Below are 115,343 nucleotides of genomic sequence, written 5' to 3'. Positions count from 1 at the left end.
ACCTCGCGGTCTTCGTGGTTTGCGAGCGCGGAGAGCGCTCTCGGAGCGATCTCGGTGTCGCGCAAAGCGGCTGGTTCGGTCGTGAGAATGCGGGCAACGTCCAGCGCCACGTTGCCGGTGCCAGCGATCACGACGCGGCCGGTTGGGAGGTGGATCGCGTCGGGGGTGACCTCGGGGTGGCCGTTATACCAGCTGACCAAGCGGCGGGCGGGGATGCTGCCGGGGAGGTCTTCGCCAGGGATACCGAGCTGGCGGTCGGTGGCGCTACCGACCGCGTAGATGACCGCGTTGTGGTGGCTCAGCAGGTCTTCGTGGGTGAGGTCGCGGCCGATCTCGACACCGAGGACAGTGCGCGTTCGCGGATGATCGTGGAACCGCGTGAAGCGCTCAGCGACCTTGCGGGTGGCGAGGTGGTCGGGAGCGACGCCGTACCGGAGTAGGCCGCCGGGGGAGGGCAGGCGGTCGATCAGGGTGACCTCGGCGTCGGTGTGGAGCAGGAGGTCTTCGGCCGCGTACATGCCGGCGGGGCCGGTGCCGACGATTGCCACGCGCAACGGGATCCGGGTCGAGGGCAACGGACGCGGCGGCTCGGGCTGGTCCCAGAGGTGGAAGTTCGGTGCTGGGTCGGTGGCTGCGGGGATGTCATCGAAGTAGGCGGCGTTGATGGCGGCGTACTGCTGCAGCGGCCCAGTGAGGGTTTCGATCGGGTGGATCGCGTCTGCCGGACAGGCATCGGTGCAGGCGCCGCAGGAGATGCAGGTGTTCGGGTCGACGTACAGCATCTCGGTGCTGCCGAACGCGCGCTCTTGCGGTGTCGGGTGGATGCAGTTGACCGGGCAGACCGACACGCAGCTCGCGTCGGCGCAGCATGTCTGCGTGATCGCGTAGGGCATCCGAACCTCAGATCAGGTGTGCGCGGCGATAGATCGCGACGGCCGGACGGGTGAGCAGCCCGACCGATGACAGGAATTCCATCAGCCCGGCGCAGCTAGAGCGGAGCATCGACTTGTAGTGCTCGTTGGCGCGGGCTTCACGCAGAGAGCGCTCTACATCGAGCCCGGCTGCGGCGTAGGCCTGGCTGTTCACCATGCTCTTGATGATGAAGTAGGCCGCTGCGGCAACGATGACGCTGCTCTTCATCCGCCGGACCCGACCGGCCTGCGCGAGTTGTTCGCGGACCTCTTCGCGGGCGAACTTCATGTGCCGGGATTCCTCGACGACGTGGATGTTGCTGATCGTCCGGATGAAGGGGGCGATCCGGTCATCGCGCATCCAGTCGCGCTGCATCACGTCGGTGACTTCCTCGGCGACCAGAATCGCGGCGTACGCGGTCTCGGCGGAGGCGATGGTCTTGAAGGCGCGGCCGAGCTCGATCACATGCCGGCGCGGCCGGTAGGCGGGCGCCTCGAGCTTGGCGGCACCGCGGGCGAACATGATCGAGTGCCGGCACTCGTCGGCGATCTCGGTCAGCGCCCATTGGAAGTCCGGATCGGTCGGGTCCTTGGCGTAGAAGTCGCGCAGCATCATCTGCTGCAGGATCATCTCGAACCAGATCCCGGTGCTTGCGACCGACGCTGCCTCCTGGCGGGTGAGCGCTTTCTGGAGATCTTCGCCCATCTCATTCCAGTACGCCGTGCCGTACAGCGTGCTCCATTCCGGACTCAGGCCGTGGTGTCCCTTGTCGAGCGGCGTCTCCCAGTCGACCTCGACGAGCGGGTCGTAGGACACCGTGTCGGATGAGCGCAGCAGTTGCGCGGCGACGCTGTGGTCGCCTAGCCGGTCGGTACTGGCGGAGTCCGTCACAGTCATGGTCGTCTCCGTTCATCGGAATAAGCCACTTCTGATGTTACATCGTCAATGTCAGATGTCTAGAGGGGTGCGCCGACCGGGAACGGCTACGGTGGGTGAGTGGGTAAGCGTTGGTGGGTTGTGATCGCTGGTGTGCTTGTGGTCGGCGTCTGGAGCGCGCGGGACAACGACGAGCCCAAGGCGGCTCCTCGCGAATCCGTCGTGTCGACCAAGCCCACGCCGAAGCCGGCGACAACACCTCAGCCGGCACCGGCGGACCGGTCGGTCGGGAACTGGTACGACGACTACGACCCGGCGCACTTCGCCGTACCGGTCCGGAAGTCGGCCAAGAAGGCCGGAATCAGCCCTCAGTTGCTGATGGCGATCCTCTACAACGAGGACTACAAGCCGCACACGCCGGAGCTCGAACGTTCCTGGCAGCGCATCAAGCCCGACGCGTCCTTCGGCATCGCGAACATGCACCGCGCCGCCTTCGACCAAACCAAACGCGGCCGCTTCGCCAAGCGCCAATGGGAAGAACTCCCCGACCACCCCGAGCTCGCCATCGAGGCAGCCGCCTGGCACCTCCACGACCTCGCCAACCGACTCCCCACCCACCGCAAGTCCACCTTCACCAAGGACGAGCTACTGGCCCTCGGCTACAACACCGGCGCCGGCAACATGCGAGCCTTCGCCCGCGGCGCCCACCCCGGCGCGCAGGCCCAGACATACCTGGACCGGCTGCACGCCAACTGGGACAAGTCAGGGCTAGCTGCTCGGCAGTAGCTGGGTGGTGTCGCCGGGGCGGGTGAGGGTGAGGAGGGCCCGTTCTATTTCGGGGCGGGCGTTGAGGGCGTCTTCGATGGTGTTGAGGCGGGCGGCCACGTCGGATTCGGGAGCGTTGCCGGTGAGGTCGACGGCGGCGACGAGGAAGATTTTGTCGGCGCCTACCCATTCCATGTGCAGGAAGCTGACGGCTTCGATCTCGTGGTGTTCGAGGAGGGCGGTCAGGGCTCGGTTGTGGGCGGTGGGGCTGACGGTTTCGCCGGTGAGGAAATCCATGTTGCGGCTGATCAGGAAGAGGGCGACGAAGCCGAGGAGGAGGCCGACGACGATGGAGCCGATGGCGTCCCAGGCGGCGTTGCCGGTGAGTTGGTGCAGCGCGATGCCGAGGGCGGCGACCAGGATGCCGATCAGGGCGACCAGGTCTTCGACGAAGACTGCTCGCAGGATCGGGTTGGAGGTCGCCTTCACGTACTGCAGGGGGCGGACGTGGCGCAGGGAGGCTGCGGACTTCGTCTGGCGGAGGGCTTGGGCGAAGGAGATGCCTTCGAGAATGAAGGACACACCCAGTACGGCGTACGCCCAGGTGTAGGAGGCTTCTTCGGCCTCGCCGCTGCGGAGCGCTTGGATGCCGTGCCAGACCGAGACGGCGGCGCCGACGGCAAACAGGCCGAAGGCGGCGAACATCGACCAGATGTACCCGACCCGGCCGTACCCGAGTGGGTGGGTGGCGTCGGCGGGTTTGGCGGCGCGGCGTTCGCCGATCAGGAGGAAGACCTCGTTGCCGGCGTCGGCCCAGGAGTGGGCGGCTTCGGCGACCATCGACGCGGATGCGGTGATCACGGCGACGACGGTCTTGGCGATGGCGATCAGGATGTTCGCGGTCAGGGCGACGATCACGGTGATGAGGCTCTCGCCGCCGTTCGACTCGCCGCTGCCGGCCTCGGTGCTGTCTGCCTGCGTGCTGCTCACGGGTTCGACAGTAGACCGGACACGCCGCGTGACGACGCCCGACGCGGCGGCAGTTCCTAGACTCGGTGGTGCCGTTGGAGTCCCCGGGAGGCGCCGATGACCACTGATCCACGTCTCTGGGACGATCGCTCCGAGGTCGCCCGCATCTTGTTCGAGCTCGCCGTGCCAGGGCTGTTGCAGAACGCGGCGGCACCGGCCGAGGATCGACGGATCGAGTATCGCGAGGAAGCGGTTGCTCGCGTTCTCGGTGGTCAACTGGGCGCGGCCCAACTCGAGTACGTGACGAAGTCGATGTCCCCCTGCCCGCCGTACCTGGTGACCTCGGCGACGCATCGGATCACCTGGCGCGACAGCCGCGGCATCGTGAACGTCGCCCACACCGGCCCGCTCGGTGCGGTCGTCCCGATCGTCGCGCGCGAGGCCACCCTCGAGCTGTGGGCGCGACTCGACGCCGATGCCGAGCTGGCACGCCGTACGGCGGAGCTGCCGGAGAGCGCGATCAAGTTGCTGGCGGCAACTACCACCGACCGGACCGCGGTCGAGGTCTTCCGCACCGGCATCGACGCCGCCGCCAGAACGCTCGTGCAGCACGCCTTCCTCCAAGCCCAGACCCCGTACGGCGATGCTGCGCAACTGGCCCGTGGACTCGCCGAGAGCGGTATCTTCGACGCCGTCGCGACCACTTGGTACTGGGGTTTGCAGGCCTCGACCTATCGGCGCGGGATGATCCCGGCCTCGTTCGTCACGTTCGCCGGCCGAGTCCGCTACTCCGTCGACACCGTGGTCGCGCTCCGCGCCATGAAGGACGCCCAGTTGGCCCACGCGCAAGACGAATCCCTCGACCCGCTCCCGAACTCAGCGCAGTACCGGCGACTCGCACCGGGTCAGCGACCGCGGTGCCTCGCGCGCAGTCCCCAGGTGTACGACGAGGGTCGCACCAGCGTGCTTGCGCTCGTCACCGACGCCTTCGTCGAAACGTTCGTCCGGCTGCTCGGCCACCACGAGGTGGCGCAGGCGGTGGTCGACCATGCTTCACCAGCCACGGAGACCTCGGCCGAAGTGTTCGAAGTGCCGGATATGACCTGCAGCCACTGCACGAGGACCATCACCAAGGTGCTCGGTGAGCTCGGGGTGGCGCCGCCTGAGTTCGACCTGGTCACCAAGAAGGTGGTCGCCGTGTTCGGATCGACGGAGATCCGGGAGCGCGGGTTCGAGGCGATCCGCGCCCGCGGCTACACCGTCGTACCGCTCCAGGACTGAAGCGATCAGACCGTGCGCAGGACCGACACGACGACGCCGAGGATCGCGGCGTTGTCGCCGTCGATGACGTCGAACGCCGGGTTGCGCGGCTCGAGGAAGACGTGGCCGTTGCGGCGCTTGTAGACCTTCACGGTCGCCTCTTCGTCGATCATCGCGGCGACGATCTGGCCCGAGTGCGCCTCGTGCTGCTGGCGGATCACGACGATGTCGCCGTCGCAGATGGCCGCGTCGATCATCGACTCGCCGCGGACGCGCAGGCCGAAGACGTTGCCGCGGCCGGTGAGTTCGCGGGGGAGTTGCATGACGTCGTCCAGGTGCTCGATCGCGGAGATCGGCGTACCGGCGGCGATGTCACCGACGACCGGGACCGAGACGTTCGCGCCGTTGTCCTCGCGGGCGGCCGACTCGGGCAGGAACTTCCGTACGTCCATCGGGCGGGAGACCGACGAGCTGCGGTTCAGAAAGCCCTTGTCTTCCAGGCTCGCCAGATGTTTGGAGACCGACGACGACGACCGCAGGCCGACCGCGTCACCGATCTGCCGGCTGCTCGGCGAGTACCCGTGGCGCTGCACCCAGTCACGGATCACCACCAGGATCTTTTGCTGGCGCTCCGGGAGTGCGTTCGCGTCGAGGTCGCCGAAAGGATCGTGATCAGTCACCGCGGAATCTTAGGCCGGATCACCCGCGGCATCGCCGACCGACCCACCCCTGGACCGAAAGCGAGATCCGCGAATTGATTGCCACTTAGTGCAATCGGGGTCTCACGGGCTCCGGGCAGCGATAGTCTCCGAGCATCGAGTCGAGTGCTGAATGCTCTTCGACAGCGGCGTCCCGACGCAGCTTGACTTGGGGGAAGAAGGATCGGGCCTGGGGGAGCTCCGCAGCTATGGCTTCTCGTCGGGCTTGGCCGTCCGTCAGATGTGAGGAGCTGTTGTGAGGTTGTTCAGACCCGGGGTGGTCGCACTCGCCCTCGGACTGGTCGCCGGCGTTGCCGCCGTCGGCCCCGCCGCTGCAGGAGAGACCCGAACGGTTTCGTACCGCGGCTACCAGGTGACTGTGCCTTCGGACTGGGCCGTGGTTGACCTGACCGCTGACCCAACCGCTTGTGTCCGGTTCGACCGGGCGGCCGTCTACCTTGGCCGCAGTACGGCGCAGGCGAAGTGTCCGGCGCATGTGGTCGGCCGCAGCGAGGGGCTGGTGCTTGAGCCGCTCGCCACGGCGACGCCGTCCACTCCGGGGCTTTTGCGCCGGGCGATCCCAGAGGCCGGCGTACAGGCGACGGCGTACTACGAACCAGGTGCAGAGAGCTCGGCCGCAGCGATCCTCGGCTCCGGGCGCGCCACCTCGAAGGCCCGGGCTGCGCAGGCTGCTCAGCCGGCCGCGGTCGCGCCGTCGGTGGTTGCTACCGGCAACTTGGTGGGGGACGCTTTCGACACTTGTTCGGCGCCGCCGCAGACCACGATGGATGCCTGGAAGCCGTCGTACCAGGCGGTTGGCATCTACATCAGCGGCGCTGTCCGCGCTTGTGACCAGGCGAACCTGACCCCTGACTGGGTGACCGCGAACGCGGCCAACGGCTGGCAGTTCTTGCTGGTCGATGTCGGCCTGCAGGCGCCTTGCTCGAACTTCAGCGCTGCAAAGAAGATGTCCGCTGACCCGGCGACCGCACTGGGCCAGGGCAAGACTGCCGCGGCGGCCGCAGTTACCGCCGCGCAGGCGCTCGGGTTTGCCCAGCGCAGCGCGATCTACAGCGACGTCGAGCACTACACCTCGACCGCGGCCTGCAAGTCGGCCGTGCTGTCCTACCTGAGCGGGTGGACACAGGAGCTGCACGCTCGCGGATACCAGGGCGGCGCCTACGTGTCGGCCAGCTCTGGTGGCGCTGACCTGGCGAGCAACTTCACCGGTACGACGTACACGCGGCCCGACAATCTGTGGTTCGCGCACTGGGGCTCGACGCCGATCGGCACCAGCCGGTTCATCCCGGCGACCACGTGGACGAACCACGAGCGCGTCCACCAGCACACCGGTGACGTCTCCGAAACCAATGCCGGAGTGACGCTGCAGATCGACAAGAACCGCGTCGACCTGACCGCGCCGCCGGAGCCGGTGACCGGCTTCTCGGTCACGGGTGGGGTGTCTGCCGCGACTCTGCGCTGGACGAAGCCGGCCAGCTCGACGGTCATGGTTCGTACGGCTGTTGGCTCGACGCCGCCGCCGTTGCTGACTTCCGGTACGTCGGTCTACACGGGGACCGCGAGTGTCTACGCGATGACCCGGTTGGCGAACTCGGCCAGCTACGCGTTCCGTGCGTGGGTGAAGGACAGCACGGGCAAGGTCAGCACGGGTGCCGACGTGCAGCTGGTCGGGACGAAGGCGACCGTGACGACAAGCGGGGCCTGGATCACGTACGGCGGCTCGGTCACGGTGTCGACGACTGTCACCAAGCTGGACGGTAGCCCGCTGGCCGGTGCACCGATCGTGCTTTACGCGAAGGCGAAGAACGCTACCGCGTACGCGGCGGTTGCCACGGTGACGTCGGATGCGAACGGTGTGGCGACGTCGGTGCAGAAGCCGACTCCCTCTACGCATTACCAGTGGGGCCACAACGGCAACGCGGGTGTGCTTGGCACACGGAGCGCGGTGGCGCTGGTCGAGGTGCGGCCGGGGATCTCGTCGTACCTGGTCCCGGCGGCGATCAAGTTGGGGGCCACGAGCAACTTCTATGGCTACCTCACGCCTGCACACCAGGGCACCAGGGCACACCTGCAGCGCAAGTCCGGCACGAGCTGGGCAGCGGCGGGGACGGGTGTGCTGAGCGCGAACGGCAAGTACTCGTTCGTCGTCAAGCCGACTGCCAAGGGCACGTACACCTACCGCGTCGTGTGGCTGCCGGACGCAGATCACCAGGGGACGCAGACGCCGTCCAAGGTGCTCACCGTCAGCTGATCAGGTGAGGCCGGCCGCCACCCGTCGCGCGATCTTGATCGCGTGCGCCGCCAACGGCGAATGGGTGCGGCCGGCCTGCCACAGCAAGTAGATCTCCCGGGCCGGGAGTGCCGGCTCGAGCTGCTATCGCGGTTGACGATTGATTCGATCGCAAACAATCGCTTTTCGTGATGCCGGGAGCGCTCTAGCGTCGTACTCATGACGACAGAGAAGCTGTTCAAGGTCAACGGTGTGGAACTGTGGGCGGAGACGTTCGGCGACGCGGCCGATCCGGCGGTGCTGCTGATCCACGGCGCCTCGGCGTCGATGCTGTGGTGGGAGACCGCGTTCTGCGCGAAGCTCGCCGCCCGCGGCCGGTACGTGATCCGCTACGACCAGCGCGACACCGGCCGCTCGACCACCTACCCAGTCGGCGAGCCACCGTACGCGATGAGTGATCTGGCGGCTGACGCGATCGGCCTGCTCGATGCGCTGGGGGTTGAGCGGGCGCACGTGGTGGCGCAGTCGATGTCAGGCGGCACCGGCCTTCACCTCGGGGTCGACCACGCGTCGCGGGTTGCGTCGCTGACTTTCGTCTCGACGACGACCGGGGACGACGAACTGCCGCCGCCCTCCGATGACTTCCCGCGCTTCAGTACGCCGGACTTCGGCGACTCGGCCGCCGTCGAGGAGTACGTCGTACGGGCGATCGAGGCGGAGTCGGCGGGGGTGTTCGACGAGGCCGCTGCGCGGGTCTTGGTCCGGAGTGACATTGCGCGGGCGACGAACTTTGAGGCGTCGCTGACGAACCACTATGCGATGAAGTTCGATGGTCCGCAGGGCGGGGGATTCGGTGAGCTCACGATGCCGGTGCTCGTCGTGCATGGGTCGCGCGATCCGGTCTTTCCGTTGGCGCATGGTCAAGCGCTGCGGGACGCGGTGCCGGGCGGGAAGCTCGTGGTGATCGAGGGTGCGGGGCATGGGATTCCGGAACCGCTGTGGGAGCCGTTCCTCGCTGCGCTGGTTGAGCAGACGGACGCTCGCTGATGCGCGCCGCGGTGTGGTTGCCGTTGTTCGACGAGTTGGCGGATCCGTTGGTGGTGGCGCGGCTGGCGGCCTCGGCTGAAGAGGCCGGGTGGGATGGGCTGTTCGTTTGGGATCAGTTGTGGTGGCGGGAGCCGATCCAGGCGGTGGCGGATCCGTGGATCACGCTCGCGGCGGTCGCGTGTGCGACTGAACGGCTGCGGATCGGCCCGATGGTGACGCCGGTTGCGCGGCGGCGGCCGGTGAAGCTGGTGAAGGAGACTGCGACGCTGGATGTGCTGAGTGGCGGGCGACTGACGTTGGGCGTCGGGCTGGGGAGTGATCGCTTCGCGGGGGAGTATTCGCGGACCGGTGAGACGGTGGATGACCGGATTCGCGCCGAGCAGTTGGATGAGTCGCTGGAGATTCTGCGGGCCGGCTGGAGTGGTGAGCCGGTTGTGCATCACGGGAAGCACTATCGGGTGGACGACGTGCGGTTGCTCCCGCGGCCGGCGCAGGGGCAGGTACCGATCTGGGTCGCGGGGTTCCCGGGCAATCGCAAGCCGATCTTGCGAGCTGCCCAGTACGACGGATTCTTCCCGGTGAACCTGTCGTCGGCCGATGAGTTGGCCGTCGCGACCGATCGCCTGCGGCAGACGTTCGGCACGGAGGCGCTGCCGGAGGGATTCGATGTGGTGGTCGCATTGGAGCCCGGGATGGATCCGAAGGCGTTCGAAGCAGCGGGCGCGACGTGGGGGCTGACCGACCTCGACCCCGCCACGATGCGGCTGGCCGACGTACAGGCTCTCGTCGCGGCGGGCCCGCAGTGGTAGCAGCACAGTGGTGAGCGGTCAGTGGCTGACGCGGTCGAGAAGGGCAACGAGCTGGGCGTCGGTCTGCTGGGGCGGGGGACCGGTGGCGGCAAGGTGATCGAGGACCCGCGTGTAGTGCTCGACGTCGTCGCGTTTGTCCAGGTAGAGCGCGCTGGTGAGGTGCTCCAGATAGACGACATCCGGTAGATCCCGCTGCGGGAAGCGCATCAGACTGAAGGCGCCGCCGGTGGCCGCGTGACCGGGACCTTCCAGCGGGATGATCTGCAAGGTGATGTTCGGCTGGTGAGCCGCCTCGCGCAACGCAGCCAACTGCTGACGGAGGACGTCCTTCCCGCCGATCGGCCGGCGCAGTGCCGACTCCTCGACGACCGCCCACAACTTCAGCGGCGGCTCCCGATCAAGCACTCGCTGCCGACGACCGCGCAGGGCAACAATCCGCTCGATGTCCTCAGTCTCCCGAGGAGCCCCGGCCGTCAACTGCGCCACAGCCCGCGCATACTCCGCAGTCTGCAACAGCCCTGGCACGAACTGGATCTCGTAGGTCCGGATCAACTCCGCGGCCGCTTCCAACCCCAGATACGCATCGAACCAGTCCGGCGTGACATCGCCGTACCGATGCCACCAGCCGCGACTATTCGCCTCGCGGGCCAGCTCAAGGAGCCGATCACGCTCGCGAGCGTCACTCACGCCGTACAGGCTGAGGAGGTCCTCGACATCCCGCTCCTTGAAGCCGACCCGGCCAAGCTCCAGTCTGCTGATCTTCGATTCCGACGCCCGGATCGCCCAGCCGGCATCAGTGCGGCTAACTTCAGCCCGCTCACGCAACCGCCGCAGATGACTGCCCAGCATCATCCGCAAAGCCGTCGGCCCCACCACACCTTGCCCCGCCATAGCAGCAGCCTACATCACTATCGAACATATGTTCTAGTCGATGACGGCCCGACCGCGGAGACTATCCGGGTGGCTGCATGTACTCGAAGACCGAGCCGTCGGGATGCCGAGCGACGATGCGGGTGCCGTTCGGAACCTCGTTCGGTGCTTCCAGAAGTTCGGCCCCTGCGGCCTCCAACGCCTTGAGCGCTAGATCCAGGGACTCGACGACGACGGTTGCCTTCTGCGACACGTAGGCGGCCGTCGGACCGGAGAGCAACAGGTAGGGGCCGACCGCTGCGACGTCAAGCTCTTTGTACGTAAATCGCCTGACCGCGACGTCTCCGGCCAGCTCTTGATAGAGCGGAATGGCATCGTCGAGGTCATCGACCTCGATATTGGTGAGCACGGCGCGGATGTTGCTACTCATGGGTGCCTCTCGTGCTGCTGACGGATGTCGTCAGTCTTCGACGATGCCACATGGACGAAATGCCCCCGCCTCACGACTCAGGATGCAGTCCCGTCCGGGCGGCGGTGAAGGACAGCAGGGCGGTTGCCTCGGCAGCGATTGCTGATGTCGGTCGTCCGGGTCCGTGGCCTGTTCTGGTCTCGATCCGGAGCAGGATCGGCTCGGCGCCGGTCTGGGCATGCTGCAGGGCTGCGGCGAACTTGTAGCTGTGCAGCGGGACGACGACCTCGTCGTGATCGCTGGTCAGCACGAGCACCGCCGGGTAGCGCGTGCCCGGCCGGACGTTGTGCAGCGGTGACCAGGCGAGCAGGTCGGCGAACTGCTCGGGATCCTCGGGCAGGCCGATCTCGGGTGCCCAGGCCCGGCCGATCGTGAAGAGATGGAAGCGCAGCATGTCCATGACACCGGCGGTCGGCAGAGCGGCGGCAAAGAGCTCCGGTCGCTGGGTGAGGACGGCGCCGACGAGCATGCCGCCACCGCTGTGCCCGTGGATCGCCAACTGCTCGCGGGTGGTGATGCCGGTTGCCTGCAGGTGTTCGGCGACGGCGATGAAGTCGTCGTAGGTGTTCTGCTTGCGGCTCAACCGGCCGGCGTCATGCCAGTCGGCGCCGAACTCCCCGCCGCCGCGAAGGTTCGCGATGACCAGTACGCCGCCCGATTCGAGCCAGGCCTCGCGATCCGGGCGATGGTCGGCAAGCTGCGGAGACCGGAACCCGCCGTACCCGTAGAGCATGGTGGGCCGCGGGGCTGTGTGGCTGAGGTCGGCACGGCTGATCAGGAAGTACGGGACGCCACGGCTCGGTTCGAGGCCACGCAGGACGCGATGGGGTGGCGTGCTGCCGCGGCGGAGCCAGGTGGCCTGCGCGGTCGTTGCGTTCACGTGCGCCAGCTCCGTCGGTGCAGACGTCGACGAGAGGCCGATCAAGATGTCGTCCTGGCCCTCCTGTGCAGTGACGGCCACAACGGCCCCGCCCTGAAGATCGACCGTCGAGGCTGCGCCCTCCAGATCGACAAGCTGGAAGCGCGGATGGGCGTCGTGCAGGGTCACGATCAACAACCCGTTGCCGGCAGCCTGGACGGCGGTCAGCGCGTCGTCCGATTCGGGAACGAGATCAACGAAGGCGGGATCGTCGACGGTGCAGGTCACCACCCGCCCACGAGGCGCGTCGAGATCGGTCCATAGCACCAGCCGGTCGCCGGCCGTGCGGACGAAGCGAGTAGCAGCAACCGGTTCGTCGATCAGCTTGATCGGATTCGTCAGCTGGGGGAGTGGAAACAACCAGAGCCTGGTTCGTTGTTCTGTTCCTTCGTTGAGCTGGACAACCAAGTGTTCGGCGGCCACCTTGGTATCGCTGACGCTGCCAGGTGGGAGCTCGAGAATCATCCGGTCGAGGGACTGCGGATCACCGAGTTGGTGGACCGAGAGGTGCCCACCGATCTCGCTGCTGTCCGCCGAAGCGTGGACATAGACGAAGGACCGCGAGTCCGGTAACCAGGTGGCGCGGCAGTACTTCGCGTCCTCGACGAGATCGGCCAGTTGTTGCCCGATCTCGAGATCGATCACGCGGAACGTGAGTCGTGGATTACCTTCGGAGCGGGTGGCACAGGCGACGTACCGGCCGTCGGGGCTGACGCTGAAACTGTCGATCGCGGTCGTGCCGTCCTCGAACTGAAGCAGCACCTGCGGTTCGACATCGAGGCTGACCGCGGTGCACAGGGCGGTCTGAGGGCGAGTGCCGTTGTTGTACTCGAACACGTAGCGACCAGCACGGAACACCGGTACGCCGATCCGCGCCCGGGCGAGGATCTCCCGCAGCCGGTTCTCGAAGTACTGGCGCTGCGGGAGGGCCGACAGGTACTCCTCGGCCGCCGCATTCTGCTGCGCGATCCAGTCGCCAGGAGCGTCCTCCAGCCAACGGTACGGATCGGCGATCGATTGGCCGTGCAGGACCTCGACAACCTCGCCCCGCCGGCTGTCCGGCACAGTGCACATGCCGACCGACGGTAGCCGCTCGGCCGGAGGGCCGAGCCTGGTTTGTCTATGAGCAGACGTCGTTGAGAACCGTCGCCGGGCTAGTCGGTACGGGATTCGGCGAGGGCCGACCAGTGGTCGACGTCGGCGGGGGAGAAATGGCGGATGGCCCAGTCGGTCATGCGGAGGCTCATGTGCGCCCAGAGCGGGCGGAGGGCGTCGGGCGGGATCTCGTCGAGGATCGCGTCGAGGTGGGCGATGACTCTGGGGTCTGGCTGTTGTCCGTGCAGGCCGAAGCGGAGGGTGACGAGGTCGAGGCGGTGGTCGCCGCGGCCGGCGCCGTCCCAGTCGATGATGCCGGTCAGTTGTCCGTCGACGGCGAGGAGGTTGCCGGGATGGAAGTCGACGTGGACCGCGTCGTCGCCGCGAAGTGGGCCGGGGTGGGCCGCGCCGACATCCGTGATCCAGTCGTCGAGGCGCGTCGTACGGGGGTTGTGTGATCTCAAGGGACCGTGGAGGCAGAAACCTGGTCCGTCAACGGTGAGGTAGAGGTCGAGAGTTGGGACTTCTGGATGGTCGGTCAGGAGGTGGCGGAGGCTCTGGTTGACGTCGAGGGCCTGGCTCAGGAGACCTTCGTCGAGGGTTGTGATCGGTGCTCCGGGCAACAATTGCTGGACGGTTGCCACGGCGGCGTCCAGCTGTACGGCGAGCTCGGTGCGAGGCGCGGGCAGACCGGCCGACCTTGCTGCTTCGGCGACGGTCAGAGGACCGGCCTCGTAGTCGGCCAGGTCGATCCCGGGCCGCCACTTCAGGATCGAACGGCGACCGTCGGCCCAGCGGACGTACGCCGCGCCGACCTCGCCACCGACGCACAACCCTTCAACCTCAAGCCGTACGCCGGTCCGATCTGCGACCTCGCCGACGACCTGGCCGACGTCGATCCGCGCGACCCGGCTCCAGGTCATCGACCGATCGCGGACTTCAGCAGGGCCGGAGTGACGTCGTCGGTGTCCAGGATTTTGCCGTTCACCAAGACCGAGGGGGAGAAGACGAGCTGATGCTTCATGGATTCGTCGGTGATGGTGGCGAGCCAGGTGGTGTAGCTGTTCGAGGTCAGGTCGGCGGCGAATTTGCCCGGCGGGACGCCGAGTTTGTCGCCGAGCTGGATGAGTTGAGCGTCGTTCCAGGTCTTCGCGAAGTCGCTGAAGTACGTGCGGAGGAAGCCACGGCCCTTGCCGTTCGCGGCGGCAACGGCGAACAGGCCGGAGATCTTGGGGAGCGCGTCATTCGGGTTCAGCGGCCAGTAGGTGACCGTCGCGGACCCGTCCTGCAGGAGGGCGTCGAGCGTTTCGCCGTTCGCCTTCTCGAATCGCGCGGCGCCCGCATCGTCGAACCAGAAGTAGATGTCGATGCGCGCCTTCGTGCCGGCCTGGCCGTAGGTGATGCCCTTGCCGGGTGTGCCCGGTCCGGTGATCATCGTCGGCTCCGGCCCGGCAACCACGTTCACTGGTCCGTGGTTGCGCCAGTACTGGATGCCGGCCGAGGAGACGAGCGCCAGCACGAGGGTGCCCACGATGATGCCGCCGACGATGCGGGTGGTGCGGGCGACGGTGAACCAGATGAGTAGCGCGCAGACGACCCCGATCAGCGCGAGCGGGATCCCTTCGAGAACATAACCGCTCCGGCCTCCGCCGAGGATCGCACCGACGGCCGCGATCACCAGGACCGGCGCGAGCCCGAGAGGCCGAGTCGCGGCGGTCGGTCGCGTTGCCGTCGGCATCAGTCGGACGGCGACCGCGTACGAGATGCAGGCCAGCAGAGTGGCGCCGATGGCGTCGCTGGCCCGGTGCCAACCGAGGTTCTGTACGGCGGCTGCGATGAACGCGAGCCAGAGAACCCCGACAGCGGTGACATATCGGCGAGCCCGCGGACCGGAGATCAGGATCGCGCCGGCGACGACGCCTGCCGTGATGGCGACATGGCCGCTCGGGAAGCTGGTCTCGACGACGGCCCCCGGCTCACCGAGGAAGTTGGGGCGGAGGAGCAGGTACCGGTTCAGGATGAAAGTCGCGGCTGCGGTGGCGACCGGCACGAACACGCCTGCGGCAGCCAGCCACCAGCGTCGGCCGCGAACGGCGACCAATGCAATCAAGGCGACACCGACGAAGAAGGTGAGCTCCTCGCCTTCCAGCGGGGGCGGGCGGAAGGCGTGATCCATCGCGTTGAGCCAGGCCTCGTCGCTGTAGCCGCGCAACAGGGAATCCTCGACCGCCTGGCCGAACGGGGTGCAGACCGCGATCACGTACAACGCGACGAAGGCTATGGCGAGTTCGATCGGCAGAGCGAACCTCCGCACCCAGCTGGGCTGGTCTGCCGGCTGCTGCTCGGCGGAGGCATCGTGATCGGTCAGGGGCGGTGCTTGAGACTCCACGGGCACTGATCGTAGGTCGCCTGTATTACAGCTGTGACTCAGTCGCGAAGGAACTCCGCCCGCCAGCGTGTTGCCGTCGGATCGCTCGGACTCGGCGACTCGTTGATCTCGATCAGGCGCAGGTCCGGAGCGGAGGCGAACGACTCGATGGTTGCCCTGGTCAGCGGCCATGGCGGGCCCTCGACCTCAGCATCAGGTTGACCTTCAGTTCGAGCTGAGGCAATCACGACCAGCGTCCCGCCGGGGCCGACCAGCTCGCCGACCTTCGGCACGGCGGTTGGCTGCAGACTGATCGGCAGCGCCTGCACGGTGTAGATCTCGACGACCAAGTCGAAGGCGTGACGCCATTCCGCCGGCTGGTCGAGGAGGTCGGCGACGACGTAGTGCGCCTTCGAACCGGGGTGATTGCGCAGCGCGGTCTCGACGGCGGTGGGGGAGATGTCGAACGCGGTTGTCTGGTAGCCGCGGTCGGCGACCAGCTCGGCGTCCCAGCCCGTCCCGGCGCCGACAACGATCGCGGTCTTGCCGGTGCCGTCGGGCTCCGAGGCCTCGAACCATTCGGTCAGCAACGGATTCGCCGTACCGCGGTCCCACGGGACGACGGCGGCACCCTCGGCCGCAGCGGAGTACAGGTTCTCGAACCAGCCGGTCGGGTCATCGCGGTCCAGCGACGCGCGGGCCAGCCGTCGTGTCTCCAGCCTCGGGTCTTCACTCATCCGGCTCACCTTCCCCGTCGACGCCCTCGTGGATCGCGCGCACTGTCTGCACGGTATCGACTTCCTCCGGCCGTTTGTCCTCGCGATAACGCAACACGCGAGCGAACCGCAGCGCCATACCGGCCGGATACCGCGGCGAAGTCTGAACGCCGTCGAACGCGATCTCGACGACGATCTCGGGGCGGACGTAGACCGTGTAGTCGTCGCTGCGCTCGGCGAGCTCCTGGAACCGCTCGGTCTGCCAGCGCAGCAGCTCGTCGGTCAGCCCCTTGAACGTCTTGCCGAGCATGACGAACTCGCCGGTCGTCTCGTCGCGCGCACCGAGGTGCAGGTTCGAGAGCCAGCCGGTCCGACGGCCGTGCCCCCACTCCGCGGCGAGCACGAGCAGGTCGAGGGTGTGGGTCTGTTTCACCTTCACCCAGCCCGAGCCGCGCCGACCCGCCTCGTACGGGACGGTCAGCGACTTCACCATCACGCCTTCGTGCCCTCGCCGTACGGCGTCTTGGAAGAACTTCTGCCCTTCCTCCGGATCGTCGGTCACCAGGCGCGGGATCTGGCTCTCGGCCGGGATGAGCTTGCTCAGCGCGGCATGCCGCTCGGCGCCGTCGAGTCCGAGCAGGTCTTGGCCGTCGTGATGCAGGACGTCGAAGAAGTACGGCGTGAGTGGCACCGACTCCGGTCCCGTGGCGGCGCGCGTCGCGGTGCGGGAGCCGGTCACCTGGAACGCCTCTGGACGTCCATCGGGTCGCAGCGCGATCAGCTCGCCGTCCAGCACCACTTGGTGGGCGTCGAGCGCGAGGACAGCTGTCACGACCTCGGGCACCCGGGCTGTGATGTCGTCAAGCGTCCGCGTGTAGACGACGACCTCGTCACCGTTGCGGTGCACCTGGATGCGGATGCCATCCAGCTTCCACTCGAGCGCGGACGGAGTACCGGTCTTGGCGAAGGCCTCGGCGACGCTCGTCGCCGACTGCGCCAGCATCGGTTGCACGCCCTGACCAACCTGCAGCCCGAACTGGGCGAGCCCCGCCTCACCTTCAGTCAGCACGGCAACGGCCACCGGAGCCGCCGATCCGCGCAACATGGTCGCGGCGCGGATCTTGGCGAGCGGGATCCCGCTCGCCCGCGCGACCGCGTCGGCCATCACGCCATCGAGCGCACCCTGCCGCAGCTCACCACCGACCAGCAGCCGAAGGAACGTCTGCTCCGCCTCAGTCGCCTGCCCGAACAGCGCGTCCACGCCGTCCCGCCGGCGTGCTTGGGACCCAGCTCCGGACATCTCCGACAACTCGGCAAACGCCCGGTCCACCACTTCCACGGTGAGCGAAGGCTCAACTGCCGGCCCGGGCGCATCCATCAACGTCCGCCAGCCCACACCCGTCCGCCGCTGCCGCAACTCGCCGGACAGATACGTCACCACGATCTCGGTCTCGACCGGATCCGTGGCGCGGGACAGCAACGCGGCGATGAACTCCGCCTTCTTCAGCCGCGACCGCGTCCCCGCCAGCGCAGCCGAAGTCTCAACCACCTCGGTGAGCAACATGCATTCAGTCTCACCCAGGCCACCGACAGTTTCAGGGCATCGCGGGCAGGTCGTCCAGGAAGTCGCTGGTGGGGGTGTAGAAGTTGGTGCCGGTGATGGCGGTGGAGAAGTCGAGGATGCGGTCGTGGTTGCCTTCGGGCTCGCCGATGAACATCCGCCGGAGCATGAGTTCGGTGACGGCGGGGGACTTGGCGTAGCCGATGAAGTAGGTGCCGAACTCCGCGGTGCCGATCTGGCCGAAGGGCATGTTGTCGCGGAGGATCTGCAGTTCGTTGCCGTCGGCATCTTCGATGACGTTGAGGACGATGTGGGCGTTGCTGGGTTTGGCGTCGTCGTCGAGTTCGATGTCGTCGAGTTTGGTGCGGCCGATCGCGTGCTCCTGCTGCTCGGTCGTGAGCGTGTTCCACGCCTTCATGTCGTGCAGGTACTTCTGCACGATCACATAGCTGCCACCGGCGAAGTCCGGGTCCTCCGCACCGATCAGTACGGCGTCCTTCGCCTCGTCGCCGGCGGGGTTCTCGGTGCCGTCGACGAAGCCGAGGAGGTCGCGCATCTCGAAGTACTTGAAGCCGTGGACCTCGTCGATGACGGTTGCGGCGTCGCCGAGCACGTTCATGATCTGGCGAGCGAGCTCGAAGCATTGGTCGAGGTGGCCGGCGCGGATGTGGAACAGGAGATCGCCAGGGGTGGAGACCGCTCGGTGGGTGGCGCCTTGGAGCTCGATGAACGGGTGGAGCTCAGCCGGGCGTGGGCCGCTGAAGAGCCGGTCCCAGGCGTCGGAGCCGATGCTGGTGACGCAGGACAAGGCACCGGACGGGACGCGGAAGCCGACTGAGCGCGTGAGCCCGCTGACCCTTTCGAGCAGATCGCGTGCGGTCTCCTCGCCGCCTTCTTCGATTCCCACTACCAGGAAGATGGCCGAGCCGGTCAGCGGCGTCAGCACCGACTGCGGCAACGCTCGCGTTGTCGCCGCTGGTCCCGAGGTCGGGTCAGTCACCACAGCACTCTCCTACCGCTCGCCCAGGCACGTCGGGACCATCTTTACAGTCCGGAACCTGTCCGCCTGTCTTGGGTCGATCTTCTAGAGTCCTTGCATGCATCCGCACTCAGGCGAGCCGCGCCCCGAGGATTCGCCCCAGGCTCCGGCCGGGCAGAACCCACCGCCCCCTGAGCAGAACCCGCCGCCTCCCGCGCCGGGCCCTCAGCCGCCGCCTCCGTACGGCTACCCGCCGCCGCAGCAATACCCGCCCGCGCAGGCCTACCCGCCGCCCGGCTACCCGCAGCAGGGCAACCCGCCCGCTCCGGGCTACCCGCCGCAGCAGGGCTATCCGCCTGCGCAGGGTTACGCGCCGCCGGGCTACCAGCAGCAGCCCGGTTATCCGCAGCAACCTGGCTACCCACCTCCTCCTGGCTACCAGCAGCCGGGCTACCCACCTCCGCCCGGCTACCAGCAGCCGGGCTTCCCGCCTCCGCCCGGCTATCCCCAGGTCTATGCGGGCGCCCCGCAGTGGCAACCGCGGCCCAAGGAGCCCTGGGTGGCTCCTGCTCCCGCCGGTACGCCGTTCCACCGGCTGGCGCGGACAGCCAAGCACCGGTGGTGGCGCCCGATCGTGGGCACCGTGGCGCTGGGTATCGCCCTGTTCGCGGCCACCGTCGCCGTCGGCGGTGTCTGGTTCGTCGTCCACATGCTGCTCGGCGGCAAGGAGCCCTCACTCGACGCGAGCGGCGCAGAGCTCTTCGGCAACACGAACGAGGACCTGGCGCTGAACCTGGTTCTGCTCGGCGTGCTGACGCCCCTGGTCGTCCTCGCGGCCTGGCTGCTGCAGCGGCGACCGGCCTGGAGCGTCGCCTCCGTCCTGAACAAGATCCGCTGGCGCTGGCTCGCGTGGTGCACGCTGCCGGCAATCGGCTACGTGATCCTCAGCTTCGGTCTCGGCATCCTGGTCGACCAGATCGTGCCCGCGGACGACAGCGGGTCGGACGGCGGCTCGTGGATCGGGTTCGGCAAGTTCATCGTCCCGCTGATCCTCATCCTCGTGCTGGTTCCGTTCCAGGCGACCGCCGAGGAGTTCGTCTTCCGCGGCTGGCTGATCCAGGCAGTGGGGTCGTACGGGCCGGACAGCGCAGAGGGTCGGGCGAAGTGGGCGCGGGTGCTGTTCCGCTCTCCGTGGCCGGGCATTGTGATCGGCAGCATGGCGTTTGTATCGGCCCACGGCTATACGGGCTGGGCGATGCTGGACATCTTCCTGTTCGCGGTCCTGGCCGGCTGGCTGACCGTGCGGACCGGGGGACTGGAAGCCGCCATCGCACTGCACGTGCTGAACAACTTCTTTGCGTTCCTGTGGCCGGCTGCGTTCGGCGGGCTGGACGGCTGGTCGGAGCAGGGCGGTGCACCGTGGACCATCCTGTTGTCGGACATCCCGAGCTTGGCGTTCGTGCTGTTCACCGTGACCTGGCTGGCGAAACGGCAGCGGATCGCTCGGGTCAGCTAAACCAGGAGCGGATTGTCGGCGGTGTCTGACAGGGTTGCCGACGTGACGAAAATTGAGGCTGTTCTGTTCGACTGGGGTGGCACCCTGGCGACCTGGCACGACGTCGACCTGCCTGCGTTGTGGCGGTCGGTGGCGGTGCTGATCGACGAGGAGCGTGCCGACGAGCTGACGAAGCGGCTGATCGACGCGGAGAACTCGATTTGGATGCGCTCGCGTGATCAGCACCTGAGTGGCACGCTGGCGGAGGTGTGCCTGCTCGCGGAGATCGAGATGACCGAGGCCGCCCAAGCGCAGTACGAGCTCGGTTGGACGCCGCACACCATCCTCGAGCCGGACGCGCTGGAGACCCTGCGCGGACTGCGAGAGCGTGGCCTGAAGGTCGGGGTGCTGTCGAACACGATGTGGGAGCGTCGCTGGCACGAGGAGATCTTTGCCCGCGATGGCGTCCTCGAGCTGCTGGACGGCGCGGTCTACACGAGCGAGATCCCGTACACGAAGCCGCACCCAGAGGCGTTCTTGGCGGCGATGAAGGCGGTCGGGGTCGCGAACCCGGCGGCCTGCCTGTACGTCGGCGACAGGCTCTTCGACGACGTGTGGGGCGCTCAGAACGCCGGGATGCGGGCCGCGCACGTCCCGCACAGCGCGATCCCGGCGAGCCAGATCGGCCATACCGAGGGGACCCCGGACGCGACAGTGCATCGATTGGCGGAGCTGCTGCCCCTGATCGACGCCTGGAACTAGCGGGAACTGAAAGGACCCCCGAGCCAGGAGGGCGGCTCAGGGGTCCTTCGGAGGGGTTTCGGGGTGCTGGTTACGCGGCCAGGCTCGGGTCGGCCATCAGGCGCAGCCGGCCCAGGGCCTCGCGCTCGATCTGGCGGACGCGCTCGGCAGAGATGCCGTGCACGGCGCCGATGTCGGCGAGTTTGGCCTGGCGGCCGTCGTGCAGCCCGTAGCGGCGCCGGATCACGTCGGCCGACCGCGGGTCGAGCTGATCGACCAGGCTGAACAGCCCCGATCGGTCGGACGCGTCCGCGACCAGTTGGTCGGGCCCCGGCGCGGTCTCGGCCGCGATCAGGTCACCCAGCGAGGTTTCACCCTCGTCGTCGATCGGGTTGTCCAGGCTGATGTGGTCCCGGCCGATCCGGATCAGTTCGGTCACCCGATCCGGGTCCAGGTCCAGCTCCGCCGCGATCTCTTCGACCTCCGGTTCACGCCCGAGCTTGCGCTCCAGCGTCCGCCGGGCCGACCCGATCTGATTCAGCTGCTCCACCACGTGCACCGGCAGCCGGACCACTCGGGCCTGCTGCGCGATACCGCGGGTGATGGCCTGCCGCACCCACCAGGTCGCGTACGTCGAGAACTTGAATCCCTTGCGGTAGTCGAACTTCTCCACCGCGCGGATCAGTCCCGTGTTGCCTTCCTGGACCAGGTCCAGCAGCGGCATCTGGGAACGTCCGTACCGGCGGGCGATCGATACCACCAGGCGCAGGTTCGCCGTCACGAACCGCTGCTGGGCACGCTGGCCTTCCTCCGCCAGCCACTCCAGCTCGTCGGCCGTGGCATATTTGGGCGCTCCGCCCTTCTTCCGTCCAACCCGCCCCTCGGCCAGCAGTTGCTCCGCGAGGAGTCCTGCCTCAACCGTTTCAGCGAGCTCGACCTCTTCTTCTGCCGTCAGCAACGGCGTACGGGCGATCTCTTCGAGATACAGGCCGACGCTGTCCTTGCCGTCGATACCCTCGTCCATGCTGCGGACACGAGCCATGCGAGCCACCGAAACTCCCTTCGTCGTTACATGGAGAGCAACGCTCGACTAGGGTTCAAGATTCCACGGGAGTGTGTAAACTCCCTGAACTTTCCCTGAGAGTTCCCGGCGCTGCGTTCTCCGCATTCCGGTACCCAACGGCACGCTTGTCCGCCGGAACGCACGCCAGCACAGGCAATTGCCGGGAAGTGTCCACCGGCTCGCCGCTGAAAAGCCTGAGAATCCGTACAGAAAAAGCCTGGTTCGAGTGTTTGTACTGTGGTGCACAACACATCGAACCAGGCTGATATTCCCTGAAAACTTACGCCAGACCGAGGGTGTCGAGCTCCCAGGCGAGGGTGAACGCGACCTCGCGCCAGGCGTCGTACCGGCCGCTGCGGCCGCCGTGCCCGGCCTCCATCTCGGTCTTCAGCAGGACGTCGACCTCGCCGGCGGCGGTGGAACGGAGTTTCGCCACCCACTTCGCCGGCTCGACGAAGAACACGCGGGTGTCGTTCAAGCTGGTGATCGCCAGGATGCGCGGGTACTGCTGCGCGGTGACGTTCTCGTACGGCGAGTAGGACTTCATGTACTCGTAGACGGCCGCGTCCTCGAGGGGATTTCCCCACTCTTCCCATTCGATCACCGTCAGTGGCAATGACGGGTCGAGGATCGTGGTCAGCGCGTCGACAAACGGGACCTCGGCAACAATGCCGCCAAAGGCCTGCGGAGCCAGGTTCGCCACTGCGCCCATCAGTAGACCACCGGCGCTGCCGCCCTGCGCGACGATCCGCTCCGGGCGCGTCCAGCCCTCCTTGACGAGGTGCTCAGTCGCGGCGATGAAGTCCGTGAACGTGTTCCGCTTGGTGAGCGTCTTGCCGTTGTCGTACCAGTGCCGGCCCAGCTCACCGCCACCACGCACGTGCGCGATCGCGAACACCACACCGCGGTCCAGCATCGACAGGCGCGGAATGGAGAACCACGGGTCCATCGAGCTCTCGTACGAGCCGTAGCCGTAGAGCACGACCGGCGCGTTGCCGTCCTTGGCGACGTCCTTGCGTGCGACCAGGGAGACCGGCACCTTCGTGCCGTCCGCCGCGACCGCCCACTCCCGGTACTGCGTGTAGGCGCTCAGGTCGACACCGCCAAGCACCGGCTGCTGCTTGAGCACACGGCGCTCGCCAGTGGCGACATCCACGTCGTACGTCGTACCGGGCGTCACGAGCGAGGTGTAGCCGAACCGGTACCGGGTGTCGCTCCACTCGTCGTTGCGGCCGGGGGAGACCGTGTAGATCGGCTCGTCGAACTCGAGCGTCTCGGGCGCGCTGAAGCCTTCCTCGGTACGGCGCATGATCGCGAGCTCGGTCAGCGCGTCGCGACGGCGGTAGAGGATGACGTGATCGGCGAACGCGTCGGCGCCGAGCAGCCGGCTCGACTCGTCGCCCTCGAGGATGGTCGTCCACTCGCCCGGTGCCTCCAGGGTGGCCGTGGCCAGCGAGAAGTTCGCCGCGTCGGCGTTGTGCGTGATCAGGAGCTGGTCGCCCGCGTGCTCGACGTCGTACTCGACGCCCTCGCGGCGCTCAGCAACCAGGACCAGGTCGCCGGTCGGGTTGTTGGCGTCGAGCAGGTAGACCTCGCTGGTGAGCTTGCTGCCGAGCGCGACGATGATCGCCTGCTCGTTGCGGGTCAGGTCGACACCGACCCAGTACCGCTCGTCCGGCTCCTCGAGTACGAGCACGTCCTCGGCCGCGCCGAGCGTGTGCCGCCAGATCTGGAAGGGGCGCCAGGCGTCGTCGACCTTGGTGTAGAAGATCGTCGAACCGTCGGCCGACCACGCCGAGCCGTAGTGAACCTCGGGCAGCTCGTCGGCCAGGAGCTCGCCGGTGTTCAGGTCCTTGATGCGCAGCGTGAAGCGCTCGTCGCCCTTGAGGTCGACGGAGTAGGCGAGCAGCTGACCGTTGGGGGAGACGTCAACGGTCCCGAGCGAGAAGAACTCCGAGTCGCCCGCGACCAGGTTGCCGTCGAGCAGCACCTCTTCACCGGCGATCTCGGCGTCCAGCGCCGGCGGCTCGTCGCCGTTCACCTTGACCCGGCAGTGGATGCCGTACTGCTGGCCCTCCACCGTGCGGGCGTAGTACCAGTACTCGCCGCGCCGGGCCGGCACACTCAGGTCGGTCTGCAGCGTGCGGTCCGAGATCTCCGTGAAGATTGCCTCACGCAACGATTCGAGGTGGCCGGTGCGGGCCTCGGTGTACTCGTTCTCGGCCCGGAGATACCCGAGCACCTCGTCGTTGGTCTTGTCGCGCAGCCACTCGTAGTCGTCGACGAACACATCGCCGTGATGGGTGCGTTCGATCGGCTTCTTCGCAGCGACGGGCGGCTCTACAGCACTGTTCAACTCGGACATGCGGGCGAGACTACCCGCCCGCGCGTCGGCGCGCTGCGCCTAGATCTCGTACGTTGCCACGACCGGAGCGTGGTCGCTCCAGCGCTCGGCGTACGTCGGGGCGCGGTGGATCTCGCAGCCGGTGGCGAGCTCGGCGAAACCGGGGGAGGCGATCTGGTAGTCGATGCGCCAGCCCGCGTCGTTGTCGAAGGCCTTGCCGCGCCAGGACCACCAGGAATAAGGGCCGGGGCCCTCACCGCCGAACCGGCGGCCGAGGTCGACCCAGCCGGCCTCGAACAAACGATCCATCCAGGCCCGCTCTTCCGGCAGAAAACCGCTCTTCTTCCGGTTCGCCTTCCAGGCCTTGAGGTCTTCCTCGCGGTGCGCGATGTTCAGGTCGCCGCACATCAGCACGTGCCGGCCGTCGGCGCGCAGCTCGGTGAGCCGGGCCGTCATCGCGTCCAGGAACGCGTACTTCTCTTCCTGCCGCGGCGGCGTCTCGAACTCGCCGGTGAAGACATAGACGCTGACCGCAGTCAGCACCGACCCGTCATCCAGTACGACGTCTGCCTCGACCCAGCGCCCAGTATCGGCGAACCGCTCCGGGCCGACGTCGATCCGAACGTCCTTGATCGGCCGCCGACTCGCAACCGCAACTCCGGCGCGACCCTTGTGCCCGTCGATCGCCGGCTCCGCGTGGGCGATGTTCCAGTCACCCCCGAGGTGATCACGCAACACCTCGTCGGTCGCCCGAACTTCCTGCATCAGCAGCAAATCCGGATCAATCTCCGCTAGCCAGGGCGCCATCCCGCGGCGATAGGCAGCTCTGATCCCATTCACATTCACCGTGGCAACCGTCAGCACCAGCGAACCCTAGCCTGAACATCCCCGACGCCCGCCGTCGGCACGCAGCCGCGAGTGAACCCACCGTGCGACGCCCACTGAACCCACCGTGCGACCACCGAGTGAACCCAGTGGGCGACTGGGCCTTTGCGCCGCCGAGTGAACCCACTGGGCGTTCTGGGTTGTCGAGTGTGCGGAGTGTGTCGCCGGAAATCGATATCCGGCGACATGGTCGGCACACTCGATGCTGGTCGCACGCTGGCGCTACTCGCGGTCGCGGCAAGGGGGAGTGCAGCAGTTAGCGTTCGGAGGGACGGAGGCGGGTCTCCGGATTTTCGGACGTTAGTGCTGCGTGGTCGCGACGATCGCATCGAGGGAGTGCTCGCAGAGGTGCTCGAGCTCGTCGGCGGTGATGGTGGGGTCTTCGATCCAGGTGAGGAGGGTTTGTTCTACGTAGCCCTGCCAGCCGTGGAGGGCTAGTTCGACGACTGGGGTGATCTCGAGGCCGCGTTCGCGAACGGCGCCGATGACCCAGGTGCTGAAGACGCCGCGGATCTCTTTGTGGAGCTTACGGATCTCGGGGTCGCCGGCGGCGGACATCAAGAGGGTGGCGCGGTAGAGCTGCGGAGCCTCGAGGACGGCGCGGACGAAGGCGCGGATCCCGGCGCGGAGCTGCTCGGCCGGCGGGAGGGACTGGTCGGGCGCCGTACGGAGCAGGATCTCGGCGGCGGCTTCCTCGATGACGGCGTACTGGAACTTCTTCTTCGAGCCGAAGTAGTGGAAGAGCAGAGCAGGGGAGACCTTCGCCTCGGCGGCGACCAGCTCGACCGTGAGCTCGCGGTGCGGGTCGTCCAGGAGCACCTGGCGGGCGGCCTCGAGGATCTGGGCGCGGCGCTCGTCGGGGCGCAGTCTGGCGGATGAGGTCTGGCTCATACGGGCCAGTCTATTGAGTATTGGCTCAATAAGCACTTACTGTTGAGTATCCACTCAACAGCTAGAGCCGGAGGAACACAGATGCGACCGCTGCCCGGACAGGTTGTCCTCATCACCGGAGCGTCTCGCGGGATCGGCGCCGCCGTGGCCCGGAGCCTCGCGAAGGACGGCGCCAAGCTCGCTCTGATCGGTCTGGAGCCGGACGAGCTGAAGCAGGTGGCCGAGGATTGCGGCCCCGACGCAGGCTGGTGGGAGGCCGACGTCACCGACACCGAGTCGCTCCGTACGGCGATCGAGTCGGTCCACGCACGCTATGGCCGGATCGACGTGGTGATGGCCAACGCTGGTATCGCCGCACCGGGCTTCACCCGCAGCATGGACCCCGCCGTCTGGGAGCGCGTGCTCGACGTCGACCTGTACGGCGTGTGGCGCACAGTGCACCTGACGCTGCCCTACCTGCTCGAGAGCAAGGGTTACCTGCTGCTCGTGTCGTCGCTCGCAGCCGTCGTGCACGTTCCGGGGCTGGCGTCGTACAACGTCGCCAAGGCCGGCGTCGAGGCGATGGGCGACACACTGCGACCCGAGCTGAAGCACCTGGGCGTGCGAGTCGGCGTGGCGCACATGACGTTCGTGGACACCGACATGGTGCGCGGTGTCGACGACCACCCGGTGTTCGGCAAGGTGCGGACCGGCATCCCGCTGGCCAGCAAGGTCTACCCGCTGGAGTTCGCGGTCGGCAAGTTCACCGACGGCATCAAGCGTCGCAAGCGGACTGTGCACGTGCCGGAGTGGATCGGCGTACTGAAGGTGTTCCGCTGGCTCATCCCGCACGTGATCGAGGCCGGATCGCGCTTCAGCGTGCCGAAGGCAGACCGGGCAGCGCTCGCCGACATCGAGGCCCGCGGCGCAGCCGCGTCGTCACGCGCGTCAGGCGCCGGCGGCCTCGCCGACACCGAGAAGGCCACCGGTCGATGAGTCGCCCGTACGACGTAGTCCTGCTCGGCGCGAGTGGCTTCACCGGAGCGCTCACCGCGGAGTATCTGGAGAAGAACGCGCCCGCGGAGCTCAAGTGGGCCGTGGCCGGGCGGAATCGCGCCAAGCTCGAACCGTTCGGCAAAGACGTATTGATCGCGGACGTGACCGACCCGGCGTCGCTGAAAGCGCTCGCCGAGTCGACGCGGCTCGTCGTCACGACCGTCGGCCCCTACATCCAGTACGGCGAACCGCTCGTGGCCGCGTGTGCCGAGGCGGGGACCGACTACCTGGATCTGACCGGCGAGCCGGAGTTCGTGGACCGGATGTACGCGAAGTACCACGAACGCGCTCTTCAGACCGGCGCCCGGATTATTCACGCCTGCGGATTCGACTCGATCCCGTACGACCTCGGTGTGCAGTTCACGGTCGAGCAGTTGCCGGCGAGTGTGCCGATCGCGGTCGACGGTCTGGTGCGGGCCGGCGGTAAGCCGTCGGGTGGCACCTTCCACACCGCGATCACCGCGTTCTCGCGGCCGAAGCAGAACCTCGAAGCGCACCAAGCCCGCAAGAAGGCCGAAGTGCGACCGGTCGGCCGCAGCGCGAGAGCGGTCACCGGGCGGATCCACCGGCAGCAGGGCTTCTGGGCCGTGCCGTTGCCGACCGTAGATCCGCAGATTGTCGGCTACTCGGCTCGCCTGCTGGACAGTTATGGACCGGACTTCCGCTACTCGCACTACGCGGCCGTCAAACACCTGCCGATGGTTGCCGGAGGCATCGGTGGCGTCGCGCTGCTCGCCGCCGCCGCGCAGATCCCGCAGGCTCGGAAGGCCTTGCTCGGGCGGCTCCAGCCCGGTGACGGGCCGAGCCCGGAGACGCGCGCGAAGTCCTGGTTCAAGGTTCGTTTCGTCGGCCGCGGTGGTGGCAAGCAAGTGATCACCGAGGTCGCCGGTGGCGACCCTGGATACGACGAGACCGCCAAGATGCTCGGGGAGAGCGCTCTCTGTCTCTCTCTGGACGATCTCCCGGAAACAGCCGGCCAGACCACCACCGCCGCGGCGATGGGTCCGGCACTGCGCGAACGCCTGGTGAAAGCAGGGATGACCTTTGCCACCCTCAGCACAACCGATTACTAGCCACGACGGAACGCGGATAGCGCTCTACGACTACGCGGAAGGTTCCGACCTCCCCGTGCTCGTCGCCGTGCACGGCTACCCCGACAACGCGCGGCTCTGGGAGCCCGTCGCTCGCGAATTGAGCAACGACTTCCGGGTCGTCACGTACGACGTCCGCGGCGCGGGGGAGTCCGACCAGCCGCGGGAGCGAACGGCGTACCGGCTGGAGCGGTTGGAGGACGACTTCCTCGCCGTACTGGATGCGGTGTCGCCGGATCGGCCGGTGCACCTGCTCGCGCATGACTGGGGCTCGATCCAGTCGTGGCATTTCGTCACGAGTGAGCGGCTGCGCGGACGCATCTCGTCGTACGTGTCGATCTCGGGACCGTCGCTGGATCATGCGGGCTTCTTCATCCGCAATCATCGGCCGGTCGGACAAGTGATCCGGCAGCTCGCGCACTCCTGGTACGTCTACTACTTCCATCTGCCGTGGCTGCCAGAGCACGGCTGGCGGCGCGGCTGGGCGCACAAGGTCTTCGGTCGTCTCGAGCAGTCGGCCGACGGTCTCCCCTCAGAAACGGGAGAGCGCTCCCTGGGCGACTACGTCAACGGGCTGAACTTGTACCGGGCCAACGTGTTCCAGCGGATGCTCAAGCCGGCAGAACGCCATACCGACGTACCCGTGCTGGCAGTGTCGCCGGACGGCGACGCGTTCGTCACCACACCGCTGCAGACCGATATCGCGCGCTGGGCACCCAACCTCACGGTCCGGGTGGTCAGGGGCGGTCACTGGATGCCCCGGAATGATCCCGGACTTGTCGCCCAGTTGGTGCGGGAGCACACCCATCAGCTGACAAGCTAAGGGTATGAGGACGCTACTCAACCTGATCTGGCTGGTGCTCGCCGGCTTCTGGCTGGCGGTCGGTTACGCGATCGCCGGCATCATCTGCTGCATCCTGATCGTCACGATCCCGTTCGGCATCGCGTCGTTCCGGATCGCGGGCTACACGTTGTGGCCGTTCGGCCGCACCATCGTCGACAAGCGCAGCGCGGGTGCCGGTTCGGTGCTCGGCAACATCATCTGGGTGATCTTCGCCGGCTGGTGGCTCGCGCTCGGTCACCTGACCACCGGCATCGCGCTCTGCATCTCGATCATCGGCATCCCGCTCGGGATCGCGAACTTCAAGCTGATCCCGATCTCGCTGCTCCCGCTCGGCAAGGACATCGTCCCCACCGAGCAGGTGTTCGGGGCCCGCTAGCAGTCAGCCGGCGTGTGCCTTCTTGACGAGCTTGCGCACGTTCTTGATGTCACCGCAGCCGGAGCCGATCAACCGGGCGCGCTCGTCGGCGAAGACTCCGCCGAGCGTGTGCCGGGTCTCGTCGGAGACATCGGTCCGCGCCGGGTTGAGGACGTCGCGCTCTTCCTCGTCGAGGTGGTGGGTGAGCGCTTCGGAGAGTTCGTGGAGCTTCTCGCTGAACTCCTCGCTCGCCGTGTCTTCGACCTCCATCAGATCGAGCAGCGCGTCGTTGCCTTCGTCGTGCTCGTGCTCGGAGTGCTCGACCTCTTCGGCGTCGATCGCGTTCTTGCGCTGCAGCGCGGGGTAGACCTTCGTCTCCTCGGCTTCGGCATGCGCAATCAAAACGGTGGCCAGATCGGCCAGTACGGCGGCCCGGTCGCTCTCCACGTCGCGCAGTTCGCGCAGCGCCTCTTCGAACCAGCGATGGTCGGCCAGAATGACCTCAACCACGTCGCCGCCGGTGGCCGGCAGAATCTTCGGCATCAGGGGTTCCTCCACTCATCGATGAGCGCCCGGTACCCCGGTTAACCTGCCGCTATGCCTAATGCCCTGGTCCGCCGCCCGAGTCCTCGCCTGGCCGAAGGCCTCGTCACGCATATCGAGCGCAAGCCCGTCGACGCCGATCTCGCCGTACGGCAATGGCATCAGTACGTCGACACTCTCGCGCAGCACGGCTGGATCCCGGTCGAGGTCCCGCCGATCGACGAATGCCCGGACGGCGTCTTCATCGAGGACACGATGGTCGTGTACGGCGACCTGGCGGTAATCGCGCGGGCGGGAGCGAATGAGCGACGCCCCGAGGCCGCAGCGGCCGAGCAGGCGGTCCGTGACCAGGGCTACCGGATCGCCCACGTAACCGAGCCCGGCACGTTCGACGGCGGCGACATCCTCAAGGTCGGCAAGACCGTGTACGTCGGTCTGGGCGGGCGCACGAACGCCGAAGGTATCCGGCAACTCACCGAGGCCTTGGGCTCGCTGGGAGCCGACGTCCGCGCCGTGCCGGTGCAGAAGGTGCTACACCTCAAGTCGGCCGTGACTGCGCTGCCTGATGGCACGGTCATCGGCTACGAGCCACTCGTCGACGATCCGACGGCCTTCGACCCGTTCCGCGCCGTACCGGAGGAGGCGGGATCGCACGTCGTACTGCTGGGTGAGGACCGGCTGTTGATGGCCGCGTCGGCACCGAAGTCGGCAGAGCTCTTCACGCAGTGGGGCTACACGCCGGTCGTCGTCGACATCAGTGAGTTCGAGAAGATCGAAGGGTGTGTCACCTGTCTGTCGGTGCGCCTTCGGTGACAAGCAACTGCCGCGCCGCCTCAACGGCTGCGAGATCGCGTTTGCGCCCACGCGCCGTACCGACCTCACACACCTCGCGCAACGCCGCCCGGTAGACCGCAGTGTCCGGGTGGTCGGCACCGAGCGCAGCTGTTGCCTCGACGACCGATGCACTGAGCGCTTCAAGCGACTGAGCGATCTCGCCGCCCGCCAGCAATGCGCGCCCCAGCGCGGCCCGGTCGCGAATCAACTGCGGATCGTGCGAACGAAGGTCGCTGGTGTCAGCCGCAACGATGTCGGTCAGCAGACTCGCCTCTGACCGTGGGCCGCCGATCATCAGGCGCGCGCCGGTCGCGCCCTCCGTCGCCGCGCGCGTCAGCTCGTGTTGCGCACCGAAGACCTGGGTCAGCTGCGGCGTCACCAGCTCGAACCACGCGATCGCGCGCCCGTAGTTCCCCGTCGCGAGCAGACCTTGGGCGACTCGCAACCGCACGAGCAGGGTCGCCGGGTCGTCGGCCGGCAGCACACTCTCGCGCTGCGTCAGCGCCGATTGGTAGAACGGCAGCGCCTGCCCCGGCTCCTTGGCATCCCAGTACGACACAGCCTGCCGGTACGACGGGTCGCGCTCGAGCTCGGGATGATCGGCGATCGCCGAGGCCGGCTCACCCGCTACGGCGATCACCGGGCGATCGATCACCTTGCGGGCGACGTACGTCCGGCCGCCGGTCGGGATGATCCGGAACCGCCCGGCCTTCGCGAGCGGGATCCACAGGAAGGTCCGGTAGAGCGTCCGGACGGAGGACCCGCAGTTCTCGCAGATGTCGCTGTGACCGTAGAAACGGCTACCGCTGCCGGTGACCCGCCAGGCCACCGACGACTCCGTACAGCTGCCGCAGAACGGGTAGACCCCCCGCCGCTCCTCATTCATTCGGCCTATTGTGTCCATTTTCGGCCTCGGAGTCTTGTTCTGCTGCGACGGAAGCTCTTTTCGACAGCAGCGGATCCTCGATCGCGAAGGTCCGGACCGGGCCGGGCGTGGTCTCCGCGGTCTCGAAACGCACGGTCACGCGGCCGCGTCCTGAGCCCCAGACCCAGCCGGAACCATGCTCGGGATGCTGGACATCCTGGCCGGGGTGGTAGCCGGGCCGCTCGCGCGACCGGTCAGGCATCTCGATCGGCTGCTCGATCTCCGCGGCCTCCTCCGCCTCGGCCTCGCTCTCGGTGAAGAGGTCGTCCTGGATCCAGTCCGCGAGTGACGAGACACCGACACCGAGCAACCGGATGCCTCCGGAGAGGTCGGAACCGTCGAGCAGCCGCCGCGCGACCCGGGCGATCACGCGCGGGTCGTCGGTCGGGCCGGCGAGCGTGGAGGAGCGGGTGTGCGTGGTGAAGTCGTGCATCCGCGACTTCAGCGTCACCGTCCGCCCGGACAGCTGAGCCTTCTGCAGCCGCTCGGAGACGCGATGCGCCATCCGGTCGGCGATCGCGATCAGCAGCGCCTTGTCGACGATGTCGGTCTCGAAGGTGTCCTCGACACTGACCGACTTGGTCTCCCGGTCGCTGACCACTGGACGCTCGTCGGCGGCGATGGCGAGCCGATACAGACTCGTGCCGTGTGCTGACCCGACCGTCCGAACGATCTCGTCCTCATCGAGCTGCTGCAGATCGCCGACCGTCCGGACACCGGCCATGCTGAGCCGCTGCGCGGTCGCCGGCCCGACACCGGGGATCACAGTCACCTGCATCGGCGCCAGGAACGCCGCCTCGGTGCCAGCCGGCACGACGACGACGCCGTTGGGCTTGTCGAGATCACTGGCGATCTTCGCGATCAGCTTCGACGTGCCGGCGCCGACTGACGCGGTCAGCCCGCCACTCGCCGCACGGATCGAGTCTTTGAGGTCCTCGGCGATTGCGCGGACATCGTCATCGGTGAGCCCGGTCAGGCCTGCTGCGGCCAGGTCGATGAACGCTTCGTCGAGCGACAGCGGCTCGACCAGTGGCGAAAGCGCGCGCATCTCGGCCATCACCGCTTGGCTGCTCTGGCGATACACGTCGAAGCGCGGCCAGAGGTAGGCCGCGTGCGGGCACCGCGAACGCGCCTCTGAGGTCGACATCGCGGAGCGAACGCCGTACTTGCGGGCTTCGTACGACGCGGTGGAGACGACTCCGCGGAGCCCGATACCACCGACCACGACCGGCTTGCCGCGCAACGAGGGTTTGTCGCGCTGCTCGACGGCCGCGAAGAAGGCGTCGAGATCGACATGCAGCACCGACGGTTCACCTCGCACGTCCATAGTCTTGCCGGTATCACCGACAATTTCGGGTATGGACCATCAAGTACACCGGTACGACGAGCGCACGGTGATCATCCGGCAAGCGCTGCACACCAACTTCGAGGCACCGTTCCTGTACCTGCTGCTCGGCTCCGAGCGGGCGCTGCTCCTCGACACGGGAACCGGTCACGTGCCGCTCCGCCCGCTGATCGACAGCTTGCTGGAGGGGCAGCAGCTGATCGTCGCCCACACGCACGCCCACGGGGACCACGTGGGAGGCGACGGCGAGTTCGCCGCGACGGCGGGCAGCGCACGCGACCCCCTCGCCTCATCACCACCCGAGGTGGTCGGGCTGACGCCGGGCGAGGTGGCGACTTACTTCGGGCTGCCTAACTGGCCTGAGGGTGTTGCGCAGTTCGATCTGGGGGATCGGGTTCTCGACATCTTCCCGATCCCGGGGCATCACGCCTCGCATATCGCGGTGTACGACCGGGCGACGCGACTGCTGTTCACCGGCGACACGGTCTATCCGGGCCGGCTGTACGTCGCTGACTGGCCGGCGTTTCGTGCGAGCGTGTCGCGGCTGGCGGCGTTCGTTGCCGCTGGCAATCCGGTCGACTGGATGCTCGGGGCGCATATCGAGATGAGCGTGCGGCCGGGGGAGGACTACCCGATGGGCGCGACCGAGCACCCCGATGAGCACGAGCTGCGGCTGGCTCCCGCCGTACTGGGTGAACTGGACGAAGTCCTTACGGCTGAACCACAGCGAATCGTGCGCCAGAGCTTCATCGTCTACCCGGTCTGAAGTCCACCACGCGAGTGGAACCCGCATGAGTGGGCACCTTCAGGCACACTGATGCGAAGAGCGAGGCAGGGGAGGCGCACATGGGTGAGGAAGTCGACCGGGTCGAGTTCACCCGGGCGGACCGGACGGCGTTCCGCGACCAGGTGCATCGGAACCTGGATGCGTTTGCGCGGATGTTGCGCGAGGACCGGTTCGCGCCCGATCGACCGATGACCGGGATCGAGATCGAACTGAACCTGGTCGACGAGCACTGTGATCCGGCGTTCAAGAACTCCGAGGTGCTGAGCGCGATCGAGGACGACGCGTTCCAGACCGAGCTCGGGCAGTTCAACATCGAGATCAACGTGCCGCCCGGGCAGATCGACGGGATCGGGCTGGACACGATGGAGTCCAACATCCGCGACAGCCTGAACGCTGCCGAGGAGAAGGCGTCGCGGACCGGCTCGTCGATGGTGGTGATCGGCATCCTGCCGACGCTGCTCACCGAACACATCCGCCGTGACGCGCTCAGCACGAACCCGCGGTACGCGTTGCTGAACGACCAGATCTTCGCCGCTCGCGGCGAGGACGTGCAGATCTCGATCGACGGCATCGAGCGGCTGCAGGTGACCGCCGACAGCATCGTGCCGGAAGCGGCCTGTACGTCGACCCAGTTCCATCTGCAGGTCACTCCGGAGGCGTTCCCGCGGTACTGGAACGCGGCGCAGGCGATCTCCGGCGTGCAGCTCGCGGTCGGTGCCAACTCGCCGTTCCTGTTCGGCAAGGAGTTGTTGCGCGAGACCCGCATCGCGTTGTTCGAGCAGGCCGCCGACACGCGCACGCACGAGCTGAAGACCCAAGGCGTACGGCCGCGCGTCTGGTTCGGTGAACGATGGATCACCTCGATCTTCGACCTGTTCGAGGAGAACTCGCGGTACTACCCGGCCCTGTTGCCGGTCACCTCCGAAGAGGATCCGATCGCCGTACTGGACCGTGGTGACACACCGGCCCTTTCGGAACTTCGCTTGCACAACGGAACTATTTATCGATGGAACCGTCCTGTGTACGACGTTGTTCGCGAGAAGCCGCATCTGCGCGTAGAGAATCGCGTGCTGCCGGCCGGCCCGACCGTCGTCGACACGATCGCCAACGGAGCTTTCTACTTCGGCCTGGTCCGCGCACTCGCCGATGACGAACGGCCGATCTGGTCGCAGATGTCGTTCAGTGCCGCTGAAGAAAACTTTCACGAGGCAGCCAAGAGCGGTATCGACGCCGAGGTCTTCTGGCCGGGAGTCGGTACGGCGCGGGCCACCGAGCTGGTGCTCAGACGCCTGCTCCCACTTGCTGCCACCGGGCTTGAGGCCTGGGGCGTCGACACCGCCGTCCGGGATCGCTTGCTGGGCATCATCGAGCAGCGGTGCCTGACCAACAAGAACGGCGCCTCGTGGCAGGTCGAAGAGTTTCATCGACTGTATACAAAGGGATCGCACAGCCGGAAGGACGCGTTGCGCGGGATGTTGCGCCGCTATCGCGACCACATGCACGAAAACATTCCGGTGCACGAATGGCCGATCGACTAGTTGTGCGATCGGGTTTGACTAGCCAGACAACGGTGGACAACACGCTCGGGGGAGCGCGAAACCACGGTCAGCCGGGCGGAACCGGCGATCTTGCCCAGGGCAACTGGGTGGACGAGTTCGATAACGACCCGGCCTACAGGGCTGGCGCGTTGGGTGACAGCCCTGCAAAGGTGTGGCAACCGGAAGGTTAGAGCGTCCCGCCGCGGGTAGTACTCGGGCACCGGCGTACCCGTGTTGGTAACGGATACGGCGGCGCAGGAGTTCCTGCAGACGCTCGGCCGACCGCGACACACGCTGGGGTAAATCCAGCGGATGCCGACCGCGGCCGGGGGCAGTATCGTTCGGAAGGGGTCGACATTGACACCCGGAGGTGAGGCAGGGCGATGACGACCATCGTCGTGGGATATGTGCCGAAGGCCGAGGGCCGAGCCGCCCTCAGGCGAGCGGCCGAAGAGGCGACGCTGCGCGACGCCAAGCTGGTGGTGGTGAACTCACACCGGGGTGGACGGAGCTTCGACAGTGATGACGCCGCGGCGAGTGATGCCGCGTTGCAGGAGGTGCGGGAGCAGCTCGACTCGACCGGTGTGCCGTACGAGGTGCGGCAGCTGGTGCGTGGACTCGATCCGGCGGAGGACCTGGTGGCCGTCGCCGAGCAGGTGCATGCAGAGTTCATTGTGATCGGTCTGCGTCGCAGGTCGCCGGTCGGCAAGCTGATCCTCGGCAGCAACGCCCAGCGGGTGCTGCTGGACGCTCCGTGTCCGGTGCTGGCAGTAAAAGCTGACGAAGGGGAGGAGTGAGGTGACCTCGACACGCAGCAAGAAGTTGTGCCTTGCGCAGCAGCCCGACGCCGACGAGATGCTCAGTAGAGACCCGTTCGCTCTGCTGGTGGGGATGCTGCTGGATCAGCAGATCCCGATGGAACGTGCCTTCGCGGGCCCGGTCGCGATCGCGAAGCGGATGGCCGGCCCGTTCGACCCGACCACGGTCGCGCACTACGATCCCGACGCGTTCGTCGAGATCGTCGCCGGTCCGCCGGCGGTGCACCGGTTCCCGACCGCCATGGCGGCCCGGATCCAGACCCTGGCCAAGCACCTCGACGAGGAGTACGGCGGCAACGCCTCGGGCCTGTGGTCCGACGTGAAGTCCGGGGACGACCTGCTCGCCAGACTGTCGGCCCTGCCGGGCTTCGGCGCCCAGAAGGCGAAGATCTTCGTCGCCCTGCTCGGCAAGCAGCTGAAGGTCCGGCCGCGCGGCTGGCGCGAGGCGTCCGAGCCGTACGGCGAAGACGGTGCGTACAAGTCGGTCGCCGACGTGATCGACGTGGCGTCGCTGGTGCGGGTGCGGCAGTTCAAGCAGGAGGAACAGGTCGGTCGGCAGCGGGTGGTCGCTCGTCCGCTGCGGCAGACCAGAAACGGGTAACAGTACGGCTGGCGCTCTGCAATATCAGGTCACGAATCAGGCCTCCACCGCTGCGGCTACGCCGTACGGTGGGGGCCTGAGGGCGTCGTTCGGGGGGTCGCGGCACGGCGTGGCTTGGTCCGCGGATTACAATGGAGTGTTGTCGCAGCCTGACCAGCGCGCAACCGCAAACAGTCGTCTCCAAAAACTTGTTCCACCAGCACCAGAACGTCGTACAAACCCTGCGTCAGACGAGAGGTAATTCGTGTCGTCCAGCTCGTCCGAGAATGTCCCCGAAGCGGCCCGGGCAGTGGTGGCCGCCACCGCCCGCAGCGCGGCTCCGAGGACCAGCGCCCGAGTGACCGACCCCGCCGCGAAGAAGGCGGCGGCCGCAAAGAAGACTACTGCGGTCAAGGCCGCCAACCCCTTGGAGGACGGTATCCCCGCCGCGAAGAAGGCTGCCGCCAAGAAGGCGCCGGCGAAGAAGGCAGTGTCCGAGGCCGGTCTGGCCATCGACCCCAAGACGGGTAAGCCGCGCGCCCTCGACGAGGTCGACGACGCCGACTTCAAGCCCGACACGGTGAAGGTCCTCGAGAAGGAGATCACCGAGGACCAGGGCTTCATCGTGTCCGAGGCCGACGAGACCGACGAGCCCGAGCAGCAGGTGATGGTCGCCGGGGCCACCGCGGACCCGGTCAAGGACTACCTGAAGCAGATCGGCAAGGTCCCCCTGCTGAACGCCGAGCAGGAGGTCGAGCTCGCCAAGCGGATCGAGGCCGGTCTGTTCGCGGAGGAGCAGAGCTCCGACGAGGCGAACAAGCTCAAGGAGAAGGTCCGCGACGAGTACGAGTGGATCTCCGAGGACGGCCGCCGCGCCAAGAACCACCTGCTCGAGGCCAACCTGCGCCTGGTGGTGTCGTTGGCCAAGCGCTACACCGGCCGCGGCATGCTGTTCCTGGACCTGATCCAGGAGGGCAACCTCGGTCTGATCCGGGCGGTCGAGAAGTTCGACTACACCAAGGGCTACAAGTTCTCGACGTACGCCACCTGGTGGATCCGGCAGGCGATCACCCGCGCGATGGCCGACCAGGCCCGCACCATCCGGATTCCGGTGCACATGGTCGAGGTCATCAACAAGCTGGCCCGCGTCCAGCGCCAGATGCTGCAGGACCTCGGGCGCGAGCCCACTCCGGAGGAGCTCGCCAAGGAGCTCGACATGACCCCGGAGAAGGTCATCGAGGTGCAGAAGTACGGCCGCGAGCCGATCTCCCTGCACACTCCGCTCGGTGAGGACGGCGACTCCGAGTTCGGCGACCTGATCGAGGACTCCGAGGCGATCGTCCCGGCCGAGGCCGTGTCGTTCACGCTCCTGCAGGAGCAGCTGCACGCGGTGCTCGACACGCTGTCCGAGCGCGAGGCCGGTGTGGTCTCGATGCGGTTCGGTCTGACCGACGGCCAGCCGAAGACGCTGGACGAGATCGGCAAGGTCTACGGCGTGACCCGCGAGCGGATCCGCCAGATCGAGTCCAAGACGATGTCGAAGCTTCGGCACCCGTCGCGGTCGCAGGTCCTGCGCGACTACCTCGACTGACATGAGCCAGTGGATCGCCAGTGCGCTTGCACTGGTGATCCCTGTCCTCGATACGGCATCACTGGCCGCCGCTGTCTTCACAGCGGCGGCTTTGCTGTTGGCCGTGCTGCTGGTCGCCCGCCAAGCGGCGCCGACCCCGGCACCGCTGCTCGCCCGCGCCGCCTCGGTCCGCGACCGCGCCGAGCGCACCGCGTTCCTCCGGCTCCGTGATCCGGACGCCGCCGGCCGACCGAGACCAAGAGCCCCGGGACGGTAGCGAGTTTCTCGCTACCTGATCCTTCTCACTCTTGGAGTTCGTTGTGCCTTCGTTCCTGGAGGCACCGGTTTCCGGTGCCTATCACCTGCTGTCTTCCCTCGTCACCGTCCTGCAGCCACTGACCGGCTCCTGGGCAGCCGTCATCGCGATCGTGGCCTGCACCCTGCTGGTCCGGCTCTGCCTGCTCCCGCTGAGCGTGCGTGCGCACCGCGGGTTGCGCGCTCGGGCGGCGCTGATGCCGCACATGAAAAAGCTCACCGAGCGCCATCGCGACAATCCGGAGCGTCTGCAGCGCGAGCTCGCCAAGCTGCAGACCGAGCACGGTACGACGCTCTTCGCCGGCATGCTGCCGATGTTCGCGCAGCTGCCGTTCTTCTGGCTGATGTACACGCTGTTCTCGCGGGCACTCGTCGGCGGTGAGACCAACCAGCTGATCAGCGGCACGCTGCTCGGTGCACCGCTCGGTGCACCGCTCGGTCTGCACTGGCCGGTGTTCGCTGCGACCCCGGGGTTCGTGGTGCTCGCCGTACTGCTGGCCGTGGTCGCGTGGTTCTCGGCACGGCTCGCGCTTCGGCAGCTCGACGAGTCCGCCACGCCGTTGTCGCGCCGACTCGCTCGCTGGCTGCCCTACGGCACGCTGCTCACCGTGGCCTTCGTCCCGCTCGCGGCCGGGCTGTACCTGCTGACCACCACCACCTGGACCGTCGTCGAACGGACTGTCCTGCAACGCTGATCCGCTGCACGAACGGCCGGCCCTGAGCGCATTTGGTTGCCCAGGGCCCCGGTCGGCGCAACACTGCGAAAATGGGATCGAACCGCCCGTACGACGCCACGCTGCGAGCCGATGTCCCGGGTCCGTCCGGGTCGGCTCACCTGAACAACCTGCGCTTCTGGATGAGGCAGGTCGAGTACTCGCGGACGCGACGGCGACGCTGAACGGCCGGCGGAATGTCCGGTCCCGCAAGCTGCTGCTGCCGATCATGCATCGATCGGCCATCCACAGTTACGAGAAGGTCGTCATCCGGAACTTCGAACGCTCCCGGTTCGCCCGGCCGACGGGTGAGCCCTTCGATCTGGTGGCCGAACTCGATCGGCTGACGAACGCGAACATGCTCGCCTGCCTGATCGGCCTCGACGACACCGATGCCGAGCTGAGCGAGCGGGTCACACAGTTGCTGGTGGCGACGATGGACCCGCGGGTGTTCCTGTTCAAGTTCGGCCGCCGGACGCCGTACGGAAGGTGGTTGCGGCTGGTCGAAGGTGTGCACCGGGACGTGTCCGCGGTGATCGAGGCCAACCGCGACGAGGAACCGCGGGTGGACGCACTCTCGATCCTTTGTCACGCCACGGACGAGGACGGCCGTCGGCTGTCGACGGCCGAGATCGTCGGGGAGCTGCACGGGATGCTCGCCTCGGGCTATCTGACGACATCGGTCACGATGGCGTGGGCGTTGATCGCCCTCGCCGGTGGGCACGCCCAGGACGACTTGGGCTCGGTGATCAAGGAGACTCAGCGACTGATGCCGACCGTCCCGATGTCGCTACCCCGGCCCCTCGAGCACCGCAACCCGAAGGTCTTCGACCGGCCACACGCGTTCGAGCCGGCGCGCTGGGCGACCGTGAAGCCGACCCCGTTCGAGTTCTTCCCGTACGGCGCCGGAGCCCGCCGATGTCTGGGCGCATCCTTCGCCGAGCTCCAGCTCCGGACAACTTTCGAGCTGCTGCTGCAGACCGGCGTACCGGAGCTCCGCACCGACCGTCTGCGGCATCGCATGACTGGTGGTGTCGTGGCCGCACCCCGCGGATCGGTGTTGATGCGGATGCATCCGCCAGGCACGGAGGTTCCGGATCGGTCAGCGGTGCTGAAGCGCTTCTGGCAGAGCCTCAGCTGAGGCGAGCTTCGAGTCCGTCGAGGATGCAGGTGAGGCCGTAGTCGAAGACCTCATCACCGTTGTCGGCGGCGGAGCTGCTCGTGTATTCGCCGTACAAGGCTTTCAGGCGGGGGTACGGCGCTGCGGCCTGCTCGGCGGCGGGCCAGACCTTGGCCATCCACTCCTGCTCGGACAGGCCGCTGCGCTTCACCTTGCTGACCGTTGCGGCCTCGCTCGCGGCGAGGCCGACGACATAGCTGAGCACGGCGGTCGAGGCGTGGTTCGCCTCCCGGAGTCCGAAGCCCGCGGCCTGGTAGAGGCCGAGGGTGCGGTCGGAGGACTGGAGCATGTTCGGGCCGAGCAGGGTGACGCCGATATCGGCGAGCGTCGAGCCCAGCCACGGATGCCGCAGGATCGTGGCCCGGAAGTTGTGCGCGAACGTGGTCGCGGCTGCCCGCCACTCGTCCGGTGCGGAGATCTCCGGTACGTCGATCTCGCCGTACACGTGGTCGACGACGAGCTCGATCAGCTCCTCCTTGTTGGCCACGTGCCAGTAGACCGCGGTCGCCACGGCGCCCAGCTCGGCCCCGAGCTTGCGCATGGTGAGGGCCTCGAGGCCTTCGGCGTCGAGGAGTTTGATCGCCGCGGCGACGATCTGCTCCTGACTGAGCGCCGGCTGCTCGCGCCGCCGGTTGCGCTTGGGCCGGGTCCAGACCGATGGGTATTCCTCGCTCGCCATACCGGCAGCCTACCGGATGACCTGAACGTTGTGCAGGACTTGACCGCTGTTCAAGTTGTCCTGCACACTGTTCAAGCAACTTGCACACCGTTCAACGAACATTCTGAGGAGGTGCGTGATGACTGCTCGTCATCCGCGTCGGTGGCTGATTCTGATCGTGCTCTGCCTGAGCACGCTGGTGCTGGTGCTGGACAACGGTGTGCTGAACGTGGCCATCCCGGTCCTCACCGAGGATCTCGGGGCGACCACCCAGGAGATCCAGTGGATCGTCGCCAGCTACATCCTGGTCTTCGCCGGTCTGCTGCTCACCGCCGGCAGCCTCTCCGACCGCTACGGCCGGAAGAAGGTGATGATCATCGGGCTGGCGATCTTCGGCGTCGCCTCGCTGTTGGCGACGTACGCCGGCAGTCCGGAGATGCTGATCACCGGCCGGGTCCTGATGGGTATCGGGGGAGCGGTCGTGATGCCGAGCACCCTGTCGGTGCTGATCACCGTCTTCGACGACGAGGAACGCCGTCAGGCGATGTCGATCTGGAGTTCGGTGCTGATGGTCGGCCTGATCGGCGGCCCGGTCCTCGGTGGTGCACTGATCGCGAAGTTCTGGTGGGGTTCGGTCTTCCTGATCAACGTGCCGGTGGTTGTCGTGGCGATCACGGCCGCGGTCATCTGGATGCCGGAGTCGAAGGGCCCGTGGCGCAAGCCGGACCCGGTCGGCGCGCTGCTGTCGATGGTCGGGCTCGTGTCGCTGGTCTGGGTGATCATCGAGCTGCCGGAGCGTGGAGTGTCGTGGCCGATGGCGATCATCGCCGTGGCCAGCCTGGTCGCCTTCGTCGTCTGGGAGCTCCGTACGCCGGTGCCGATGGTTCCACTGCAGCTCTTCCGGGACCGCAACTTCAGCGGCGGCAGCCTGTCGCTCGTGCTCCTGCAGATCGCGAACGGCGGTCTGATCCTCGCTCTGACGCAGTACCTGCAGTTCGTCCTCGGCTACTCGCCGACCCGCGCCGGTCTGGCCCTCGTCCCGATGGCGGTCGCGGTGATCCTGGTCAACGGTATCGGTGCCACGCTCGGCCAGAAGATCGGCAACCGCCCGCTGACCGTGATCGGCCTGCTGATCCTCGCCGTCGGCTTCGGTGTGATGGCCACCCTGCGTGCCGACGACGGCTTCGGGATGGTCGCGCTCGCTCTGGGAGTCTTCGGGATCGGCGCCGGTCTGGCGCAGCCTGCGGCGACCGCGGCGCTGATGGGCGCTGTGCCTGCTGAGCACGCCGGCGTCGGCTCGGCCCTGAATGACACCGTCCAGCAGGCCGGTGCTGCGCTCGGGATCGCGATCCTTGGTAGCGCGCTCGCCGGTCACTTCACCTCGTCCATGCCGGACTCGACACCCGAGGCGGCCCGCGGCTCGATCGGCGAAGCACTGGCGGTCGCCGCTCAGACAGGCGACGCAGGGCTCGCTCAGCTCGCGAAGACCGCCTTCGCTGAATCAATGTCCGGCACCTTCGTCGCCAGTGCGATCGCGGTGGCCGGCTCTGCCCTCCTTGCCTTCCTGCTCCTCCGCGACAAGAAGCCGGCGCCCGCCGACCAGGTCGACGCCGCTCCCGTTCTGACTCACTGAAAGGTTTCCGCCCGATGATCGACGTACAAGCTGCTGAAGCCCTGCTGCGCCACAACCGTCCGAGGCTGGTCGACGCCGGCCGCATCACACCGATCTGGAGCGACGACGGCGCGCGCTTCAGCTACCAGGTCACCCGCTCGGGTGCCGACCGCACCTACCTCGTTGACCCCACCGCCGGCACGCGGACGTCGGTCGCGATGCTTCCGACACCTCCTGGCACTGGCGACTTCCTGGCTGTGGTGTCGCCGGACGGGAAGCATGAGGTGTTCCGCAACGGTCCGGATCTGTGGCTGCGCACGGTCTCCGATGGTTCGGAGCGGCCGTTGACGACGGATGGTTCGGTGGACCACGACTACGGGACGAGCCCGTTCGCGATCAAGATCCTGCTGGGCAAGCTGGGGCTGCCGCACCTGCCGCCGGCGGTTGTGTGGTCGGCCGACTCGCGCCGGATCCTGACGCATCAGCTGGACAGTCGGTTGGTTCGGGAGACACATCTGATCGACGTACTGCCGGACGACGGTGGTGCGCCGGAGTTGCTGACCCAGCGGTACGCCTACCCGGGTGACGAGCACGTGCCGCTGGCGCAGTACGTCGTACTGGATGTCGAGACAGGCACCGCGGTACGGGCGCAGGGGGAGCCGTTCGTACTGCCGTTGCTCTCACCGATCTCGCGGAAGTGGGCGTGGTGGTCCGGCGAGACCATCTACTTCCTCGATCAGCCACGGGATCAGCGGACACTGCAGCTGAAGCGGCTAGACCCTTCGACCGGTGCGGTCGAGCTGGTGTTGACCGAGACTGCCTCGACCCGCGTCGAGCCGAACCAGTTCATGGAGCTGCCCGCGATCACCCGGGTGTGTGGGGACGAGGTGCTCTGGTACTCGCAGCGGGACGGCTGGCCGCACCTCTACCGGTACGACATCCACAGTGGTGAACTGCTTGGACAGGTGACCTCGGGGGAGTGGAGTGTCCGCCAGGTCCTGCACGTGGACCTGGCTGAGCGAGTCGTCTACTTCACTGCCGCGGGACTGGTCGACGGGAGCCCACTGCGCCGTACGGTCTGCCGGATTGGCTTGGACGGTAGCGGGTTCACGCGGATCACCAACGACGACCTGGATCATGAGGTCGCGGTTCCGCCGAACGGCGGCTACTTCGTGGACAGCGTGTCGACGGTCGGCCTGTCACCGGTGCACTCGGTCCGATCGTGGAGCGGGCAGCTGCTGGTCGAGTTGGAGGCGGCTGACAGTACGGCGTTGATGGCGACCGGCTGGCGGCCACCCGAAGAGTTCCGGGTGCTCGCGGCCGACGGAGTGACCGAGTTGTTCGGGCTGCTCTACAAACCGCACGACTTCGACCCCGCGGTCAGCTACCCGGTCGTGGATCACCCGTACGCGGGACCACAGGTCAACCGCGTCAGCCCGACCTTCGATCCCGGTCTGTACGGCGCCGACGCGGATCCGATGGCGGCACTCGGCTTCGGGGTCGTGGTGGTGGACGGTCGTGGCGTGCCGGGTCGCGACAAGGCGTTCCACGACGCGTCGTACGGGAACTACAACGCCGGCATCGACGACCACGTCACCGCGATCCGGCAGCTGGCCGAGACTCGGCCTTGGATGGACCTGGATCGGGTCGGCCTCTTCGGTACGTCGGGTGGTGCGTACGCGACCGTGCGGGCGATGGGGGAGTTCCCCGAGTTCTTCAAGGTGGGCGTGGCGGAGTCGGGCAACCTCGACAATCGCTATTACCTGCAGGCTTTCGGCGAGACGTACGCCACCACGGACGGCTCGCTGCTCGACTACGCCGAGCAGCTCGAGGGCAAGCTCCTACTCATGCACGGCGGTCTCGACGACAACGTGCAGCCGCACCACACGATGCGGTTCACCGAGCGATTGATTGCCGCTGGCAAAGACTTCGACCTGCTGATCGTCCCGCGCGCCGAACACATCATGCTCGGCTACGAGCACTACGTGGTCCGCCGCCGCTGGAACTACCTCCTGCAACACCTGGCCGGCGTCACGCCCCCGCCGTACCAGCTGAAGCCGGCCACCCTCGACATCTCCTTCCTGTCGAAGCTCACCGGCTGAGGACCCTGGCTGTGCTTTACTGACCGCTGGTGCGATTCCAAGGTGTGATGGCAGGGAGTGATCCCGGGCCCATCGCCTCCGCCGATGCGGCGGAGCAATCCGGCGAGGCCGGAGCCACGCGGTGATACTCCGCTCCTGCTCGGATCCGGCCGGGTCCCTGGTTGATCTCGTCACCAGAGGTAGCAACCTATGTTCACAGGCAGCATCGAGCACACCGCCACCGTCTCCGAGGTCGGCGCGGACTTTCTCCGGATCACGCTCGATCCGGAGATCCAACTGGTCGTCGGTGGGGCGGTGTGCCTCGACGGTGTGCGGCTGACGATGCAGTCGGCGAAGCCCGGCGAACTCGTCGCGGCGGTCACCGACGAAACCCGGCGCCGGACCACCCTGGACCGGATCACGGCCGGCCGCCCGGTCCATGTCGAGCTGCCGCTCGCAGCCGGCGACCGGATCGACGGGCATCTGGTTCAGGGGCACGTCGACGGGGTCGGCAAGGTGCTGCGGGTCGATGACGAGCCCAGCGGGCGGCGGCTCTGGATCCAGCCGGGCGAGCGGCTGCTGACGCGGCTGGTGGCGAAGTCCTCGGTCGCGCTGAACGGGGTCAGCCTGACCGTGGCGGAGGTGCTCAAGGACCGGTTCTCGGTGGTCCTGGTCCCGCACACCCTGCAGCGGACGAACCTCGGGACGCTGGTCGCGGGGGAGAGGGTCAACCTGGAGAGCGACCTGCTGGCCCGGATGGCCCGCGACGGCCAGGGGCCCGCGCTGGTCCGGGCGGTGTCGCAACTGCCTTGGGTCGGTTATCTCAGCGGACCGGCCGGGGTGCAGAAGGCGGTCGCGCAGATCGCGGCGGGTGCCGGGGTCGTGGTGTGGGATCCGCGGCTGGAAGGCGAGGGTGATGTCGTTTTCGCGGGGGAGAGGTTCCGGCCGCAGTCGATGACGTTCCTGCTCACTCAGCTCTGTGGGCACACGACGATCCCGTGCGCTCCGGAGGTGCTGGAGCGGCTGGAGATTCCGCCGATGCCTGGAGAAGGAGATCGGCAGGGTACGGCGATGCACGTGCCGGTGGATCTCGCGTCGGCGGCCGGGACTGGGGTGAGCGCGGCTGAGCGTGCAGCGACGATTCGGCGGCTGGCCGCGGCGGACGCCGTACCGGGTGATTTCTTGCGGCCTGGGCATGTGTTCCCACTGGCTGCACGGCCAGGGCTGCTGGCTGAGCGGAAGGGACATACCGAGGCGACGGTCGCGTTGTGCAGGGCTGCTGGGCTGGCTCCGGTCGGGGTGTGCTGTGAGGTGATGCGGGCGGACGGCGTGATGGCTGATGCCGTGGACCTGGAGCAGTTCGCACTGCGCTGGGAACTGCCGATGATCGGCGTCGACGACCTGGCCCGGTGGTTGTGATGAAGGGCTCCGAGCTGTACGACGATCCTGTCTTCCTCGCGGGGTATCAGAAGTTGCGGCGGGAGCGGCTCGGACTGAACGACGACCTCGAGATTCCGGCGCTGACGGCATTGCTCCCGCCGGCCGCGGGATTGCGAGTGCTCGATCTGGGGTGCGGTGAGGGTGCGTTGGCCGAGCGGCTGGCTGTGGCTGGGGCGGTCGAGGTGCTGGCCGTCGATGCCTCGGCCGCGATGCTGGCCAACGCCGTGCAGCATCCGCGGATTCGGTACCAGCGCTCGGATATCGCCGTACTGCGGGTGCCGGCAGAATCGGTCGATCTGGTGGTGAGCAGTTTGGCGCTGCACTACCTGGAGGACTTCGCTGGCTTGGTCGGCCGGATCAGCCGGTGGCTGTCGCGGGCCGGGAAGTTCGTGTTCTCGATCGAGCATCCGGTGGTCACGGCGCCGCTGCACGCCCGCGACGACGGACTGGACAGCTACGCCGATGAGGGCCCACGGCAACGAAACTGGTTCGTCGACGACGTCGTGAAGTACCACCGCACGACCTCGTCGGTACTGGGCGCGTTACTGCGGCACGGATTCCAGCTGGACGCGGTGGCCGAGCCGCAGCCGTCGCCGGAGCAGGTCCGGGCGAATCCTCGGCTGGCGATCCATCGCGACCGACCACCACTCCTGCTGGTCGCAGCCAGCCTGCGCTCGTGAGTCCGCTCTTGTTCGGTTTGGCCGTCCTTCCGCTGTGTCTGACACCGGGCGTGAGCTTCACGCTCGTCACCGATCGGGTTCTTGCAACTGGTGTCCGAGCAGGCCTGGCTGTGATCGCCGGCACGACCTGTGGGCTGCTCACCCACGCGCTGCTGGCCGGTCTTGGGCTGTCCGCGCTGGTGATGAGGTCGGCGTCGGCGTTCCTGATCGTGAAGCTCGTTGGCGCGGTGTACCTCGTCGCGATCGGACTCCAGGCTCTCCGTGCATCGACCAAGCCGGTTCCGGCGGTCGGGTCGCCGCCGACCGGTCGCAGCGATCTGCTTCAGGGCTACCTGGGTAATGTCCTCAACCCCAAGGCCGCCGCGATCTACCTCACCCTGGCCCCGCAATTCCTGGACCGGACCCACCCGCTGCTCCCACAACTGATGCTTCTGTCAGCCGCCCACGTAGCGGTCGCGGCCGGTTGGCTCCTCAGCTGGACCGCCGTCGTACACCTGTCCAGCCGCACCCTCCGAACCCCACGCTTCCGCACGACGATGTCCAGAGTCGCCGGCCTCGTCCTCATCACCCTCGGCCTGCAATCAGTCTTGCACAAGATCTCTTGAGTAACCGCTGAGGAGACGCGGAGTTTCGCAGGGAAGGCCAGACCTCAGCCAAGCAGGGCTCGGGTGATGGGGTCGGCGTTTTCGTCCAGCCAGTGCTGGCGGTGGTTGATGACGGTGCCGACGCCTTCGTCCCACATGCGGGCCCAGCCGCCGCCTTGGGTTTCGGCTCGGTGCTTCATGGTGTGCCAGGCGCGTTCGTTGAGGGCTACGGCCAGGGGCATCAGGCGGGGGCGGTCGACTTCAGCGAGGCCGTAGGCGTCGGCTATTAGGCGGGCCCGGTGGGGTCGGTTCAGGCCGCGGAGTGGTGGGTCGAGGTCTTCGTCGGCGCCGAAGGGGGCCCACCAGAGCATCAGGTTGACGACTTCGCGGAGGCGGCTGACCGGGCGGGCCATGTCGAAGTCGATGAGCGCGTACGCGCGGCCTTCGCGGAAGACGATGTTTTCCGGGGTGATGTCCTGGTGGCCGATGAGCTCGGGCGGGTCGTTGAGGTCCGGGAGATGCGGTGGCTCGATCGGGGCCGGGATGTTGTCGGGGATACCGAAGTCCAGGACGGCGTCGTGGTAGGCGCGGACCAGTTCGGCGACCGAGACCATGCGGTCCTCGTCGGCGACCCAGGCGGGGCGGGGGCGGCCGGCGACTTCGCCTTGGATGTAGGTGAGGACCTCGCGGCCGGCGGAGTCGAGACCCAGGTAGCGCGGAGCGCCGGTGAAGCCGACCGACTCGAGGTGGCGGAGCAGGCCGCGAACCATTTCGGCGCGCTCGCCGGGCGGTCGCCGTACCGTGCTGCCGACCCGGACCAGGCCGACGGTGACGTCGCCACCTAGCAGAGGGATCTCTTCACCATCGTCGTCGAACACGGAATTGCCCTCATTCCACTGGATGAAACGTATGTCCGCACAAAATCAGCGTGCGCGGTAGCGTGCGACGATCCGTACTCAGATCGGAGCACGCAGTGACCGCCACCTCTGGGAAGGCGCCGCCCGGCGCGACCCGTAGGCGTTACCTGATCCTAGGGCTCGCGTTCATCGGTCTGTCCCTCAACTATCTCGACCGCGCCAACCTGAGTGTGGCACTCCCGTTCATTCAGGAGGACCTGCACCTCGACCTGTCGAACGCGGAGAAGGGCCTGATCCTCGGCGCGTTCTTCTGGGCGTACGACGGCGCGATGCTGGCTGCGGGGTGGATGACCGACCGCTACGGGTCGCGGAAGGCGTTCACGTTCGCGGCGTTGTGGTGGAGTGTGGTCACGGCGTTGACGCCGTTGGCGCGTGGGTTCTGGTCGTTGTTCGCGTTCCGGTTCGCGCTCGGCGCGGGGGAGGCGCCGGCGTACCCGAGTGCGACCAAGGCCGCGTCGCGGTGGTTCCCGCGGCATGAGCGAGCGTTCGCGACTGCAGTGATCGACTCGGGATCGCGGGTCGGGACGGTGTTGTCGCTGCCGATCGTGACGGCGCTGATCGCCTTGGTGAGCTGGCATTTCTCGTTCGTGGTGCTCGGTGTCCTTGGCATCATGTGGGCCGCGGTCTGGTACTGGTACTACCGCGACCCGCGCGAACACTCCGGCGCCAACGACCTCGAGCGCGAGTACATCGCAGCCAACGGCGCGAGGCTGGAAGAGACCGACGACGAGGCCGCTGCTCGGATCCGCTGGCGAGATCTGTTCCGCTACCGCACGATCCGCGGCATGATGCTCGGCTTCTTCTGCCTGAACTTCGTCATCTACTTCTTCCTCACCTGGTTCCCGTCGTACCTGAAGGACGCCCGGCATCTCGACCTCGCCCAACTAGGAACCCTCGGCACGCTCCCCGGTATCACCGCGATCGCCGGCGGTTGGATCGCGGGCATCGTCGCCGACCGCCGAATCCGCGCCGGTGCCGACGTGACCCGAGTACGCAAGACCGTGATGGTCGGGGGCCTGCTCGGCGGCGCCGCGATCGTCTTCGCCGCGCCGGCAAAGTCCGTGTACGTCGCCCTGCTGTTCCTGGCCATTTCGTACGCGAGCCTGGCGATCGCGGCCACCGGAATCTGGTCCCTGCCCGGTGATGTCGCGCCGAGCTCACGACACGTCGCGTCCATCGGCGGTATCCAGAACTTCGCATCGAACATCGCAGGCATCATCAGCCCGTTCATCTTCGGTCTCCTCCTCGACCTGTACGACGGCAACTACCTGCCGTCGTTCCTGGTCGCAGGGGTGGTTGCGGTGATCGGGGCGCTGACTTACGCATTCATCGTCGGAAAGGCCGAGCCGTTGCCGGTGCTCGATCGATGAGCTGTTCACCTGGATGTCACTCGCGCAGTCGAGCCTAGGTCCATGAACACCCCTGATCTGGTTCGAGAGCTCGGCTTCCGTGTGCTCGACGAGGAAGATGATGATCCGGTTCTGTTGCGCGCGGACGGTACGCCGGTCGACACCTGGCGCGAGGGATACCCGTACGACGAGCGGCTGGCGCGCGAGGTCTATGACCGGGACAAGCGGTTGCTGCAGATCGAGCTGCTGAAGTTGCAGTACTGGGTGAAGCGGTCGAAGCAGAAGCTGGTGATCGTGTTCGAGGGTCGTGACGCGGCTGGAAAGGGCGGCACGATCAAGCGGTTCATGGAGCACCTGAACCCACGTGGCGCGCGGATCGTCGCGTTGGAGAAGCCGAGCGAGCGTGAGCAGACTCAGTGGTACTTCCAGCGCTACATCGAGCACCTGCCGTCAGCAGGGGAGATGGTGCTCTTCGATCGCTCTTGGTACAACCGGGCCTGTGTTGAGCGGGTGATGGGCTTCTGCACGCAGGACGAGTACGAGGAGTTCATGCGGCAGACCCCGGAGTTCGAGCGGATGCTGGTGCGCTCGGGCATCCTCCTGGTGAAGCTGTGGTTCTCGGTGTCGCAGTCCGAGCAGCAGACCCGCTTCACCATCCGCCAGATCGACCCGGTCCGCCAGTGGAAGCTGTCACCGACCGACCTCGCCTCGCTCGACAAGTGGGGCGACTACACGGAGGCGAAGGAGTCGATGTTCCACTACACCGACACGCCCCACGCGCCCTGGACTGTCGTGAAGAGCAACGACAAGAAGCGCGCCCGCCTCGAAGCCATGCGTCACGTCCTCAGCCTGTACGAGTACACGAACAAGGACCATGAGCTGGTCACCAAGCCCGACCCCCAGATCCTCGGCCCAGCCAGCCAGGTCCTCGAATACGGCGAAACCGCAGACCGAACCTTCCCGATCCTGTAGTCGCCGGGCCACTGAACCCACTGTGATCCCGCGGCTGAACCCATCGTGCATCCGCGAGTGAACCCACTGGGCGCCGGGGCGTCGAGTGGAGGGAGTGTGTCGGTGGATAGCGGTTGCCGGCGACACGGTCGGTTCAGTCGATGGTCTCCGGCAGGGTGGTGCCACTGGATCTGGTGAACTCGCCGAGTGAACCCACTGGGCGAACCTATCGGGCTCACCCCGCGGGTGAACCCACTGGGCGCCGAACGCATTGAGTGGAAGGAGTGTGTCGCTGGATATCGATTACCGGCGACCCAGTCCGTTCGGTCGATGGCCTTTAGCGCGGTGCGCCCCTGGACCTATGAGCTCGCCGAGTGAACCCACCGTCCTCCCGCCACTGAACCCACTGGGCGCTCGCGAGTGAACCCACTGGGCGCCGAGGCGTCGAGTGGAAGGAGTGTGTCGGTGGATAGCGATTGCCGGCGACATAGTCGGTTCAGTCGATGGCCGGATGCAGGGTGGTGTCAGTCGCGAGAGGAGTTTTCGCGGTGGCGCGTGCTCGCAGGGATCCTGCTTGGCGCCGCACCGCGATAGCCAGCGTCAGTCCGAGGGCTGAGCTGACCAGCCAGAGGGTGGTGCGGCCGGCGTGTGCCAGGAGCGCCGTACCGAGCAGGGGGCCCAGTACGGCGCCGACGCTCCAGGTGGCGTTGGCGACGCCCATGTAGCGGCCGCGGAGGTCGGGTGGGGCGAGGCTGGCGAAGGTGGCGCCGAACAGGACCGAGACACCGATCTGGCCGAGCGTCCACAGCAGGATTGCGGTGGCATAACCAGCACCACCCTGTACGACGGCAGTCAGCCCACCGCCGATGCCGGCCAGGAGCATGGAGACGGCCAGAGCAGTTGCGGTGTCGCGGCCCTTGAGCAGGCGGACCGCGAGCGGCTGGACCGTGATGATCACTATTCCGTTCAGTGCGAGCACTGCGGCGTACTTGGCGGGGCCGAGCCCGTCGCCGGCCATGATGAGCGGGAGTGTTGAGAACACCTGCACGAACATGGCGAAGTACACGATGTGGATTGCTGTCATGGCGACCATCACCGGGTCGCGCAGTAGGACGGGCAACAGCGCTCGCCGGGGCTCAGCTGAGCGCACCGGCCGGGTCTCAGGGACGCAGCACCAGACGATCATCGCTGCCACGAGCGCAGCGCCGGCGTTGACCCAGAACAGGAGCCCATATCCCTGCCGGACAAGGACTCCAGCAGCCACTGTGGCGACCGTGGAGCCGACATTCGCCGCCCAGAACAGCAGGCCAAAGGCTGACAATCGTTCCTGGGGAGGCAAATCGGCCACTGCGGCCGAGCTGACCGGCCGGAAAAGCTCTCCCATCAGGCCCACACCGAGCGCCGCCGTGCAGATTGCCGGGAGAGCGGTCGCCGCGCCGAGCGCGATCAAGGCGGCAGCTCCGCCCAGGAAGCCGATCAGCATCGTCCGGCGACGCCCGATCCGGTCGCTCAGCCAACCGCCGAGCAGCTGGGAAGCGATGTCGCCGACACCGATCATCGCGATCACCGCACCGGCCGTCGTCGGTGAGATCCCGCGTTCCTGGGTCAGGTAGAGGACCAGGAACGACTTCGCCACACCACCGGCTTGGCTCACGAAGCGGGTGGCCATCAGTCCACGTACCAACCTGGTTGTCATGTCTTCGACGCTAGAGCCGCGAGGACATCGTGAAAAGCGATTGTTTCCGATCAAGGCAATCGCTCTGGTCTATAGTCAAATCATGGTCGACGTGGAACTACGGCACCTGGTGACGATGGCTGCCATCGTCGAGGAGGGCACGTTCGGTCGCGCGGCCGCCCGCCTCGGCTACACGCAATCGACGATCAGCCAGCAGGTGGCCGGGTTGGAGAGGTCCGTCGGGGGAGCGCTCTTCGAGCGGCCAGGCGGTCCGCGGCCGGTCCGGCTGACGCCGCTGGGCAGTGTGGTGCTTGAGCAGGGACGCGAGTTGCTGGCCAAAGCAGACGCGCTCTCCGATGCCATCGACCGCTTCAAGGCCGGCGGTGGGCGGATCGACATCGGCACTTTCCAGAGCGTGTCCCACGTCATCCTGCCGCCGCTCATCGGCCGGCTGCGTGCCGAGCAGCCCGGCTGCGAGATCAAGCTGATCGATATGCCGGCCGAAACGCCACAGATCGGTGACCTCGATCTGCTGTTCTACGACCGTCCGCTCGACGATGGCGTCGAGCAACTCAGACTGGTCGACGACCCGTATCTGTTGGTGGCACGCCCCGGCGACCTCCCGGCCGGGCCGGTTGCCCTGACCGCGCTGGACGGCCGACCGATGATTGGCTGTCACGAGACGTGCGACCAGGTGTGGATGGAGCCGGCCGTTGCGGCGGGCGCGCGTCCGGAGATCGCGTTCCGCACTCCTGGCAACGAGACGATCCTGTCGATGGTCCGAGCCGGGTTGGGCTGGACGGCGCTGCCCTGGCTCGCCCTGTACGGCGCCGATGCGCGCTCCGACAAGCGGCTCGCTCTGCATCCTCTGGAGCCGGCGCCGACCCGTGGCATCTACCTCCACTGGCCGGCCAACGCAGCGCAGTCGCCACTGGCTGTGCGAGCGATCGAGATCTCCCGCGAGATCGCCGCCGAGGTTTCGGCTAGCTGGGCAGCGGCAGCAGGACGGTGAACGTCGCGCCGTGCGGTTCGGTATCGGTGACGATCACCCGCCCAGCGTGCGCGGCGACCAGCGCGGCGACGATCGACAGGCCGAGTCCGGAGCCGCCCGTCGTACGGGTTCGGGCCGAGTCGGCTCGGTAGAAGCGTTCGAACACGCGAGCCTTCTGCTCCGGCGTGAGGCCTGGACCGGTATCGCTGACCTCCAGTACGGCGTCGCGCCCGCGCGTCCCGACCGAGACGAGAATCGGCGCGTCGACGGGGGTGTGGTGCAGCGCGTTGCTGATGAGATTCCCGAGGACCTGGCGGAGACGCGCTTCATCACCCGGTACGACGGGGGCTTCGGAGTCGGGCAGGATCTTCAGCGAGATGTTGCGTTCGGGCTGCATGGCCTGCGCGTTGTGCAGTGCATCAGCGGCGACGGGCAGGAGGTCGACCGCCTCCAGCTGCAGCGGCCGCTGCTGGTCGAGGCGAGCGAGCAGTAGCAGGTCGTCGACGAGCAGCCCCATCCGCTTGGCCTCGTCCTCGATCCGCTTCATCACATCCGGCTCGACTACACCGCGTTGGCGGCTGAGCTCGGCGAACCCGCGGATCGACGTCAGGGGAGTGCGGAGTTCATGGGAGGCGTCCGCCACGAATCGCCGCATGCGGTCCTCGGACTGCTTCGCGTCCTCCTCGGATCGACGGGCAGTCTCCTCGGAGATCCGAGCTGCGAACTCGGAGGCGGTGCGCTGGGCGAAGGCGTTCTCGATCTGGACGAGCATCTGATTCAGCGCGAGCGACAGCCGGCCGACCTCGGTCCGAGGGTCGCGCTCCGGGATCCGCCGGCCGAGATCACCACCGGCGATGGCGACCGCGGTGTGCTCGACATCTTCGAGTCCGCGCAGGCTTCGCCGTACGACGTAGGTGCCGACGCCGGCAAGTAGCACCAGCAGGATGAGCCCCGCGGCAGCCTGAATGCCCACGAGCCGCTGCACGGTTCGATCGACGTCATGCAGGTTCTGAGCGACCATGACCGACCCGGAGTTGTCGTCGAGCGGCACCGCGAGGACCCGCCAGGTGTCGCTGCCGGAGACTGCGGCTACGTTGAACGGCTTGCCCTTCAACGCGCGGATCTGGTCGACGTCGAGGGCAGGCAGTTTCGGCGGAACCTCGCCCTCCCGGAGCGGCGCCCGAAAAGGCCCGGTAGGGACGGGGCTGCCGTTCGGCAGGTTGAGCTGGACCAGGAACTGGCTGGGAAGCGGCCGTCCCTTGCCTGGCCCGCCGTTGCCGAAGGGCCCGCCACGGCCGTTCGCGAAGGGTGTTGCAACCTGTGACAGCTGAGTGTCCACCTTGTCGACCAGGTAGCCGCGCAGGATGGTGGTTGCGACGACCCCGGAGCCGACCAGGGCGAGTGCCACCAGCGTCAGCAGTACTACGACGATGGTGACCCGGAGCGGATAGCGCTCGGTGAATCTACGGTGGTTGAGCATCAGCTGGGACCTCGCGGGGTGCGTAGGACGTAGCCGACCCCGCGGACGGTGTGGAGCAGCTTTTGGTCGCCGGTGTCGACCTTACGGCGAAGATACGACATGTAGGACTCGACCACGCCCGCGTCGCCGGCGAAGTCGTAGTTCCAGACCGCGGTCAGGATCTGGCCTTTCGACATCACGCGCTCCGCGTTCTCCAGCAAGCACCGCAGCAGCTTGAACTCGGTCAGCGACAACTGCACCGCCTCGCCCGACTTGAAGACCTCGTAGCTGTCCTCGTTGAGCTCGAGATCGGCATATCGCAGTACGGCGGACTCTGTCGCGGTCTGCTCGCGGTGACCGGAGCGGCGCAGCAGGGCGCGGACGCGGGCGACCAGTTCGTCCAGGCTGAAGGGCTTGGTGACGTAGTCGTCGCCGCCGGTCTGCAGCCCGAGGACCTTGTCCTCGACGGCGTCGCGTGCGGTGAGGAACAACACCGGCACATGCCGATCCTCACCCCGCAACCGCCGGACCACCTCGAACCCGTCCAGGCCGGGCATCATCACGTCCAGTACGACCAGGTCGGGTTGCACCTCCCGCGCTTTGCGGAGCGCTTCGGCGCCGTGGCTGGCCGTGGACACGTCGTACCCTGCGAAGCGCAGGCTCGCGGACAGCAGTTCGACGATGTTCGGCTCGTCGTCGACCACCAGGAGATGCGGGCTCATGCCCACAGTCTGCCGCTGTTACCCATGGTGACCCTGGCAGATTCCTGGCAATCCGCTGTGAGTCTTTAGCGCGGACCCCGGTGGAAGCCCCACTTTTCGCCCGCTGCCTTGCGAACCGTGCCGTCGTTGACGCTGCTGGCGGTGGCCTTGCCGTCGGCGACGATGGCGGAAACGGTGACCTTGTTACCGGTCTTGACATCGTCGATGCCGTCGCGGGCTGCGTTGACCAGCGTGTCCTCGGTCAGTGTGTAGGTGCGGCTGTAGCCGTCTTCGCTCTTGAGAGTGATGGAGTCCTTGCTGACCGCGGTGACCTCGCCGGTCTGGGTGGCCACGGTCTGGTAGCCGCCGCCCTCCTTCTTCACGACGAACTCGCCGTGCAGCGCGCCGCCCTGGCCGAAGAACCTGCCGGGACCGCCAGGACCTCCGCCCGGGCCCTTGCTAGGACCGGCCGGCTGCTCACCAGGAGTGGACGGTGCGGCGGTCGGGGGCGGGTCGGCGCTGGTTGCGGCCCAGGCGACACCGCCTGCCGTGGTGGTGACGGCGACGGCGGCGATGGTGCCTGCGATGCGCCAGCGTTTGGCTGAGAGATTTCTGAACATTGCCATGCGGTCCAGACTCCCTCGCAGGCCTGAGACGAGGCTCCGGTGCGGCTGAGAAAACCCTGGCAATCAGACCAGGAACAGTACGGCGACCAACCACACTGCCGCGGCGAGCGCCGTACCGATGAATTCGATCAGGATCGAGAGACCAGTCGCGCGCAGAGCGTGCTTGGTGGAGGTCCACGCTGCCGTGTGGGTCTTCAGGCGCTGGCGTTCCGACACGTAGACGCCGAGCGGGAAGCCGACGAACATGCCGACCACCGGGATCACGAAGAACCCGACGATGCCCAGCAGGACACCGATGATCATCGAGCGACGCGGTACGCCGGACTCGCGGAGCCGCCGTTCGGGAACGATGTACTTGACCACCTGGCTGGCCCCGATCAGGACCACGGCCGCGGCCAGCACGATCCACCCGGTGGCACTACGTTCCACGATCGCCCACACCAGGATCGCGGCCAGGCTCAGGATGGCTCCGGGCAGCACCGGGATCACGATGCCGAGGATGCCGACGAAGATCGCCACACCGACGAGGACGGTCATTGCAGTGTTCACATGGACACTCTGCCGTACGGCGGGCGCCTTTAGGGTGGAGGCATGTCCCAGTTGCACGATTTGGTCACTGCACTCGCTGCTCCCTGGGTGGCTCTGTCGCCGCGCTCAGGTCAGATCACCGGCTCTGGCACCGAAGGTGTGTATGCGCGCGACCGCCGGATGCTGTCCAGACTGGTGGTCACCGTTGACGGGGTCGAGCCGATTCCGCTGCAGGTGGATGAGCAGAGCGCGTCGACGCATGTGTACGTCGCGAAGGTCGACAGGGAAGAGACCGCGTTGCTCTACCGCCGGCGCGAGGTCGGCCGGGACGGCATGACTGAGCACATCACCCTGGTAAACAACTCCCGGGAGACGCTGACGTTCGCGCTGGAAGTTGCCCTGGGCACCGATCTCGCGGGCATCGTTCAGGTGCGCAACAGCAGCGCCGTGACACTGCCCACTCTGCACCCCCAGTACGACGATTTGGGCCGTCTCTACTGGGAGAATGAGGGCGCGCGAGTCACCGCCGAGCTGGATCCCGGACCGACTGCGACAGCGCAGCTCGAACCGGGGGAGAAGTTCACGATGATCATTAAAGTGATCGCTTCCGCCCCACGGTCGGTGAGCGGCTTCGATATCGACCCACCGGTGAACACAATTCTGTACACCGCGAGTGTTCACTGTAGTGATCACCGAGTTGGGCGCTGGTTCGCCCGGTCTCTGGACGACGTTCGGGCGCTGCAGTTGGCAGTTGGCGGCGATCGCTACCTCGCCGCCGGCCCACCTTGGTACCTGACCCTGTTCGGCCGGGACTCGTTGATCTCCGCGGGAATGCTGATTCCGGTCGATCCGGAGCTCGCGGCCGGCACGCTGCGAGTGCTCGCGAACTGGCAGGGGACGAAGGTTGACGTCGACACCGCCGAGCAGCCCGGCAAGATCCCGCACGAGCTCCGTGCCGAGGCCGCCGAGCACGGGACGGACTTCGTCCTGCCGCCGGTCTACTACGGGACGCACGACGCGACCCAGCTGTGGATCACCACACTGCACAAGGCCTGGCGCTGGGGCATGCCGGCCGATGAGGTGCGCGAGCTGCTGCCCAACGTCCGGCGCGCACTCGAATGGATGCGGGACTACGCGGATCCGGATGGCGACGGCTTCCTCGAGTACGTCGACGAATCCGGTCACGGCCTGGCCAACCAGGGCTGGAAGGACTCGAACGATTCGGTGCAATGGCCTGACGGCACGATCGCCACGGCTCCGATCGCGTTGTGCGAAGTCCAGGGCTACGCGTATGCAGCCGCCATACGGGGTGCTGAGTTGTTGGAAGCCTTCGGTGAGGCCGGTGACGAGTGGCGGCTGTGGGCCGCGGCGCTCCAGGAGCGCTTCCGCAGTGCGTTCTGGGTGGACGGCTACCCGGCGATCGCTCTCGACGGCGCCAAGAACGCCGTGGTCGGCCGGGCATCGAACATGGGTCATCTCCTCGGGACCGGCCTCCTCGACGCAGACGAAGAACAGCGCGTGGCCGATGTTCTCGGTGCGCCCGATCTCGACAGCGGCTTCGGTCTCCGGACACTGTCGACGGAGATGTCCCGGTTCAACCCGGTCGGCTATCACACCGGCAGCATCTGGCCGCACGACACGGCCATGACCGTCCAAGGCCTGTACGCCACCGGCCACGACGACGTCGCTTCGTCATTGCTGGCTGGTCTGGTCCGGGCCGCCGAGAGCTTCGACTACCGCCTCCCCGAGCTGTACGGCGGCCGCGGGGTGACCGCGGAGACGCGGCCGACGCCGTACCCGGGATCGTGTCGTCCGCAAGCCTGGGCCGCTGCATCGGTGGTGGCCGTTCTCGTTGCTGCGCTGGGGATCGAGCCGGATGTGCCCGGTGGAACGATGACGATCAATCCGGCGCCGTCGCTGCCGTGGTCCGAGCTGAGACTCGACGGGCTGACGGTGGCCGGCGCGCCGCTCACGGTCGAGTGGGGGGACGGGAAAGCAGCAGTGCTGGAGGCCCCGAAGGACCTCCAGCACCGTTTCAGCTGAGTACTGCAGGACTGCTACTTCGGGGCGTACTTCGCCGGGTCGAACCGGCTCGGGATTCCCCAGTTCTTCGGTGTCATGATGGCCTCCGAGAACGTTTGTTTGGCGTTGTTGGCCGCCTGGCCCGGCTTGAACCCGCCACGGAAGCTGGCCTTGAGGATGTCTCCGGTGCCCGTTCCGGTGACCTTCCGCATACCGGCGATGGCTCTGGCCGGTGATGCGTTCTCAGCGAACCATCCGGCCACCTTGCCCGGGGTGATCTTCTCCCCGGTCATGGCTGCCACGCCGCTGTTCAGGCCGGCGCCGATCACGCCGCCGGCGGCCATCCCGACCAGCGCACCGCAGATCAGCGCAGCCGGCCCGCAGGCCAGGCCTACGACGACACCGGCGAGAAGGCCGCTGGCGAAGTTGGCCCCGAGGTGCAGGATCTTGCGCCCCATCTCGGACTGGGCCCAGTTCTTGACACTGTTGCCCACGCTCTTCCACATGTCGGCCTGTGCCTTGTTGACGGCCTTGTACGCCGCGACTCCGGCGTTCCACCCCTTCTTGATGTTGTCCTTCGCAGTGGCGACCATGGTCTTGGCCACCACCTTGGCCTTCGCGACGAAGACCTGGACCTTCTTTGATGATCGGCACGATCTTGGTCTTGATGATCGTCTTGGTGACTTCCTTGATCGTGTTGACGAAGGTGGTGATCTTGTTCCAGGTCCCGACCGGGTCCTGGATCATGTTGATCACCGGCGCCAGGATCGGCACGGCCACCTTGATCGTCTCGGCGACGCGGGTCGCGACCTGCTCGACCGTGGTCTTGATCGCGCTGCCGATCGACGACACCACGCTGCTGAACCAGGAGTTGCCGTCCGGGTCCGAGAACGAGATCGGGCTGTTGTTCGCGTACGAGTAGCCGTTGATCGTCTGCGGATCGGAGTAGTTGGCCTCTGGGTCGACCGAGATGAACCGTCCGGTGGACGGGTCGTACTCGCGCGCTCCCAGATGGACCAGACCCGTGCTGGGGTCGTTGGTCCCGCCGACGAAGCCACGCTGTCCCGGCCACGCAGCCGGCGCGACGCCGCGCAGGTTGCCGTACGGGTCGAGCCGCTTGCGCTGCACGTTCTGGGCCGGGGTGTTGTCGATGACCGTGGTCGAGGTGCCGTGGTGGTCCGCCCCGAGCCAGCTGAGCTGGTTGGCGCCGACCCGGACCGCGACCGTCTGCTGGCCGTGCTTGTAGTACCGGGTCCCGGTGAGCGACCCGTCGGCCTTGAGAGCGACCTCGTTGTCGTTCGGGAGGTAGAGCGTGACACCCGAAGGATCCTTGCGGATCATCCGCTCGCCGTCGGCGTTGTTGATGACCTCGGTGGTCTTGCCGGCGCCGTCGACCTTGACCATTTCGCCCTGGGCGTCCCAGTCGAAGGTTTCGATCCCCGCGGCGTTCAGATTGCGGGTCTTCAGGTTGCCGCTCTCGTCGTAGCTGTAGTTGTCGGTCTTCGTCCCGCCGGCGCCACCGGTGGTGACCACCGACTGCACCGCGTGCGGCCGCGGCTGGCCGGCTGCCGGGTAGTTGTACGTCGCCGTCGTGGCGCCGGTGGCGCTCGTCCGGGTCTCGGTCTTGCGGTTACCGGTCACGTCGAACGTCCAGCCCTGCCAGTACGGCGCCGGTCCGCCCAACGTGTCCTTGGTCGGAGCTGCCGCGCAGTCACCGCTGCCCGGGGTCCACGCCGACGTGAGCCGGCGCAGGTGGTCGTAGGTGAAGCACTGCGTGTCGGTCTCCACACCGGCGTCGGTGATCTTCGTGATGTTGCCGGTGGCATCGAAGGCGTACCGGACGATCGAGACCGGGTCGTCGGAGGATTCCTTGGACGTGGTGATCTTGTTCATCCGCCGGGTGCCGGCTTCGTAGTCGAACTCCTGGGTGACCGACTTGCCACCGGTCCCCTTCTGCACGAACGACGAGACCTCACCCATCGGGGTGTACGCCGTACCGGTCACGTAGCTCGAGATCTCCGAGCCCAGGGTGGTCGGCAGGTCCTTGTCGTTGTACCCGTACTGCAGGGTCTCCGACGGCAGCCCGCCGAGCGCCGGCATCGAGGTCGTCGCGACCTCGCCGTCTTCCTTGTAGGTGTTCGCGAACTTGTAGGTACCGGCCAGGGCGCCCTGGGAGGCCGGGATGACGACTTCCTGTCCGAGCGGCTTACCGCTCTTGTCGTACCCGGACACCTTCGTCGTGTACGGCTGCCCGTCGACCCAGTGGGTGGTCGAGCTGATGTTGCCCTTGGCCACCGCGCCGGTCTGGCCGATCACCGGGGTGTTGTCGTAGGTCCACTCCGAGATCAGCTTCTTCGGACCCGTCGTGGGCACCTCGGTGATGGTGGTCTTGCGCCCGATCAGGTCGTAGCCGTACTCGAGCGTCGTCCCGCGGTTGTCCTTGGAGGTGACCAGCTGGTCGAGGTCGTTGTAGGTGAAGGTCGACGTGCCACGGTCCGGGTCGACCTCCTTGGTCTTGCGGCCCTGGACGTCGTACTCCCAGCTCCACTTGTTGCCGGCCGCGTCGGTGACCAGGGTCGGCAGCCCGCGGGTGTTGTAGCTGTACGACGTCTTGTCGAAGGTACCGGTCGCCGTCTGGCCCTTGAACTGGCGCAGCTCGATCAGCTTGCCGTCGCCGTTCGTGACCTTCGTGGTCGCCTGCTCACCTTGCTGCGGCTCGACCGTCTCCTCGTTGGCCGAGTTCTTCCGCTTGGTGCTCCACTTGACCGTCTTCGCGGACTTGAAGGTCTCCTCGGTGGTCCGCGCGGCCCCGTCGAACGTGATCAGCTTCTGGGTCGGGATGACGTTCGGGTCACCGTGGAACAGGTCCTCGGTCACCGGCTGCGCGTTCCAGTACGCTCCGTTCTCCTTGACGAGCAGACCCCGGGAGTCGTACCAGCTCTCGGTGACGGTCCGGCCGCCACCGGGGGCGGTCTCCTGCTTCTGCACCGGCCGGAACAGGCCGTCCGACAGCTCGTAGGTCTCGTTGACGCTTCCGTCGCTCTGCAGGCTCTTGGTGATCACCGTGCTGGCGCCGTTGTCGATGCCGGCCCGGTACTCGTACTCCATGTTCGGGATCACGGCGTTGTCGGCCGTGAAGGCCTTGCCCGCCGACTTGCTCTGCTTCGCGGCCGAGCCGGTCCGGCCGGGCAGCCAGACCTTGAGGAGCCGCCCGAAGCCGTCGTACGTCGCCTCGCTGCTGCGGTCGCTCTGGTCCGTGACCGAAACCTCTGCGCCGAAGGCCGGGTCGACCACCGTCGTCGTGGTGTGGCCGTTCGGCTTGGTCAGCACGCGCTGCGTGACCGGTCCGCCGTTGGCCGGGAAGTAGCTGGTCGTGCTGACCGCGCCCTCCGCGTCGATGGCCTTGGTCGCCCGCCCGAGCGTGTCGTACTCCAGCTTCGACTGCTCGTCGTACACGGGCTTACCGGCCGAGTCGTAACTGGCGACGCGATCGGTCTTGGTCGGGTTGCCCTTGGTCGGTACGGCGTTGACGTCCGTCGCACCGTCGAAGTAGGTGCGCTGGTCGCTGATCACCTGCTCCTTGGTGTACGGCTGGTCGCAGGCGGTCGCCACGGCGTACTCGCGCTTGACCAGCTCGCCGATCCCTTCGCCCGCGTTGCTCGCGTACTCGTAGTAGGTGCAGGTGTCGTCGGCCGCGGTGGTGACGTCGTTGGCGTCGTACTTGGACTTCAGGACGCCGTCGTTGTCGTAGTTGTTCTGCGCGGCCAGCTTGCGCAGACCGCCGCCGGCGACGGTCTGGACCTGGGTGTTACCGCCGTTCTGGGCCTGGTAGGCCTTGACCGTGCCCCAGGTCTTGACCCGGGTGGCGGTCGGTGGGGAGACCCACTGGTCGGTGATCGTGCGGTCGACGATCTCGGTGCCGTTCAACGTGGTCTGCTCGCGGGCCTGACCGGACAGCGGTGCCAGGTCGGGAACGGACTTGTTGTTGGAGTCGGTGATGACCGGGTGCTTGATCGTGCCGTCGGACTTCTGGTCGCCGTCCATGCCCTGGAAGTAGCGGGTCTCGGTCACGGTCTGCGGGCCGTCGGAGCCGTCGCCCTTGGTCACGCGAACCAGGCTGTAGCCGCGCCACTGCGACCAGGTCTTCATGCCGATCTCGACGAGACCGTCCTCGTCGTCCTTGCGCCACGCCGGGTTCGACAGGTAGTCGATCTTCATGACGGTCGGCCGGGTGTCGGCCAGCCGGTCGGTCTCGACGACCTGGGAGACGACGTACTTGTTGAACCAGTCGGTTCGCTCGGTGCCGTTGTCGGGCGTCCACTTGAGCGGGTGACAACGCCGGGTGTTCTCGTCGATGTTCGCCGGGACGTCGCCGGTCTTGCAGTCGGCGGGGGCGTAGGTGACCTTGATCTGGCCGCCGGTGCCGTAGTTGACCGAGCTGATCCGGTGCCAGTTCATCGGCGGCTGGTTGTCACCGACGGGGACGATGCGGTTGGCCAGCTGGATGCTGTCGAAGTTGGTCTCCGGCATCTGCGCGGGCTCGCCGGCCAGACCGGCCTCGGTGATGCCCTCCAGCCAGAGCCCGGCGCGGGTACCGTCACCCGGGTCGCGGAAGGACTGCCGCAGGTCCCAGCGCTGGACGTCGCCGAACTTGTTCTCGCCGGCGCGCCAGACCTGGGTGGTGACCTTGGTCAGCCGCTTCTTCGTCCAGAAGCTCGGGTTGAACTTGTTGTTGCAGTTGGTGGTCGAGGTGCATTCCTGGTCCAGCGGCGTGTCCACGTAGTCGGCCGGGGCACAGGTCGCTGACGCGATACAGCGCTCGGTCGTGGTGAACAGCATCTGCGCGACCGGCTTGGTCTGGTAGACGTTGCCGTCGGTCTGGCCGTACTCGATCCGCTTGACGTTGTTGGCCCGCGTGTAGTTGCTGACCTTGGTCGCGGTCATGCTGCGCGCGTAGTTGTTGGTCTCCTGGTCGTAGAACAGGCTCATCGTGTTGCCGTTGCGGTCCACGACGTAGTCGAGGGCCCACTTGTAGGCCTGCGTGCACCAGGAGTCGGCGAACGCCGCCTTGTTGCAGGGCTCACCGGAGTGGTTGCCGAAGATCGGCAGCGTGGAGACTGATCTGGTCTCCGGCTTGTCCGCGGGCTCGGGCTTGTCCCAGCCCGGGAGGCGGTTCAGACCGAAGTAGTACTTGGTGCCGTCCTTGCTGGTCAGCTCCCAGTACTCACCGTCCTTGGCGCCGTTGTTGGCACCGGTCAGGCGGCGGATCGTCGACCCGTCCTCCTGGCGCGCGTGCCACTCGCCGGTGGCGTCGTCCTTGACGAGCTCGCCGCCCGCGCCGTTCAGCGTGAACGTCGCGTTGTCGGTGGCCCAGCACTGGTCGCCGGTCGGGTTCTTGCCGTTGTTACCGGTCTGCTCGGTCTTCGAGCCACAGGACGCGTAGCGGCGCTCGATCGAGCCACCGGGCGCGAACTCGAAGCCCTCACCGACCCAGGACGGCTGGTTGTTGGTGGCCGAGGTCCGGCCGTCGACACCGCCGGAGGAGTAGCCGATGGTGACCTGCGGCAAGGGTCCGCCGAGGGCCGGCGGCGTCTTGAGCGGGTAGCTCCAGCTGAAGTCGCCCGACGAGCCACCGGCGGTCCAGGTGGCCTGCGGCTTCAGATCGGTCGCCTTGTAGTCTCCGGCGCTGCTGGCAGCCACCGCGGCAACGGCGAAGGTGCTTTCGGAAGAGCCCGCCGGAGCAACCGGTACGTCGGCGCTGAGGGCACCGGTCGCGGTCCTGATCGTCTTCAGGAGCTTCGGCGTACAGTCCGGCCCCGGGGCTGCCTTGTTCAGGCCACACGCGGGGAGCTGGAAGACCCTGAGCCGGAGCGCGTAGTCGGCACCGAAGGCGTTGCGGAACTGGTCATAGGCAACGGTCAGCCGGGTCTGCCCGGTCTTCGCCACGTTGTCGGCACGGTTCAGCTTGAGGATGAACTGGTTTCCCTGGCGGCCGAGTGACTCGACCTTCACCTTCGCCGGTACGGCGTCTGCCGCGGCCGAAGCCGTCTTACCGGCGGCCGGTGCGGGAGCGGACAGCCAGATGGGGAGCGCGCCTGCCTTGCCCTTGGCGAGCTCGGTGGGGGAGACCTGCGTGGGCGCAGCGGGCCCAAAGGTGAACTGCGGGTCGGTCGCGGAGACCGCAGGCTGAACCTCGGTGGACCCGGCGGCGGGCCAGCTGACCTCCGGCCGCTTGGTCACGTCCGACTTGGCGCCGGCGTCGACCGGGCGCGGTTTGACCGCGACCTTCTTGCCGGGGACGGACTCCAGCTTGGTGGTGTGGGGTTCGTTGTCCTTCTTGGGCTCGCTGGCAACTGCCTGCGCGGCTTGGCCCTGCATACCGGCTGTCAGCGACATCGCTGCAGCCAGTATCAGACCTGCGCGCGGCAGGGCGAACCGGCGAGATCGCCGGCGACCGGGGTGGGCGGGCATGGAGAAACCTCCGGATGTCGGTGGGGGGACCAGGCAAGGCTGGCATTCGATCTGCGATCCGGCAGCCAATTCGAGGTCGGTCGAAACGTGAGCAGTAGCTGGGCTTTTCCTGCATGATCAAGCAAGTCCCGCCCGCCGCCTCCGAGGGGTTGTCCCACCATGCCGCCCAGCCGTCGTTTGCTGCCCGGATTGCTTTCCCTACTCCTTGCTGTGCCGCTGATCGCTTCTGTACAGGGCGATCCGCCACCGGCGGCAGCCCAGCCGGCCAAGTTCACCAGACCACTGACACCCGAGGTGAAGGCCACCGACGAGGCGGCCCGGACCGGGCGCCGCGTCGAGGTCGCCGACTGGCGCAACGAGACATCAGAGGTCTACGTCAATCCCAACGGGTCGAAGACGATGACCTCGCACGCGATCCCGGTGCGGGTGCGCAAGGGAGCCGGCTGGACGAAGCCGGATGCGTCGCTGCGGCGGCAGCCGGACGGCACTGTTCAGCCCGTCGCCGCGGCCATGCCGTTGATTTTGTCCGGTGGTGGCGACAAAACCCTGCTCCGGATCGGCAAGCCCGGCAGCCGCGTGACGATGGGGTGGCCGAACAAGCTCCCGGCACCGCGCATCGCCGGTGACATCGCCACCTACCCTGAGGTGTACCGCGGTGTCGACCTCCAGATCAAAGTTGCCGTAGACAACTTCTCCTACCTGCTCGTGGTCAAGAACCGCACCGCTGCCCTGACCGACGCCCTCCGCGCGCTGCGGACGCCGTTCGTCGGCGACGGCTTGCGGTTGTCGGTGCGCCCCGACGGTTCGACGACGGCAGTGAACCCGGTGGGGGAGCAGCTGTTCACCGCGCCACCGCCGATGATGTGGGACAGCACGCCGGCCACGCCGCGCCAGGCCAAGGTCGGGATCAAGCTGAAGGCGGGTGTGCTCGAGCTCACGCCGCACCGTTCGCTGCTCACCGACCCGAAGGCGAAGTTCCCGATCTACATCGACCCGTCGCTCAGCGGCCAGAAGGCCGGCTGGCTGCACGTCAACGTCAAGATGGGCGGCCAGACCGGGTGGGGCTACGACACCGGGCAAGGCGCCAAGGTCGGCCTCGCCTACGAGGACCCCAAGCGCAACATGTACCGGTCGATGTTCCTGATGAACCTGACCAATGGTGCCCAGACCATTGCCGGCAGCACGATCAGCGAGGCCATTTTCAGCATCACGCTCGATCACAGCCCGACCGGTTCGGGCACGCCGGTGGATCTGTGGCACCTGAACGACTTCACCACGAGTACCTACATCGACTGGACCAACAACGAGGGGTTCTGGCACGAGCGGGTCAACACGAAGGACGCCGAGTCGTGGCCGCCGCCGGAGGACAAGGGGGTCAAGTTCGATTCGACGCCCCGGATCGTCCAGCTGGTGCAGGAGGCCGCGGACGCTCGCAAGACCACCATCGGCTTCGGCCTGCGAGCACCGGACGAGGGCAACCAGAACCAGTGGAAGAAGTTCAAGTTCGACACCGCCGTGCTGTCCATCACGTACAACACCGCGCCGAAGGAGCCGAAGTCGCTGAACATGATCCGGCCCCGCCCGTGCGGTACTGCTGCCGCGCCGACGCCGATCGGTACCCGGACGCCGCAGTTCTCCGCGGTCGCGAACGACCCGGACACCGGTGACGGCGTGACGACGACGCTGGAGATCGCCAACGCCGCCAACACAGTGGTCTACTCGAGTTCCGTCGGGCCGACCGCTACCGGTGCGGCCTTCTCCTGGGCCGAGGTGCCGGCCGGCAAGCTGAACGAGAACGAGGTCTACCGCTACCGCGCCTTCACGCGGGATGCGATCGTGGCCGGACCGGCCACGAAGGACTGCTATTTCGTCATCGACTCGATCAGCCCGAACGTGCCCTCGATCAGCTCGACCGACTTCCCCGACAGCGTTCGGCGGACTCCGGCGTACAAGACCGGCACCGTCACCTTCCGCCCCGCGTCGGGCCAGGAAGGCGAGGTCGCGGAGTACGTATACGGCTTCCTCTCGGACAAGCTGGCGATGCGGGTGAAGGCCGAAGGCGGTGTGGCCACTGTGCCGATCACGCTGACGCCGTCCGTGGAGACCGGCTCGTCGGACCGCACCCTGTATGTCGCTGCCGTCGACAAGGCGGGCAACCAGAGCGAGCTGACCGAGTCGTGGACCCTCCGGGCCCAGACCGGTGGCGTAGCGCCGGCACCAGTGCGCAACGACAGCAACGGTGACGGGCGTGCCGACCTGAACGCGATCTTCGACCAGGGCTTCGGCCGCACTGCCATCTGGTCGATGCCCTCGGCCGGGGCGAATTTCCACACCGGCGTGATGGAGTGGGACACGAGTGAGGGCGGCAGCTTCGCCTTGACCCGGACGCGCGCCGTACAGGGGGACTGGAACAAGGACGGCCGGGCCGACATGGCCCTGCTCCGCGAAGGCGCCGGTCGGCAGATCTGGCTGTACAAGCTGATTTCCGAAGGCAACCGGTACGACGCCATGGACGCCAGCTGGACGAGCGGGGCGAACGGCTGGCCGCTGAGCACTGCCCGGGTCATCTCGGGTGATGTCGACGGCGACAAGGCCTCGGACATCGTGGTGCAGAACGCGACGCTCAACGGTGGTTTCGAGGTACTGGTGTTCAGGGCCGCGACCAACTTCACCGCTCCGGTCAAGTGGCTCACTTCCGAGGCGACGAACCAGTGGACCCGCAGCACACCGCTGCTGGCCGATCTCAACGGTGACGGCAAGGCCGACTTCGTCAGCATGCGCAACCTCGACGGTTGCCGGACGTCGGTGGAGACGTTCACCTCCAGCGGTACGGCGTTCGCTGCGCCGACGACGGCGTACGACTCGGGTGCCGGCGCCTACTGCTGGGAGAAGAGCAAGGCTGCGGTCGCGGACCCCGACGGCGACGGTCGCGAGGACATCGTGGCGATGTACGACGACAGCTCGAGCAGCACTTCGCTGCAGGTGTTCAAGCCGGCCGGGACCACGCTCACCCGGAGCACCTGGTGGTCGATCTCGAACAACGACCTCGACCTGTCGAAGACGAGCCTGTCCGTTGGTGACTACAACGGTGACAAGAAGGACGACGTAGCCCTGCTGTACGCCGGTGGCACCACGCCGGGCCTGCGGCAGGCGTTCACCCAACTGTCCACCGGTACGGCGTTCGGCGCGCGGCAGCAGACGTGGACGGGTCAGGTCGACGCCGTCACAGGTCCGAAGTTCGAGCTGGAACACCGGGCGTACGACCTGGTCAGCAAGAACAGCAACAAGTGCCTGAACGTCGAAGGTGCGACCGTCGACAACGGTGCGCGCTACATCCAGTACCAGTGCCTGCCCGTCGACCTGAACGCCCGGTTCCGGCTCGATGCGATCGCCGGCAGCGACCAGTACAGCGCTCGCCCGATGCACAGCATGAAGTGCGCCGATGTCGCGAACTTCGGTCCGCAGGACGGCGCCCAGCTGATTCAGTACCCCTGTGGTGGTGGAACCGGTGAGCCGACCGCGAACCAGCAGCTCACCATCGAGTACGTCGAGGGGACGAGTTACGACACCGTCGTACAGGTGCGGTTCGCGCACAGCGGTAAGTGCGCGACGGTCACACCGGATCCCGCGAAGAACGTCACGATCTTCGACGACTTTGCGCCGATCCAGCAGCAGACGTGCGGTCAGCTGAGTACTCAGCAGTGGACGGTGCGTCCGTCGTACAACCAGACGCAGCTCGGGGAGAGCGGCAACGCCCGGTACCGGATCGAGGCCGCGACCTCGCACAACGTGCTCGACATCGCCAACTGCGCCGCGAGTGACGACATCCGGATGTGGGACTGGGTACCGGGCAGCCCCTGCCAGAGCTGGAAGGTGGAGAGCCTCGGCGACGACGTCTACAAGATCGTCGATCCGAGCAGCAACCGGGCGCTCGACATCCGCGGTTGCTCGAAGCTCCTGAAGGGCTACCTGATTGCCTTCCCGAGCAACAAGTCCGAGTGTCAGCGCTGGCGGATCGAGCCCAGTGCCGACGGCAGCTACGCCGTGACCTCGGTGAGTACCGGGCTGGCGATGGACGTCGACAGCTGCAACCCGGCGGCCGGGACCGATGTGATCACCTGGTCCTACCACGGCGGTCTGTGTCAGCGGTGGTACTTCATCAAGCAGTAGAGCGGCAGGGCAGCAGGCCCTGACAACGAAGGATGGCGGTCTCCCACTGGGGGACCGCCATCGGCTCTGTAGGACTTTGGCGCCGCCGGGGCGCGTTTATGAGACCTGGCTTACCGTTCGTCCTCCGTGGAGACGGCGACGGGAGCCGGCTCGAGCCGACCCGTCTCGTCATGAATGGTGACGGCGATGTTGCGCAGCTTGTCCGAGTGCTCCCGGCCGTGGTGGGCGCAGAACAGAAGCTCCCCACCGCTGGTCAGGGTCACCCGAACGTAGGCCTGCGCACCGCAGCGGTCACAACGATCCGCGGCCGACAGGGCCGAACTCGGGGCGAGTGCTGTAGTCACTTGAGGCCTCATCTCATCTAGTTCCGTTCTCACCAGATAGCAACATCCTGACACGCGGATCGCTTCCCGGTAGGGGCAACGCGTCCGAATGTGAGACGAACCACCTGCACCCTTATGACGCATGTTGACGCGGAATCGTTTCTCTTTCGACCGATTTACGTCTCCCAGGCGGTGTCGGGCGTGTTCTATCTCACTTTGCGCCATGATCTGGTCACGGATTGCTGATCTTCGGTGTGTCGTGGACCACGCCCGATCGAGTCCGGATCGATATCTGAGATAGCACCTTTCGTGTTGTCTTGTCAGGTGCCCCGAGTGTCGGGGCCGCTAACAGGTTTTGGGGGTGCCGCCGCATAGGCTGTCCCTCGTAGTGAGTTGGTGAACCAGTGAAGGAGCCCTGTGGCCGCCCCGACGCCTCGTAGTACCGAGCTCGACCCGACGTACAACGCCCGCAACCTGCTCGTCCTCGAAGGACTCGAGGCGGTCCGGAAGCGGCCCGGTATGTACATCGGGTCCACCGACAGTCGCGGCTTGATGCACTGCCTGTGGGAGATCATCGACAACGCCGTCGACGAGGCCCTGGCCGGTCACGGCGACCGGATCGACGTCGTCCTGCACAAGGACGGTTCCGTGGAGGTGCGCGACCGCGCCCGCGGGATCCCGGTCGACATCGAGCCGAAGACCAAACTGACCGGTGTCGAGGTCGTGTTCACCAAACTGCACGCCGGTGGCAAGTTCGGCGGCGGGTCGTACAACGCCTCCGGTGGTCTGCACGGTGTGGGTGCCTCCGTCGTGAACGCGCTGTCCGCGCGGCTGGACGTCGAGGTCGACCGTGGCGGCGTCGTCTGGACGACATCGTTCCGGCGCGGTGTCGCCGGTGAGTTCGACACCGAGGGCGCGGAGGCCGGCTTCACTCCGGCGGTAGGCCTGCGCAAGGCGGGGCGGGCCAAGAAGGGCATGACCGGGACCCGGATCCGCTACTGGGCCGATCGGCAGATCTTCACCCGGGACGCAGCCTTCAACTACGACGAGCTGGTCACCCGGGCGCGGCAGACCTCGTTCCTGGTCCCCGGCCTGGAGCTGGTGATCCGCGACGAGCGTGGTGAAGAGGCGACCGAGGAGCACTTCAAGCACGACGGTGGGATCAGCGAGTTCTGCGAGTTCCTGGCCACCGACCAGCCGGTCACCGAGGTCGTGCGGCTGACCGGGACCGGTCACTTCACCGAGACCGTGCCGATGCTCGACGACGCCGGCCACATGACGCCGACCGATGTCGAGCGCGATCTCGACGTCGACATCGCCGTTCGCTGGGGTGACGGCTACGAGACCGAGCTCCGTTCGTTCGTGAACATCGTGGCGACCACCAAGGGCGGCACGCACGTGTCCGGCTTCGAGCGGGCGCTGGCCAAGAGCTTCACGGCCGCCATGGAGGGCACCCGCCTGCTGAAGAGCGGCGAGGAGCTGATCAAGGACGACGTCCTCGAGGGCATGACCTCGATCGTCACCGTCCGCCTGGCCGAGCCGCAGTTCGACGGTCAGACCAAGGAGGTGCTCGGTACACCGGCCGCGTCGCGGATCGTCGCGAAGGTGGTCCAGACCGAGCTGGAGGCGTTCCTCACCTCGACCAAGGGCGTCGCGAAGGCCCAGGCCCGCGCGGTCCTGGAGAAGGTCGTCGCGGCGTCGCGGACTCGCGTCGCGGCCCGGCAGCACCGGGAGTTGCAGCGGCGCAAGACGGCGCTGGAGTCGTCGGCGCTGCCGGCCAAGCTGGCCGACTGCCGCAGCAACGATGTGGACCGGTCCGAACTGTTCATCGTCGAGGGCGATTCGGCCCTCGGTACCGCCAAGGTGGCGCGGAACTCGGAGTTCCAGGCCCTGCTGCCGATCCGGGGCAAGATCCTGAACGTGCAGAAGGCGTCGGTCGCCGACATGCTGAAGAACGCCGAGTGCGCCTCGATCATCCAGGTGGTCGGTGCCGGCTCGGGCCGCAGCTTCGATCTCGACCAGGTTCGCTACGGCAAGATCATCTTCATGGCCGACGCCGACTCCGACGGCGCGCACATCCGCTGCCTGCTGGCGACCCTCTTCTTCCGCTACATGCGTCCGCTGGTCGACGCCGGTCGTGTCTACACCGCCGTACCGCCGCTGCACCGCTTCGAACTGACCAACCCGAAGAAGGGTCAGGACAAGTACATCTACACCTACAGCGACGCGGAGTACCAGCGGAAGTCGGCCGAGCTGATGAAGAAGGGCGTCAAGTGGAAAGAGCCCCCGCAGCGCTACAAGGGTCTCGGTGAGATGGACGCCGACCAGTTGGCCGAAACCACCGTCGACCCCCGGCACCGGACGTTGCGCCGGATGACCGTCGACGACGGCGAGGACGCGGCCAAGGTCTTCGACCTGCTGATGGGCAACGACGTCGCTCCCCGCAAGGAGTTCATCGTGCAGGGTGCCTACGAGCTCGACGAGAGCCGTATCGACGTCTGACGGACCGGCCCCGGCCGGTCTGCTGCGACCCCGGACAACACCCCAGTCAATCTCCCAAGCCATGCAAGGTGGCGGTCACCGGGGTGTTGCCGCGGTTACGGACGTAGTCGTAGGGAGCCCATTCGCCGGTTGCGGCGGAACGCCATTCGACGAACTTGAGGTCGTCGAGGTCGACCGTGTCCATCGCCGAGTCACCCCGGACGCCCACGGAGAGCAGCACCATGTTGCCGCCGTTGCCGAGGTCGGCCGGTGAGATCTCGAAGGAGATGTCGTGCCAGGCGCCGTCGGACGGCACCGACGCGGTGTGGTCGACGTCGAGCAGGCGCCGTGAGTCCGGGTCCTCGGTGGGGTCGCTGTCGTCGAAGTGGTACGACGTGACCCGCAACAGCGGCGTCGCGCCGGCGGACGCGCGAACCTTGGCACGGACTGTGTAGGTGGCCTGGTCCGGATGGCGGGGCAGTGCGATGCGGGCGACCGGGCGCACGAGTTTCCCGCTGCTGTTGCCGCTGAGCTGCAGGTAACCGGCCTCGCCGAGGGCGCCGCCGCCGATCAGCGGTCCGGTGTTCGGTGGCCAATGCGTTGCCGCGTCCGGGACGCCGTCGGCGGTGTTGTCCTCGAAACGGCCCCAACCGAAGAGGTCGCGGCCCAAAGAGAGGTTCGATGGACTGGACCGGCCTGGTTGGCTGTCGAGCCGGGTCAGGCCGCCGGACGGGATCGCGCCGTCGCTGTGTGGCTGGACGGTGACCGGCACGGGGTGTTCCGGCGGGGCGTTGGCGACGACGCGGGCGGTGCCGTGTTCGAAGAGGAACTGGGCCGGACGGGAGTCCGGGTCACGGACCAGCGGGATCGTCGACACGCTCTGGTCGGGCGCCCGCTGGGCTTGGACGTTACGAAGGCTGTTGGCCCACATGCCGTTCAGAGTGCGCCGGGCCGCTGTGCCGGTGGCGATCGCCGGGCGGTAGCCGTCGATCTCAACCGGCACGAGCCGCGCTTCGATGAGCCGCCGGCCCTCCCAGACCGTGCGCAGGAACACACTGGCGAAGGTGGCCAGGAAGTTCTGGTCGAACACGAAGTTGCCCAGGCTGTAGGCGATCAGGCGGCCCTTGTACCACTCCATGCCCTGCAGGACGTGCGGGTGATGGGCGATGACGATGTCGGCGCCCGCGTCGATCGCGGCCCGTGCCATCTCTCGGGTGCTCTTGGCGGAGGCGGTCTGGAACTGGAAGCCGGAGTGCAGCTGGACGATCGTGAGACCCTTCTTCGGCGACAGCCGCAATGATGCGTTTTTCGTGGCGGTGATCTCGGCCGGCGACGTCTTGGGATTCCACCGTGCCGCGCCGCTGTGCCCCCGCCGAGCGACCCAGTCCTGGAGTTCCGGGTAGACCCGCGTGATCGATCGCCACAGCGCGGCGGACTCGAGCGGCGAGAGTCTAGGTTCGAGCCGGTCGAAGACCTGCCAGGCTGCGCCGATGGTCCTTGCCACGTCGGGTACCTGGGAGCCGAAGTGCCAGCGGCGTGGCTTGTTCTGCCACGCGTCGCCTCCGTGTGAGTGCGCGTAGCTGTCGTTGACGAAATCGCCGTCGACGCTGGTGTAGGCCAGCATCGTGACCTCGTTGCCGTGGATGTTCGTGTGGTAGGCCGGTTGTGGCCGGTCGCTGTCGGACAGCCCGACGATCGGGAACCCGGCCGCGGACAGCGCCTTCCTCGTGTCCGCCAGCCCGGCGTCGGTGAAGTCACGAGTGTGGTTGTTGGCCAGCGAGGGCACGTCGACGCCGAGCTTTTTGAGGCCCTCGATCGTGGCAGGCGGCGACTGCAGGATGAACCGCTTGCCGGGGTAGGCGGTTTCCGGCGGCGCGGAGCTGAGCACCGTCTCGAGGTTGACCGTGCTCAGGTCGGCCAGTCGGAACGCGGGTGCGACCGCGTCGACGACTGCTTCGGCGCCACTGGCCGCGTCGGTGCGGGGTATCAGCGGCTGCGGGGCGTTCTGATACCGGCGGCCGAACATGACGTCGCCTGCGGAGTGCACGACATAACGCTTTCCGCCATGGTCGGACAGCAGCCGCACGGGGACGGTCCGGCCCGCGTCATCGAGGCCGAGGGGCACCGGTTCGGCGAGGTAACCCGGCGCGGACACGATGGCGAGCACAGGGCCTGAGCGCAACTCCACCTGTGCGATTCCCTGGCCGGACACCGGTTTCGGACCGCCACCGGTGTCCACTGTGGCCGCTACCGGAGCGCCGGCTTCGTCAACGACCGACACCGACGCCACGGGCGGGCCTATGGCCGCTGCGACATCGGTGTGGGGAACCGGCCGGGTCACGACAGCCGTCACGGTGACCGCGACGAGCGCCAGCGCGCCCAGCGTCAGTGCGTACCGTTTCTTCATGAACTCAGCGCCCGGACGATGTCCGTCCGCCGCGCGGGGGAGTCCCGCACTGTCCGGCTCATCTCGACGTGCAGGAACACTGTGCCGGCCGCCGCGGCCATCTCGCCCTGCGCGTTCGTTGTGCCCGCCAGCCTGTCGCAACGCTCTGTCCAGGCTAGGCATACGGCGAAGCCCCCTGCTGAAAGCCGGTCGGCCGTCCGGCGCGCCAAGTCGCCCACGAGGGCTGCCCCGGACGAGAGCACGATGTCCGTCGCGGGCAGGTTCCGGTCGTCGAAGCCGTGCAACTGCACCTGGGCCAGCCCCCGTTGCGCCAGCACTGTCGCGATGGCGTGGAACACCGAGGTCGGTTCGTGGGCGACGTCCGCCGCCCGCCGATGCGCGCCCGCGACCAGCAGCACCGCGCCGGGTTCGTGCCGGAACAGGTCGATGCCGACGAGTTCGGTCCGCAGGTCCGACACTGGATGTGGCACCTCCACGGCGACCGACAGTGGTGCCGAGCGGTCGATGACGTACATCCCCCACGCCTGCTCGTTCACCACCATCGTGTACGCGCGCCCCGTCACGGAGTCGACGCCGTCGAGCACCGTGAAGCCGAGGTTGGTGAACTCCGCCGTCTTCCGATGGTTGAGCGCCGCGCTGAAGCCGGTCGCGGTTGCGGCGAGCTCGCCGGATTCCGGCTGGTGGTACTCCTGATTCGCGGACAGGCCCGCGGTGAAGTCGGTGACGAGCGTGCCCAGGTCGGTCCTGGGCGTCGGGTTCTCAGCGACGATCAGCACGGCGACCAGGACGGCGGCTGCCAGCAGGCGGAGCGCGTTGCTGGTCACAGGCGCTTCGCCGAACGGAACGTCTGCGCGTACTCGTTGCCTTCGTCCAGCAGTGATGGGCCGCCGTTGTCGGGAGAATCGCCCAGCACGCGGTGGCGACCGGTGCCGTCCAGGCCGAGGTAGATGCCGACCCGGGCCACACCGCCGGTGCCCGGTGCCTTGGTGAAGAACATCAGGTCTCCCGGCTGCAGGCGCGAGTAGTCGGTGGCCTGCTTGCCGGTGTCCGGCACGATGGGTGTGCCAGGGCCGGGGCCCGCCATCGCCGCCGCCGTCCGTGGCAGCACGGAAGCCTTGCTCTGCAACGGATATCCGGCGCGGTAGCCGTACACCAGCCGAACGAATCCGGCGCTGTCGACTGCGCCTGTGCGGAGGTACTGGTCGTAGTCCGCGTCTTGGCCGAACGTCGCCTGGCCCGCGATGCGCGCGCCAGTTCGGTCACGCACCGTCGGAGCGCCCTTGAGGTACTGCGTCCCGAGCGCGAGCAGGTCGGGAGAGGCGTCGCGTGTCGCGGCCGCCAGCCACGGCTTGAACCACGGCGCTCGCTCGGCGTCCGCCGACCAGGGCTGCGGCGCGAGCCGGACCCAGGCAGTGGTCGTCAACGTGGCCTGGGCGGACCGTGGGTCCGTGAAGGTCCGCGCCGGTCCGTTCAGCGCGACCGTGCGTGAGCCGTCGGTCAGCGTCGCGACCACCGCGCCGCTCGCGCTGGTGACGACCGTCCGCGCCGGGTCGGTCAGCCGGGTGAACCGCTCGCCGACCCGCGGCGCCGGTGCTCCGGCGGCCGAGGCAAGCTTCATGCCGTCCGGGCCCTGGCTCGCGTAGTACACCGCAGCGGTGCCGGACACCGCCAGCACCGTCGCGAGCACGAACGCTCCTGCGCGCATGGGCTTCCCTTTCAAAGTGATGGGCCTTTCACAGTGACGGGACAAGCCCGATGAGGACACCACTGGCGAGCGTGGCGTAGCTGATGAGGCTGACGCAGCCGGTCGCCAGTAGCGTTGGGAGTGGTGGCTGGCGGACCAGCTGGTAGGCAATGAGTCCCGGCACGACGAACCCGAGCGTCTGATGCAGGAACAGCAGCGGCAGGTCGGCCTGGAGGAAGACCAGCAAGGTCGTCTGCAGCACAACGCCGAGCAGGACGACCGCGGCGAAGAGCCGCTTGCCGTAGAGGATCACCAGGCGCTGCAACAGCTTGGTGCCGGCGTAGGTCAGCGCGGTCATGAACACGATGATCGCCGCGCGGCGGTAGTCCTCGAACAGGGTGAGCGCGATCCAGCCGGGCGTGATCATGCCGCCGGGTGACAGGTTGGTGGTCAGATAGCAGACGAGGGAGAGCAGCAGGCCGATGGCCAGGCCGATGGTCGCGACCTCCGGGGCGAGCTCGGCGCCGTTCATCGGAGCTGCCCCGCCGGCTCGGCCGGCAGCTTGGCGAGCTCCTCGACGAGCAGTTCACCCTGGCCGTGAATGTTGCCGATGGCAACCACCGAGAGCTCGTCGTGGTCATGGCCGCTGAGCAGCTCACGGACCAGGTCCTCGGGGGCCCGCCGGCCGCCGAGGTCGAGGATCCGGTCCTGCCACTCCGCGGGGACGGCGGCACGGGCGCTGCGCGTCGGCTCGCCGATGAGCACCACCCGGTCCGGCGAGATGTTGGGGACGAGTGCACCCATCTGCGCGTTGCGCTCGATCCGGTCCGGCCTGCAGTTGATCACCACGTGCACTGGGTCCCCGATCGCGCCCTGGCTGCGTAGCTGGTCGATGTTCATCAGTGTCGACTGCGGGTCGTTGGCGGCGAAGACGTTCGCGAACCGCAACCGGGTGCGCCCGGCCAGATAGCGGTGGACCTGCAGCACACCCGGGTCCGGTGGCGCCGCCCACATGCCCTCGAGCGCGAGTTGCCGGTTGACGTTGAGCAGGTCGGCGACGGCGAGCGCGATCGCGACGTTCTCCTTGAAGGTGATCCAGCCGAAGCCGCGCATCTCCTCGTCGGTGACGGACTCGGGGTCGACGGCGATGAGTTTGCACGTCCGCCGGTCCGCTTCCGCGCGCAGAATGTCCAGCCGGTCCTGCTCGGCGGTGACACAGATTCCGCCCTCGGGCATCGAGCGGGACAGCGACCGCGCGACGTCGTCGAGCGTCGGGCCCATTTCGGTCAGGTGGTCCTCGCGGACGTTGCAGAGCACGCCGATGGTCGACTGGATGAGCTTGCTCTGGTTGATCTCCTGCAGGTCCGGCAGCACGGCCATGCACTCCATCACCAAGGCGTCCGGACGGTAGGCGGCCGCGCGGCGGACGACGCCGATCTGCTCGACGATGTTGGCGATGCCGAACTTGCGGTAGACCGGTTCCTCGCTGGCGTCGGGGTGGATGAACCGGGCGGCGGTGCCGGTGGTCTTCGCAGTGGTGACGAGTCCGCCGCCACGCAGTGCGCCCGCGCAGAGCCGGGTGATCGACGACTTGCCGCGAATGCCGTTGACCAGCACGCGGATCGGGATGCGGTGCAGCCGGGCGTAGTGCCTGCGCTGCTCGAGTATCCCGCCGGTGAGCAGGCAGCCCGCGCCGAACAGGAGAACGACGTACAGGAAGAGCATCTCAGGACCTGCTTGCGGTGAGTAGTTTGGCGGCCGCCGGCTCGTTTCGGCGCACGCCGAGTGCCTGGCGGCAAAGGTCCACACAGGACGCCACGGTGCCGATCTCGTCCTGACGTTGGGGATAGACGGTTTCGGTGCGGTCGCCGGCCGCCACGCGTTCGGCCGCGGCGGCGACCCGGCGCAGCGGGCGGATCACCACAAGCTCGTGCCAGCCGGCCAGGATGACGGCCAGCACCGTCGTACAGAGGGCGGCGGCCCTGGCCCGGTCGCGGATGGAGTCGTCGGCGACGCCGAGCGCGCCGATGGGCTGCTCGGCCATCACGATCCAGTGCAGGGTGGACGCCGGCCCACGCGACGCGATCCAGCGGGCGGCCAGGACGGTGTCACCGGTGACCTCGGCGGATGAGTGGCCGGTGCGCGCGGCGGCGGCCGCTTTCCTGAGCGCCGGGTCGGCCAGCTGTGCGAAGGCGAGGTAGCCGTGGGTGTCGATGATCGTGCGGTCGGCGTCATCGACCACGCGTACCCGCGCGCCGGCCGGCTGGAGCGGCTGGGTGAGCCGGGTGACGTCGAACTCGCCGACGAGTGTCCGGCCGTCGCCGAGCCGGACGTGGGCGTACACCACGGGCAGGCGGCCGCTGGTGTTGTGCTGCTGCAGGCCTTCGGCTGGGGTACCGGCGGGCATCGGGCCCTCGCGCAGGGGCGTCTTGCCACTGCGCTCCGATACCGCACCGGTCTGGTCGACGACGTACACACTGCGGAACGCAGGGTCGTGGACCGTGAGGTTGCCGGCGTTCAGGCGAGCGGCCGCGCGCAGTTCGCCGAGGCCGCTGGTGACGGCGGAGCGGAGCGCGTCCGCGGAGCGAGCGAGCCGCAGTCCCTGCGCTGTCACCAGCGCTGGCGAGACCTCCGCCGAGTGCTGACCGAGCGTCAAGAACATCGTTACGGACCAGCCCAGCAGGGAGACCGTCATGAGGCCGACCGTCAGCCGCGCGGGCATGCCTCGAGTTCTCCGGCGACTGCCACCGCCCGACCGGCAGCGCTCCAGTACCGCGGCTATCCGGCCTACCTCGACAGTCCGGGCTTGGCGGACCGGACCGGTGGCGGTACCGGAGGCCACCGCGAGCGCGTCGTCCCGCAGCCGCCGGATCGGTGCGACCAGGCCGCGGCGCACCAGTATGGTGCCACCGACGGCGAGCACCAGGAGCGCGATCGCCGGGACGAGTCCAGGCCAGCGTGCCGGTGCGGTATCGGCGGGCAACCAGGTCGCTGTGATGACGGTGGCTCCGAGTGCGCCGGCACCGCTGGCGACCGGGGCGTAGGCGACCACGGCCGCGAGCGGGACCGGTCCTGGGGCCGCCGGGCCGGTGAGCACCCCGGGCCCGGTGCGGGCCGCGCTCGCCGCGGTACCGAGGAGGCTGCTCGTTGCGGGGTCGGTGTCCGATCCGACACTGCCGAGAACGGTGCCATCGTCCGCGACGAGCCGAAGGTGCTGACGCAGTGCCCCGCCCGGCGGTGGCAGCGCAATCCGCAGCGCGGTCGACGCCACCAGTACCCGTCCGCCGGGCAGCGGGACGGTGCTGAGCAGCAGTGGCACTCCGCCGGGCGGCATGTATAGGCGCACGGTGGGTCGGCCGAGGTCGGCCCCGGCGAGCGTGTCGACCTGGACCGGTTCGCCGCGTGCGGTGATCAGCGTGCGGGACGCGGCGTTGAGGAGCGCGATTCCGCGGTACGAGTGGTAACCGGCGCCCAGTTTGCTCAGCGCGTGACCGATGTCGACCTGCGAGTCCGCGACGACCTGCAGGCCGTGCGCGGCGGATGTGGCGGAGGCGCCGATGGACCTCGCGAGGGCCTCCGCGTCCCGGCGTTGTGCCGCGGTGACTCCGGACGGCACCACGGGCGTGGGCTCACTGAACAGTGCGGCGATCGGGCTGGCCGTGGTGAGGCCGAGCCCGCAGAAGACGGCTAGGAGGATCAGGAGTACGAGCCCGGCCGCCGAGGCAGCACCCGCGCCGCCGGGGAAACCGGTCTCAGGCAGTTGGTCCCGGAGCCGTCCGGTCCGGCCGCGGGACCTGACCACGGATCTGTCCAGACCGGGAATCGGCCTCGGGGAAGACGTTTCGCTGCGGGCGGGCGGCATGCAGGCTCCTAGAGCGGGCGGGCCTACCGGCCGTCCACGGTGGCGGGAGAGGAGACATAGGCACGTCTCGTCAGGCCCTGGCGTTGTGGGCCGGGAGCCGACGATCGGATGCGCAACTTAATTGGAAAGTTTCTTTACTGTTGGCCAAGAGGATGGTCCTGTCCCGGTGAGTGTGTCAACCCCTCGGCAGCCGCCAGTGCCGATATCGGCTTGTTTCCAATCAAAGGTGGAAACCCTGCTTGTCCGGAAAATAGTTGCTAACGGCAAGCATGTCCGACGGCGATCTGGCCCTGGCCGCGCCGGATAAACTTGCTGGATGGGGCTACCGCGGCTGATCTGTTTCGACCTGGACAACACCCTCATCGACCGTGACTCCGCGTTCCGCGACTGGGCCCGCTGGTGGTCCACCGAGGCAGGCCTGGGCGAGGCGGCAGTCGACTGGTTGGTTGCCCACGACAACAAAGGGTTCGCTCCCCGCCCCGAGCTGTTTGCCGGGCTGCGACACAACTTCGGGGTCGCGCCGACGGTCGACAGCTACGACCGCGAGCATCCGTTGTTCACTCGCGTGGACAGCGCCGTACTGGACGGGCTCGCCCAACTGCGAGCTGCCGGTTGGCGAACGGCGGTAGTCACGAACGGCACGGTCCTGCAGCAGACTCTGAAGCTCGAGCACACGGGCATCGCGACGGCCGTCGACTTCTGGTGTATCTCCGAGGCCGTGGGCATCCGTAAGCCGGACGCGCGGATCTTCGCGCTCGCGGCGGAGGGTGCGGGTGCTGCGCTCGACGGGTGGATGGTGGGCGACCAGCCGGCTCACGACGTCCAAGGCGGCCACAACGCCGGCCTGCACACAATCCTGATCGGCTCCGCCTCAGGACCGCCGGCTCCCGACCATCAGTTCGCCTCGATTCACGATGCCCTCACCCTGCTCCGAACCGTGCCTGATCACCCAACTACCCACCCCTGTGCAGAAAAGTAGCCACTCCCCAGGTCGGACGGCTGGGCTAGAAGGCCGCTCGGAGGACTGCGTGGGCGCCGCGGATGATCGCGTCGCGGTTGGCTTCGTAGGTGGGATCGGTGATGGTGGTTTTGTTGGTGGGGTCGAACGACAGTACGGGGACGTGGAGATGGCCGGCCGGCATCGATGGGTCCTTGAGATCGCGCTGCAGGGTGTTGCGGTAGGCGACCTCGTTGGACAGGTAGCCGCCCCCTGCGCCCTCGGAGGCGATGGATCCTTCGGTGGGGCCGAGCGGCTGCCGGACGGGTGCCGTCTGACCGGCGGGGATCTCGAGGACCGAGGTGTTCACGCGGGTGCGGAACGGGGTGACGTCGGCCTTGGACATCCGGGCCAACGGGAGGCTGGAGGTGATCCACTCCGGGCCGGTCGGCATGCTGGGGGAGACGACCGGTGCGGCGACCGTCCCGCCGCCCCACAGGTTGTTGTTGTCGCCGATCGAGCTGACCGAACGGCGGCGGCCGTTGAAGACCTCCAGGTCGAAGATCCCGACGCGTCCCTGGCTGGCGGTCATCACGAGGTCGGCGTGCTGCGGGCCGCCGCGGTAGTGCGGTGCGAGGGCCTCCTCGACCATCTTCTGGTCGAAGTCGGTGTAGCGCACCGGGAAGACCACGGCCTGGATCTCGTACGTCGTCCCGTTGACCGTCCAGCGTTGTCCGTCGAGCGTGAGCGCGTTCGCGCCGGACGGGTTGCCGATCCGGATGTCCGCATCCAGCGTGAACGGGTCGAACCCGGTCACCAGGATCTTCTTCACGCCGGGAGAGAACCGCGTGCTCGTGATTCCCCGCGATGCGTATTCGAGCGACTTGATCAGGTCGGCGCGTTCCGTCGTACCGACTGCGAAGCGTGGTTGCCACTGACGGACGGCGAGAGCCATCGAGATGCGGGCCCAGTAGAGCCCGCGATCGTCGGTGGAAGGCAGCGCGTCGGCGCCGGAGACCGGATGTTGCGCGCGGTGCACCGCAGTCCGCCAAAGCGCCTCGCCCTGAGCGCGGATCAGCAGCTTGGCGGCCTCGCGGCTCGGCATGGCGCAAAGCAGCCGGCTGAACAGCGCCACCTGCTTGTCGAACCCGGTCCGGCGCAGGATCTCGGCCGGCACGGACGGCCCGCCGGCGATACCGCGGCTGAGTCGCTGCTCTTCGACGGTCCCGGTGATCGTGGCGTCGATACAGCCCGTCGTGACCGGCGTCGCGTGCACGACCGGAGCGCCGGACAGGACGCTCGTCAGGGCCAGCGCACCGACCAGGAGGGAGCGCGGAAATGAGCTGGGGCGGAGTCTCATAAGGCGTATCTATCAGATCCTGGCCTGGAAACCGAGAGATCTACTCAAAGACCAGTATTGTAGACAGTATGCACGACGCTATCGTGGGAAGGCGGTGCTCGCCCTCACCGCCCTTTCCTGAGGAGCAACCGAGTGAGCAGTACGAGCAGCCGCCGCCGTTTCCTGACCACTGCACTGGCCGCAGGCGTGACCCTGACCGCCTGTTCGAAAGGCGCCCCAGCCCCAGCCCCCACCGGTACGACGCCTCCTAGCGGAACGCCGGTGCGCACCGGTCAAGAGGCCTTGGCCCGCCTGGTCGCCGGCAACACCCGTTTCGTCGCCGACCGCGACGAGCGCCTCGATGAAGGCCTTGCCCGGCGAGTCGCCGTGGCGGAGGGTCAACACCCCTTCGCCACGGTGCTCGGTTGCGTGGACTCCCGCGTACCGATCGAGCTCGTTTTCGACCAGGGGCTCGGCGATCTGGTCGTCGTACGGAGCGCTGGTGAGGCTCTCGACCAGTCGGTGATCGGCAGCCTCGAGTTCGGTGTCGCCGAGCTGCACACCCCGCTGCTGATGGTCTTGGGCCACCAACGCTGCGGTGCCCTCGACGCCACCATCAAGGCCCTCGACGCCCACCAACGCACGTCCGAAGAGGCCGGCCAGATCGGCTATCTCGTCGAGACCCTGGCCCCCGCCGTACGACGCGTTGCCGGCCGGCCCGGTGATCGCCTCACCAACGCCATCCACGCAAACGTCGACCTGGTCCTCGCCAAACTCCGCCAGTCCCCAGTCATCGCCCCCCTCGAAACCACAGGCAAGCTCAAACTCGTAGGCGCCTACTACGAACTAGACACCGGCCGCGTGCTCCTCACCTGACCGCTTTGAGCACCCACCAGTCATTCCGCGCCCCCGCAAATGACTGAGCCGTGCTCAAAGCTGACGCGCGGAGCAACGAAAAGCGCCGACCGGGGGGCGGTCGGCGCTGGGTGGGTTAGACGTGTTGGGTGAGGAGGCCGGTGTCTACGTCGTACATGAAGCCGCCTACTAGGACTTCTTCGCCGACCAGGGGGTGTTCGCGGACGGCGGTGACGTCGCGGCGGAGGGCTTCGAGCTGGTCGGGGATGACGTTGATGGGCAGGTAGCCGGCTGGTTTGCCGGCGGCCGCCTCGACCTTGGCGCGGAGCTCGTCCTCGGACATCGCGGCCATCGCGCACCGCGTGTGCGGGATGACCATGATGCGGCGGATGCCGAGCAGGTTCACGCCCAGGACCAGGCCGGTCAGGGTGATCTCGGTGACGCGGCCGCCAGCGCTGCGCAGGACCTTGGCGTCACCCGGCTTGAGGCCCAGCAGCTCGAGCGGGGGGATGCGCGAGTCCATGCAGGTGACGACGCCGACTCCGGCGTGGGCGATACCGTCGAAACCGCCGTAGTGGAAATCGGCGGCGTACTCGGCATTGGCGGCAAGCAGGTCTTCGAAACCGGCGGCGGTCATCGTGTGGCACCTACTGCGGCTACCGGGGTTCCGGCCTTCAGGATCGACATCGCGAACGGCTCCTTTCCACAGGACTCCGGACGAGGCGGATCGGCGGGTGCACTGGTTACAGGCACGGTCCAGGACCGCCCGTCGCGATGCCACACTGTCACGGATTCCAGATCTTCGCCCGCGACAGTGAGGGCGTCCAACGAGAGCTCACCAGTCTGGTGGCGGACGGCGATTTCTGCCGCCTGACCGCGTTTCGTCCACGTGGTGCGGCCACGCAGTCCGGTCAGGAGGGTTTCGCCGCGGTCTGAGGCTGCCAGGACGTCGAGGGCGGTCTTGGCGTTGAGGTGGCCGTGCATGGTGCCCTCCGGCAGCATCACGGCAGTGGGGGAGAAGCGGTGGCCACCGAGGTGGCTGGCCTCCCAGACGCGTCCCGGAGCGGCAATGGCCAGCGCGTTCACCAGCGGCCGGCCGAGGATTGCGCAGCACTCGTCGCGCTTGCCGTTGGTGCAGACCAGCATGACCGACTCCTCCACCGGCACCAGGCCAGGCAGGGAGGCATTGACGGCTTCGCGGTCGCCGCGGGCGATCGCGCCGAGGTCGAGGTTGCTGAGCTGCTCCGGATCCTCCAGATGCGCGCTGAGCAGGAATGTCTTGCCCGGTGCGGTCGAGGCGATGTACACCTGCTGGGCGTGCCCGGCGGGGAACGAGTGCCGTCCCGGCGTCCGGATCAGGCCGAAGCGAACGTCGGCTTTCTTGCACTCGGCATCGAAGCGGCTACCGAACACCGGGTCCAGATGACTGTTGACGACGGCATCGGCGCCCCAGGGCCCGGGTTGCTCCAGAACGACCCAGCCGCTCGCGATAATGGCGGATCCCTCGAGCGGTTCGAGGAGCTGACGGCAGAAGGTCGAGCACAGACCTGGCCGACCGGTCGCGTCGGGTGGAACTCTCACAGCACCACTGTAGGTTAGGTTGCCCTCAGTTCCACGCAATGACCCATCAAGTGTGTATTAAGCCACGTCGGCCGAGCAGTGCGACAGCCAGGATCGCAGCCAGGAAAGCGCACACCGCAGCCCCGGCGAAGATCGCGTGCGATTGTGAAATCGCCGCGTCGCGGAGCGCGTCGATGAAGGGCCGGCAGGTGGCGGGCGCGGTCGGGCAGAGCTCGTTCGGTGACGGTACGTCGTCGACGATCGAGAAGTAGCGGCGGAGCCCGATCGCGGTCAGGGCCGACACGCCGACGAGCATGCCGACCATCCGTGCGACGACCACGAGCGCGCTGACCAGGCCGTGGTGAGGCGGGGGAGTCGCGCCGAGGATCGCCGTGTTGACCGGTGACAGCGCCAGCCCGAAGCCGAACCCACACAGCAGCAGTACGACGGTCGCCCCGAAGTGATCGAGTGCGTGGCGACTCCAGAACGCCATCAGCACGAACATGGCTCCGGCCAGGGCCAGTCCGGCGCCGGTGATCAGCCCGAGTCCGTAGCGCCTGGTGAGCCAACCGCCGACTACAGCACCGACTGGCAGGGCGATCAGGAACCGCACGAGCACCAACGCTGCTTCGAGTTGGCCGCCGCCCTGCGTAGTCCTGGCAAACACCGGTACGTCGACCAGTGCGGCGATGAGTGCGCATCCGACCAGGAAGCTGACAACGAGTGAGCCCCAGGCAGGACGCGCGGTGAGGAGTCCGGAGGGGACGATGGCACGCGGAGTCCGGCGCTGCCAGAACACAAAGGCGACTGCGAAGACGGCCGCGCCGACCAGCAGCCAAGGGCCGGCCGGAGACATCAGCTCACGCTCGGGGTCTGCAGTCGCGAAGGCGAGCACGACTCCAGAGAGCGCGAGAGCGAGCAGCAGAGCGCCCGGTAGATCGACCTGTCGCAGCAGGTCTGTCAGCCGCGAGCGCCGCACCGCGAGGAAGGCCCACAGGAGACCGAGCGCGAGGGCGACAACCCCGATGGGTGTGAGAAGTCTCGACGTACCGGTGAAGGGCACGAAGGGCAGGCCGAGTGTCACGTCGGTTGCGAGGCGTTGAGGCGCGGTCAGCGTGAGGCCGAGCGCCACGCACGCAAGGAGGCCCACGAAGGCAGACAGAGGTGGTGGGCGCAGGCCACGCAGCAGCAGCGCCAGGACGACAGCGACGACCAGGTTCAGCCAGAAGATGTAGCGCCAGTCGGCCACAGCCAGTACGGCGGCGCCCAGCAGCGGCCCGAGGACCGAGCCGAGCTCTTGGACCGCTCCGACTACGCCGAGTGGCAGCCCGCGGCGTTGAGCCGGCCAGAGGTCGGCGACCAGCGCGAGGGTGGCCGGGACTAGCCCACCACCCCCGACACCCTGGAGAAACCGACCGGTCACCGCGGATGGCAGGTCGTACGCCGCCGCCGTGATCAGGGAGCCGACCGCGAACAGCATCAGTGCGCCGACCAGAACCGGAGTGCGCCCGGCGACGTCCGCGATCCGGCCGATCAGCGGCAGCACCGCGATGTAGCCGAGCAGGAATCCCGAGATGATCGGGGCCGCCCGCTGCAGCTGGTCCGCGGACAGCCCGACCCCGGACATCAGGTCGGGCAGCGCGAGAACAACGACGTACGTATCGGCGGCCGCGAAGGCGACCGCGATCGATGCGAGCGTGAGCTGGGCTCTCGGCCGGGTGGCCGCTGGGGAGCTCACTGGGTGGCTCACTACGGCTTGGTGATCGTGACTTGTTCGCCGTACTTGTCGAAGGTGATGTCGTAGCTGCTGGTGGCGCCGTCGTAGAACGGGCCGGAGATGGTTGCCGAGACCAGCTGCTTGGAGTCCTTGTCGAGCTTGAAGCTGCTCGGGAAGTCCAGGTCGGCCGGGGCCTTCGGGAAGATCCCCTGCAGGGTCTTGCCCTGAACCGAACCGGTGATCTCGGTCAGGACCTTCGAGCCGTCGCGAGTGTCACCCTTCACCTTCGGGTCCTTGAGCGCCGGCAGCACCGATGTCAGGCCCTTGGCCGGGTCGAGCAGAAGTGCCGGGTCCGGTGCGCCGAAGCCGGTCAGCTGGTCGGCGGTGAGCTCGACGAACTGGCCGGTGAACGGCAGCTTGGCGTAGACCTTCTTGTCGACGGCAACGACCTCGGAGTCGATCGGCGAGCCGCCGGTCCGGATCGTGAGCTTGCCCTTGAAGGCCGGTGCGTGGGTGGCGACGCCGTCGCCGCTGGCCAGCGTCTGGGCGCTGTCCGGCAGGTCGCGGCCGGTCAGCACGATGTGCACGCTGGAGGCCTCGTCGATCGCCTTCTTCGCGGCCGCGAGCTGTGCGACGGCGTCGTCGGGCTTGCCGGCGTCACCGCCGGAATCCTTCTTGTCACTGCAGCCGACGAGTGCCAGAGCGAGCACTGCGCCCAGCGCGACGATTCTCTTCATGGGGGTCAGCCTGCCAGGTCGGCGGCCAGAGCCGCGATCGGTTGGGCCACCGGCACGCCGGAACCATCGCGCCGCGGGTCGATCGGCGGCAGGTCCACGGGGGCGCCGCTGCTCGCGCTGGCCTTGACCGGGGCGTTGCCGATGAAGGCGAGCAGCAGCCCGTCCTCGCCCTTGAGCAGCCGCTGGCAGCGGACACCGCCGGTCGCACGGCCCTTGCCGGGGTACTCGCTGAAGGGCGTCACCTTGACCGCGCCGACCTCGGTGCCCGGGAGCGCCGAGTTCGAGCCGCCGATCGTGACGACCTGGGCCTCGCGACCGGGCTCGACGGCACCGAAGAAGACCACCTTCGCGCCGGCGGTGAGCCGGACACCCGCCATACCACCGGCGGTGCGGCCCTGAGGCCGGACCACAGCGGCGGGGAAGTGCAGCAGTTGCGCGTCCGAGGTGACGAAGCACAACTCCTCTTCGCCGGTGGTGAGCTCGACAGCGCCGACGACCTGGTCGCCGTCGTTGAGCCGGATGATCTCCCACGCGTCGCGGTTGCTCAGATGATCCGGTACGACGCGCTTCACCACGCCGGTCGCCGTACCGAGCGCGATACCGATCGACTCGGGATCCATCGTCGTCAGCGCCAGCGCCTTCTCACCTGGCTCCAGCGAGACGAACTCGGCGATCGGTGCGCCACCTTGCAGATTCGGCGCGGCGGCCGTCGTCGGCACGGCGGGCAGGTCCAGCGAGTCGAGCCGGATCAACCGGCCGGCGCTCGTGATCAGACCGTACTGACCGCGGGCCGTGCTCTTGATCGAGGAGACGATCGCGTCGTGCTTGGCGCGGCCCTCGGCGGCGCCGAACGGCTCGACCCCGTTGGTGCGGGCCAGCAGCCCGGTCGAGCTCATCAGGATCCAGCACGGGTCGTCGGTGACCTCGAGCGGTACGGCCGCGGTCTTGGTCGCGCCGGACGACTCCAGCAGCACCGTACGACGGGGGGTGCCGTAGGTCTTGGCGACCTCGGCCAGCTCGTCGCCGACCGTCTTCTTCAGCAGCGCCTCGTCCTCGAGGATCGCGGTCAGCCGCTCGATCTCGCGCTCCAGCTCGGCCTTCTCGGTGTCGAGTTCGAGCTTGGAGAACTTGGTCAGCCGGCGCAGCGGCATGTCCAGGATGTAGTTGGCCTGGATCTCGGACAGGTCGTAGATGTCGATCAGCCGGGTCCGGGCCGCGGCCGCGTCGTCGCTGGTCCGGATGATCTGGATGACCTCGTCGATGTCGAGGATCGCGATCAGCAGACCGTCGACGATGTGCAGCCGGTCCTGCGCCTTCTTGCGGCGGTGCTCGCTGCGACGGCGGACGACGTCGTACCGGTGGCCGAGGTAGACCTCGAGCAGCGTCTTCAGGCCGAGCGTGCGGGGCTGGCCCTCGACCAGGCAGACCGCGTTGATCGAGAACGAGTCCTCGAGCGGGGTCAGCTTGTAGAGCTGCTCCAGCAGCGCCTCGGGGACGAAGCCGTTCTTGACCTCGATCACCAGCTGGGTGCCGTGGGTGCGGTCGGTCAGGTCCTTGACGTCGGCGATGCCCAGCAGCTTCTTGGACTGCACCAGCGTCTTGATCTTCTCGATCACCTTCTCCGGGCCGACTGTGTACGGCAGCTCGGTGAAGACGATGCCCTTGCGGCGCGGGGTGACGTTCTCGATCCGGGCGGTGCCGCGCATCTTGAAGCTGCCGCGGCCGGTCGCGTAGGCGTCCTTGATGCCTTCCAGGCCGACGATCTTGCCGCCGGTCGGCAGGTCCGGCCCGGGGATGAAGCGCATCAGGTCGTCGAGGTCGGCGTCGGGCTTCTTGATCAGGTGCCGCAGCGCCTGGATCACCTCGACCAGGTTGTGCGGGGCCATGTTGGTGGCCATGCCGACCGCGATCCCGGTGGCACCGTTGACCAGCAGGTTCGGGAAGGCGGCCGGCAGCACGGCCGGCTCTTCCTCGCGGCCGTCGTAGTTCGGCCGGAAGTCGACGACGTTCTCGTCCAGGCCGTTGGTCATCGCGATCGCGGACGGCGCCATCCGGCATTCCGTGTACCGCATCGCGGCGGGACCGTCGTCGAGCGAACCGAAGTTTCCGTGCCCGTCGATCAGCGGCAGCCGCATCGACCACGGCTGTGCGGTCCGGACCAGGGCGTCGTAGATCGCGCCGTCACCGTGCGGGTGGTACTTACCCATCACTTCACCGACGACGCGGGCCGACTTCACATGGCCGCGGTCGGGGCGGATGTTGTTCTCCGCCATCGAGAACAGGATCCGCCGCTGGACCGGCTTGAGCCCGTCGCGCGCATCGGGCAGCGCCCGGGAGTAGATCACCGAGTAGGCGTACTCCAGGAAGCTGGTGCGCATCTCGTCGGAGACATCGACGTCGAGGATGCGCTCCTCGAAGTCCTCGGGCTCGGCAGTGGTACTGGAACGGCGTGCCATACGGGTGAACTGCTCCTCGGTCGAACGGTGGCCCTCATTGTCGCTGGTGAACGACAGTTTCCTGACTCACGACCCGCAGGATGTAGGAGGTCGGAGCCAAGGCGGACCCTACCGCGAGGGTCAGACAGAGTCCGCCGATCCCCAGCAGGATGCCCCAGGGAACGGTCACCGGTACGTCGGCCACGCCCGCGGTCATCGCGTGCCGGATGAGGATCCCGACGGTGACAGTGATCGCCGTACCGAGGCTGAGAGCGACCAGCCCGACCAGCGAGGACTCCCACAGGACCATCCGGCGGATCTGGTTCGGGGTGGCACCGAGGAGTCGCGACGTGACGAACTCCTGCCGCCGCTGCAGACTGCCCATCAGCAGGGTGTTGGCGATCGCGATCGCGCTGTAGAAGGCGGCCGGGCCGAGCAGCAGGACCAGCCCGAGCTGGTTGCCCTGCCGAACGCCGTCGGCCTGGTCAGCCTCCCAAGCAGTCGCCAGTACGGCGTGCTCTAGCCGCGTGACGAGTTCAGTCGGGTCGACGCCTGGTGCGGGCTGGACGAACAGTCGCTCCGGTTTGGCGGTGGGGTTGTGCTGTCGGACCAGGTCGAGGGGGAGGAGGAAGTCGGGGTTCACGCCGAGACCGTCCGGCACGATGGCGACGATCCGCAGCTTCACGGCCTGGTGGTCGAGGAACGTCGCCGGAACCTCATCGCCAACCTGGTAGTGCTCGAACCCGGCCATCTGTTTGCTCACCGCGACCGTGTTGCCGGTGAGCTGGCTGAGATCGCCCGAGAGCGGTGTGAGCGCTCGGGTCTGGGATGCGATCGCCGGGTCGATCCCCTCGGCGTCCTCAAGCTGCGCATCCTCGGCGCCGGCGCGCACGAACTGCACTGGCAACCCCGCATCCACTGCGCCAACCCCTGACACGGTCGGCATGCTCTGAGCAGTCACGACGATGGGTGCGCGCAGGGTGTCGCGGATGGTTGCGGCGGCACTGTCGGCGGCGAAGCTGAGGCTCAAGACCATGGAGCCGGCCACTGCGGAGATCGCCAGGATCGGCGCGGCCAGCGAGGCGCTGCGGCGTGGGGTCGCGATCACGTTGCTGCGGGCGAGCCGCCCGCTCACGTGCGTCCAGGCGACCAGGGGCATCGCCCACAGCCGTCCGAGCAGCGGGACGATGAGCGGCGCCAGCAGGGTCAGTGCGACCACCAGAACCATCGGGGTGAACATCGACAGCGGTACGACGCCCTCACCGCTCGACGGCCGGATCAGTGCCAGCATGGCGATCGCCCCGGCCAGGAACAGCAGTCCGAAGATCACTCGCACCGGACCGATCCGTGCTGACTCCAGCGACGCCTCCCGCAGCGCATCGATCGGACCGACCCGCCCAGCGCGCCGAGCAGCGGACCGTGCGCCGAGCATCGCGACTACCAGCCCGATGCCGACCGCGATGGCCAGCGGCACCCACGGCGACGCCGGCTCCAGCTTCACCGGCGCAAGCTCCGTGTACGACGCCTGGCTGAGCAGCAGGGGAGTAGCTAGCTGGGCCAGGAGCGCACCGGTGAGCGAAGCAGCCACAGCGACCACCAGCGCTTCACCGATGATCATCCGCCGGACCTGTCGGGGAGTCGCACCGATCAGCCTGAGCAACCCGAGCTCTTGCCGCCGCGAGGCGACGGCGAACGCGAAGGTGCTGGCGATGACGAAGATCGTGATGAACCCACTGATCGTCCCGACCAGGCTGAGGACGACCTGCAGCCCCGACACGTCCTCACCGGACATTGGCACCTTCACTGGCCGCGGAGCCGCGTCAGCGTCCCCAAGCGTCGTGACGGTGATACTCACGAGGTTGGCGGTGCCATGCGCGATGGTCGCAGCGGTAGCGGTCGCAGCCAGCCCGAGCAGGAATACGCCCACCGCCAGCGCCACGAACGAACCGGCGTACAGGTGTCTGTGGCGCCGGATTGTCTGACTGCTCAGGAAGAACATCAGCGCTCCAAATCGCTCATGGCAGCGGCGATCTGGCCCGGTGTGCCGCGGTCGAGGTGCCCGGCGATCAACCCGTCGGAGAGGAAGACCACGCGTTCGGCGTACGCCGCCGCCACCGGATCGTGGGTGACCATGACCACCGTCTGCCCGGCTCGATCAGTTGCCTCGCGCAACAAGCTCAGCACCTGCCGGCTGCTGTTGCTGTCCAGCGCGCCGGTCGGCTCGTCCGCGAAGAACACCGACGGCCGCGTGATCAGCGCGCGGGCGATCGCCACTCGCTGCTGCTGTCCACCGGACAGCTCGGCCGGCCGCCGCTTGACCTTGTCACCCAGCCCGACCTGCTCCAGTACGGCGTGAACCTCGGCGCGCTGCGGGCGCTTACCGGTCAGCCGCAGCGGCAACGCCACGTTGTCGTACACGGTCAGCGATGGCAGCAGGTTGTACGCCTGGAAGACGAAGCCCATCTCCTCGCGCCGCAGCTTGGTCAGAGCGACCTCACTGAGCCCTCGCAGGGTCACACCGCCCAGTACGACGACACCTGTCGTCGGCTGGTCGAGTCCGGCCGCACACTGCAGCAGGGTCGACTTGCCGGAGCCAGACGGGCCCATCACCGCAGTGAACGAGCCCCGCGGGAAGTGGTAGGTGACGCCACGCAGGGCGTCGACCGCCCCGGCCTTGGAGCGGTAGGTCTTGGTGATCCCGTCGAGCACCAGTGCAGGTGCAGACTCCGGTACGACGCTGGGGTACGAGGGCGCTGTTGCGGTCATGGAACCAGCCAACCGCTGGATGGCCCCGCGCACGCGGGCTTACACAAGAGACCCGGAGTAGCGCGCACGCTACCGCTCAGGAGGCCGCACCGGACCTAGGGTTGGCGGCGTGGAGAGACCAATGACGGGCTGGCAAGCGCTGGCATCCCCGCGCTTCCTGGTGTCGTCGTGGCCGTGGCGTGCGTACCTGTACCTGTTCACCTCGGTCCCGGTCGGTCTGGTGACCATCTGCGTGCTGATCGGTCTCGCGGCGACCAGTGCGGTGCTGAGCCCGATTGTGATCGGCATCTTGCTGCTACCGGTGTTCCCGCTGACCGGTGTGGTGATCGGCCGGGCCGAGCGCTGGCGGGCTGGGCTGATGTTGCTGGACGGCATCAAGAGCCCGCATGCGGTGACACCGGTGTCGCTGACGCTCCGGGAGAAGCTCAAGTTCCGCCGCCGCGAGCAGGCGTCGATGCGGGAGCTCGGCTACGGCTTCCTGCTCGGTCTGCTGGTGTGGCCGTTCAGTGCGGCTGTGGCTGGGATCAGCGCCACGGCGCTCGGGATCACCCTCGTCAGTCCGATCCTGGCCGACACCGAAGAGGTGGGCATGGGTCCCTGGACGCTGGACACGGTTGGGGAAGGGCTGCTCTTCGCTGTCACGTTCGGTCCGGTGTTCTACGTGGTCAGCTCCTACCTGGTCGGCGTACTGGCTGCGGCGGAGGCGTCGCTGGCCAAGGCGATGCTCGGCCCGCGACAGGAGGAGCTACAGCGGAACGTTGCCGAGCTGCGCCGCTCACGGCTGGACCTGGTCGACGCGTTCGAGACCGAGCGGGCGCGGATCGAGCGGCACCTGCACGACGGCGTACAGCAGCGGCTGGTCGGGCTGACCATGACGCTGGGGCTGGCTGAGCTCGACCTGCCGGAGGGGGAGGGGCGGCGGCTCGTGGTGAAGGCGCACTCCGAGGCGGAGGCGGCGCTGGCTGATCTGCGGGAGGCTGTGCGTGGCATCCACCCACGAGTGCTGATCGACCTGGGCCTGGAGGCGGCCATCAGGGAGGTGGCCGACCGCAGTCCGCTGCCAACCAGCGTCTCGGTGACGCTCGACTCCCGGCTGCCACCGCCGATCGAGGCTGCGGCGTACTTCGTGGCCAGTGAGGCGCTGTCCAACGTCGCCAAGCATGCGCAGGCCAGGACCTGCCAGGTGTGGGGCCGGCGAGAGGGTGACATGTTGGTCCTCAGCGTCACCGACGACGGTGTGGGTGGCGCGACGGTCGGTGCGGGCAGCGGATTGACCGGGCTGGTGACCAGGTTGGACGCCCTGGGCGGCACACTCGTCGTCGACAGCCCACCCGGTGGGCCGACCCGACTGCGAATGGAGTGCCCGTGCCGACTCGGCGACTGAGCATTGTGCTGGCCGAAGACTCGCTGCTGCTGCGTGAGGGACTGGCCAGCATTCTGGATCGCGCCGGGCACGAGGTACGCGACAGTGTGGGCGACGGGGACACCCTGCTCGCAGTGGTCCGCAAAGAGCCGCCGGACCTCGTCATCACCGACGTACGGATGCCGCCCGGGCACAGCGACGAGGGACTGCGCGCGGCTGCCGCCATCCGCGCTGAGTTCCCGACGATCGGCATCGTGGTGCTCTCCCAGTACGTCGCCGATGCCTATCTGTCGTCGTTGCTTGAGTCAACGACCGGTGGGATCGGCTACCTGCTCAAGGACCGGGTCGGTCACGTGGCGGAGTTCTTGGAGTCGCTGGACCGCGTGGCGTCCGGTGGCACGGTGGTCGACCCTGAGGTGGTTCGGCAGTTGCTCTCACGACGCCGGAACGACGGACCGCTCGCTGCGCTGACTCCGCGGGAGCTGGAGGTGCTGGGGCTGATGGCCGAGGGCCGGGTGAACGGCGCGATCGCGCAACAGCTCGTGGTGAGCGAGGCCGCCGTACGGAAGCATGTCGGCAACATCTTCGCCAAGCTGCAGCTGGACGACGGACTGGACCGCCGGGTCTCCGCAGTGCTCACGTATTTGCGTGGCTGAGGGACCATTTGGGTATGGACGCTGACATCCGGAAGATCCTGGCCGACTGTGACACATGGGCTGTGGTCGGGCTGTCGAACAACACCGACCGAGCGGCGTACGGCGTGGCGCGGTTCCTGCAGGGACAGGGCAAGCGGATCGTGCCGGTGCACCCGTCGGCCGAGGCCGTGCACGGGGAGCAGGGCTACGCGAGTCTGGCCGACATCCCGTTCCCGGTGGACTGCGTGGACGTGTTCGTGCGGTCCGAGCTGGCCGGTGAGATCGCGGACCAAGCGGTGGGAATCAATGCGCAGGCGGTGTGGTTCCAGCTGGGTGTAGTGGACCAGGACGCCTACACGCGCACGACCGCGGCGGGACTCACCATGGTGATGAACCACTGCCCGGCGATCGAGTGGGCGCGTCTCGGTCCTTCGTGACGAATTAGGGGCCCGGCATGTTCTCGATCGACACGTCCACCGACTTCGGCAAGCGGATCAGCAAGCAGCTGGAAGACGAGCGAGTGGTCTGGCTGACCACCGTCGGCAAGTCCGGAACACCGGCACCGAACCCGGTCTGGTTCGTCTGGCACGAGGGCGACCTGCTGATCAGCAGCCAGCGCCACAAGGCCAAGCTGCACAACATCACCGCCCAGCCCCGGGTCAGCGTGCACTTCAACGCCACCCACGGCGGCGGCGACGTCGGCGTCATCTCCGGTACGGCGGCCATCGACGCCGAGCCGCTGTCTGGCGAAGCGCTCGCGATCTACAACGCGAAGTACAGCGACGACATGGCGGGTCTCGGATACACCACCGAGCAGTTCCACTCGGAGTACTCGGTGGTCATCCGCATCACGCCGGAGAAGCTCCGAGGGTTCTAGTTCAGGTAGCCCTCGACGGTCGAGGCCGGGCGGGCCTCGGCGGTGTCGGGGTTCTCGCCGAACTCCCGCTTGGCGCGGCGCTGGCGCAGCAGGTCCCAGCACTGGTCCAGCTCGACCTCTAGGGCCTTCAGGCGGTCGTGCTCCTCGCCGTCGCTGATCTCGCCGGCAGCATGTTTGCTGCGGAGCTCGTGCTCCTCGGCCACCAGGGCGTCGATCTTGGTGAAGATGTTGTTGTCGGTCATGAGGAAACGGTACGCCCGTCCGGAAGCTGCGAGCGGGAGAGCAGCTCTGTGATGGTCAGAATGGCGATCGTTTCGGCGGCGATCAGCCCGATCAGTACGACGAGCTGGAGCGCGGCCGCGGCGGCGGGTGAGGCGCCGCCGAGGACCATGCCGACGAACGCACCGGGCAGCGAGACGAGCCCGACTGTGCGGGTCTGATCCAGAGCCGGTAGGAGGGCGTCTCCGGCGACCGGGCCGACGACGAGCTTGAAGGCGTCGCGGGGGAGCAGGCCGATCGACAGACCGGCCTCGAACTCACCGAACCGGGTGCCGTACTCGCTCAGCACCCGGCGCCCGGCCAGCGTGGTGGCGGTCATCGCACCGCCCACGATGATGCCGCCCATCGGCAGGATGGTGCCTGGATTCCGCGGCACCACACCGGGCAGGATGAGGATCAGCAGCACGCTCAGAGCACCTGCGCCGATCGCTGCACCGCAGTACATCCACTGATGCCGTACGACGGCGGTCTGGTGTAGCCGGCGCGTACTGGTGAACGTGGCGACGCCGAACATCAGCAGCACGAAGGCGATCGCGCCCAGCGTGTGCTGCAGCGCGAACCCCATCACCAGGCCGACCGCCGCCAGCTGCACCACCGCGCGCAGCGCCGCGGTGACGATCCCCTTGTCATGGCGCAGGCCGGCGTACCGGGAGCCTGCGACACCGATCACGATCAGCAGCGGCAGGACGACAACCGCAGCGAGGCCAAGTCCGGGATGGAAGGACATCTGCCCATTGGAACACCACAGGATCTAATGACAGGTCTAGAGAGCGCTCTCTCGGCAGCGGTTCCGCCCGACCGTGGACGCGACCAACGCAGTCCGGCGCACACCGGTGACTGTGCTGCCGCTGGTCGTCGACCCGCAACCGGGCGCGACCCTGCCGGAGCTGCGCACTGTCGGCGTCCAGGTGTCAGGTGACGACGGCACCACCTGGCAGCCCGCCAAGGTCGTCCGCACCAGCACCGGCCGTTACCTCGCCGTCTTCGAGACCCCGAAGGACGCGAAGAACATCTCGCTCAAGGGACACGTCGTCGACAAGACAGGGACCGTCACCGACCTCACCGTCATCAGCGCCTACCTACTGAACTGATCGGAAGTCTGCCTCGTCGTACGCGTGCTCGGTGGCTTCACCTGACGACACCTTCGCGGCCTCGTCGGTGCGGAGTTCTACGCGGCGGATCTTGCCGGAGATGGTCTTCGGCAGGTCCGCGAACTCGATGCGGCGAATGCGCTTGTACGGAGCCAGGTGGTCGCGGCAGAACTGAAGGATGTCGGCTGCGAGCTCACGGGTGGGCTCGTGGCCGGCGGCCAGGACCACGTAGGCCTTAGGGACCGCCAGACGGACTGGATCCGGTGACGGGACGACTGCGGCCTCGGCTACGGCCGGGTGCTCGATCAGGACGGACTCGAGCTCGAACGGCGAGATGCGGTAGTCACTGGCCTTGAACACATCATCAGAGCGCCCGACGTACGTGATGTAGCCGTCGGAGTCCCGGCTGGCAACATCGCCGGTGTGGTAGTAGCCGTTGCGCATGGCCTCTTCAGTGAGCTCAGTGGCGTCGCGGTAGCCGCGCATGAGCGGGACGGGCGGGGGAGCGAGCTCGATGCAGATCTCTCCGTCGTCACCGATCTCATCTGTGGTCGGGTCGATCAGTGCGATCGCATAGCCCGGCAGCGGACGCCCCATGGAGCCGAGCTTGACCTCTTGGCCGGGCGGGTTTCCGATCTGCGCAGTGGTCTCGGTCTGGCCGTAGCCGTCGCGGATGGTGACGCCCCAAGCGTTGCGGACCTGCTCGATCACCTCAGGGTTGAGCGGCTCACCGGCCGAGATGCACTCCCGGATGGTGACCTCTACGGCGGACAGGTCCGCCTGGATGAGCATCCGCCAGACAGTCGGCGGTGCGCAGAAGGTGGTGACGCCATACGTCTGGAGGACGCGCAGCATCTTCTCCGCGTCGAAGCGCGCGTAGTTATAGAGGAAGACAGTCGCACCGGCGTTCCAGGGCGCGAAGACGTTGCTCCACGAGTGCTTGGCCCAACCGGGCGACGACACGTTCAGGTGCACGTCACCGGGCTGCAGACCGATCCAGTACATGGTCGACAAGTGGCCGACCGGATAGCTCACCTGCGTGTGCTCAACCAGCTTCGGCTGACTCGTCGTACCGGAGGTGAAGTACAGCAGCAGCGAGTCGTCGGCAGCGGTGTCCACGTCTGGCACAGGACCGTCGTACGACTCGTAGTCGTCGTAGTGCAGCCAGCCGTCGACCGGCTCCCCGACAGCGACCCGGATGCAGTCATCCGCGATCCCGTCGTACCGGCTGGTCTCGCCGCTCGCGGTCACCACCGCGCGAACGTTGCCGCGGGCAATCCGGTCGGCTAGATCAGCGTCGGTGAGCAGTGTCGTGGCCGGGATCATTACTGCGCCGGCGCGGATACAGGCGAGCATCGTCTCCCAGAGCGGTACGACGTTGCCGAGCACGATCAGCACCCTGTCACCCGGTTTCAGCCCGGCCTCGGTCAGCCAGCCGGCGATCTTGCGGGACCGCTCGGCCAGCTCGGCGTACGTGCGCGAGTTGACCTCACCGTCCTCCTCGAGGATGGTCAGCGCCGCCACCTCGGCCTGCTCGACTGCGAGCGCGTCGAACCAGTCCCGTGCCCAGTTGAACCGCTCGAACACCGGCCACTTGAAATCCCGGTATGCCGTCTCGTAGTCCTCGCGGTAGGCCACCAGGAAGTCCCGCGCTGTCCGGAACTCGCGCGTCACCTGCGCCGTGCTCTGCTCGGTGCTCTCGACATCGCTCATGTCCCGCACATTACCCATTCAGTACGAGTACTGAGCCTGCGATCACGAGCGGTGTGAGGGTGAGGCCGCGCCACAGGAAGGACCACCAGCTGATGGTGACCCCGGCCGCCTTGCAGCGAGCGCGCCACAGCAGGGTGGCCAGTGAGCCCCACAGAGTGAGCAGACAGCCGGTGTTGACGCCGATCAGCAGCGCACCCATCCGCTGCGGGTCGGCGGCCGCGACGGGCTCCATGGCCAGGTAGGCGGGGAGGTTGTCGAACAGGTTGGCTCCCAGCGCCGCCGTGGCACTAAGACGCAGGTCAGAGCTGGTTCCGGCAACCTGGCGAAGCACCTCCTCCAGACCGTGATCGGTGAGGAAGGCAACGACGGCGAACAGTATGACGACGCCGACAACGAGCTTCGCCGGGATGAGCCGCCAGTGCAGCTCACTGCGGCGGCGGACGGCGAACAACACGACCAGAATGAGCGCACCGATACTTGCCGGCCACGCGACCTCGATGCCCGACACAAACGCCGGTCCGAGCGCTACGCAGACACCGGTCGCCGTCCAGAACAGCACCTTGTCCTCAACCGCCGGAGCCGCCGGTACGTCGTACGAGCGGCCGAGGTCTTTGTAGAACAGCGCCGCGAGCACGACGACCGTGATGACGATCGCTGCGATCGCAGGGCGCCAGCTGACGGACAGGTACGACGCATCCAGCTGGCGGAACTGGTGCAGCGCGAGGAGGTTCGTGAGGTTCGACACCGGCAGCAGGAGGGACGCCGTACCGGCTAGCCAGACCGTGGTGAATGCGAACAGCTTCGGCGGGATGTCGAGCTGCCGGGCCATCGCCAGGACAACCGGGGTCAGCAGGACCGCGCAGGTGTCGAGGGAGAGCACGATGGTGAGCCCGGTGGCTAGCACGACTACCAGGAGCCAGAGCCGCCAGACCCGCCCACGAGCCAGGTGAGCGGCCTCGCGGGCAGCCACATCGAAGACCTTGGCCTTGTCGGCCAGCTCGGCGATGACGGTCACTGCGATCAGAAACACCAGTACTGGTGTGATCCGCTCGACCAATTCGCCGTCTCCTGTCAGATGTGTTGAGTACGCTGACTAGGTGACCTCGCCGGATGACACGTCAGCTGGACAGCTTGCACAGTATGCCGTGCAGGCTCCGGCCGATTACCCGGTGGACTTCGAGGCAGATGTGGTCCTCCGCGACGGCGCCACAGCGCGCCTGCGGCCGATCACGCCGAGCGACGCCGACCTGCTGGTCGAGTTCTACGCCCGCGTCTCGGAGCAGTCGAAGTACTACCGGTTCTTTGCCCCCTACCCCCAGTTGTCCGACCGTGACGTGGCGCGGTTCACCCAGGTCGACTACCACGACCGGCTCGCGCTGATCGTGACCGTGGGCAACGAGATGATCGGCGTCGGCCGGTACGAACGAACAGGCCGCCGTACGGCGGAAGTGGCGTTCCTGATCGAGGATGCGCACCAGGGCCGGGGCCTCGGGCAACTGCTGCTGGAGCACCTGGCCCAGGCGGCCCGGGAGAACGGGATCACCCGGTTCGTCGCCGAGGTGCTGCCGGACAACCGCAAGATGATCACCGTCTTCACCGAGGCCGGCTACAAGGTCGCGCGCGAATTCGAGGACGGCGTGATCATGGTCGAGTTCGACATCGCGCCGACCGACACGTCGTTCGGGGTGATGCAGGCGCGCGAGCAGCGGTCCGAGGCGCTGTCGATCGCGCGGCTGCTGACGCCGGCCAGTGTCGCGGTGATCGGCGCGAGCCGGCGCGAGGGGACGATCGGGAACGCGCTCCTGCGCAACCTGCGCGACAGCGGGTTCTCGGGCCGGATGTACGCCATCAATGCGGACACCTCGGCGGAGGACTTCGAGGGCGTTCCGGTCTACCCGACCATTCGCGATGTGCCGGACACGGTCGACCTGGTGATCGTGGCGATCCGCGCCGACAAGGTCGCCGATGTCGTGCTGGACTGCGCCGCGAAGGGCGTGCGCGGGCTGGTCGTGGTCTCGAGTGGGTTTGCCGAGGTCGGTGACGAGGGGCGCAAGCTGCAGCGGCAGCTGGTTGGACTGGCGCGCTCTTATGGCATGCGGGTGATCGGGCCGAACGCCCTCGGGCTGATCAACACCGCGGCGGGTGTGTCGCTCAACGCGACGCTGTCGCCGACGATGCCCAGCCGCGGGCGGGTGGCGTTCTTCTGCCAGTCGGGTGCGCTCGGGGTGCCGATTCTGGCCGACATGGCGACTCGTGGCGTTGGACTGTCGAGTTTCGTGTCGGCGGGCAACCGGGCCGATGTCTCAGGCAACGACCTGATGCAGTTCTGGTACTCCGACGAGGCGACAGAGGTCGTGCTGCTTTACCTGGAGTCCTTGGGTAACCCACGCAAGTTCAGCCGGGTCGCGCGGCGGCTCGCCGGGCGCAAGCCGGTGGTGGCGCTGAAGTCCGGGCGCGCGACGCAGGGTGTGCCGGTAGGCCAGCTCGTACGGCGGAGCAAGTTGCCGGCTGCAACGATCGATTCGATGTTCCGGCAGAGCGGCCTGATCGGCGTCGACACCACGGGTGAGCTGTTCGACGTGGCTCAGCTGCTCGCGCACCAGCCGTTGCCGAAGGGGCGGCGGGTCGCGATCGTCAGCAACTCCGATGCGCTCACTTTGCTTGCTCTGGACACCATGGCCGAGGTCGGGTTGCAGGTGGCGGGGGAGCCGCGCAATCTGAGTCCGGATGCGGCGGCTGCGGACTTCGGTGCGGCTCTGGCTGAGGTGTTCGCCGATGAGCGGGTGCACTCGGTCGTGGTCATCTACACGCCGCCGGTGCAATCAGGCGGCGCCGAGGTGGCCGCCGTACTGGCTGCTGCTGCGGCGGGGTCTGACAAGCCGGTGGTGTCGACGTTCCTCGCCTCGCGGAGTGTGCCTAAGGAACTGCAGGTCCCGGATGGCGACGGGGGAGCAGCGCGGGGGTCGATCCCGTCGTTCCTCAACCCGCAGTACGCCGTCGGTGCGCTGGCCAAGGCGACCCAGTACGCGGAATGGCGCCGGCGGTCGGATAGCGGCGTACCGGATCTGCCGGATGTGAACACGTCCGGTGCTGAGGACTTCGTGGCCGAGTACCTGCAGCGGCATCCGAAGGGTGCTGATCTGGACGACTCGGATCGGCAGCTGCTGTTGAGCTTCTACGGGATCTCGGTCCTGCCGGCGTTCCCCGTGCTGAGCGCTGATGAGGCGGTGGCGCGGGCGGCGGATCTTGGCTTCGAGGTGATCCTGAAGGCGACCGCTGAGCAGTGGCGGATGCGCCCTGACCTAGCGGACATCTGGCGCCACATCCACGACGAGGACGACATGCGGGCTGCCTGGGGCGAGATGACGCGCACCTTCGGGGTGGCTTCGGATCCGGGGCGCGCGCAATTCGTCGTACAGAAGATGGCGCCGGTCGGAGTTCCCGTGGTCATCTCGGCGCTGGAGGATGTCTCCTTCGGCCCGGTGGTCACGTTCGGCCTGTCCGGCGTTGCCACGGACCTTTTGGGCGACCGCTCCTATCGCATGCCGCCCTTGACCACTCGCGACGCCGCCGAGATGGTCCGCGAGGTCCGGGCCGCGCCGCTGCTTTACGGCTACCGCGGCACCGATCCTGCAGATATCGCTGCGATCGAGAACCTCTTGCACCGCGTTTCTCGCCTGACCCTCGACCTGGAAGAGGTCGTGAAGCTCGACCTCCGCTCCATCCTGGTCGCAATCCAGGGGGCGACCGTGCTGGACGCGGCAATCCGCATCGCCCCGAACGAGAAGCCCCGCCAAGACACCCCCGTACGCCGCCTCACCTGAGCCCCGCGCTCCCTGCCGACTGAACCCACCGGGCGCGGGACCGACTGAACCCACCGGGCGCTGGAATCTTGCGTCGAGTGAACCCAGTGGGCGAGTGAACGGGATTGTGCTCGTCGAGTGTGCGGACCGTGTCGCCGGTAAACGTTTGCTGGCGACACGGTGCTTCCACTCGGCACAGTGGGTTCACTCGGCGAGCGCCCTCGGGCGTGGGGGAGGGGGAGGGCGCGGCGAGTGGCGCCACCCTGTGTGGTGAGTGGGGGAGCGTTGAGTCGAGTGTGAGAGGCGGGTTGGCTGCGAGGGGTTGCCGGCGGCTCAGTCCTCACGCTCAGTGGTTGAGCAGAGCGGACCGCCTAGAGAGGCTCGAAGTGCTTAACAATGCGCTTTGTACAAGAGCTCTTGAGTAACCGCTGGAGAGCGCCGCTATTTTCGTAGGGAAAGCAAAAGCATCAGTCGCGGCGGTAGATGCTGTCGGTTCGGGCGAGCAGTTCGGCCTCGACCAGTTCGCGACGGAGGGCCGCGTGGTCGGGGTGCCAGCGGTTGAGGAGTTCGTTGACTTCGGGCTCGGGGTAGTCGCGACCGGGCTCGAAGGTGGTGGCGATGTGCTCCAGCACGACCTGCAACTTCTCCGGGTGCGTCGGGAAGTGGGTGAGCCGGCCGTCTCGGATGAACGCCTTGAGGACGGCGTCCCGCTCGGGGTCGTCGTCGAGAGGCGTCCAGGACGGACGCTGAGCTCGGACGGCGTTCTTGAAGGCGTCTTCATCGGCTTGTAGCGCAGGGGCGGCGGTGATGAGGCCGGACTTGATCAGCTTCTGGAGGGCCTTGCCGACTGTGGCACCAGATAGTCCAGTTGCGCCGGCGACCTGGTCGGGGGTGGTGGCGCCGAGGACTACGGCGGAGTAGGTACGCAGTCGGGAGGGCTCGGCCAGTAGACCGCAGAGCTGATCGGTATTCATTGCCAAAGAAGCCATAACAGCCAAGCTAATGTCGGTGGCAACCAGTTTTCTGTGTGAGGAGCGACGATGCAGCCAGGTCCGCACAACGCGATCACCGATGTCCCGGGGGTCCTGGTCGGACAGGTTGAACGCGTGGATGCGCCCTACCTGACCGGTACGACGGTTGTCTACGTGCCGACCACCGCAGTCGCCGGCGTGGATGTGCGCGGCGGTGCGCCCGGCACGCGTGAGACTGACCTGCTCGACCCGGTGAACTCGAACCCAGGTGTCAACGCAGTCGTGCTGACCGGCGGCAGTGCCTACGGCCTCGACACGGCCGGCGGCGTGATGCGCTGGCTCGAGGAACGCGGCGAAGGGATCCGCGTCGGCGAGGGCGACAAGGACGTCGTACCGATTGTTTCCACCGCAGTGATCTTCGACCTCGGCCGTGGCGGTGGCTTCCAAGCTCGCCCCGATGCATCGTGGGGGACCGACGCGATCGCCCAAGCCTCCGACGGACCAGTTGCCCAAGGCAACCATGGCGCCGGGGCCGGCGCGCGGGCACGGTCGCTCAAAGGCGGTGTCGGCTCGGCGAGCGTCCGGCTCGACGACGGTACGACGGTCGGTGCGCTGGTGATCGTCAATGCGGCGGGCTCCACGGTTGACGCGGACGGTGTCCTGCACGGCGTGCGCTACGGACTCGGCGACGAGTTCGCCCACCTGCAGACCCCCGCCGAACCACCGCCGCCGGCAGCGCCCGGCCGCAACCTGATCTCCGGGCCGGCGATGAATACGGTGATCGCGGTCGTGGCGACCGACGTACCGCTCGACAAGGCGGCCACCAAACGGATGGCGATGATCGCGCACGACGGCCTGGCCCGGGCGATCGACCCGATCCACACCCTCGTCGACGGCGACAGCATCTTCGCGCTCTCCACCCGCACCGACGACGGCCCCCGCCTGAGCGTCACCGACCCGACCGCGCTCGCCCAACTGGAAGGCGTCTACGCCGCAGCAGCCCGCACGCTCACCCGCGCCATCGTGCACGCGATGCTCAACGCGGAGACCGTCGATACCCCGAACGGCGCAATCCCCAGCTACCGCGAGGCGTATCCGTCGGCCTTCCGAACCGCCTAAGCGCCGATCAGCACGCCGCCGATTCAGCTGAGGTTCGATGCCGGTACGGCGGTGCATGGTTGCTCGCCGCTCCGGACAAGCCGGACACGTTGTCTGTGGCTGGTCGCCGCGGCGGCCGCGTTACATAAAGAGCTTGGCTGAGCCCGGCGCGGGGCTGAGGTACTGGCGAGGTCGGCGATCGCGTGACCGCCGATTGAGGTGCTCGCTATGGTTGCGGCCGGTAGTGGGGAAGCCTGGAAAGTGACCCGCCGCTGTGGTGAAAAGCGCTGACAAGGAGGGCTGGGGTCCTGCCGCGCTCGGCTGACCGGTCCACCTCGTTGATCGGTGCTTTTTCGCCGCCTGCCCGTCCACTTGTCGGGGGTTCGTCGGCTGGGTGGTGGGCTTGAACAAGTAGTTACCTGTCCCAGCCCACCACTTCTTGTTCAAGCCCCCGGCTGTTGGCCCGGCCAACCGCGCCGGCGCTCACTACGCGTGAGTTTTTCGGCGTATAGACCCGAAAAATCCCCGCGTAGTGCGAATCAGCGAGCGGATCCCCCGATAGGACTCCCCGGCGCCCGACTCGTCGGGTCTCCGGGCGGGTTGGGGAGCGAAACTGACCTGGAACGACCGGTAAAGCTCCCCAGCCCCACCCACCAGCCCGCCTGGAGAGCTGGGTGGAACGTTTTGTGCAAATGGCGACATGAAGTTTCCACACTTGGCGCTGCTTTTCGACCTCAGCCATAGCGGGTACCTCAAGCAGCGGTCACGCGATCGCCGGCCTCGCCAGTACCTCAACCACCCGCCGGGCCCAGCCAAGCTCCTTCTCTAACGCGGCCGCCGCGGCGACCAGCCACAAGCAACGTGTCCGGCTTGTCCGGTGCGGCGAGCAACCACCCCGCCATACCGGAAGCCGAACCCAACAGCGGCCGATCAGCGGCCGAAAACCGTGGGCGCGGAACCTGCGGGGCGTGCCAGAATCCGGGGCATGTTGGTCCGGTATCCACGTCCCTTACAGCCCGGTGATCGCGTTGGCGTCACCTCTCCTTCGAGTGGTGTCGCGAAGGAGCTGCGACCGCGGCTCGACGTGGCATTGCGCGCCGTTGAGGACCGCGGCTACGAGGTGCTTGTCGGCGACTGCATGGACGGCACTGGTCACGTCAGCGCATCGGCGGCCGAGCGCGCCGCTGAGTTGATGGCGATGTTGACCGATCCTGCCATCCGCGCGGTGGTCCCGCCCTGGGGTGGGGAGACCGCGATCGATCTGCTCCCGCTGCTGGACTGGGATCGGCTGCGAGCGGCTGAGCCGACCTGGCTGGTCGGGTTCTCCGATCTCGCAACGATCATGACGCCGCTGACACTGCTGACGGGCACCGCGACGATCCACGGCAACAACCTGATGGATACGCCGTACCGGGTGCCTGAGGGTCTCCTGTCCTGGCTCGACCTTGCCGCCGCACCGGCCGGACACCGGTTCACTCAGACACCACCTGGTGAGTACAGGTTCGGCGGCTGGGATGACTTCGCAGCCAACCCCGAGGTCGACGAGTACATCTACAACGCGGACGGTGGCTGGGTCAGGCTGGATGCGGAGGGCGACGTCGACGTTGAGGGTCGCCTGATCGGCGGTTGCATCGAAACCCTCTGCAACCTCACCGGTACGCCGTACCTGGATGTCTCGGGGTTCGGGCCCGCGCTGGTCTATGTGGAGGCGGCCGGTGATGAGGCGTTCACGATCTGCCGCAACCTGCACGGTATGCGCCTGGCCGGCTTCTTCGACACGGCGACCGCGATCCTGGTCGGCCGCACGTCCGCACCCGACGCGAGCTCTCTGACGCAGCACGAAGCCGTTCTGGACGCACTCGGCTCGTTGAACGTCCCGATCATCGCCGACGTGGAGTGCGGTCACGTGCCGCCGTTCCTCCCGATCGTCAACGGCGCTCGCGGCCGTCTCGTTCACACGGCGAGCCGCAGTGAGCTAACCCAAACGCTCACCTGACGTACGACCCAAGTACTACACGGCTGCGTCGAACGAGCACCGGAAGGCGATGCCAAGACAGGTCTGTAGGCCGACGAATCGCGGGCTGATTCACGGAAAGCTCGTCAGTATGAGCTTCCAGAGTCCCCAACTCGCATCGCAGGTCGTCCTCAGTGGGCACGGCCTGGTCAAGTACTACGGTCCCGTCGTCGGTCTGGCGGGCGTCGATGTCGGCGTTCGCGCCGGTGAGGCGTTGGCCGTCATGGGCCCGAGCGGCAACGGCAAGACGACGCTGCTGCACGTGCTGGCCGGCATCCTCACCCCGGACCAGGGGGAGGTGTGGCTGGGCGGCGAGCGCGTCGACCAGTTGAACGACGCCGCCCGGACCGTACTGCGCCGTCGCCGCCTCGGCTTCGTCTTCCAGGACAACCAGTTGCTGGCCGAGCTTCCCGCTGACGAGAATGTCGCGCTGCCGCTGATGGTCGACGGCGTTAGCCGCCGCGATGCGATCGGCCGGGCCCGTGCGACGCTCGCACAGGTCGGACTGGCCAATGAGGTCGGGCGGCGGCCGGGAGAGTTGTCAGGTGGCCAGGCGCAGCGCGTAGCGATCGCTAGGGCGCTGGTTGGCGAGCCGCAGGTGGTGTTCGCCGATGAGCCGACTGGTGCGCTCGACGCGACCACTGGTTCGCAGGTGATCGACCTGCTGATCGGTGCGGCGACGCACCGCGGCGCTGCGGTTGTGGTGGTCACCCACGACAACTCGGTCGCCGCGCGCTGCCACCGCACCCTCACGATCGTCGACGGCCGCGTGCACGAGTCTCTCGGAGCCACCCGATGAATCCGATGACTGACTTGGGCCTGCGTTTCGTACGGCGGCCGGGCCCCGGCGGCCGATCCGCCAACCTGGCGGCGGTCGGTGCGACCGCGATCGTCGCGCTGCTGGTGACCTTCTTGATCGCGGGCTCGCTCGGGATCTCGCACCGCTCGGACCGGATCGGCTGGCGGGGTGGCGATCAGGTCGATGCCAGTACGGCGATCGGTGCGACGCGGGAGGTGCGTGAGCAGCAGCTCAACGGGCAGCACCTGGTGCAGATCGACCTGACCACTCTCAAGCCGAACAACGCACCCCCGCCGCCGGGACTCGACCACACGCCCAAGCCGGGCGAGGTGTTCGTCTCTCCGGAGGTGGCGAAGCAGTGGTCGAGCTTGAGCGCGAAGTTCGGGCTAGACAAGCCGACCGGCATCATCACCGAGGAGGGCCTGTCCTCACCGGAGGAGTTGGTCGTCATTCACGGTGTGGACAAGCTGGACACCAAGTACCCGAACTACGTCGACACCTGGCAGACCACGCAGATGGACAACCGCCTGTTCGGTCTGCTGATCGCAGTGGCGTTCGGCATCGTGCTGGTGCTGTTCCCGCTGCTCAGTCTGGTTGGCCAGGCCGCAGGTGTGGCCGCGAAGCGCCGTGAGCACCGACTGGCCGCACTGCGACTTGCTGGTGCGACGAGGGGTCAGGTGCTCTGGCTGAGCGCAGTAGAACAGGCAGTGCTCGGTCTAGCCGGTGCTGTGGTCGGACTTCTGGGCTACACGATCCTCACGCCACTCATCGCGCAGATCCCGCTCGGCGGCGGCCGCTGGTACGTCGCTGACATCGCACCGAACTGGTGGACCGCGCTAATCGTGCTGGGCGCCGTCCCGGTGTTGTCGGTGCTCAGCGCGATCATTGGGCTCGGTCGAGTCAGCATCACGCCGCTGGGCGTCGTACGGGGCCAGACGCGGAAGGCGACGAGCTGGCTGCGGCTGGGGTTCCTGATCATCGGTCCGGTCATGCTGGCGGTGCTGGGCATGGAGGCAGCGGTGGTGCCGCTGCTGATCGCGATCGGGTTCGGTGCACTCGCCGTACGGATCATTGGTCCTTTCGCTGTCCAGGTGCTCGGCAAGATGCTGGCCAACCTCTCTAACGGACCGGTGGGGCTACTGGCCGGCCGCCGGCTCGCAGACGACCCGAAGGCGGCCTTCCGGCCGGTTGCGGCGCTCGTGCTGAGCGGATTCGTCACTGGGTTCATCTCGGTGTTCATGCCGGGTGGTGACGGTGACCCGAGCTGGCAGGACATGCGGATCGGTGTCGCACTGCTGATGGGCCTGGTGTTCGTGACCGCGGCCGCCTCCACAGCCGCCGGTGCAGTCGGTACGGCGCTCGACCAGGCCGCACCGGCCAGGGCGCTGCGCCGCTCGGGTGTGCCGCTGACCGTGATCGAGCGCGCGGCGAGGCTCGCTGCCCTCGCACCGGTGGTCGGAGTCGGTCTGCCGGTGGTCGGTTTCGGGGCCTTGTGCGGCCTGGCGCTGAGCGGCGGTCAGATCTTCACCGAAGGGAACTCCGGCATCCTGCTGCTGATCGGGCAGATCGTCGTCGGTCTCTTCCTGGTGGCCGCGGCCGGCATGGCCGGTGCCCCGGTCCTGCGGAAGGCAAGTGCGAACTGATCGCGATTGTCCACAAGGTGGAGCCACAGTTGTCCACAAGGCATCAACGCAGGCGGCAGCCCACGTGCAAGGATGAGGGTATGCGTGACCTGAATACACCGGAGCTCGTCGACGCCTCCCCGGAGCTGCGCAAGGCGATCGACCACTGTGGCTACTACCCGGACGTCGTGACGGACTCGCTCGCGATCGCCATCGCGAGCGAGCCCATCCGGGCCTTCGTGCTCCAGCACGAACCGACCTTCGACCGCGACGAGGTCCGGCGGCACATCACGATCCTCGCGCTGACCCCGACCCGGCTGATCGTCGGCCACACCGACGAGCACGCGGCCGACGACCTGATCCGGGCGCCGTACGCGTCGACCTCGACCGAGGCCATCCCGCTGTCGCGGGTGAACGCCGTGGTGGTGAACCGAGTGGTTCCGAATCCGGCTGGTTATGCGTCGGGCAAGAACGACCCGGCGGTCTCCGGCGGTGGCGAGGTCGTGCTGACGATCGGCTGGGGGATGGTGAACCGGATCGACCTCGAGCCGGCTGTCTGCGCCGACCCGAACTGCGAGGCCGATCACGGCTACACCGGATCGGTGGCCGCTGACGACATCTCGCTGCGGATCAGTGCTGCGGCCGATGGCCCGGCCGGTATCCAGCAGGTGCTGGACTTCGCTCGCGCGCTGTCCTTCGCGACCACCAAGTAGTGCCGTGATCGAGCCCGTTGGCCCGCAGTACGGCGGTGGTGCGCTCGCCGACGTGCTTCCGTCGGTGGCCGCTGCCCTGTCGGTCCCTGACTTCAAGAACACCCTCGAGCTGCCCCCAGCATCCCGGTACGCCGTTCTGCTGTTCGACGGTCTCGGTTGGAATCTGCTGAAGCGCTATGCGGAGTCCGCGCCGTACCTGTCGTCGCTGTTGTCGGCCGGGCGGAGCCTGACGGCTGGCGTGCCCTCGACGACTGCGGTGAGCCTGACGAGTCTGGGGACCGGGTTGCCGCCGGGCGCGCACGGGATGGTCGGCTACACGTCGATCGTGCCGGAGACCGGTGCGCTGCTGAACGCACTGCAGTGGGACGCACCTGTCGACCCCTGGAAGTGGCAGCCGCACACCACGGTCTTCGATCGGGTCGCTGCGGCCGGTGTGGTGACGCGGAACGTCAGCAAGGTCCGCTTCGAGAAGTCCGGGCTGACCCGGGCAGCGTTCCGGGGGAGCCTGCATCGGGGTGCGGATACCGTTGAGGACCGGTTGGATGCGACCAGGTTCGCGAGCCGCGAGGGCAGCTCGTCTCTGACGTATGTCTACGATTCGCAGCTCGACTACACCGGTCACGGCCATGGCTGCGACTCACCGCAGTGGCGCGCTGAGCTGGTCGCGGCTGACGCGTTTGCTGCGCAGGTGCGAGCTGCGTTGCCACGCGACGCCGTACTGGTCGTGGTTGCCGACCACGGGATGATCGACGTCGCCGCGGAGAACCGGGTCGATCTCGACAACGAGCCTGAGCTCACCGACGGGCTGCGGCTGATCGGTGGTGAGTCCCGCTTCAGACACCTGTACTGCGTTGATGGCGCGGTGGACGACGTCTTGGCGACGTACCGGGAGCGGCTCGGTGATCGGGCGCTCGTGCTGAGCCGCGAGGAGGCGGTGGCGCGCGGGTGGTTCGGCGCGGTCGAGGATCGGGTCGCACCGCGGCTGGGTGATGTCGTGGTTGCTGCGCTCGGCCCGCTGTCGGTGGTTGCGAGCCGCCGGTTCCCGCAAGAGGCCGGGCTGATCGGGCTGCACGGCTCGCTGACGGCCGACGAGATGGAGATTCCTCTTCTCGTCGACGCCGGTCGGTAGGTCAGAAACTCCAGACGTTCCAGAAGAAGGTCGCGCTGGCGACCTTGGCCTCACCATCGCGAGCAGTGACCGTCACTTTGTAGCGGCCGGCACCAGGCGTCAGTACGCCGGTGATCCAGCCGCGCTCGGTGTTGATCTCCAGGCCCGGGGGCAGGCCGGTTGCGCTGTAGCTGATGTCGCCGGAGCCGCCCGCGCCCTTGATCAGCAGCGGCACGGCCGGGATCCCGCCGACGCCGAGCTGCTCGCCCGGCTTGGTCACGGAGATCGCGCCCTTCGGCTGAGCGGGCGCCGCGCCAACGGCCTCGGCTGCGTCGACCAGACCTTCACCGAAGTAGGAGTTCTTGGTGGCCGGGCCGATGCAGCCCGCTGATGATCCGGCCGGGCAGGCGACGTCGTTGGCCTGCTCACCGAGCTTGGCGCGGACCTGCTCGGGCGTCAGCTTGGGGTCCACGCTGCGCAGCAACGCCGCAACTCCGGCTACGTGCGGCGAGGCCATCGACGTACCGGTCATGGCTGCGTAGCCGCCGCCGGGGACGGTCGAGTAGACGTTCTCGCCGGGGGCGGTGACGTTGATCTTGTTCTCGCCGAAGTTGGAGAAGCGCGACTTGGCGCCGGCGGCGTCGACGGAGGAGACCACGACGACATTCGGCAGCTCGGTCGGCAGGCTGAGGCAGTCGTTGGTGACCGGCCGCGGCGCCGCGGTGGTGTCGTTGGGGCTCGAGTCGTCGGTGGCCTTGTTGGCCAGGTCGTAGGTGTCGTTGCCGGCCGCGGCGATGTTCACGACACCCTTGGAGTCGGAGTAGGCGACCGAGCGGCGGACCGCCTCGGCGATCGCGTCCTGGTCCTGGTTCGACGGGCACAGGAACAGCCACGGGTCGACGTAGTAGCTGTTGTTGGTGACCGAGACGCCCTTGTCGGCGGCGAACATGAACGCGCAGACCGTGTTCTCCGGGAAGAACAGGTCGCTGCCGTCCTCGGCGACCCGGATCGACGAGACCTTCACGCCCGGCGCGACGCCGATCACGCCGACTCCGTTCTTGGCGGCCGCGATCGTGCCGGCCACGTGCGTGCCGTGGTCGGCGACCGGCCGCCAGGCGCCGGGCCGGGTATCGGCCTTTCCGTAGGCGCACGACGCCGACTTGGTGGCGTCGAAGTTCGCCTTCAGGTCGGCGTGCTGGTCGTCGACGCCGGTGTCGAGGACGCCGACGGTGATGGCCTTTGAGCCAAGGGTCTTGGTCCAGGCCCGGTCCGCGCCGATCTGGGTCATGTCGCCGCGATCGGTTTCAGGCGCCGTACTGGCTGTTTCGACGCTGGGCGCCGGGACCAGCGGGTTCGCGACCTCGGCCGGCAGATCGCCGGTGCGGGTCGCGCCGACCTTCTGTACGCCGGCCGTCCCGCGGACCTTGGTTGCGAAATCGGCGTTGCTCGAGTGCGCGACGATCACGCCGATGGCGTCGTACGCGGCGTAGACCGTGCCGCCGTTCTGCGTGATCGCGGCCGCGGCCTCGGTGGTCTTGGCCGGTTCGGTGATCACGAAGTACGCCCGGAGCCCGGCCGTCGGCGCCGCCATCGCGGGCGTCACGAGACAGGACGCGACCGTCAGCACGACGGCAAGAACAACCAGCAGACCTTTGCGCACGGTCCATTCAAACCGTCCCGACGCAAATACCCAAGCCGAGTCCATCCCTCGTCGACCGAAACACAGGCCGCTGCTGCCGGCGCGATACCGCGTCGGAACCGCCCGAGACACCCCCCGAGGTGCGCGCGGGGCGGTTGACTTGGCAGGATGATCGCCCGTGGCTGAACTGCTCTACTTCACCGGGACCATGGACTGCGGTAAGTCCACGCTGGCGCTGCAGATGGATCACAACCACAAGGCGCGTGGTCGCCGGGGTCGGATCTTCACCAGCAACGACCGCGCGGGGGAGGCGGTGTTGTCCTCGCGGCTCGGGCTGGTCGCCGAGGCGATCGAGGTGCAGCCCGATTTCGACTTCTGGGACCACGTGGTCAACGAGCTCACCCAAGGTGGGCGGATCGACTATGCGGTGTGTGACGAGGCGCAGTTCTACAGCGCCTTGCAGATCGAGCAACTGGCACGGCTGGTCGACGAGTTGCAGATCGACGTCTTCTGTTTCGGCATCCTGACCGACTTCCGGGCCACCTTGTTCCCGGGATCCGCGCGGCTGGTCGAGCTCGCCGACCGGATGGAACTCCTCCAGGTCGAGGCCCTGTGCTGGTGCGGCGAGAGGGCAACCCACAACGCCCGTACGATCGGTGGCGAGATGGTGACCGAAGGCGAGCAGCTTGCGGTGGGCGACATCGAGAGCAACGCCACCGAGATGGCCTATGAGGTGCTTTGCCGTCGGCACCACCGTCGTCGGCTCACGCAGGCCCGAGCCCGCGCCACCTTGTCACCCGAAGTCCTACCGTTCGGAGGAGCCCAGCTGTGAGCAGCCCCCTGATCACCGTTGACGAGTTGCGCGCCCTGGAGCCGCAGCCCGTGCTGATCGACGCTACCTGGAACCTGGCCGGCCCACCCGGCCGTGAGGCCTACGACGCCGGCCATCTCCCCGGCGCCTACTTCGTGGACCTCGACACTGACCTCGCCGGCCCACCTGGGCCGGGGCGCCACCCGTTGCCTGATGCAACTACGGTCACCGCGCTGGTACGCCGTACTGGTGCTTCGGCGGGTTCGCCCGTCGTTGTGTACGACGCGGCGAACTCACTCGCGGCGGCGCGTGCTTGGTGGATCCTGCGCTACTTCGGTGTCGCCGACGTCCGCGTCCTCGATGGTGGTCTCGCCGCCTGGAAGGCTGCCGGGGGAGAGGTCACGACTGAGGTCCCGGCCGAGGGCGATACTGACTTCACCGCGACGCCCGGCCACCTCCCGCTGGTAGACGCCGAAGGCGCCGCCAAGGTCGCGTCCTCCGGCCTCCTGCTGGATGCCCGCGCCCCCGAACGCTTCGCCGGCGAAGTCGAGCCGATGGACAAGGTCGCCGGCCACATCCCCGGCGCCATCAACACCCCCATGGGTGCGCTCCTCACGGCCGATGGCCACTTCAAGCCCGCCGAAGACCTCGCCGCCTACTTCACTGGCCACGGCGTCACCCCCGACACCGACCTGGCGACCTACTGCGGCTCGGGAGTCACCGCCACCCACACAGCCCTGGCCCTGGAGTCCGTCGGCATCAAGGCCCCCGTCTACATCGGCTCCTGGTCCGACTGGATCACCGACCCCACCCGCCCCATCGCCACCGGCCGCGACTGACAAAGGCGTACAGAAGAACTGTTAGTACTGCGTCGCCCGAGCTCGCCGTCCGCTGGCGGCGGTGTCGCTAGGCCCGGTTGCGGCGACTATTCACAGTCCTTCTGTACAGCGCGGGCCTCAGCCATCGCGCTCCGCACGGTCGCGATGACCCAGGCTGGGTCGCCGAGAATTTGCTGGTAGGTGAAGCGAAGGACGTGCCAGCCTGCGGCGACTAGCTCGTCGTACCGTCGGCAGTCGTCGGCGAACTTGGCCGGTGACCCGTGGAACTCGTAGCCCTCTGCCTCCAGCACGATCCGCAGTCGCCGGTTTGCGAGATCTACGCGGGCCGGGCGTCCTGCCGTCAGCACGAGCACCTGCGGCTCGAAGTCGTCGATGCCGGCCTCCAGCAGGAGGCTGCGCACGATCGACTCCAGAAAGCTTCCCGAACGCGCGTCCGCCGCAGTGGCAACGGCGATCGCGTTGGCCCGTCCTCGGCCGCGTGCGCGGTCGGCCGCGATCTGAAGTTCCTCCAAGCCCAGTTGGCCGGTGGCCAGGGCGGCATCGCCTACTGCGAGGGCCTCGCCGAACGGAAGGATTCGGGCGCAGTCGATGACTGTCCGCTCGAGCGAGGTCAGACCGCGCCGCAGGTCGGCGGCGGGAAGGTCTGCCCAATGCAGAACTGCAGGTGGGCCAGACCGAGCTTTGCGGTGGGTCGGCAGCGTGACATGTGGCTTGGGCGGCGCTGACAGGAGCGGCAACCTCCAAGCCAGGGCCGCGCTGGTGTGAGACAGCACCCCGGCATGTGCCAGCGCAGTGGACCGGTCAGCGCCGAGCTGCGGGTGGCCGTACACACCGCGGGTCAGCCGGACGACATCGCCGTTCCTGACCGCCCGGTCCAGTGCGCGCCGTGGGATCACCGCCGTCAATTCGGCGTAGGTGGCGCTGCCACCCAGCTGAGTCAGGATCTCGGCGACCGATCGCATCCCACCATCCTGCCGATCTTCCGCGAACCGCGTCGGCGGTTATCCACAGGCGTGCAGACGGACTGTCAGTAGTCCCTCGGGAGCCGGCGGCGCAGGCGAGGACTGGGGCTGGAGCAGGCTGTGACGGCGACTATTAACAGTTCTTATGTACGCCTTGACTTCGTCGGGCGGCTCTTGGAGGCTGAACCGGAGAAATCGATTTCCCGTCCGCCTCGTAGTTGGGAGTTTCGATGGAACTATCGCGTAGAACGGTGTTGCGGGCTGCGGCTGATGTGGGGGCCGCGGCGATGGTGCCTGGTACGGCGTTTGCCGGGACGCAGGCGCTCACCGTGAACAAGGTGAAGGATCTGACCGGGCCGGGGCTGACCGACCGGTTCCGGATGGCGGGTACCGACCTGGGGATTCCGGCGCGAGCGCCGGATGGGCGGATGGTGTTCGTGTTCGGGGACACGTTCGAGGAGGCTCGGGTCGGGGGTGGTTGGTGGCGGTCGCCGGTGGCGTTGTGGTCCAACACGACGAACCTGGCTGGGGG

99 protein-coding genes (1 of these 99 running past the window's edge) are annotated in these 115,343 nt (G+C 67.5%); 49 read left to right on the top strand and 50 right to left on the bottom strand.

Going from position 1 to position 115,343, the window contains the following annotated elements:
• A protein-coding gene (locus E1263_RS02530; protein ID WP_132164875.1) for an FAD-dependent oxidoreductase crosses the window boundary here: on the bottom strand, positions 1 to 893 show its 5' portion. 595 nt of this gene lie to the left of the window's left edge; 893 of the gene's 1,488 nt are visible here — the first part of the coding sequence; the start codon lies at positions 891 to 893; its stop codon lies off the left edge, out of view.
• Positions 894 to 900: 7 nt separating this feature from the next.
• A complete protein-coding gene (locus tag E1263_RS02525) occupies positions 901 to 1,809 on the bottom strand; it encodes an AurF N-oxygenase family protein (protein WP_132164873.1) in 909 nt (302 codons plus the stop codon).
• Positions 1,810 to 1,908: 99 nt separating this feature from the next.
• Between E1263_RS02525 and E1263_RS02520 the strand changes: the two genes are divergently transcribed.
• Positions 1,909 to 2,574 carry a transglycosylase SLT domain-containing protein gene (locus tag E1263_RS02520; protein ID WP_132164871.1) on the top strand — a complete coding sequence of 222 codons (666 nt, stop codon included), beginning with the start codon at positions 1,909 to 1,911 and terminating at the stop codon, positions 2,572 to 2,574.
• Here E1263_RS02520 and E1263_RS02515 read toward each other — a convergent pair.
• Complete coding sequence (locus E1263_RS02515; RefSeq protein ID WP_238161047.1) at positions 2,557 to 3,543, bottom strand: cation diffusion facilitator family transporter; 987 nt, start codon at positions 3,541 to 3,543, stop codon at positions 2,557 to 2,559. The two genes, E1263_RS02520 and E1263_RS02515, sit on opposite strands and share 18 nt — an antisense overlap.
• 96 nt (positions 3,544 to 3,639) lie before the next feature.
• On the opposite strand from E1263_RS02515, the gene E1263_RS02510 reads away from it, so the two are divergent.
• A complete protein-coding gene (locus E1263_RS02510; RefSeq protein WP_132164869.1) occupies positions 3,640 to 4,803 on the top strand; it encodes a heavy-metal-associated domain-containing protein in 1,164 nt (387 codons plus the stop codon).
• Between the two features lie 5 nt (positions 4,804 to 4,808).
• Here the strand turns inward: E1263_RS02510 and lexA are convergent, their stop codons facing one another.
• On the bottom strand, positions 4,809 to 5,462 hold the full coding sequence (lexA, locus tag E1263_RS02505; protein WP_132164867.1) for a transcriptional repressor LexA: 654 nt from the start codon (positions 5,460 to 5,462) through the stop codon (positions 4,809 to 4,811).
• 274 nt (positions 5,463 to 5,736) lie between these two features.
• On the opposite strand from lexA, the gene E1263_RS02500 reads away from it, so the two are divergent.
• From E1263_RS02500 to E1263_RS02485, 3 genes are all read left to right on the top strand, one after another.
• The gene (locus tag E1263_RS02500; RefSeq protein WP_238161046.1) at positions 5,737 to 7,752 is read left to right on the top strand and encodes a DUF1906 domain-containing protein; all 2,016 of its coding nucleotides are present in this window, start codon (positions 5,737 to 5,739) and stop codon (positions 7,750 to 7,752) included.
• A 198-nt stretch (positions 7,753 to 7,950) separates the two neighbouring features.
• Positions 7,951 to 8,778: an alpha/beta fold hydrolase gene (locus E1263_RS02490; RefSeq protein ID WP_132164865.1), complete on the top strand. Its 828-nt coding sequence runs from the start codon at positions 7,951 to 7,953 to the stop codon at positions 8,776 to 8,778.
• Positions 8,778 to 9,587 carry an LLM class flavin-dependent oxidoreductase gene (locus E1263_RS02485; protein WP_132164863.1) on the top strand — a complete coding sequence of 270 codons (810 nt, stop codon included), beginning with the start codon at positions 8,778 to 8,780 and terminating at the stop codon, positions 9,585 to 9,587. The genes E1263_RS02490 and E1263_RS02485 overlap by 1 nt, the downstream gene beginning before the upstream one ends.
• An 18-nt stretch (positions 9,588 to 9,605) precedes the next feature.
• On the opposite strand, the gene E1263_RS02480 is transcribed toward E1263_RS02485, so the two are convergent.
• The 8 genes from E1263_RS02480 to E1263_RS02445 all read right to left on the bottom strand — a co-directional run bounded on the left by E1263_RS02480 (position 9,606) and on the right by E1263_RS02445 (position 18,585).
• Positions 9,606 to 10,478, bottom strand: coding sequence for a helix-turn-helix domain-containing protein (locus E1263_RS02480; RefSeq protein ID WP_238161045.1), 873 nt, complete (start codon positions 10,476 to 10,478; stop codon positions 9,606 to 9,608).
• A 61-nt stretch (positions 10,479 to 10,539) separates the two neighbouring features.
• Positions 10,540 to 10,887, bottom strand: a complete 348-nt coding sequence (locus tag E1263_RS02475; protein WP_132164861.1) for a VOC family protein — start codon at positions 10,885 to 10,887, stop codon at positions 10,540 to 10,542.
• A 70-nt stretch (positions 10,888 to 10,957) separates the two neighbouring features.
• Positions 10,958 to 12,919 (bottom strand): prolyl oligopeptidase family serine peptidase, encoded by a 1,962-nt coding sequence (locus tag E1263_RS02470; protein ID WP_132164859.1) that lies wholly within the window; start codon positions 12,917 to 12,919, stop codon positions 10,958 to 10,960.
• A gap of 80 nt (positions 12,920 to 12,999) precedes the next feature.
• On the bottom strand, positions 13,000 to 13,863 hold the full coding sequence (locus E1263_RS02465) for a phosphotransferase (protein WP_132164857.1): 864 nt from the start codon (positions 13,861 to 13,863) through the stop codon (positions 13,000 to 13,002).
• Positions 13,860 to 15,329 carry a phosphatase PAP2 family protein gene (locus E1263_RS02460; RefSeq protein WP_132164855.1) on the bottom strand — a complete coding sequence of 490 codons (1,470 nt, stop codon included), beginning with the start codon at positions 15,327 to 15,329 and terminating at the stop codon, positions 13,860 to 13,862. Before E1263_RS02460 ends, E1263_RS02465 begins: the two co-directional genes overlap by 4 nt.
• A gap of 38 nt (positions 15,330 to 15,367) precedes the next feature.
• Complete coding sequence (locus tag E1263_RS02455) at positions 15,368 to 16,045, bottom strand: class I SAM-dependent methyltransferase (RefSeq protein WP_132164853.1); 678 nt, start codon at positions 16,043 to 16,045, stop codon at positions 15,368 to 15,370.
• A complete protein-coding gene (locus E1263_RS02450; RefSeq protein ID WP_132164851.1) occupies positions 16,038 to 17,588 on the bottom strand; it encodes an ATP-dependent DNA ligase in 1,551 nt (516 codons plus the stop codon). Before E1263_RS02450 ends, E1263_RS02455 begins: the two co-directional genes overlap by 8 nt.
• A gap of 31 nt (positions 17,589 to 17,619) precedes the next feature.
• The gene (locus tag E1263_RS02445; RefSeq protein ID WP_238161044.1) at positions 17,620 to 18,585 is read right to left on the bottom strand and encodes a Dyp-type peroxidase; all 966 of its coding nucleotides are present in this window, start codon (positions 18,583 to 18,585) and stop codon (positions 17,620 to 17,622) included.
• Between the two features lie 97 nt (positions 18,586 to 18,682).
• On the opposite strand from E1263_RS02445, the gene E1263_RS02440 reads away from it, so the two are divergent.
• Together E1263_RS02440 and E1263_RS02435 are read left to right on the top strand one after the other, a co-directional pair.
• Complete coding sequence (locus tag E1263_RS02440; RefSeq protein WP_132164847.1) at positions 18,683 to 20,080, top strand: CPBP family intramembrane glutamic endopeptidase; 1,398 nt, start codon at positions 18,683 to 18,685, stop codon at positions 20,078 to 20,080.
• Between the two features lie 42 nt (positions 20,081 to 20,122).
• The gene (locus tag E1263_RS02435; protein WP_132164845.1) at positions 20,123 to 20,821 is read left to right on the top strand and encodes an HAD family hydrolase; all 699 of its coding nucleotides are present in this window, start codon (positions 20,123 to 20,125) and stop codon (positions 20,819 to 20,821) included.
• A 70-nt stretch (positions 20,822 to 20,891) separates the two neighbouring features.
• On the opposite strand, the gene E1263_RS02430 is transcribed toward E1263_RS02435, so the two are convergent.
• The 4 genes from E1263_RS02430 to E1263_RS02415 all read right to left on the bottom strand — a co-directional run bounded on the left by E1263_RS02430 (position 20,892) and on the right by E1263_RS02415 (position 25,983).
• Entirely contained in the window at positions 20,892 to 21,851 is a 960-nt protein-coding gene (locus E1263_RS02430) for a sigma-70 family RNA polymerase sigma factor (RefSeq protein WP_132164843.1), read from the bottom strand.
• Positions 21,852 to 22,143: 292 nt separating this feature from the next.
• The gene (locus E1263_RS02425) at positions 22,144 to 24,228 is read right to left on the bottom strand and encodes a S9 family peptidase (RefSeq protein WP_132164841.1); all 2,085 of its coding nucleotides are present in this window, start codon (positions 24,226 to 24,228) and stop codon (positions 22,144 to 22,146) included.
• 39 nt (positions 24,229 to 24,267) lie between these two features.
• Positions 24,268 to 25,071, bottom strand: coding sequence for an exodeoxyribonuclease III (gene xth, locus E1263_RS02420; RefSeq protein ID WP_132164839.1), 804 nt, complete (start codon positions 25,069 to 25,071; stop codon positions 24,268 to 24,270).
• A gap of 321 nt (positions 25,072 to 25,392) precedes the next feature.
• The gene (locus E1263_RS02415; RefSeq protein ID WP_132164837.1) at positions 25,393 to 25,983 is read right to left on the bottom strand and encodes a TetR/AcrR family transcriptional regulator; all 591 of its coding nucleotides are present in this window, start codon (positions 25,981 to 25,983) and stop codon (positions 25,393 to 25,395) included.
• Between the two features lie 81 nt (positions 25,984 to 26,064).
• Between E1263_RS02415 and E1263_RS02410 the strand changes: the two genes are divergently transcribed.
• From E1263_RS02410 to E1263_RS02395, 4 genes are read left to right on the top strand one after another with little or no spacing between them, the layout of a single operon-like run.
• On the top strand, positions 26,065 to 26,958 hold the full coding sequence (locus E1263_RS02410) for an SDR family oxidoreductase (RefSeq protein WP_132164835.1): 894 nt from the start codon (positions 26,065 to 26,067) through the stop codon (positions 26,956 to 26,958).
• Positions 26,955 to 28,091, top strand: coding sequence for a saccharopine dehydrogenase family protein (locus E1263_RS02405; protein WP_132164833.1), 1,137 nt, complete (start codon positions 26,955 to 26,957; stop codon positions 28,089 to 28,091). Before E1263_RS02410 ends, E1263_RS02405 begins: the two co-directional genes overlap by 4 nt.
• A gap of 55 nt (positions 28,092 to 28,146) precedes the next feature.
• Positions 28,147 to 28,932 (top strand): alpha/beta fold hydrolase, encoded by a 786-nt coding sequence (locus E1263_RS02400; protein ID WP_238161043.1) that lies wholly within the window; start codon positions 28,147 to 28,149, stop codon positions 28,930 to 28,932.
• 4 nt (positions 28,933 to 28,936) lie between these two features.
• A complete protein-coding gene (locus E1263_RS02395) occupies positions 28,937 to 29,329 on the top strand; it encodes a YccF domain-containing protein (RefSeq protein ID WP_132164829.1) in 393 nt (130 codons plus the stop codon).
• 3 nt (positions 29,330 to 29,332) lie between these two features.
• On the opposite strand, the gene E1263_RS02390 is transcribed toward E1263_RS02395, so the two are convergent.
• Entirely contained in the window at positions 29,333 to 29,851 is a 519-nt protein-coding gene (locus tag E1263_RS02390) for a hemerythrin domain-containing protein (protein WP_132164827.1), read from the bottom strand.
• A 54-nt stretch (positions 29,852 to 29,905) separates the two neighbouring features.
• Between E1263_RS02390 and ddaH the strand changes: the two genes are divergently transcribed.
• Entirely contained in the window at positions 29,906 to 30,664 is a 759-nt protein-coding gene (gene ddaH / locus E1263_RS02385; protein WP_132164826.1) for a dimethylargininase, read from the top strand.
• Here the strand turns inward: ddaH and E1263_RS02380 are convergent.
• Positions 30,636 to 31,571: a tetratricopeptide repeat protein gene (locus tag E1263_RS02380; RefSeq protein ID WP_132164824.1), complete on the bottom strand. Its 936-nt coding sequence runs from the start codon at positions 31,569 to 31,571 to the stop codon at positions 30,636 to 30,638. The genes ddaH and E1263_RS02380 overlap by 29 nt on opposite strands.
• A complete protein-coding gene (locus E1263_RS02375; protein ID WP_165956434.1) occupies positions 31,564 to 32,937 on the bottom strand; it encodes a DNA polymerase IV in 1,374 nt (457 codons plus the stop codon). The genes E1263_RS02380 and E1263_RS02375 overlap by 8 nt, the downstream gene beginning before the upstream one ends.
• Positions 32,938 to 32,968: 31 nt before the next feature.
• On the opposite strand from E1263_RS02375, the gene E1263_RS02370 reads away from it, so the two are divergent.
• The 9 genes from E1263_RS02370 to E1263_RS02335 all read left to right on the top strand — a co-directional run bounded on the left by E1263_RS02370 (position 32,969) and on the right by E1263_RS02335 (position 40,417).
• A complete protein-coding gene (locus tag E1263_RS02370) occupies positions 32,969 to 33,721 on the top strand; it encodes an MBL fold metallo-hydrolase (protein ID WP_132164820.1) in 753 nt (250 codons plus the stop codon).
• An 80-nt stretch (positions 33,722 to 33,801) separates the two neighbouring features.
• Positions 33,802 to 35,280 (top strand): glutamate-cysteine ligase family protein, encoded by a 1,479-nt coding sequence (locus E1263_RS02365; RefSeq protein WP_132164818.1) that lies wholly within the window; start codon positions 33,802 to 33,804, stop codon positions 35,278 to 35,280.
• Between the two features lie 383 nt (positions 35,281 to 35,663).
• Positions 35,664 to 36,077, top strand: a complete 414-nt coding sequence (locus tag E1263_RS02360; RefSeq protein WP_132164816.1) for a universal stress protein — start codon at positions 35,664 to 35,666, stop codon at positions 36,075 to 36,077.
• A 1-nt stretch (position 36,078) separates the two neighbouring features.
• Complete coding sequence (locus E1263_RS02355) at positions 36,079 to 36,699, top strand: HhH-GPD-type base excision DNA repair protein (protein ID WP_132164814.1); 621 nt, start codon at positions 36,079 to 36,081, stop codon at positions 36,697 to 36,699.
• A 244-nt stretch (positions 36,700 to 36,943) separates the two neighbouring features.
• The gene (locus E1263_RS02350) at positions 36,944 to 38,269 is read left to right on the top strand and encodes an RNA polymerase sigma factor (protein ID WP_132164812.1); all 1,326 of its coding nucleotides are present in this window, start codon (positions 36,944 to 36,946) and stop codon (positions 38,267 to 38,269) included.
• Between the two features lies 1 nt (position 38,270).
• Positions 38,271 to 38,525, top strand: coding sequence for a DUF6412 domain-containing protein (locus E1263_RS02345; RefSeq protein WP_132164810.1), 255 nt, complete (start codon positions 38,271 to 38,273; stop codon positions 38,523 to 38,525).
• Between the two features lie 43 nt (positions 38,526 to 38,568).
• On the top strand, positions 38,569 to 39,258 hold the full coding sequence (yidC, locus tag E1263_RS02340) for a membrane protein insertase YidC (protein ID WP_132164808.1): 690 nt from the start codon (positions 38,569 to 38,571) through the stop codon (positions 39,256 to 39,258).
• 71 nt (positions 39,259 to 39,329) lie between these two features.
• Entirely contained in the window at positions 39,330 to 39,461 is a 132-nt protein-coding gene (locus E1263_RS43990; RefSeq protein ID WP_272949636.1) for a hypothetical protein, read from the top strand.
• Positions 39,416 to 40,417, top strand: a complete 1,002-nt coding sequence (locus E1263_RS02335; protein WP_337590267.1) for a cytochrome P450 — start codon at positions 39,416 to 39,418, stop codon at positions 40,415 to 40,417. The genes E1263_RS43990 and E1263_RS02335 overlap by 46 nt, the downstream gene beginning before the upstream one ends.
• Here E1263_RS02335 and E1263_RS02330 read toward each other — a convergent pair.
• Positions 40,410 to 41,135: a TetR/AcrR family transcriptional regulator gene (locus E1263_RS02330; protein ID WP_132164805.1), complete on the bottom strand. Its 726-nt coding sequence runs from the start codon at positions 41,133 to 41,135 to the stop codon at positions 40,410 to 40,412. The genes E1263_RS02335 and E1263_RS02330 overlap by 8 nt on opposite strands.
• Positions 41,136 to 41,253: 118 nt before the next feature.
• Here E1263_RS02330 and E1263_RS02325 point away from each other — a divergent pair, with 118 nt between their 5' ends.
• The 5 genes from E1263_RS02325 to E1263_RS02305 all read left to right on the top strand — a co-directional run bounded on the left by E1263_RS02325 (position 41,254) and on the right by E1263_RS02305 (position 47,532).
• The gene (locus E1263_RS02325; RefSeq protein ID WP_132164804.1) at positions 41,254 to 42,747 is read left to right on the top strand and encodes an MFS transporter; all 1,494 of its coding nucleotides are present in this window, start codon (positions 41,254 to 41,256) and stop codon (positions 42,745 to 42,747) included.
• 14 nt (positions 42,748 to 42,761) lie between these two features.
• Entirely contained in the window at positions 42,762 to 44,828 is a 2,067-nt protein-coding gene (locus E1263_RS02320) for a S9 family peptidase (RefSeq protein WP_132164803.1), read from the top strand.
• A gap of 189 nt (positions 44,829 to 45,017) precedes the next feature.
• Positions 45,018 to 46,226: a riboflavin synthase gene (locus tag E1263_RS02315; RefSeq protein WP_132164802.1), complete on the top strand. Its 1,209-nt coding sequence runs from the start codon at positions 45,018 to 45,020 to the stop codon at positions 46,224 to 46,226.
• Positions 46,226 to 46,927: a class I SAM-dependent methyltransferase gene (locus E1263_RS02310; protein WP_132164801.1), complete on the top strand. Its 702-nt coding sequence runs from the start codon at positions 46,226 to 46,228 to the stop codon at positions 46,925 to 46,927. Before E1263_RS02315 ends, E1263_RS02310 begins: the two co-directional genes overlap by 1 nt.
• The gene (locus E1263_RS02305; RefSeq protein ID WP_202868684.1) at positions 46,924 to 47,532 is read left to right on the top strand and encodes a LysE family translocator; all 609 of its coding nucleotides are present in this window, start codon (positions 46,924 to 46,926) and stop codon (positions 47,530 to 47,532) included. Before E1263_RS02310 ends, E1263_RS02305 begins: the two co-directional genes overlap by 4 nt.
• Before the next feature lie 44 nt (positions 47,533 to 47,576).
• Here E1263_RS02305 and E1263_RS02300 read toward each other — a convergent pair whose 3' ends face one another.
• The gene (locus tag E1263_RS02300; RefSeq protein WP_202868683.1) at positions 47,577 to 48,389 is read right to left on the bottom strand and encodes a phosphotransferase; all 813 of its coding nucleotides are present in this window, start codon (positions 48,387 to 48,389) and stop codon (positions 47,577 to 47,579) included.
• A gap of 95 nt (positions 48,390 to 48,484) precedes the next feature.
• Here E1263_RS02300 and E1263_RS02295 point away from each other — a divergent pair, with 95 nt between their 5' ends.
• Positions 48,485 to 49,798 (top strand): MFS transporter, encoded by a 1,314-nt coding sequence (locus E1263_RS02295; protein ID WP_132164800.1) that lies wholly within the window; start codon positions 48,485 to 48,487, stop codon positions 49,796 to 49,798.
• A gap of 42 nt (positions 49,799 to 49,840) precedes the next feature.
• Positions 49,841 to 50,749 (top strand): polyphosphate kinase 2, encoded by a 909-nt coding sequence (gene ppk2 / locus E1263_RS02290; protein WP_132164799.1) that lies wholly within the window; start codon positions 49,841 to 49,843, stop codon positions 50,747 to 50,749.
• A gap of 475 nt (positions 50,750 to 51,224) precedes the next feature.
• Here the strand turns inward: ppk2 and E1263_RS02285 are convergent, their stop codons facing one another.
• A complete protein-coding gene (locus E1263_RS02285; RefSeq protein WP_132164798.1) occupies positions 51,225 to 52,424 on the bottom strand; it encodes an MFS transporter in 1,200 nt (399 codons plus the stop codon).
• Positions 52,425 to 52,506: 82 nt separating this feature from the next.
• On the opposite strand from E1263_RS02285, the gene E1263_RS02280 reads away from it, so the two are divergent.
• Positions 52,507 to 53,415, top strand: coding sequence for a LysR family transcriptional regulator (locus E1263_RS02280; protein WP_132164797.1), 909 nt, complete (start codon positions 52,507 to 52,509; stop codon positions 53,413 to 53,415).
• Here E1263_RS02280 and E1263_RS02275 read toward each other — a convergent pair.
• The 4 genes from E1263_RS02275 to E1263_RS02260 form a co-directional block, all read right to left on the bottom strand.
• Positions 53,387 to 54,874, bottom strand: a complete 1,488-nt coding sequence (locus E1263_RS02275; RefSeq protein WP_132164796.1) for a sensor histidine kinase — start codon at positions 54,872 to 54,874, stop codon at positions 53,387 to 53,389. The genes E1263_RS02280 and E1263_RS02275 overlap by 29 nt on opposite strands.
• A complete protein-coding gene (locus tag E1263_RS02270) occupies positions 54,874 to 55,575 on the bottom strand; it encodes a response regulator transcription factor (protein WP_132164795.1) in 702 nt (233 codons plus the stop codon). The genes E1263_RS02275 and E1263_RS02270 overlap by 1 nt, the downstream gene beginning before the upstream one ends.
• A gap of 65 nt (positions 55,576 to 55,640) precedes the next feature.
• A complete protein-coding gene (locus tag E1263_RS02265) occupies positions 55,641 to 56,180 on the bottom strand; it encodes a hypothetical protein (RefSeq protein WP_132164793.1) in 540 nt (179 codons plus the stop codon).
• Between the two features lie 63 nt (positions 56,181 to 56,243).
• Entirely contained in the window at positions 56,244 to 56,729 is a 486-nt protein-coding gene (locus E1263_RS02260; protein ID WP_132164791.1) for a DUF456 domain-containing protein, read from the bottom strand.
• A 42-nt stretch (positions 56,730 to 56,771) separates the two neighbouring features.
• Between E1263_RS02260 and E1263_RS02255 the strand changes: the two genes are divergently transcribed.
• Positions 56,772 to 58,751 (top strand): glycogen debranching N-terminal domain-containing protein, encoded by a 1,980-nt coding sequence (locus tag E1263_RS02255; RefSeq protein WP_132164789.1) that lies wholly within the window; start codon positions 56,772 to 56,774, stop codon positions 58,749 to 58,751.
• 14 nt (positions 58,752 to 58,765) lie between these two features.
• Here E1263_RS02255 and E1263_RS02250 read toward each other — a convergent pair whose 3' ends face one another.
• Positions 58,766 to 59,023, bottom strand: coding sequence for a hypothetical protein (locus E1263_RS02250; RefSeq protein WP_132164787.1), 258 nt, complete (start codon positions 59,021 to 59,023; stop codon positions 58,766 to 58,768).
• On the bottom strand, positions 58,974 to 65,201 hold the full coding sequence (locus E1263_RS02245; RefSeq protein ID WP_132164785.1) for an RHS repeat domain-containing protein: 6,228 nt from the start codon (positions 65,199 to 65,201) through the stop codon (positions 58,974 to 58,976). Before E1263_RS02245 ends, E1263_RS02250 begins: the two co-directional genes overlap by 50 nt.
• A 159-nt stretch (positions 65,202 to 65,360) precedes the next feature.
• Between E1263_RS02245 and E1263_RS02240 the strand changes: the two genes are divergently transcribed.
• The gene (locus E1263_RS02240; RefSeq protein WP_132164783.1) at positions 65,361 to 69,371 is read left to right on the top strand and encodes an RICIN domain-containing protein; all 4,011 of its coding nucleotides are present in this window, start codon (positions 65,361 to 65,363) and stop codon (positions 69,369 to 69,371) included.
• A 110-nt stretch (positions 69,372 to 69,481) separates the two neighbouring features.
• On the opposite strand, the gene E1263_RS02235 is transcribed toward E1263_RS02240, so the two are convergent.
• Complete coding sequence (locus E1263_RS02235; RefSeq protein WP_238161042.1) at positions 69,482 to 69,727, bottom strand: DUF7455 domain-containing protein; 246 nt, start codon at positions 69,725 to 69,727, stop codon at positions 69,482 to 69,484.
• A 384-nt stretch (positions 69,728 to 70,111) separates the two neighbouring features.
• On the opposite strand from E1263_RS02235, the gene E1263_RS02230 reads away from it, so the two are divergent.
• A complete protein-coding gene (locus tag E1263_RS02230) occupies positions 70,112 to 72,196 on the top strand; it encodes a DNA gyrase/topoisomerase IV subunit B (protein ID WP_132164780.1) in 2,085 nt (694 codons plus the stop codon).
• 46 nt (positions 72,197 to 72,242) lie between these two features.
• Here E1263_RS02230 and E1263_RS43985 read toward each other — a convergent pair whose 3' ends face one another.
• Genes E1263_RS43985 through E1263_RS02200 form a run of 6 tightly spaced genes read right to left on the bottom strand, consistent with a single transcriptional unit; the run spans position 72,243 to position 80,068 of the window.
• Positions 72,243 to 74,582: a CapA family protein gene (locus E1263_RS43985; RefSeq protein WP_132164778.1), complete on the bottom strand. Its 2,340-nt coding sequence runs from the start codon at positions 74,580 to 74,582 to the stop codon at positions 72,243 to 72,245.
• The gene (locus tag E1263_RS02220) at positions 74,579 to 75,406 is read right to left on the bottom strand and encodes a hypothetical protein (RefSeq protein ID WP_202868682.1); all 828 of its coding nucleotides are present in this window, start codon (positions 75,404 to 75,406) and stop codon (positions 74,579 to 74,581) included. Before E1263_RS02220 ends, E1263_RS43985 begins: the two co-directional genes overlap by 4 nt.
• Entirely contained in the window at positions 75,403 to 76,287 is an 885-nt protein-coding gene (locus E1263_RS02215; RefSeq protein ID WP_132164776.1) for a C40 family peptidase, read from the bottom strand. Before E1263_RS02215 ends, E1263_RS02220 begins: the two co-directional genes overlap by 4 nt.
• 28 nt (positions 76,288 to 76,315) lie before the next feature.
• Positions 76,316 to 76,798 carry a poly-gamma-glutamate biosynthesis protein PgsC/CapC gene (locus tag E1263_RS02210; RefSeq protein WP_132164774.1) on the bottom strand — a complete coding sequence of 161 codons (483 nt, stop codon included), beginning with the start codon at positions 76,796 to 76,798 and terminating at the stop codon, positions 76,316 to 76,318.
• Positions 76,795 to 77,991, bottom strand: coding sequence for a poly-gamma-glutamate synthase PgsB (gene pgsB / locus E1263_RS02205; protein ID WP_132164772.1), 1,197 nt, complete (start codon positions 77,989 to 77,991; stop codon positions 76,795 to 76,797). Before pgsB ends, E1263_RS02210 begins: the two co-directional genes overlap by 4 nt.
• A gap of 1 nt (position 77,992) precedes the next feature.
• Positions 77,993 to 80,068: a HAMP domain-containing protein gene (locus E1263_RS02200; protein ID WP_165956433.1), complete on the bottom strand. Its 2,076-nt coding sequence runs from the start codon at positions 80,066 to 80,068 to the stop codon at positions 77,993 to 77,995.
• A 376-nt stretch (positions 80,069 to 80,444) separates the two neighbouring features.
• Here E1263_RS02200 and E1263_RS02195 point away from each other — a divergent pair, with 376 nt between their 5' ends.
• The gene (locus E1263_RS02195; RefSeq protein ID WP_132164768.1) at positions 80,445 to 81,107 is read left to right on the top strand and encodes an HAD family hydrolase; all 663 of its coding nucleotides are present in this window, start codon (positions 80,445 to 80,447) and stop codon (positions 81,105 to 81,107) included.
• A 25-nt stretch (positions 81,108 to 81,132) separates the two neighbouring features.
• Here the strand turns inward: E1263_RS02195 and E1263_RS02190 are convergent, their stop codons facing one another.
• Positions 81,133 to 82,425 carry a pyroglutamyl-peptidase I gene (locus E1263_RS02190; RefSeq protein WP_132164766.1) on the bottom strand — a complete coding sequence of 431 codons (1,293 nt, stop codon included), beginning with the start codon at positions 82,423 to 82,425 and terminating at the stop codon, positions 81,133 to 81,135.
• A gap of 132 nt (positions 82,426 to 82,557) precedes the next feature.
• Here E1263_RS02190 and E1263_RS02185 point away from each other — a divergent pair, with 132 nt between their 5' ends.
• Complete coding sequence (locus tag E1263_RS02185; protein ID WP_132164764.1) at positions 82,558 to 83,280, top strand: carbonic anhydrase; 723 nt, start codon at positions 82,558 to 82,560, stop codon at positions 83,278 to 83,280.
• A 115-nt stretch (positions 83,281 to 83,395) separates the two neighbouring features.
• On the opposite strand, the gene E1263_RS02180 is transcribed toward E1263_RS02185, so the two are convergent.
• From E1263_RS02180 to E1263_RS02150, 7 genes are read right to left on the bottom strand one after another with little or no spacing between them, the layout of a single operon-like run.
• Complete coding sequence (locus E1263_RS02180) at positions 83,396 to 83,896, bottom strand: beta-class carbonic anhydrase (protein WP_132164762.1); 501 nt, start codon at positions 83,894 to 83,896, stop codon at positions 83,396 to 83,398.
• Positions 83,893 to 84,840: a sucrase ferredoxin gene (locus E1263_RS02175; protein ID WP_132164760.1), complete on the bottom strand. Its 948-nt coding sequence runs from the start codon at positions 84,838 to 84,840 to the stop codon at positions 83,893 to 83,895. Before E1263_RS02175 ends, E1263_RS02180 begins: the two co-directional genes overlap by 4 nt.
• Before the next feature lie 46 nt (positions 84,841 to 84,886).
• Entirely contained in the window at positions 84,887 to 86,557 is a 1,671-nt protein-coding gene (locus E1263_RS02170; protein ID WP_132164758.1) for an MFS transporter, read from the bottom strand.
• Positions 86,558 to 86,568: 11 nt separating this feature from the next.
• Positions 86,569 to 87,273 (bottom strand): LppX_LprAFG lipoprotein, encoded by a 705-nt coding sequence (locus E1263_RS02165; protein WP_132164756.1) that lies wholly within the window; start codon positions 87,271 to 87,273, stop codon positions 86,569 to 86,571.
• A 5-nt stretch (positions 87,274 to 87,278) separates the two neighbouring features.
• On the bottom strand, positions 87,279 to 89,729 hold the full coding sequence (locus E1263_RS02160) for a DNA gyrase/topoisomerase IV subunit A (RefSeq protein ID WP_132164754.1): 2,451 nt from the start codon (positions 89,727 to 89,729) through the stop codon (positions 87,279 to 87,281).
• A gap of 34 nt (positions 89,730 to 89,763) precedes the next feature.
• The gene (locus E1263_RS02155; protein ID WP_132164752.1) at positions 89,764 to 91,707 is read right to left on the bottom strand and encodes an FtsX-like permease family protein; all 1,944 of its coding nucleotides are present in this window, start codon (positions 91,705 to 91,707) and stop codon (positions 89,764 to 89,766) included.
• Positions 91,707 to 92,474 (bottom strand): ABC transporter ATP-binding protein, encoded by a 768-nt coding sequence (locus tag E1263_RS02150; RefSeq protein ID WP_132164750.1) that lies wholly within the window; start codon positions 92,472 to 92,474, stop codon positions 91,707 to 91,709. The genes E1263_RS02155 and E1263_RS02150 overlap by 1 nt, the downstream gene beginning before the upstream one ends.
• 121 nt (positions 92,475 to 92,595) lie before the next feature.
• On the opposite strand from E1263_RS02150, the gene E1263_RS02145 reads away from it, so the two are divergent.
• From E1263_RS02145 to E1263_RS02130, 4 genes are read left to right on the top strand one after another with little or no spacing between them, the layout of a single operon-like run.
• Positions 92,596 to 93,858: a sensor histidine kinase gene (locus E1263_RS02145; protein ID WP_238161041.1), complete on the top strand. Its 1,263-nt coding sequence runs from the start codon at positions 92,596 to 92,598 to the stop codon at positions 93,856 to 93,858.
• Positions 93,840 to 94,493, top strand: a complete 654-nt coding sequence (locus tag E1263_RS02140) for a response regulator transcription factor (protein ID WP_132164746.1) — start codon at positions 93,840 to 93,842, stop codon at positions 94,491 to 94,493. Before E1263_RS02145 ends, E1263_RS02140 begins: the two co-directional genes overlap by 19 nt.
• A gap of 14 nt (positions 94,494 to 94,507) precedes the next feature.
• Positions 94,508 to 94,909: a CoA-binding protein gene (locus E1263_RS02135; protein ID WP_202868681.1), complete on the top strand. Its 402-nt coding sequence runs from the start codon at positions 94,508 to 94,510 to the stop codon at positions 94,907 to 94,909.
• A gap of 17 nt (positions 94,910 to 94,926) precedes the next feature.
• Positions 94,927 to 95,349 (top strand): TIGR03667 family PPOX class F420-dependent oxidoreductase, encoded by a 423-nt coding sequence (locus E1263_RS02130; protein ID WP_132164742.1) that lies wholly within the window; start codon positions 94,927 to 94,929, stop codon positions 95,347 to 95,349.
• On the opposite strand, the gene E1263_RS02125 is transcribed toward E1263_RS02130, so the two are convergent.
• Both E1263_RS02125 and E1263_RS02120 read right to left on the bottom strand, forming a co-directional pair.
• Positions 95,346 to 95,591, bottom strand: a complete 246-nt coding sequence (locus E1263_RS02125) for a DUF2630 family protein (RefSeq protein ID WP_132164740.1) — start codon at positions 95,589 to 95,591, stop codon at positions 95,346 to 95,348. The two genes, E1263_RS02130 and E1263_RS02125, sit on opposite strands and share 4 nt — an antisense overlap.
• Positions 95,588 to 96,355 carry an ABC transporter permease gene (locus E1263_RS02120; RefSeq protein WP_132164738.1) on the bottom strand — a complete coding sequence of 256 codons (768 nt, stop codon included), beginning with the start codon at positions 96,353 to 96,355 and terminating at the stop codon, positions 95,588 to 95,590. Before E1263_RS02120 ends, E1263_RS02125 begins: the two co-directional genes overlap by 4 nt.
• Before the next feature lie 73 nt (positions 96,356 to 96,428).
• On the opposite strand from E1263_RS02120, the gene E1263_RS02115 reads away from it, so the two are divergent.
• Complete coding sequence (locus tag E1263_RS02115) at positions 96,429 to 96,719, top strand: hypothetical protein (RefSeq protein ID WP_132164736.1); 291 nt, start codon at positions 96,429 to 96,431, stop codon at positions 96,717 to 96,719.
• On the opposite strand, the gene E1263_RS02110 is transcribed toward E1263_RS02115, so the two are convergent.
• Positions 96,708 to 98,432, bottom strand: a complete 1,725-nt coding sequence (locus E1263_RS02110) for an AMP-binding protein (protein WP_132164734.1) — start codon at positions 98,430 to 98,432, stop codon at positions 96,708 to 96,710. The genes E1263_RS02115 and E1263_RS02110 overlap by 12 nt on opposite strands.
• Before the next feature lie 10 nt (positions 98,433 to 98,442).
• Entirely contained in the window at positions 98,443 to 99,489 is a 1,047-nt protein-coding gene (locus E1263_RS02105) for an ArsB/NhaD family transporter (protein ID WP_238161040.1), read from the bottom strand.
• A gap of 40 nt (positions 99,490 to 99,529) precedes the next feature.
• On the opposite strand from E1263_RS02105, the gene E1263_RS02100 reads away from it, so the two are divergent.
• On the top strand, positions 99,530 to 102,256 hold the full coding sequence (locus tag E1263_RS02100; protein ID WP_132164730.1) for a bifunctional acetate--CoA ligase family protein/GNAT family N-acetyltransferase: 2,727 nt from the start codon (positions 99,530 to 99,532) through the stop codon (positions 102,254 to 102,256).
• A 446-nt stretch (positions 102,257 to 102,702) separates the two neighbouring features.
• On the opposite strand, the gene E1263_RS02095 is transcribed toward E1263_RS02100, so the two are convergent.
• Entirely contained in the window at positions 102,703 to 103,224 is a 522-nt protein-coding gene (locus E1263_RS02095) for a DUF2087 domain-containing protein (protein ID WP_238161039.1), read from the bottom strand.
• A 51-nt stretch (positions 103,225 to 103,275) separates the two neighbouring features.
• On the opposite strand from E1263_RS02095, the gene E1263_RS02090 reads away from it, so the two are divergent.
• From E1263_RS02090 to E1263_RS02065, 6 genes are all read left to right on the top strand, one after another.
• Positions 103,276 to 104,325 carry a P1 family peptidase gene (locus E1263_RS02090; RefSeq protein WP_132164728.1) on the top strand — a complete coding sequence of 350 codons (1,050 nt, stop codon included), beginning with the start codon at positions 103,276 to 103,278 and terminating at the stop codon, positions 104,323 to 104,325.
• A gap of 964 nt (positions 104,326 to 105,289) precedes the next feature.
• Positions 105,290 to 106,300, top strand: coding sequence for a S66 family peptidase (locus E1263_RS02085; RefSeq protein ID WP_132164726.1), 1,011 nt, complete (start codon positions 105,290 to 105,292; stop codon positions 106,298 to 106,300).
• Positions 106,301 to 106,409: 109 nt separating this feature from the next.
• Positions 106,410 to 107,117, top strand: a complete 708-nt coding sequence (locus E1263_RS02080) for an ABC transporter ATP-binding protein (RefSeq protein WP_132164724.1) — start codon at positions 106,410 to 106,412, stop codon at positions 107,115 to 107,117.
• A 5-nt stretch (positions 107,118 to 107,122) separates the two neighbouring features.
• Positions 107,123 to 108,760 carry an FtsX-like permease family protein gene (locus tag E1263_RS02075; RefSeq protein WP_238161038.1) on the top strand — a complete coding sequence of 546 codons (1,638 nt, stop codon included), beginning with the start codon at positions 107,123 to 107,125 and terminating at the stop codon, positions 108,758 to 108,760.
• Between the two features lie 80 nt (positions 108,761 to 108,840).
• On the top strand, positions 108,841 to 109,452 hold the full coding sequence (locus tag E1263_RS02070; RefSeq protein WP_132164720.1) for a DUF5998 family protein: 612 nt from the start codon (positions 108,841 to 108,843) through the stop codon (positions 109,450 to 109,452).
• A gap of 4 nt (positions 109,453 to 109,456) precedes the next feature.
• On the top strand, positions 109,457 to 110,581 hold the full coding sequence (locus E1263_RS02065; protein ID WP_238161037.1) for an alkaline phosphatase family protein: 1,125 nt from the start codon (positions 109,457 to 109,459) through the stop codon (positions 110,579 to 110,581).
• Between the two features lies 1 nt (position 110,582).
• Here E1263_RS02065 and E1263_RS02060 read toward each other — a convergent pair whose 3' ends face one another.
• Complete coding sequence (locus E1263_RS02060; RefSeq protein WP_238161036.1) at positions 110,583 to 112,220, bottom strand: S8 family peptidase; 1,638 nt, start codon at positions 112,218 to 112,220, stop codon at positions 110,583 to 110,585.
• A 157-nt stretch (positions 112,221 to 112,377) separates the two neighbouring features.
• Between E1263_RS02060 and E1263_RS02055 the strand changes: the two genes are divergently transcribed.
• On the top strand, positions 112,378 to 113,031 hold the full coding sequence (locus tag E1263_RS02055; protein ID WP_132164714.1) for a thymidine kinase: 654 nt from the start codon (positions 112,378 to 112,380) through the stop codon (positions 113,029 to 113,031).
• A complete protein-coding gene (locus E1263_RS02050; protein WP_132164712.1) occupies positions 113,028 to 113,849 on the top strand; it encodes a sulfurtransferase in 822 nt (273 codons plus the stop codon). Before E1263_RS02055 ends, E1263_RS02050 begins: the two co-directional genes overlap by 4 nt.
• Positions 113,850 to 113,935: 86 nt before the next feature.
• Here the strand turns inward: E1263_RS02050 and E1263_RS02045 are convergent, their stop codons facing one another.
• Positions 113,936 to 114,811 (bottom strand): type IV toxin-antitoxin system AbiEi family antitoxin domain-containing protein, encoded by an 876-nt coding sequence (locus E1263_RS02045; protein WP_132164710.1) that lies wholly within the window; start codon positions 114,809 to 114,811, stop codon positions 113,936 to 113,938.
• A gap of 230 nt (positions 114,812 to 115,041) precedes the next feature.
• On the opposite strand from E1263_RS02045, the gene E1263_RS02040 reads away from it, so the two are divergent.
• Positions 115,042 to 115,343, top strand: a 302-nt coding sequence (locus E1263_RS02040) for a DUF4185 domain-containing protein (RefSeq protein WP_132164708.1), incomplete at its 3' end; no start/stop codon positions are given.

The organism is Kribbella antibiotica (assembly GCF_004349055.1).
In the GTDB taxonomy this organism is placed as follows: domain Bacteria; phylum Actinomycetota; class Actinomycetes; order Propionibacteriales; family Kribbellaceae; genus Kribbella; species Kribbella antibiotica.
Note: the sequence above shows the minus strand (reverse complement) of the source record. Positions and strands in the feature narration are given on the sequence as shown.

Excerpts from the sequence above, each read along its gene's own strand:
- E1263_RS02525 (WP_132164873.1), bottom strand. The coding sequence starts at position 1,809 with ATGACTGTGACGGACTCCGCCAGTACCGACCGGCTAGGCGACCACAGC.
- E1263_RS02510 (WP_132164869.1), top strand. The coding sequence starts at position 3,640 with ATGACCACTGATCCACGTCTCTGGGACGATCGCTCCGAGGTCGCCCGC.
- E1263_RS02490 (WP_132164865.1), top strand. The coding sequence starts at position 7,951 with ATGACGACAGAGAAGCTGTTCAAGGTCAACGGTGTGGAACTGTGGGCG.
- E1263_RS02485 (WP_132164863.1), top strand. The coding sequence starts at position 8,778 with ATGCGCGCCGCGGTGTGGTTGCCGTTGTTCGACGAGTTGGCGGATCCG.
- E1263_RS02480 (WP_238161045.1), bottom strand. The coding sequence starts at position 10,478 with ATGGCGGGGCAAGGTGTGGTGGGGCCGACGGCTTTGCGGATGATGCTG.
- E1263_RS02475 (WP_132164861.1), bottom strand. The coding sequence starts at position 10,887 with ATGAGTAGCAACATCCGCGCCGTGCTCACCAATATCGAGGTCGATGAC.
- E1263_RS02470 (WP_132164859.1), bottom strand. The coding sequence starts at position 12,919 with ATGTGCACTGTGCCGGACAGCCGGCGGGGCGAGGTTGTCGAGGTCCTG.
- E1263_RS02465 (WP_132164857.1), bottom strand. The coding sequence starts at position 13,863 with ATGACCTGGAGCCGGGTCGCGCGGATCGACGTCGGCCAGGTCGTCGGC.
- E1263_RS02455 (WP_132164853.1), bottom strand. The coding sequence starts at position 16,045 with ATGAGTGAAGACCCGAGGCTGGAGACACGACGGCTGGCCCGCGCGTCG.
- E1263_RS02450 (WP_132164851.1), bottom strand. The coding sequence starts at position 17,588 with ATGTTGCTCACCGAGGTGGTTGAGACTTCGGCTGCGCTGGCGGGGACG.
- E1263_RS02440 (WP_132164847.1), top strand. The coding sequence starts at position 18,683 with ATGCATCCGCACTCAGGCGAGCCGCGCCCCGAGGATTCGCCCCAGGCT.
- E1263_RS02425 (WP_132164841.1), bottom strand. The coding sequence starts at position 24,228 with ATGTCCGAGTTGAACAGTGCTGTAGAGCCGCCCGTCGCTGCGAAGAAG.
- E1263_RS02415 (WP_132164837.1), bottom strand. The coding sequence starts at position 25,983 with ATGAGCCAGACCTCATCCGCCAGACTGCGCCCCGACGAGCGCCGCGCC.
- E1263_RS02410 (WP_132164835.1), top strand. The coding sequence starts at position 26,065 with ATGCGACCGCTGCCCGGACAGGTTGTCCTCATCACCGGAGCGTCTCGC.
- E1263_RS02405 (WP_132164833.1), top strand. The coding sequence starts at position 26,955 with ATGAGTCGCCCGTACGACGTAGTCCTGCTCGGCGCGAGTGGCTTCACC.
- E1263_RS02395 (WP_132164829.1), top strand. The coding sequence starts at position 28,937 with ATGAGGACGCTACTCAACCTGATCTGGCTGGTGCTCGCCGGCTTCTGG.
- E1263_RS02390 (WP_132164827.1), bottom strand. The coding sequence starts at position 29,851 with ATGCCGAAGATTCTGCCGGCCACCGGCGGCGACGTGGTTGAGGTCATT.
- ddaH (WP_132164826.1), top strand. The coding sequence starts at position 29,906 with ATGCCTAATGCCCTGGTCCGCCGCCCGAGTCCTCGCCTGGCCGAAGGC.
- E1263_RS02380 (WP_132164824.1), bottom strand. The coding sequence starts at position 31,571 with ATGAATGAGGAGCGGCGGGGGGTCTACCCGTTCTGCGGCAGCTGTACG.
- E1263_RS02375 (WP_165956434.1), bottom strand. The coding sequence starts at position 32,937 with ATGGACGTGCGAGGTGAACCGTCGGTGCTGCATGTCGATCTCGACGCC.
- E1263_RS02370 (WP_132164820.1), top strand. The coding sequence starts at position 32,969 with ATGGACCATCAAGTACACCGGTACGACGAGCGCACGGTGATCATCCGG.
- E1263_RS02365 (WP_132164818.1), top strand. The coding sequence starts at position 33,802 with ATGGGTGAGGAAGTCGACCGGGTCGAGTTCACCCGGGCGGACCGGACG.
- E1263_RS02360 (WP_132164816.1), top strand. The coding sequence starts at position 35,664 with ATGACGACCATCGTCGTGGGATATGTGCCGAAGGCCGAGGGCCGAGCC.
- E1263_RS02345 (WP_132164810.1), top strand. The coding sequence starts at position 38,271 with ATGAGCCAGTGGATCGCCAGTGCGCTTGCACTGGTGATCCCTGTCCTC.
- E1263_RS43990 (WP_272949636.1), top strand. The coding sequence starts at position 39,330 with ATGGGATCGAACCGCCCGTACGACGCCACGCTGCGAGCCGATGTCCCG.
- E1263_RS02330 (WP_132164805.1), bottom strand. The coding sequence starts at position 41,135 with ATGGCGAGCGAGGAATACCCATCGGTCTGGACCCGGCCCAAGCGCAAC.
- E1263_RS02325 (WP_132164804.1), top strand. The coding sequence starts at position 41,254 with ATGACTGCTCGTCATCCGCGTCGGTGGCTGATTCTGATCGTGCTCTGC.
- E1263_RS02320 (WP_132164803.1), top strand. The coding sequence starts at position 42,762 with ATGATCGACGTACAAGCTGCTGAAGCCCTGCTGCGCCACAACCGTCCG.
- E1263_RS02315 (WP_132164802.1), top strand. The coding sequence starts at position 45,018 with ATGTTCACAGGCAGCATCGAGCACACCGCCACCGTCTCCGAGGTCGGC.
- E1263_RS02310 (WP_132164801.1), top strand. The coding sequence starts at position 46,226 with ATGAAGGGCTCCGAGCTGTACGACGATCCTGTCTTCCTCGCGGGGTAT.
- ppk2 (WP_132164799.1), top strand. The coding sequence starts at position 49,841 with ATGAACACCCCTGATCTGGTTCGAGAGCTCGGCTTCCGTGTGCTCGAC.
- E1263_RS02285 (WP_132164798.1), bottom strand. The coding sequence starts at position 52,424 with ATGACAACCAGGTTGGTACGTGGACTGATGGCCACCCGCTTCGTGAGC.
- E1263_RS02280 (WP_132164797.1), top strand. The coding sequence starts at position 52,507 with ATGGTCGACGTGGAACTACGGCACCTGGTGACGATGGCTGCCATCGTC.
- E1263_RS02275 (WP_132164796.1), bottom strand. The coding sequence starts at position 54,874 with ATGCTCAACCACCGTAGATTCACCGAGCGCTATCCGCTCCGGGTCACC.
- E1263_RS02270 (WP_132164795.1), bottom strand. The coding sequence starts at position 55,575 with ATGAGCCCGCATCTCCTGGTGGTCGACGACGAGCCGAACATCGTCGAA.
- E1263_RS02265 (WP_132164793.1), bottom strand. The coding sequence starts at position 56,180 with ATGGCAATGTTCAGAAATCTCTCAGCCAAACGCTGGCGCATCGCAGGC.
- E1263_RS02255 (WP_132164789.1), top strand. The coding sequence starts at position 56,772 with ATGTCCCAGTTGCACGATTTGGTCACTGCACTCGCTGCTCCCTGGGTG.
- E1263_RS02250 (WP_132164787.1), bottom strand. The coding sequence starts at position 59,023 with ATGACCGGGGAGAAGATCACCCCGGGCAAGGTGGCCGGATGGTTCGCT.
- E1263_RS02245 (WP_132164785.1), bottom strand. The coding sequence starts at position 65,201 with ATGCCCGCCCACCCCGGTCGCCGGCGATCTCGCCGGTTCGCCCTGCCG.
- E1263_RS02240 (WP_132164783.1), top strand. The coding sequence starts at position 65,361 with ATGCCGCCCAGCCGTCGTTTGCTGCCCGGATTGCTTTCCCTACTCCTT.
- E1263_RS02235 (WP_238161042.1), bottom strand. The coding sequence starts at position 69,727 with ATGAGGCCTCAAGTGACTACAGCACTCGCCCCGAGTTCGGCCCTGTCG.
- E1263_RS43985 (WP_132164778.1), bottom strand. The coding sequence starts at position 74,582 with ATGAAGAAACGGTACGCACTGACGCTGGGCGCGCTGGCGCTCGTCGCG.
- E1263_RS02215 (WP_132164776.1), bottom strand. The coding sequence starts at position 76,287 with ATGCGCGCAGGAGCGTTCGTGCTCGCGACGGTGCTGGCGGTGTCCGGC.
- E1263_RS02210 (WP_132164774.1), bottom strand. The coding sequence starts at position 76,798 with ATGAACGGCGCCGAGCTCGCCCCGGAGGTCGCGACCATCGGCCTGGCC.
- pgsB (WP_132164772.1), bottom strand. The coding sequence starts at position 77,991 with ATGCTCTTCCTGTACGTCGTTCTCCTGTTCGGCGCGGGCTGCCTGCTC.
- E1263_RS02195 (WP_132164768.1), top strand. The coding sequence starts at position 80,445 with ATGGGGCTACCGCGGCTGATCTGTTTCGACCTGGACAACACCCTCATC.
- E1263_RS02190 (WP_132164766.1), bottom strand. The coding sequence starts at position 82,425 with ATGAGACTCCGCCCCAGCTCATTTCCGCGCTCCCTCCTGGTCGGTGCG.
- E1263_RS02180 (WP_132164762.1), bottom strand. The coding sequence starts at position 83,896 with ATGACCGCCGCCGGTTTCGAAGACCTGCTTGCCGCCAATGCCGAGTAC.
- E1263_RS02165 (WP_132164756.1), bottom strand. The coding sequence starts at position 87,273 with ATGAAGAGAATCGTCGCGCTGGGCGCAGTGCTCGCTCTGGCACTCGTC.
- E1263_RS02160 (WP_132164754.1), bottom strand. The coding sequence starts at position 89,729 with ATGGCACGCCGTTCCAGTACCACTGCCGAGCCCGAGGACTTCGAGGAG.
- E1263_RS02155 (WP_132164752.1), bottom strand. The coding sequence starts at position 91,707 with ATGTTCTTCCTGAGCAGTCAGACAATCCGGCGCCACAGACACCTGTAC.
- E1263_RS02150 (WP_132164750.1), bottom strand. The coding sequence starts at position 92,474 with ATGACCGCAACAGCGCCCTCGTACCCCAGCGTCGTACCGGAGTCTGCA.
- E1263_RS02145 (WP_238161041.1), top strand. The coding sequence starts at position 92,596 with ATGACGGGCTGGCAAGCGCTGGCATCCCCGCGCTTCCTGGTGTCGTCG.
- E1263_RS02135 (WP_202868681.1), top strand. The coding sequence starts at position 94,508 with ATGGACGCTGACATCCGGAAGATCCTGGCCGACTGTGACACATGGGCT.
- E1263_RS02130 (WP_132164742.1), top strand. The coding sequence starts at position 94,927 with ATGTTCTCGATCGACACGTCCACCGACTTCGGCAAGCGGATCAGCAAG.
- E1263_RS02125 (WP_132164740.1), bottom strand. The coding sequence starts at position 95,591 with ATGACCGACAACAACATCTTCACCAAGATCGACGCCCTGGTGGCCGAG.
- E1263_RS02120 (WP_132164738.1), bottom strand. The coding sequence starts at position 96,355 with ATGTCCTTCCATCCCGGACTTGGCCTCGCTGCGGTTGTCGTCCTGCCG.
- E1263_RS02110 (WP_132164734.1), bottom strand. The coding sequence starts at position 98,432 with ATGAGCGATGTCGAGAGCACCGAGCAGAGCACGGCGCAGGTGACGCGC.
- E1263_RS02095 (WP_238161039.1), bottom strand. The coding sequence starts at position 103,224 with ATGGCTTCTTTGGCAATGAATACCGATCAGCTCTGCGGTCTACTGGCC.
- E1263_RS02090 (WP_132164728.1), top strand. The coding sequence starts at position 103,276 with ATGCAGCCAGGTCCGCACAACGCGATCACCGATGTCCCGGGGGTCCTG.
- E1263_RS02085 (WP_132164726.1), top strand. The coding sequence starts at position 105,290 with ATGTTGGTCCGGTATCCACGTCCCTTACAGCCCGGTGATCGCGTTGGC.
- E1263_RS02080 (WP_132164724.1), top strand. The coding sequence starts at position 106,410 with ATGAGCTTCCAGAGTCCCCAACTCGCATCGCAGGTCGTCCTCAGTGGG.
- E1263_RS02075 (WP_238161038.1), top strand. The coding sequence starts at position 107,123 with ATGACTGACTTGGGCCTGCGTTTCGTACGGCGGCCGGGCCCCGGCGGC.
- E1263_RS02070 (WP_132164720.1), top strand. The coding sequence starts at position 108,841 with ATGCGTGACCTGAATACACCGGAGCTCGTCGACGCCTCCCCGGAGCTG.
- E1263_RS02045 (WP_132164710.1), bottom strand. The coding sequence starts at position 114,811 with ATGCGATCGGTCGCCGAGATCCTGACTCAGCTGGGTGGCAGCGCCACC.